Raw genomic sequence first — 115343 nt, 5'->3', positions numbered from 1 at the left:
CTCCGTCATCGTTCCATACTATGCCCTCCCAGGTATGCGGATTTTGGGGATCGTAAGTAGAGGAGATAACTTCTCCGTTTTTCATTCCCTGAACATTGGAGGCTTGCTCCAGAAATGCTTTTAGTTTACTGATTCTGTTATGGTTGCATGGTGTCATGATTCCCTTATTTTCTTCAAAGATAGATGGAGGGTATGCCAAAGTGTGTCAGAGAATTTATTCAATCCATTTATTTTTTTGCTGTTCTTTTTGGCATTGCCCCAAAAAGAACCAAAAAGGTCTAGTCCGTTTAAACCTATCCGCCCGCAAAAGCCAAAAATTCCGGCCATTGCGCAAGGCCTTGAATGTCGCCCATTTTGACTTTTCTCTAACCGCCGGCCCGGAAAACGGACTGGCCCTCGCGCTATTCAAATAGTAAAAGTCGTTCAGCCCAAAAACATGCTTTTGAACAGTTACTTCCCTGAAAAAAAATAAACTGTAAAAAAGAGAGGGTTATTTTGTGATAAACCTGTAACAAAGAGGGGGTAATTTTGAATTATGTAGAGAAAACGATAGGTGATGGCAATTGGAAACCGCAAGAACTAATCCATTACTTTCTGTCTATGTCACAAAATGGCACAGGGTGGTTTTAGCTTTGTAAAAAAATCAGCAATATGAAACTACAAACGAACTATCCGTTACTGGGCTATCTTGAAGAAATAAACGATAAAGTAAGAAAGAGCCGTTTAAAGGATCCCACTTTTTCCGATTATGGTGAAGAGATGGGAGTTTTATGCGATTATTTCAGAGTGAATCGCTTTCAGGCTGCATTTCTGGCAGTATTGTTTGATAAGGGGCACGATGGTGAGAAAGTAGGTTTTGATGATATAGTTAGACATCTGGACTGTAGTGCTTTGCGGTTATTAAAATTTCAGGACGATATAGCTGAACTTGAAGAACGAAATTTTATCGGACAAAATAAAAGCACTGTCGGGTTTCGTCGGGGAAGAAGAGTTCCGATGTTTCGTTTGAACAGTGAATTGTTGGAGGCTGTGCTAAAGAATAAACCCATGCCGGTATTGCTGAAAGAAACGTATGAAGACATTATGGATGTGCTGGGCACCGTTGCTGATCTGGTGTATGAAGATGGTCTGGATGAAATAGATTTATTGTTTGCTGCCCGGGATCTCGTAACAGATAATCTTGAATTTTCATTATTGAGACATGTCCAGGATTTGAGATTGCCTTTGGATGAGCAATTTATCCTTTTAGTTTTATTCTGGAGTGCCATAACCGGTGAAGGATCACGCAACCTCAACAGATTGGTTCGTGATGTGCATGGTAACTCGTCAGAAAACATTAAGTGCAGAAGAGGTTTCATTTCAGGCAAAAACAGGCTTATGAAGTTGGAATTAGTTAAAACCAACGGCGCTGATTTTTTTGATGATATCGAAATTATGTTGTCCTCCAAAGGCAAGAAGCTGCTAAAAGAGCATGGTGTGAACATAATGGGGGCTACCAGGCGAGGAGATGTGATTCGCACAAATGATATAATATGCCGGAAATTGTTTTTCGATGAAGAAACCAACCGGCAACTAAGTCTTTTAGAACAATCATTGCACGAAGAACAGTTGAAAAAAATCAGAACCAGGTTGAAGCAGCAAGGTTTGGGAGAAGGGATCGCTACTCTTTTTTACGGGGTACCCGGAACCGGTAAAACAGAGATGGCCAAACAGTTGGCCCGTTCAACAGGTCGTAACATAATGAAGGTTGAAATCAGTAAAACCAAATCGATGTGGTACGGAGAGAGTGAAAAAATCATTAAGAGGGTGTTTTCTGATTATGCTGATTTTACAGAAGATTGCGAACAATTGCCTATTCTGCTTTTTAATGAGGCCGATGCAGTATTTAGTAAACGTCAGAGCATTAGCCACTCGAATGTGGTAAAAACAGAAAATGCCATTCAGAACATCATTCTTGAGGAGCTGGAAAACTTCAAAGGCATTCTGATTGCTACCACCAATCTTCAGGACAACCTGGATGCTGCATTTGAGCGTCGTTTCCTGTTTAAAGTCCAATTCAGAAAACCGGATGTTACCAATAGAGCCCGAATCTGGCAATCGAAATTGCAGTCTTTAACTAAAGAAAATGCCAGGAAACTTGCTTCTCAATTTGACTTTTCCGGTGGAGAAATCGATAACATTGTTCGGAAGTGGGAAATCCATAGTGTTGTGAATGGGGAAGCTGATGTTTTTAAGACCATCCTTCGTTTTTGTGAGGAAGAAAAATTGGGGGAGAAAAGACGGAGTATTGGCTTTGGGAGATGAGAGAAACAGGCAGCACTGCACTTGAAAAGGTAAATTATCAACAACTTACTGAATATAGGTGTATTTAATGCTTAATCGAGGTTTTCTGGTTGAAAGGCGGGCGGGCCTGTCCGTTTTCCGGGCCGGCGATTGGAGAGAAGGCTTAATGGGCGACTTCAGGGCCTTGCGGGCCAGCCGGAAATTAAGCCTGATGCGGGCTGATAGGTCTAAACGGACTAGTCCCGATATAGGTTTTGTAAAGTTTTTGCAAAAAAAACTCACAAAAACCATAATCGGGATTTGTTTCCTTTTTTGGGCAATGCCAAAAAGAAAATCAAAGAGAAAATTGGTCTGCTGACTTTTTCCAGCAAACCATACATTAGATTATGAATAGCATATTTATCTCCAAAGGAGTGAAAAAAAACAGGTAATGAAACCATCAAAGACTTTCAATAAAACAATGGATATAACAGTAATCGGAGATACGCATGGTTGTCATCGTCAACTTGACTTAAAGCCCGGAGAAATGTTAATACATACCGGTGATGTATCCGCTTATGGCTTAGAGCATGAATTCCTGGATTTTATGGATTGGATGGAGTCTCAGCCTTTCATACACAAAGTATTTGTTGGCGGCAATCATGATCTTTATTTACAGAATAATAAAGAGTTGGCCAGGTCTTTAATACCTGATGGCGTTATTTATCTGGAAAACGAGACCGTGAAAATTAAAGGATTGAAAATCTACGGAACCCCGGCTTCACTTTTTCAGGGAGGGATGGCCTTTAATTATCATGCCGGACAGGAAATTGAAAAAGAATGGGAAAAGATACCCGGGAATACTGATATTTTAATTACCCATATGCCACCTCGTGGGATTTTGGATAATGAGGCAGGTTGTCCCCAGTTATTGGAGAAGGTTGATTCCATTCGTCCAAAATTGCATTTGTTTGGGCATATTCATGAGGGATATGGGAAATATGAGGGAGTGGGAACCATCTTTTGTAATGCGGCGGTGAGTAATTCTCCTGATTTTGTGAGTGAGGTGGGGTATAGGGTTGAGCGGGGAGGGTGGAGAGTTGTTATTTAGTGTTGAACTGAAACTCTCAAGGTTTATAGAGAAAAGTCTAATTAAAGAGAAGTTATATTTTGGATGATTGATAAATTTTTAAACCCGACAGGAGTCAGTTTGTCGTGCTTTGAGATCAAACAGTATTATTTTTCTCGTAAAAAAGCCAGTTCTTAACACCGGTGATTATCTCATCACAAAAAATTTGTTCTTTAACACTAAAGTAAGCAGGATGATAGGCATCGACATATATTCTTTGATAATCAGAATAAAAGGTGGTTACTTCTGCTGTCTTTTTTGTCATTTCATTGAATCCTAGATCTTCATAAAAATAACTAAGCGTATTTCCTCCAATAATGACATCTGGCTTATAAGTGGCCAATTGTTTTAAGAGTATTTCTTTATACTCATCATATGCTATTTGGATTTGATTGGCACTTACTCTATTAATCCCAGGAATTTTTTTGATATTAATATACCCCAATTGTTTATAGGCTTCAAAAACTTCTGAATTGTAAATGCTTGGAATTTCTTGCCAGGGTATGAAGTTATTTAATAGGCCAAAGGTGGTATAAATCATTCTTTGCAATGTCCTATAACTATTGCCTTTTTGTACTTGTTCTTCCCAGTTGTTAATTTTATTGATGGTATCAGTCAGGCTCCATCCACCTCCTTCATTATTTTCCACATCATTAGACTCTTTAAGAATCCATAGGATTTTTAATTTTGAATTGAGATATTTTTCTGGGTTTACAATACCATCAGAAATTGGGGAAATATGGGGGTTGGGACATGGTAGAGAATTTATTTCATTTTCTATGTTTTGACAAGCCGCTCTGAATTTTTTTGTTTCCATTTAGTCGGTTTTAATATTGAAAGTAATACTTTTTGTAAAGTTTTTTGGTTTGGTTGTAAATATAAATGATGAATGTTATGATCGGAAAGTATCCCAAAACTCCCTGCTCACTCGATCAAAAGCGTTGCTAAGTGCAAGGTCGCCATATTTTTGTTTAAGTGAATCAAGTTCAAAATATTTTACCTGTGGAAGGTGCTTAATGGCACTTAAGGCTTTTGTTGCATTTTGACGCCTTTTTGTCCCTTCAAAAGTAAAGGGCAGTGAACAGATGGTTTGGAAATCCTTGTTTTCTGCATGAAGCATAAGCGTTAGCTCTTTGGCAAGATTTGAAGCAGTAAAACCTCCAAGTCCAGCCAGTAAAACGAATTTGTCATTGGCTTTTACCAGTTGAAGAACTTCATTGGTTAGTTGGACTTTTGCACCTGGTTGGGGAGGAAAATGGAATGGATCCCCAAAAGGATAAATTACTTTACCGCTGGGAGGAATCTGAACGAATTGGATTCGCGGATCCAGTTTTTGAGGTTTATAGTATGATATGCACGTATATTTCCCTTTTGGGTTCTGTTTTAAGAAATGCTGAACAATATGGTAACCACCTTTACCCAAACCAATAAAGTGAGTTGGTGAGGTTGATTCTGTTTTACCGAGTAACAACTGAGGTGAGGCAGAAATGGCTCCAATAGCCATGATCGATTTTATTGCTTTTCTTCGGTTCATGTTATAGATTTTTTTAAGGTTTGAGAAAAGAAGGTGCCATGTTTTTGAAGAGAATAGTCTTTCTGAATTTATCTGTGTAGGACGAACCTGATCCGGAGAATCCCATCTGTAAACATTTGATTTGTTGGTATTATGCCCGGTATTCTTGTATTTAAATGTTTTTTGAATTAAGAATTCTTTAAATTTTAAGTTGTTACTCTTAATACAAGTCCATAGCCTCCTGGTGATACCTTTTAACTTCATGAATTAAGCTGTCCGGTTGTAAGACTTTTACGCGAGATCCCTGTGATACAATTTCCTGCACAAAATCTTCAGTGATGAATAGTTTCATGCTGAAAAGAATTTCTTCTTTTGTTTCTTTTACGACGTCCTGTGAATGGTGCAGTTTTAAAGAGCGTATGTACTCCGCCTGAGGTTTCCTGAAAGCAAGAAGCACGTCTTCCGGTTCGAAATTTACCCCGCTGATGATGCCAAAGCTGTATTTGAACATTTCGTTGACATCGAAATCTTCAGGTCGATTAAATTTTTCATTGGTTATCTCCAATTCTGAAAGGCGATCCAGGGCGAAGGTGCGGATTTCCTTTTTTTCGGCATCCATAGTTATCACATACCATCGATTGATAGACTCTTTCAAAGCCAGGGGCTCAACATAACGTGTACGTTTTTCATCTATCCAGTATTTTTGGTAGGTAAAGCTTACCCGCAGGTTGTTTTGAATGGCATGGAGCAAACCGTTCATGTTTTCGGTGCCGCGAGGCCGTCTTTTTTCATAATCTATATACTGGGGCAGGCGATTGGTCATCTTGAGCGCATTGAAGGTATCAAAAGCCTCAAGCAACCGGGCATTGGCTTCGGTGTTATCCACTTCTTCGATGTACCAGGCATTTCGTGAGAAGTTGAATTTTATGGAGATGCCGTACAAGGATTCAATGTTCTCAATGTCACGTTGAAATGTGCGTTTTGAAATGTTGAAGTCATATCCCTGAAGTTCCGATTCCAGCTCCAGTTTGTCTGCAATTTCTTCGAACGATGCATCACTCTTTCTCAGACGATTGATGATGATGGTGTGTCTTTGTAATGTTTCTCGTGTGGACATAAGGTATGTGTTTGAATTTGGTGTAAAGGTAGTGAAAGGGTAGGACAAAATATGGCACACCAAATGGATTGTAATTAAAGATCGGAGAAAAGAGTGATGAAGAATTTTTGGAGGAGAAGAAAGAAGTGGGGCGTAGCGTTTCACTAATCTCTACTTTGCTTGCAAAAAACGCCTATTCTGCCAAGTTGTAAGGTTTTAAAAACAGAATGGGAAAAAAGGCATATTCAGCTTATTTGCAGTTGAGTATGGCATCTACTTTCTTTTTTGAGGATTGGAAGGTGTCGAACAATCGCTCCCCAAATAATGCCATCATCAATTTTAGCATAACCATGAATGACATGATTGCGCATACTAATAATTTTCTTTTTACTTGTAATTTGAATGTCCGAGTTAAGTTTATCAATGCGATTCATTGCTTCGCCAATATTTTCAAATTTTTTTCCACTGGTGAGTCTCAGTTTTATGAATAAAGTATTGAAGATCCTGACGGAGAGATCCTTCAATTCGTTCAGTATGATGAGGTTCTCGAATTTGTACCTTTGGTACAACTTCTTTTAGGCAAATAAGGGGGGATTATTTCCCGGATAACGTGATCCACCAGTTGGAGGTAGGCGTAACACCAGGTATTACTTTCTCCCCGAGGATTGGGGTGACCATTTCAATATCATTTTCGGCCGCCCGGTCAGCTACCATTTGAATCGATTCGTTCCAGGGGTGTAAGGCTAAATCAAAAGTACCCCAATGAGTGGGGAACAGCAGTTTTGTATTCATATCCTTACATAACTGAATTACCTGGTCGGGAAACAGATGCGTTAATGGCCAACCATTGTTCCAGCCATCTATTTCCACAAAAGCCAGATCAAAAGGGCCGTATTTTTCACCAATCCCTTTTAGGTGCTTACCGTACCCGGTATCCCCACTGTTGAAAATGTTTTTTTCCTTACCTTTAATCGCATAAGATGCCCAAAGAGTTTGGTTTCGATCGGAATTACTCCTTCCTGAGTAATGAATGCCTGGAAGCGCAGTTATCGTTATGGAGTCAAAGATCATTTCCTGTTCCCAGCCCAATTCTGTTATATTTTTCTTTGGAACCCCCCAGCCTTCTAATCTGGCTCCTACGCCCAGTGGTACGAGGAATTCTATACCTTTATCTGCCAAATATTTGATGGTTGCAGTTTCCAGGTGATCGTAATGGTCGTGGGTGATGATGACCAAATCGATCTTTGGGAGTTCTTCTCTTTTTAGCGGGGAAATATCATATCTTCTGGTAATAATTGGCAGCGGGCCGGCATTTTTAAATACAGGATCGAATAGGATCCGTTTTCCATCCAGTTCAAGAATTACAGTAGAATGCCCAAACCAGTATGTAGCAAAATCAGCCGGGGTTTTGGAGAATTCATTTTTGGTAAGCATTTTTTTGGGGAAGGGAGTCTCCGGCGCGTAAGGTGAAGTTTTGAAAAATCTAGAAAATCCCGGATCTCCTCCGGTGGTTCTTTCCGGATAATGAGGCAGTTTCTCGGGACTGATGAATTCTCCGGTTTCTGTTGAATAATAGTTTAACCCACCATATTTGACATTTCGTTCTTCAAGGGAATCGATACTTCCAAGTTGATCTTTTACATACAACGCAATGCCTCCTGCAAATATCAGAAGGACAATAAGAACCCATAAGGCCACCTTGAAAATTTTTCTCATAATTGATAAAATATAGTTTGTTTTGGTATTGTTATTTTCAGTTCTGTCAAACATTTTAACCGGACGCTCACAACTAAAAGTGAATGTCAATCAGGTCAAATCAATAACAGTAAAGCTGTTGTTCCTGTTCAAATGTTTTTGAAATGGGCAAAAATTCTGTCAGGGACTATATTGACATTAAAGAAGCTGTCTGTCCCATTTGGATAGAGGTATTGAGGTTCTTCAGCAATTTAATTAAGGAAAAATGGAAGGGGGAGAATTCGGAAGGATGGGCAATAAAGAGTTGCATTAAAAGTGCAAAGGCCCCGTGGGGCGGGACCTTTGCACTTTTCTGAATCTATTTTATCACAATTTCATCGACAAAAAGATAACCTGGCAGACCTGCACCGCCGTGCCATTCCGGCATTGATTTTTCTGATTCTCCGATGATTTTCACATAGCGTGCCTCGACAGGATCAAATCGGAGTACGTGGTTTTTAATTCCATCACTGTCACTTCTTTGTAACGGATCAAAATCACGCGAAGCTACCGTGCGAAAATTTTTGCCGTCATCCGATACCAGCACTTCAAACTGACGCACATCAAATATCCAGTCGCCTTTGACAACATTGGTGGTAAGGGCAGCTTCCCGGATTGTTACCGGCTCACTTCCCAGTTCAATGACAGCTTTCAGGTCGTTGCCACGAAATGCAATCCACCTTCCTGTACGGTAGTTATTGTTTCCTTTGAGACCGTCCACCAGAGTTGAGATGCCATCATATCCATATTGTTTGTCAACCGGCTGGAGTGATTTGATGGGCTTTGTTGTTGCCAGGTTGAAGGAGATCGATTCACTGAAAACTCTACTGGACTCTTCGTTGAAATAGGTTTTGGCCATGACATCAGCATCTTTGTTCACCTTTATCACCCCTTTGTATTTGGGAGAATGTTTTACCGGAGCAGTTCCGTTAAGGGTGTAAAAAATATCTCCATTGGTCAGCGATGAGAGGTAAACATCGATTGTATTGTCTTTGGCATTGGGAACAAATTCAGCATTCAAATCAAAAATGTGTCTGGCATAATTGTAATCATTGATTTTATAGATTTCAATCAGCTTCAGTAATCGCTGCAGAAAATCTTCATAGTTTTTGTTTTCGGGCTCCATCCATTGCACTTCACTAAGAGCCGCCATCCTGGGAAGAACCATGAATTGGGCGTGTTCAAAAACAGGGATGTATTCTGTCCATAAATTGGCCTGTGCCCCCAGAATGTGTTTACGTTGCTTTTTTGAGAGAACCGAAGGTACCGGCTCCAGACTGTAAACCCTTTCCACGGGAGAATAGCCGCCAATGGCCAGTGGATCACGTGATACATCGGTTGACTGGTAATGGTCAAAATAGACATGAGAGTTGGGGGTCATAACAACATCGTGTCCCTGCTTTGCAGCCTCAATACCGCCGGACATTCCCCGCCACGACATGACGGTTGCATTGGGTGCCAGTCCGCCTTCCAGGATTTCATCCCATCCGATTAGTTTGCGTCCGCGATCGTTGATGATCTTTTCCACCTGACTGATGAAATGGCTCTGCAAGCGTTCCTCTGCCGAGTGGTGGTCATCAGCTTCAAGGCCCAACTCTTTTATTTTTGCCTGACAGGAGGGACATTCTTTCCATCGGCTTTTGGGGCACTCATCGCCTCCGATATGGATCATTTCGGATGGAAAGAGATCCATCACCTCATTGAGGACATCTTCCACGAATTTCAGTGTTTGATCTTTTCCCACGCACAATACATCCTCCGATACGCCCCATTGTGTCCATACTTCATAAGGACCTCCCGTACAACCCAATTCAGGATAAGCAGACAATGCGGCCAGCATATGTCCGGGCATATCAATTTCAGGAATGATGGTAATGTGTTGATCTGACGCATATTTTACGATTTCTTTTATCTCTTCCTGAGTGTAATAGCCTCCATAGGTTTCTCCGTCGTAGCGACCGCTGTTGCGACCAATTACTGTTTCTTTTCGCATAGAACCGATTTCGGTCAGTCGCGGATATTTTTTGATTTCTATCCGCCATCCCTGATCTTCAGTCAGGTGCCAGTGAAATTTATTGATGTTATGGAGCGACAGCATATCAATGAAAGTTTTGATTTCTTCTACTGAAAACATATGCCTGGCCACATCCAGCATCATTCCTCTGTAGGAAAAACGGGGGGCATCCTTTATTTTTACCGATGGAAAGGTTATGGTGGCAGTCTTTTTTACAGGAATGGACTTTCTAAGTGTCTGAATTCCGTAGAACACCCCTGCTTCAGAGGCTCCGGTGACGGTAATGACGTCACTGGAGACATTGATTTCATAGGCTTCGGGGCTGTCCGATTTCAGTCCTGTTTGGAGAACAATGCGGCTACCTTCTCCCTTGGTCGCGATAATGGTTTCTATCCCTGTTTGTTGTTTAATGTATTGTTGCAAAAAACCGGCATTGCGACGCATTATCTGAGAATCGTCGCCGGTAACGATTTTTGTTTCCCGGCTTAATTCAAACGGAGATTCTTGATTTTGAGTGATCTCCATTGGTATTGGTACCACTTGGTAATCAGCAGTGTTTTGTGCATTGGATACTCCTGAGAAAATGCTCAGAAAGCCTAATGCCAGTGTCTTTAAAATGCTCTTTTTGATCATGTCTGTTTTTTTTGACTATAGTTTATTGTAACGTTTTTGCCATCTCTAAACATACAAACTTGACTATGAAATTAGGGCTTTTGGATTTTTAAGTGCTTGAAAATTATAGTTTAGCCTGTGATGTTTAAAAAAATAGGATTAGGGTTGTTTCTGTTGAGGATAAAAATAGTAAAAACAAACGAAGTTTTATAAAAAAACAATAAAAGGGGTGATTGTTTTTGATATTTTTTGAATTAATGATTGTCGTATCAATAATGAAGTATTTAATTCATGGAAAAATTGTGGGGCCTAAAAGCTGCTATGGGATTGTATAACCGGGAAATGGAGTTGAACTCAAATTGTTTTTGGTGGTGCAAAACCGTATATTTAATAAATATTCGTGAGGCTTTCTTATGAGTGGATTTTTCTGTAGTCAATGAAATTATATATTAAAAATATGGTATGTATTCGCTGCCAGATGGTGGTTAAGAGTGAACTGGAGAAAATCGGTTTGGATTATTATGATGTAAAGATTGGTGAAGCGGATATAAAAGGAGATGTCTCTGAGAATACATTAAGAAAATTAGACAGCTCTTTAAAAAAATCAGGGCTTGAATTGATGAGCAGCAGGAAGAATATTCTTGTTGAAAAAATTGTGATTGCCATTATGGATTTGGTTCATAATCGAGATGAACAATTAAAAGTAAATCTTTCCGATTATTTACGACATAAAATTAACTACGATTACACTTATCTTGCAAATTTGTTTTCTGAGGTAAAACATACTACCATTGAAAAATTCTATCTGAAACACAGGATTGAAAGAGTAAAGGAATTGATTATTTATGATGAGCTGAATCTCTCGGAAATTTCTTTTAAAATGCACTACAGTAGTGTTGCACACTTATCCAATCAATTTAAAAAAATTACCGGATTATCGCCCTCCGACTATAAAAAGCTCAAAAGCAGAAGTCGGGACACTCTGGAAGATGTGTGAATAATGTAATATTTTACAGTAATAATGTAATAGTAATTTTCCTCTGTTTCCCGTAATTTATAAAGATATTATTGCAGCAATTTTACAGGTTCTTTTTTACAACAGTATGTTAATAAAACCCTGAATGTTAACTCTGGCTAATGTAAGGAGTTTATTGTAACGGGGAGATAGAGAGAGGTTACGTGTTTTATGCAACTGGTTTTTTCCCTTCTTCATGTAGTAGTTTCGCGATGAGGTGTAGGCAAATATTAATTCTAAAATTGTACTCATTGTTCAACTATAGTATTCCTTCTGGTTTTATAATCTTTCAAATTATTGCTGTTGAAAGGGAACATTGAAACCGTGTCGGTTTGTAAAATTGTGGAATTGTTTTGGTATTCCAGCAAAGGATTGAAAAATAGAAGTTGATTCACAGATAAAATTAGGTCATTTATGAAAATACTATTTGTATATCCGTTATATCCTGATTCTTTTTGGAGCTTCAAACATGCCCTTAAGTTTATTTCGAAAAAAGCTGCTGTTCCCCCTCTTGGATTAATTACTGTATCGGCAATGCTCCCGGCAGGGTGGCAAAAGAAACTGGTAGATATGAATGTTTCGGAACTTAAAACTGCTGATATTCAATGGGCAGATTATGTTTTTATCAGTGCAATGTATATTCAGAAGAAATCGGTGGATGACATAATACTGAAATGTCAGAACCAAGGGACTAAAATGGTTGCAGGTGGCCCGCTTTTTACCCAGGAGTACAACAACTATCCTCAAATAGATCATTTTGTATTAAATGAGGCAGAAATTACATTACCACTATTTCTCGATGATTTGTCAAAAGGGAATCCTGCCAGGATCTATAAAACTGATCAATTTGCAGATCTTTCTCTTTCACCCATTCCGGATTTTTCACTTTTACAGATGAAAAAGTATGTTTTTATGAACATTCAGTTTTCACGAGGATGTCCTTTTTCGTGCGATTTTTGTGAAATAACTTCCCTTTTGGGGCATAAAGTAAGAATGAAAGGAGCCGGACAGATTCTTAGAGAACTCGATGAGCTGTACCATCTTAATTGGCGTGGATCGGTTTCTATTGTGGATGATAATTTTATTGGCAACAAAAATGAAGTGAAATTCAATTTACTTCCGTCCATGAAGAATTGGATGCAGGCTCATAAGTATCCTTTTGTATTTAATATTCAGAGTTCTATTGATTTGTCGGATGACAGGGAGTTGATGTCCCTGATGGTTGAAACGGGCTTAACATCTACTTTTATTGGAATAGAGACTCCGGATGAAATATCGCTTCATTCCTGCCATAAAGTTCAGAATAAAAATCGGAATTTGCTTCAAAGCGTAAAAAACATTCAGAATACCGGAATTCAGGTATCCGGAGGCTTTATTGTTGGTTTTGATAGTGATACTCCCGGTGTTTTTCAACGGCAGACCGAGTTTATTCAGAAAAGTGGCATAGTTTCGGCAATGGTTGGACTACTGAATGCACCCAAAAATACAAAGTTATATAAGCGGTTGGAGACCGAAAATAGGTTGACCACCGAAGCTTCGGGCAACAATACGGACTTATCAATGAATTTTATTCCTAAAATGGATTATGGCGAATTGATAAGTGGCTATAGGCAGATAATCAGGAATATATATGCTCCCAAACCATATTACCGGAGAGTGCGTCAACTGTTCGTAAATTATAACCGAAACTTTAAAAAGGCGAAGGGGATAAACTTTTCACTGATTAGTGCTTTCCTGAAGTCAATGTACATTATTGGGGTTTTAAATAAAGGAAGAACAGAGTATTGGAAATTACTGTTCTGGACTTTGTTTAAGAAACCCGGACTGTTTGCTGATGCCATCACTTTTGCAGTTTATGGCTACCATTTCAGGACTGTTTACGGACTTCGGGAGAAACAATGAAATGTGTCCAGAAATTCACTACCTAAATTTATAACAAATGAAGATTGCTTTTATTGGAACATATCCACCACGTGAATGTGGTATCGGAACGTTTACTCATGATCTATTTAATTCGGTGATTTCAGACAATAACCGTCAAGAGAATGTCAACACCGGATTTGTTGTGGCGTTAAATGATTTTTCCAATGTTTATGACTATCCGCAAGAGGTGAAATTGACCATCAGACAGGAGCATCAGGAAGATTATATTCAGGCGGTGAAATTCATCAATCATAGTGGTGCTGAAGTTTGTATTCTTGAACATGAATTTGGCATTTTTGGAGGTCAAAGCGGGGTTTACATTCTTCCTTTACTGCATCGGTTGGAAATACCTCTGATTGTTACGTTGCACACCATACTGAAATCTCCCTCGTACAATGAAAAGGCCGTTTTGCAGGAAATTTGTAAAATGGCCGGTAAAATTGTAGTGATGAGCCATAAGGCCATTGACTTTTTGGTTCATATTTATGATGTGCCAGAAGAGCGAATTGTTCTTATTGACCATGGTGTGCCCGACATTAAGTTCAGTGCTGAAAAATCAAAGCAAGAGTTTAAGCTTGAGCATAAGCATGTGCTTACAACCTTTGGTTTTATTGGCCGCAACAAAGGCATTGAGACTGTAATCAAAGCATTGCCCGGGGTTATTGAAAAATATCCAGAGGTCTTCTATATGATTTTGGGGAAAACGCATCCCAATGTATTGAGGCATTCGGGTGAAGAATATCGCATCTACTTAATGCGCCTGGTTAAAACGCTTGGGCTGGAAAAAAATGTATTTTTTTTAAATGAGTTTTTAGATGTGAATGACTTGTTTAAATATTTGTCGGCTACTGATATATATATTACTCCGTATCTGCATGAGGCTCAAATCACCAGTGGGACACTTGCCTATGCAGTAGGAGTTGGGGCGGCGGTGATATCCACACCTTACTGGCATGCGGCCGAACTGTTGGCCAACGGAAGGGGTAAGCTCTTCAGTTTTGGGAATTCGGAAGAGCTTAGCTCTTTATTGACAGAGCTTCTGGATAATCCTGTGGAATTAAAAAAACTAAAAGAGAAAGCCGGTGAGTATGGCAGAAATATTACATGGCCCAAAACCGGTGAAAAATACATTGCAGTTGCAAAAGAAGCTGTAATGCAAGGAACCCTGGAAATGGAGAAAAAGGATACCATAATGGATTTGCTGATTCTGCCTCCTTTTTCTTTAACACATATAAACAGGCTTACGGATGATACCGGTATTATTCAGCATGCAAAGTTTGGAATTCCCAACCTGAAAGAAGGCTATTGTCTGGATGACAATGCCAGGGCTTTGCTGATGGTTTTGATGGCCTACAGGCAGATTAAGGATTTACGATCCCTTGAATTATCTCCCGTTTATCTGAGTTATATCCATTATATGCAAAATAAGGATGGGACATTCAGGAACTTCTTGAGTTTTAGCAGAAATTATCTTGATGAGATAGGATCAGAAGATTCTTTTGGCCGCACTATCTGGGCTCTTGGTTATTTATTAGGCAATGCTCCCAACGATGCTTATTATCAGACTGGTCGCCTGATGTTTTTTAATGCTGCTCCAAATTTTGAAAAATTAAAATCTATCAGGAGTATTGCCAATACGATGATAGGAATTTGTTATTACCTGAGAACCAGTCCGGGAGATGACTCCATGACAGAACGACTTCGGAACATGGCTCATAAGCTGATTCAACAATTCGATGCTAATCAGTCGCCGGACTGGCAGTGGTTTGAATCACTGCTTGCCTACGACAACGGAATGTTACCTTTGGCTCTGCTGCATTCGGCAGAAATTCTGAATGAAGATAAAGTATTGGAAGTGGCCATGAAATCTATGCAATTTCTAACAGCGCACACACTTAAGGAGAACTACCTTTCTGTTATTGGAAATGAGAAATGGTACAAAAAAGATGGAGAACGCTCTGTGTTTGCACAACAACCGGTAGATGCCATGGCAATGGTCTTAATGTACCATCAGGCTTTTCATGTAACCAAAGATAAAGAGTTTCTGAATAAGCTTTACACATCTTTCTTATGGTTTCTGGGTGAAAATGACTTGCGGCTGAGTTTGTACGATTTTGAGACACAAGGGTGTTGCGACGGTTTTGAAGTTTATGGCGTAAATCGTAACCAGGGAGCTGAAAGTTCTTTGGCGTATTTAATTTCTCATTTGACTGTTTTGCAGGCCTATGAAGAATTTCATAAAGTAGGTTCGTAATGAGCAGTTGGTGCAGGGGATGGCCGTGAAGTATCAGTCTTTTGTAAATTTTGAAATATTCACCACAGATAAAAGACATTTTTGTTCATCCTCTGTAACTACGCCTTCTACATATACCCGGCATAGATTTTTGTCATCATATCCAAGCATGATCTCGCACGACTCTTTGGCATTGCTGGTATATATCTTGCTAAAGAAATCATTAAATGCCGTTTTAGATTCTTCGGCAATAAAGAGTTTAAAGTTGCTGTTGATAAGGCTGAAACGGCGTTCCCGGAGCAGATCGGCTCCGGTGAAATTAACCTCGCAAATGGCTCCGTCAGGGTCAAGGGAAAAGTAGCCCAATGGTGACAAATCATACAACATGGTGTATTTTTTTAAGGCTTTCTCTGCTGTTTCATAAGCCTGATGCAACTCTTCATTTTGCATCTCCAATTCAATTTGATGAACTTGTAGCTCATGTAAAAGTTTGTTTACATCATTTGTCAACGGGGTTCCAGATTCTCTCCCCTGACTTTCTTTGAGTTGCTTTTCTGCCTTCTTACGAAGCATATTTGCATTGGTGAAATCCCCTTTTTCGTTCTTCATTTGTTTATTGTTTTGTGATTGAGATGACTGCAGATAAAAATTCCTGATTGTTGAAAGATGCATACACCGACCACATGGTGTAAACCTCCTTGTTATCGGCTGCTATAACTTTCATTTTAACAGGGGCATTTTCCTGTTTTGACAACAGAGAGGTTATTTTCTTTTGGGCTTTTTGCTGCAAATTTTCAGGAATAAATAATTTTATAAAATCCTGACCTTTTACCTCCTTACTGCTTTTACCGAAAAATGTTTCTGCGGGAGGGTTTATATCAATGATTTTTCGATTACCAGATATCTTTAATATGGGGTTGGAAGAAGATTTAACAAGGTTCATGTTTTCCAGGTTCATTTTAAGTAAATTTTCTTCCACCTGTTTAAGTTCGGAAATATCAATAAATGTAATGACCAGTCCGTCAATGCGATCATCCAGGGTGCGATACGGCATAATGCGAATGGAAAACCATCTTCCGTCTTTGGTTGGAATCTGTTTTTCAATAAAAATAAGGGTTTTTAAAACCTGCAGGGCATCATCAGGCAAATCGGGATAGATAAGTTGTGAAACCTGGTCGGTAAAAGGTCTGCCTATGTCGCTTTTAATCAGTTTAAAAATTTTGGTTGCCTGGTTTGTGTACCGGCGAATGTTCAGTTCTTTGTCAAGAAATAAGGTCGCAATATCTGTACTGTTGAGCAGGTTTTTCATATCGTTGTTGACCCTTGAATAATCATCCACTTTAGCCAGCAATTCGGCATTTACCGTTTGAAGTTCCTCATTCAAACTTTGCATCTCTTCTTTTGAGGTCATGAGTTCCTCGTTGGTTGATTGCAGTTCTTCATTGGTTGATTGCAGCTCTTCGTTGGTTGATTTAAGTTCTTCCTGAGATGTTTGCATCTCTTCCATAATATTTTGCATCTGTTCACGTGAATGTTGCAATTCTTCCTCAAGTTCTGCCTCCCTATTGTTGGTCGGGGAGGTTTTCCCTTTTTTCTTTGGTGAATTTGGTTCAACAGTTTTCGGAATCTCGGAAAAAATAATCATCAGTTTGCCATATAAGGGTTCCGGCTTATGAATCCAGTGAATGGTGACATTTAATGTTAAAGAGTCTTCGTTTGTGCCTGTTTTTACATGATGTAATATCACGGCCTCTTTATTTCTCAATGCTTTGCGAAAGCAAATGACAAAATCATTTTGATAACCCGGTCGCAACATGGCAAAGATGTTGAGGTTTGCTTTACCAACTGCGGGCTCAAGATATTTTCCGGTTCGTCCGCTGATATAAAGGATATCGCCGTTTTCATTAACCAACACTCCGGCAGGTGCAAACTGGTTTAGCAATAACTGGTCGGCATGGTTTTGAATGTTCATTATGGGCTTTTCTTGTTTGGTGTTTTCATTATAATTCTCGGCAGTTTGGGAAAATGAAGATGGAAAATCCATTAACAACGGGTTGAGAAGGGCAGAGGTGCGTTTAAAAATTTTAAGACTGCTATCCAAAGGTGTAAAAAGATGGTTTTGTGTACCCAAAGTTTCAGAAGTGCCAAGCAGTAAAATTCCTTCCTGATTGAGACTGTAATAAAACAGCCCAAGTAGCTTTCTCTGAAGTTCAGAGTCCATGTATATCAATAGGTTGCGACAGGAAATTAAATGAATATTTGTGAATGGGGGGTGCATTATAATGTTGTGTTGGGCAAACACGATCATTTCTCGGATCTCTTCACTGATGCGATAACCATCTTCTGTTTTGATAAAGAACCGATTTAGCCTCTGGGGAGATACATCTGAAATTATATTCCCGGTAAACAATCCTTTCCGGGCAATTTCAATGGAATCGCTATCGATGTCTGTGGCAAAAATTTGTAAGGATATACCGGGGTTTGAATGTGTTTTTTCTAATGCTTCTTTAAAAAGGATGGCAAGAGAATAAGCTTCTTCTCCGGTAGAACAACCAGGGATCCACGCCCTTAACTGTGAATGGGGCTTCACTTGATTTATCAAAACCGGAAGTTCCTTTTCTATTAACCGCTCCCAAACCGGAATGTCCCTAAAAAACTTTGTAACACCAATCATTAACTCTTTAAAAAGTATGTGTATTTCTTTGGGATTCTCCTGCAAAAAATGAACATACGAAACTATTTTATCAATTCTATGAATGCCCATTCTTCTCTCTATGCGCCGGTAGATGGTATTTTTTTTATAGAGCGAAAAATCATTTCCGGTTTGCGTCCTGAGAAGAATGATGATTTTCTCAAAGGCACTATGATCTTTAATTTCAGAACTTCGGTTTGACTTGACAACAGGTATCTGCTTAAGGAAATCAATGAGTTCGCTGGGAAGTGCTTCGGGAGAGGCAACAATATCCACCATGCCAGATTCAATGGCACTGCGCGGCATACTGTCAAAACGGGCCGTTTCCGGTTTTTGTACCAACACAATTCCGTTCTTTTCTTTAATTGTTTTGATCCCGCTGCTTCCGTCTGATCCCATTCCTGAGAGAATAATTCCCACCGAAAACTCTTTCAGATCATCGGCCAGGGAGCGTAGAAAAAAATCGATAGGAAGTCGAAAACCACGAGTCTCAATGGGATCAAACAGATGAAGTATCCCTTTGAAAATAGAGATGTTCTTATTTGGCGGAATGACATAGACACAATCGGGTTTTACTTTCATTAGGTCTTTTACCTGATGAACCGGCATATTGGAAACCCGTTGAAGCAGCTCTGGAAGCATCCCTTTTTGCGTCGGATCCAGATGTTGAATAATTACATAACCTATTCCGCTTTTTTCGGGGACATTTTTCAAAAATTGCTCTAAGGCTTCCAGTCCTCCGGCCGAAGCACCAATCCCAGCGATAGGGAATTTGCCGGATTCAAAGTCAGGTTTTCCTTTTTTTGAGGAATCTGATTGGTTTGTTCTTTTTGCTTTCAACAATTTGGTTTTATCAAAACACCAATATTGGTTTGGTTGGGCTGCGTGTTTAAACTGGTGTTTATCGTGGTTGAGAATCCTCGTTTTTAATTGAACCTTTAATGTCAAAAATATGAAAAATACTGATAAACGATGCTGTTTTGGATCAGGTTCTTTTGGAAATGGAAATATAGAAAAGGCTGGAGTTTTTTGTGTTGCAGGATTTTGAAAAAATTTTACAGGATTCTCACTTTTGAGATACAGGATATTTAGAGTTTAAAGATTTTAGATGAATCTTATTGTGGTCTGATAATGTGTCTCTAAGCGAAGTTGGGCTGATGACTATACAGTGATAAAAAACTAATTTGTTACCATGTCTTTTATGTTGTTGTTTAAGGAAGTCTTCCCAAAAGAAGTGCAAGGTGGGGGGTACCTCTAAACCCAGAACGTTGCCCTGGGTTCTCGGTCTCAGTCTTTCAGACGGTTAACACCTTACCTGCCTGATGTATCAAGTAGTTTTCGAAATAAATGAAACGAGCATGGCAACGATTACCACAAGAGAATATGTATAAGTTCTTACATGCGAGTTCCATCAGACCAATGACTTAGTTTAATTATATACTGATGAAACGAGCATGATATTTTTTAAGCATAAATATCACAAAAGAATATGTTTAAAAAATATTATGCGAGAGCGAAGCGGTTCCATTCGTTCTCAAATTTTTAATTAGTTTTTTATCAGATGATTACAAAATTTTAAACGAATGAATAATGTGTGAATGATGTAATGGATAATGAAAAATGTGTAATGTTTTTTATCGGAATTGATTGATCTTTATAGAAGAATAAAGTAACTAAAACCAGTATATTATGAATAAGTTGAAAATGAGTTTCCTTACAATTCTATGTTCGGCTTTTTTTATTTCAGGTTGTGCTTCATGGAATAAAACTCAAAAAGGAGCAGCTGTCGGAACTGTTGCCGGTGGAGCTGCAGGTGCTGTAATTGGCAGGGCTTCGGACAACACAGCCCTTGGAGCAATTATTGGAGCAGCCGCTGGTGGGGCAGCCGGTGCTGTTATTGGGCGGCAAATGGATAAACAGGCCGAAGAAATTGAAAAATCTGTTCCCGATGCAAAAGTTGAGCGCGTAGGCGAGGGGATTGTTGTGGAATTTAGCAGTAACATTTTGTTTGGATTTGATGAATCGAACCTGTCGCAAGATGCTAAAAAGAATCTTGACAAACTGGTTGTTGTATTGGAAAGTTATGCCGATACCAATATTGAAATTCAGGGACATACTGACAGTAAAGGGAGTGAAGCATATAACCAGAACCTGTCTGAACAACGGGCCCGTATGGTTTCTCGTTATCTGTCGGCTAATGGAGTTGCCTACAGTCGTTTAAATGTAAAAGGTTTTGGCGAAACAGCACCCAGGTATGAAAATGATACAGCAAATGGCCGCGCTCAAAACCGCAGGGTTGAATTTTTGATTACTGCCAATGAGAAGATGAAGGCGGAAGCTGAAAAAGAGGCATCTAATTAGACTCTGTCTATAAATTAAGTAAACCTTCTTCTCCGTTATCGGTAAGTTCATTGCGAGGGCTATGCCCGAAGCAATCTCTAATAAAATAAACGCAACTTTAAACCAGAGCCTTACAAATTTAATTGGTTTTTTATCAGGCAATTACAAAACTTTAAACTATGAAAACAAAACTATTTTCTTTAATTTTAGTTTTTGCACTCACCGGTTCGATGGCATTTGCCCAGGAGTCTGTTGATTCAAAAACCTCCATTGCAATTCTGGGTGGCGTAAATTTACAAAATCTGAATGGTAAAAATATGAACGGCGACAAACTTGAAAATGATCTGCTTACCGGGTTTCATGTCGGTTTGAATGCTCAGATTCCCCTTGCCCCGGAGTTTTTCTTTCAACCGGGGCTGATGTACAGCACCAAAGGAGCAAAAATGACCGAGGGGGATTTCTCAGGCACTTACAAACTTTCATACATCGAATTGCCATTGAATTTTGTGTATAAAGCAGTGCTTGGTAATGGCTATTTTTTACTGGGATTTGGACCATATGTAGCTTATGGTGTTGGTGGAAAGGCCACTTACGAAGGTGGCTCTTTATCGGTTGAGACCGATATTGAGTTTAAAAACGAGGTGGAGTCGGGTGACCCGTTAACCACGGCATACATCAAACCGTTCGATGCGGGAGCCAACCTCTTTTTTGGTTACGAATTACAAACCGGATTGTTTTTGCAATTGAACACCCAACTCGGGTTGCTGGATATCAATCCTGAGGACAAGCGCATTCTCGGTGATGATGAATCAACTCTTAAAAATACAGGTTTCGGGCTTTCGCTTGGATACCGATTTTAAAAAATTTAATCTCAAATGGATACTTAGCCTGATTAAGTCATGAATTATTCAGGTTAGAAGGCTGTCGTTGTTTTCAACGGCGGCCTTTTGAATTTTTAAATGAAGATATCCTGGAAATTTTTTCTAACGGGGATAGAGGCTTTACATTGTTTGCGTAGGCTGTTATAATCAAGTCACTTACCTTTCTAAAGAGAGCAGATTAAGGCCCGCAATAACCACCCGACGCATCGGGGGCGGCCACTTTTGAAAGCCACCCTGTGAATGCTCGCATTATTAATTGTAACCTATTCAAACAGCCCTGAAAGGATCTAAACAACAACTATCGAAATTCAACTGCATCCGGTTTTCCAATTTCAAAATCACGGAAACCGAAATCAGTAGTCTGAAAAGAGTTCGTTTTGAGGATATTTGTTCCTAAACCCGGAATTACCGGATAGAACGAAATGGATAGTTGAAACGCATTCATAACCAGGTTGTCATTTTTAATTAAAATACCCAGTCCTATCTGCGAATACAATTTGCTCTTCCGGAACCCGTTTTCTGCATCGCCAAGCATACCCAGCGAAAAGTTTAAATAGGGCCCAAAATGGAATCCGATGAAATTCCATGGTGCATAAGCTTGTGTTTGCGATGTAAACAGTAACCGACTGGTGCCTGTCAATACAGGGCTGTTGAAACCTCTCAGACCATATTCGTTATTAATAGTTAAACTGTCGTAATCGGTGCGGAGGCTCCCAATAATGACCTGAGGCTTAATAAACTGCCTGAATTTCCATTGTCCGATTTCAATTAACCCTGTAAAATAATTTGCCCCAATCCTAAACACACTTTGCTCGGCTCTTGATGACCGGAAATATGTTCCATATTCGATATTGGAACTCATGTAACCCCACGGATGATAATTACCCCACGAAAAACGTGCGCCAACATAGAAACGCTGAAAACTGTTTTTTTGTTGATAACCGCCTGTCAGACCAACCACTTTTCCAATAGGGACATCTTCAGTTATTCCAAATTTAAAAATATACTTGTCTTTTATATACAGACGTGTTGAAATGCCAATGCCTGCCAGGAAAAAGTTTTCGTTTTTGTAAAATTGCAATGTGTCAATTGTTTCTGGTGGCTGTTCTATAAAACGGACTCGTTTAAAGCGTAGGGCCGAAATGAATCTGGTAGTACGGCTGTATTCTGAATTTCCCCTGAAAACGGGCACCGAATTGCCCAGCCAGTAATCTTGTGCATTGAATTTATATGGCATAAAATTGGCAGTCCAGATGGAATTTTTGTGATGGTGTTGAGCGAAATTTATGCCTCCTGCCCACATTGCCAGGGGGGAGAAAAACGGCCGCTCCACACCCAGGGTTTTAATAAAATCTCCATATTCATCGGTGCCGTATTGAAGGGTGGAATTAATAAAAGTATTGCTGATGTTGGGGATGAAGTATTTCATTCGATGAGCAATATCACGGGATGAACGGTTCACGAACATTGCGTTTTGAAAGCTGTGACCCAGCCCGATGAAATTGTCCTCCCTTAGTTTAATAGTCAGGCGTGAATCAGACCTGGAACCTCCGGGGATTAAGCTCCAGCTATCCAGTTCGCGAATGAAGATATCCACCGAATCAGTGGTTCCGGGCACTTCAATGGTATAAAAAGATACATCGGTAATATAATTCATGCTTCGCACCAACCGTTCCGATTCTTTAACCCGAAGTGAATCGAATGGTTGTTTTTCACGAATAAGCAAAAGATTTCGAATGGTTTTGGAGCGGGTCTTTAGATGAAATTTGTTTCCGGCTTTTGATAAAAAGTTAAGCGACCCCGAAATGGTGTCTCCAATGGAATTCCCAAACGGGTCGAGCGTTACAATATTGATTTGTCTGATGATTTTCCCTTCGAAGAACTTGTAAGGTTTTTGTTTCAGACGCTTGTTGACCATTTTTTGGGCAGGAGCTGACGAAACCGGTTTAAAAAACAGCCGGAACATAAATTTGGTAAATCCTGTTCGTTCGGAATAAGTCTCAATGTTTTCGTAAAGATGGGGTGGCTCCTTTGGGACGATACTGTCTTGTGCAAATGCAAAATCATTTGTTATCAGAAAAACAAAAAGAAATATTACTGCCCTTTTCATCTTTAATCACTCTTCACCGGCATGACTGAATCTGTCTCCATTCTCATTTTCTCCTCTTCTTTGGCTTTTCGTTTGAAGTATCCTCTGAAAAGGAAATTGTGCTTGAGGGCTTCCATATTTTCGTTGAGCCGGATACTGCTTTCTTTTAGATTAATGACCGTTTCATCAATATTTTTCACCAACGAAGTATCCTGAACTAACATTCCGATAGTCCCTTCGCCATTGTTAATTTTCAGCATGATTTCGCCAAGTTGATCCGAGGCAACTTCCGTTTTTGCAGCGGTTTTCTGCAAACTTTCCATAAAAGCGAACACATTCTCTTTGGTCACTTCTATGGTTTGATCCAGCCCCTCAGAACTTTTTCTGAAATTTTCTATGGTCATATTTACATTCTCGGCAATTACTGTGTCCTGTATCAAACGTCCCAGCATTCCTTGTCCGTTATTAATATTTGACATTATTTCAGCAAGTTGAACGGTGATAATCTCGGCACTCTCGGCGCTGGATTTTAAACTTTTCATGATATCATCGGTTTCGATGGGTTCTTTGGATAAGATGTGCTGTCCATCATTGGCCACAGGTGAATTTGGGCTTCCCTGGGTAATAATAATAATGCGATCGCCAATAATTCCTTCGGAACCAATACTTGCGTAGCTGTCAGCCTTTATAAACTGTTGGACATCTTTTCTGACCAGCATGTCAACCTGCACGGTTGAGTCATTAATAATTTTAATGTTATCGACAATACCCACATTGATGCCCGAGAAGCGAATATTATTGCCGACCTGAAGGCCACTTACATTGAAAAAATTGGTTGAAATTTTAAATACAGGATTAAATAAATTCTGTTGTTTGCCAATAATGAAAATGGCAGTTACAAAAATTAAAATCCCAACGGCTATAAAAATGCCTAACCGGACCTTAAAACGTGGTGTATGATTTTCCATTGCTAATTCTTTATTCTTTGAAAAATGACTGGATTAACTCATCGTCCGAATTCTCAAAATCGTTGATGCTTCCCTCCATATAAACTTCGCCATCCTGTAACATAATTATTCTGTCGGCTGTGGCGCGGGCACATTCAATATCATGTGTGATGATGATGGATGATGTTTTGTATTTCTTTTGAACATCATTTATCAGTGCGCTTATCCCGTCAGAAGTTACCGGGTCGAGTCCCGTTGTTGGTTCATCGTACAGCATAATCATCGGATCCACTACAATAGTCCGTGCCAGGCTGGCTCTTTTTTTCATGCCCCCTGAAAGTTCTGAGGGCATTTTATGCAAAGTGTCGCTCAACCCCACATTCTCCAAAACTTCTTCAATTTTTTTTTCCCTCTCCTTTTTAGATAGCTTCTTTTTTATCCTTATTAATGGGAATTCAAGGTTTTCTTTAATGGTCATGGAATCGTAAAGAGCCCCGCTTTGAAAAAGGAACCCAATTTTTTCCCGAAGTACTGCCAATTCCTTGCTTTTCAGGTTGTTTACATTTTTTCCCAATACCGTTATTGTGCCCTGGTCGGCGTTAAGCAATCGGACAATACATTTTATAAGAACCGATTTTCCGGAACCTGATTTGCCCAGTACCACAAGGTTCTCACCATCGAAAAGCTTTAAAGACAAGTTTTTTAATACCTGCAGGTTGTCAAAACCTTTACTGAGGTTATTGATTTCAATAACCAAATTGGAGGTTTGTGTGATGTCTTGTATCAAGCTTTTATTTTCCGGCATTTCTTGTTTTTTTTCTAAGTAAAATTACAGTCGATTGGAAATGTGTTGTTTGTATAATTTTTTAAGTTCTTTGGATTTATCTCAAAATGTGTTTAACTCTGCGTCTCAAAAGTACCGGATTGGCCCTCCACTGCTTTGTTTGCAAAGAACGGTTTTCGTAATAAACCATCAGTGAATTAATTGTTGGCCCCCATTCGGGGACCCGGTTCACTTATTCTGCTACCCCGGGTTGTTACCCGTGGTTATTCAAATTGGCCCCTTTCAGGAACCTGCTTTCTGCCACGGGCGACTGAGGTACTTTCATCTTCAAGCTTTCAGCCATTTTCCTAAGAGCCAGTAGCTGCGAGCTACGAGCTATGGGCTACTTGTTACCAGCTACAAAAGCATATCTGTAATCTGAACAGCAATCAGGTCCACTACCATCACAAGCAGGGAGGCCAGTACAACGGCGGAATTGGCCGCTTTGCCAACACTTTCTGTCCCCCGCCCTGCGGAATAACCTTTGTAACAACCCACGAGCCCTATGGCGGCTCCAAAAAAGAATGTTTTAATTACAGCAGGTAAAAAATCCATAAAATCAACAACCCTGAAGGCCTGGTTGAAAAACAATACAAATGTGACACTTCCTTTGATGTTTGCTGCCGCCCAACTGCCAAGGATTCCAAGGGCGTCGGCATACAAAACTAAAATCGGAATCATCAGCGTGGCAGCTAAAACCCTGGTAACTACCAGGAAACGGATGGGGTGAGTGGAAGAAACTTCCATGGCATCAATCTGTTCCGATACCTTCATTGAACCCAGTTCGGCCCCCATACCCGAGCCGATTTTTCCAGCGCAGATTAATGCGGTAATTACCGGTCCCATTTCCCGGATGATTGAGGAAGCAACCATACCGGGAAGGAGGGATTCGGCTCCAAAATCAGCCAAAACCGGCCGCGATTGTATGGTAAGTACAACCCCCATTATGAGACCTGTTACCGATATAAGCGGAACCGTTTTGTAACCGATTTGGAAACTCTGCCGCAGGAATTCGTTAAATTCAAAATTCGGAGAAAAAGTTTCTTTAACCGTTTGCCAAAGAAACAAAAAGAAATCACCTAACCCTGCGAAGAAAATATTGGCCTCCAGTGTTTTATTATATGTTTTTTCACCAAGCCGGATTGCCTGGTTTTTAATGACAAGGGTGTTTATTGTCACTTTCTTAAATGGTGTATTCTTATCCACAGAGTAAAGGTAGGAGTGTTTATAAATTATTGTTTTACATAATTCCTGATAAGGATTGCATTATTCACACATATTGCGAGGAATGGCAGGGGAGGAGGTCACGGGTTAGATTTTTTTTTGTGAATGAGTGAGCTTATTAATCGGGTAAGTTATCGCCTAATAAAAATCCCCATGATTGTAAAGGCTTGATATGGTCAAAAATTAGTTTTGCAATTGCTGTCAGGGGGATAGCAACCAACATTCCCGGGATGCCCCACAGTGCACCAAAAGTAATAACTGCAATGATGGAAGCCAATGCGTTAAGCTTTACCTTTGAAGCAACTATTTTGGGAACTATATAATTGTTATCAATAAATTGAATGAATATATATAGCGCCAAAACCAGTACTGCAAACCAGGGAGATGGTTTCGTAACAATGGCAATAATCATCGGCATAGAGGCAGCAATGATGGAACCCAGGTACGGGATAAGATTGAGCAGAGCTCCCAATATGCCAAGCACTAATGCATATTCAATCCCCAAAATCAGGAGACCAATCGTATATAAAAAAGAGATGATTACTACCTCAAAAAGCAGTCCGATGAGGTAACGCTGAATAAGTGTTTTTATTTGGTTTATGATTTCGCTCACTTTGCTTCTGTTGTTTTCTCCAAATAACCGATGTAAAAATTCAATCAGGAGTGGCTGATAGAATAAAATCATAAATACGTAAACCGGAATCAAAAACAAAAAGGCCAGAATGCTGCCTACTCCAACGATGGTTTGCCCGATTTCATCACTCCCGATGAGTTCGTTTTTCGTATTTGTAATCCATTGGGTAATTTCATTGGCGCTAATATCAAAATATCCTGATGTCCAAAATATTAACTGATTAATGATTTGGGTGAACTTATCCACCAGTTTGGGAAATGATTCTGTGAACCGGCTGGCCTGTGAATACAAAAGTGTACCAAACAGGGCTATGACTGAAAAAGTAAGAAGCATCACAAGGCCAATGGCTACCACCCTGTGCACTTTTAACCTGATTATCATGCTTACAGCCGGGTGGAGCACAATGGCCAGGATAGTTGCAAATACAAGGGGTATTATTATGCCCTGAGCAATATACAATGTGAATACAAAGGCTACTAAACCGAGAATAACCAGTACTGTTTTTACATACATGGGTATAATGAATTCTTTTTTGGTCACGGTTATAATGGTTTTCTACCCTGAATAAGTCTGATAATTATTGCAATAACGGCAATCACAAGCAAAATGTGGATAAGACCACCCGAACTGTAACCCAGGTATCCGATAGCCCATGCAATAATGAGTATCACTGCAATGATGTAAAGTAGATTTTTCATGGCTTTTGTTTTTATGGTTTATCTTTTTTATGCTTTAGTTAACTTTGGAAAGTACCCACTTATCATGCTTCTTAAGCCGGTTCTGTTAATTGGTTTGGATACATAATTATTACAACCCACGGCAATAGATTTTTCCCTGTCCCCTTCAAGAGCATAAGCTGTTTGTGCAATTATTTTAACCTTTCTGTTAAAACCACGAATCTCCCGGGTGGCTTCATAACCATTCCTCTTCGGAATATTTATATCCATCAGGACTAAATCGATTTCCGGATTGTTTCTGCACACATTGACCGCTTCAATTCCGTTGGTTGCATTAAAAATATTCTTGCTTAAGTCTTTTACCATTGTATTCAGAAGCATCCGTGATATTTTATCATCTTCCACAATTAGAATATTGAGACCCCTGGCTTTGTCATTTATCTTTTTTCCGGGATTTTCATTTCGGTTTATACTTTTTGGGGGGTTAAAAGGTATGGCGGATATGGTAAAGAAGAAGGTACTCCCTGCACCATTTCCATTATGAGATGCATTATTCTCAACCCGTATTTTTCCACCAAGCATTTCAGTGTATGCTTTTGAGATGGACAATCCAAGACCTGATCCCTCATAATTCTGGCTTAGTTTTCTGGTGCCCTGTATAAATCTTCCAAAGATGATTTCCTGTTGGTCTTTCGGAATTCCCGGACCACTGTCTCTGACAAAAAATTCTATAAAATCATCCTTTAGAGAGTACCCCAGTTCAACAGAACCGGTTGGTGTGAATTTTATCGCATTTTTGACCAGGTTGGTAAGGATGGCATAAACTTTCTCTCTGTCGGTCCTGAAAAATGCTTTTTCATCCGGAAGATCATTTTTGAAGGAAAGGTTTAACTTTTTCTGCTCAGCCTCAAGTTTGAAGAAATGATAAATATATTCCACCTGTTCGTTAATATTCGTCTCCGCAATAGAGATTTCAACTTGTTGAGATTCAATTTTAGAAATACTGATGATGTCGTTAATAATGTTTAGCATCCGGATACCGCTTTTTTCAATTATTTCTATATAATTTTGCCGTTCTTCTTCATTCATCTCAAAGGTTTTAAGTATTTGTGTAAACCCGAGAATTCCATTCATTGGGGTTCTTATTTCATGGCTCATATTGGCCAGAAATGATGATTTCAGTCGCTCATTTTCTTCTGCTTTTTCTCTGGCCTTTTTAAGCTCTTCATTTTGCATTTCCAATTCTAACTGATGGATCTCCAATTCGTGAATGATTTTTAAAGTTTCCGATACGGAAAGAGAAGGTTTATGACCTGATTCCTTTTTGTTTACTAACAATTCCGCCGCTTGCCTCAACTTATCGGATTTGGATATTGGTTTAATTTGCTTTTTCATATTGGGGATTGTTTTGGTGGTAGCTGTCTGGTCTTTTAGCATCTATTCTTCCATCTGGCTGGTGTTAAATTCTGATACTCTGCAAAGTGCCAAGAACTCCAATGACATTCAATAGCCATAGTATTAGGATGATAACAACAACAGTGTTTAGAACACCCTTGATTGTGCGTTGCATTGGAATGTATCGGTTGATTAGCCAAAGGAGAATTCCAACACCAATGATGACGCCAATTATAGTTAGTGCAGACATAATAATTTATTTAAGTTTAATTGGTTTCAATCCTGAATGCTTCTGTTAAAAGTTTCAGGATTGGATTTTTCTGATTTATGACATAGCATGAGAACTTTAAAAAGCCATAGGAGCAGGCCTGTTTGTGAGCATTCTACCTATGGCTTTGGTCATCTCTACATTTGGGGTTGAATTTTTACATCAATCCTTCGGTTTTGTTTTCGTCCCTCTGCAGTTTCATTATTGGCCACAGGGTTGATTTCTCCATAACCTACAGAACTGATTCTACTATCTTCTTCGGTATCTGAATTGGCATTCAAATATTGGGTGACCGCATCTGACCGCTTTTGGGAAAGCATTAAATTGGAGGCATCTCCTCCGAATGAATCGGTATATCCTTCCACAATTACGCTACTTTCCGGAAAAATTTTAATTGCGTTTTGCACTTTGGTCAACAGATCAAAATTTGTTGGAGTTATTTCCGACTTACCTGTTGCAAAACCAAAACCATGCAGCCTTATTACGATTTCATCTCCAGAGCGAAATACTGATGCTTCAGATTTGTCAAAAATCAGGTAAACCTCTTCAAACTGTTGATTTAGTTTTGTTTGCTTTTCTATTTTTGCATCCAGCCTCGCCTTTTCGGTTTCAAACTCCAGCATCTTTGACTTCATGCTGTCTGAACGTTCTTTAACTTCATTATCGAACTCCGTGCGGAGCAGTAAGTTTTCATTTTTCAATAAATCAATAGTGGTTTTTAGATCTCTGATTTCATTATCTCTGGCAATATTTTCAGCATTAAGTCTGTTGTTATCTATCTGAAGTTCTGAAATATGTTTAATGATTCCTTGTTCAGGATTTTCAATGCCATTTTGGAACTGGGCTACAAAGCCGGCTTTTTCAGCAATCCTGATCAGGGGGAGCTCATATTGCAGAATAACATCTTCCATTTCCATGTCCCTGTCATCCATTTTAGATATGGTCTTATCAAGTTCAATGGCGTGACTTGCTTCGTATTTTGCTTGCTTGGCCAGTGTACGGGGGTAATCCATATCGTACCTGTTTGTTTCCAGTTCTCTTTCAGTTGCTGCCAACAAAGATTCCGCCTTTTTCAAAGTTTTCGGTGCATTTCGATCAACGTTGGTGTCATCTGCCTTTGTCAGTAATGCGCGGGTTTTGTCAAGCAAATCAGTTTTTATGGAAGTTAATTCTGCTTTCCGGTATAGTTCAATGGCTTCGGTTGCATACTTATAGGAGTCATCCCGATCGCCTTTTTCCAGCTCTCTGGCTGCTTTATTGAACACTTCTTCAGCTTCTTTCCATGTTTCTAAAGCACTTCTGTCAGCTCCTGCCAATAAGGCATCTGACCGGGCGTCAAGTGAACTGGCAAATACCGATTTGGCGGAAACACTGAACGTGACAGCCCGGTTGAAATGGTTTACTGCTTCTACAAGTGATTCTTCAATTTTTTCAACACCTTTTTGGTCGGCAAAATGTTTTTCTGCCTGCCTGTAGTTTTCAATTCCTTTATTGTATTCATCAGGAACCAGCAGGTCCGCCTGTGCAAATTTTGCATCAAGCATCGCCTGGTCGGCTTTCTTAAACAAAGTACTCTTTGTTTGTTGAGCATAACTGAGTGTGCTTATCATCATTAAGGAAAGGCACAAAAGTATAGCGACTTTGGAATTAATTCTTTCAATTGTTTTCATTTTGATGGTTGTTAGTTTAATTACAATAATCTTTGGTCTCAGGATAAGGGGATTTCGGTTGCAGCACTGCAACTGTTCGTTCAAAACTCAAAAACCTTTTTTGCTCCGGAATCAAAGGAAATATTCCTGGGATCCCTATCGATATTTTTTTCCCGGTTCTCTCACTGTTCGATGAGTGTGTTCCTGCTTGTGGGGATGCAAAATGTCTGATAAACAATTGTATAAACTTACAGATAAGGTGACTGGAATTCGTTACATGATTGTTTTTTTATTTTACATGATTCACACAAAAGGAGATGTTTTGATTTTTGGCCGGAATAAATGAGGCTATTTTCGTGGATGATGCTTTTGACCAAAACCATAATAAGCTGGAGATTATTTGAGCTTCATTACTTTAATATAAATAATTGGTATGTTTGGGTAGTGGGTTAAAAACCGAATTAAGTGGTTGCATCATTAAAAAAAGGAGTTCTTTTTGTTTCAACACATTTGGCAGCATATAAAAAAAGGGCAGCACTCCATGTTTGCCAGTCCTGGCCCATGGGCATTCCATCCTGTGCTCTTATCCATTCATTAAATCCGAATTTCAGTGATTTGCTTTTTGAAAGCTTTATTGCTTGGGTAAGAGCAATTAGCTTTTTCTCTGCCAGGCTATATCTTTTAGCTGCAACAAGGGCTGCAATATACAACCCGCAAATAAATGGCCAGATGCCTCCATTATGATACTCACCGGGCTGGTTGTACTGCTCGTATCTTTCATGCCAGTCGGGATCAGAAGGTTTAATGTAAGGGAAAAAATTGGGAGGCAAATCAACTGCAAGTTCACCGTTGTTGCGCATATGGATACACTCTTCTTCTATCCATGATACCATTTCATTTGCCCTGCCCGGAGAAGCCAATCCAGACAAAATAGCCAGGCTGTTTCCCAGAAGGTCGAAACGTTCACTACTAAAAATTTTATATGACCAGAATGCATAGTAGGGCTTGTACTTAACTACAAGGCCTTCATGTACATGCTTGTGCATAATGCCGTTGGTGATGGTGAATCTTCCCATGTCATGCTTCAACTGGTTAGCTCTTTCGTGTAGGTTGAGTAATCTCAGGTAGCTGTATGTCAATGTGTTTACAAAAAGACCATAGCCAGTCACCCATTGTTCATCACGCCAGTCACTGGTAGGTTGTTGCGCAACTAAACAGCGATCCGAGGGACTTTGATATTCCATCCATTGAAGAGCTTTCTCAAGAGCTCCCTGCAGAAAATCTTTTTCGTTTGTTACTTTTCTGAATATTCCTACACCTAATAAAAACAGGGGAGTAGTATCGCTTGCGCCACGATCCTCGGCATCATGCACCAATGAAGGGATATGCCCGTGGCTGGTTTGATTTTTTGCCAGTATCTCCAATACATGGCGCATACTGCTCATGAGCTCCTGGTTTCTGGAGACCGCAATGCCCAACAGCGCAAACATCAAATCCCGGGTATAAGGTTCGGGATAACCCCAACCGGCTGTTCGTGGAAGGCTGTGAAAAGGGCCATGTGCATTGTGTAGCAAAACCTCGATAGCTGCATTGCGGGCTTCATTGATCACTATTTGGTTGGTTTTTAGCATGGTATGTTCTGATTTTCTGTGATTTTTAAATACTGGAAGTATTCAATCAATCTCTAATCTTTCACTTACAATTTGAATGAAACGATTAGCGACAGACCGGTAGTCGAATTTTTCAATCACCCTTTTTCTTCCGGCTTTTCCCATACTCAATCTTAAAGCACCATCATTCATTAACGTCATCAGATGTTTCGCTATATCCTGTACATTGGCCCGATAATCAACAATTCGGGGTGTTTTAAACAACATCGTGTGTTTTTCCTCAAATCCTGATTCCTCACCGATAATAACTTCATTAACCACAATTTTACGGGCAACTCTAGCAAGCAGGGCGGTTTCTTTATGTACAAGCGTATCAAGCATTCCCATGGCTTTTAAGCTAATTACTGGTTTTTCACATGCACCGGCTTCAACCTGAGGCATTCCAAAACCTTCCAATCTTGAGGGGGCTGCATAGATATCGCATGCTCCCATAAGGTAAGGCATAAAAGTTCGGGAGATGGTGTTGGTTGCATAAGTGACATTCTTCTCAATTCCCAGCCGTTGGGCCAATTCCAGATCGGCCAGATTTTGTGCTTTGGTACGTGGCTGAGGCCAAACTTTACAAACATATTTCCAATCGGGTGCTTTAGCATCTATTATGGCAAGTGCCTGCATTACTTCCTGAGCTCCTTTTGAAGCGGCATCACCTCCCACGGTGAGCACCATGAGCTGATCGGAAGATATCCCCAGCGCTTCTCTTACTGCAATAATCTTTGGATCATCTTTGCAGAAGGGTTTAAACGAGTCGGTATCGCAGCCTACCGGCAATACTTCGATGATATCCGGATTGATTCCATCGCGTATGTACATTTCTTTTACCCAGTTCGACGTTACCAGAATAAGCGGCAATGCATTCAAAATTTCCTGATAGTTGGCTATATATCCGTCGGCTACCAGCCATGGAACGGCTTTGATTCCGTAACGCTGAGGGTGAAGAACCAGTTGAGGGGTATGTCCCCAATAACCTATTCCAACTACCACGTCAGGCTCAAACCATCGATAATACCATTCTTTTTCCTGTGCTGATTCAAAATGTGCAGCATGAGCATCCACGCCCATTTCCAACAGTCCTTTGTAGAGCAAGTCGCCTTGTGTGGCCAGGCCTCCGGGCGACGGTGGATAATCGTATAAAACAAGTACTTTCATGGTCTTTAATGTTTAACTAAACCGTAAAATCTGTACTTCATTTGTAATGACTTCCGGATTAAGTTCAAATTATATATCCTGGTGCCAGATTTTGCTACTTTATTTTTTTGAGCCAATTCGTGGCTTCCGATGGATTTCCGAACTGCCAAAACGCCTCAGTTTTTGGAGTGGTTTGTGCTTCCCAGCTATTATTATCAAAACCGTATGTTGCGGTAATTATTTTATGCTTTTTTTTCCATATTTGAGCGGAAAGGTTGGTGATTATCGGTGCTTTTTCAATCGCTCTGGGTAAATATTCTTTATTTCCGTCATCGTAAGCGAATGCCCAAAAGCAGTTGGCAGCAATTTTATTGGTATGCCATAATTTTATTACCGCTCTGCCAATTTCTTCATGACGAAGATGCTTTGTGTATTCACCCACGGGACTGTGGGAAATAATCATATCGAAATGTTTTAAAGGCAACAAATTCAGAATAGCTGTCTCAATCTTTTTGGGCTTTAGTGGTTTCTGTTCGGGCTCATCGTCAAGGTCTCCCATAATGCCTTGGGCATTTAGTGCTTCCAATGCTTTGAAAAATTTCTTGGAACGATCTGAATCTTTGCCCCGGCAGAGGGAAACAATAAACCAATCACATTTAGGGTGACTTAATATTGTTCCTCCGCTCCAAAGAGTTTCATCATCTGGATGAGCTACAATTACGACAATAGTCTTTTTGCATTTTTTTAACATATAACCGGCCATGAATTTATTCTAATCTCTCTTGATATGATTATCTCTTCTATATGAAAGTTTTGTGAATTAATCAGTCCTCTCAAAACCGGAGCTTTTCGCTTTTAGTGAAATACATAATTCCACTTTGATCAGATGAGGCTGTGTCTTTAAAGGTCAAAGGTCTTTAAGCAATAGCCTGGGGCAACCTGACAGGAAAATTGTAATTAATTAATTTTTCCTCTCTTTATTGGTTGCAACGCAACCGATGAAGAGAGGAGGCGGGGAGGATGACTCCAGCCCCAGGGCGTTGCTTGGTTATTGCTCTCAGGCTTTCAACCCGTTTAAACCCTACCTGTTTCATGGATATGGTAGATTAGTTTCATCAATCTTCTAAAAATAGTTCCTTCCGGTGCAAGAACTATTACATTTCCATAGCAATAAATTACATAATTCACACATTGATATTAAAATGCAGGTGCTGACAGGCAGAAGTGTGAAGCAGGAGCGGAGAAGAGGTATGATAAAAGAAACAGAAGTATAGCCGTGATTTTATGGCGCTGGAAAGAGATGGTATTAATAAACTTCAGCAACGGCTAATACGAATTCTTCAGTTCGCTGATTAGGTCTTTTAAATTAACAGATGCATAAGTGGAAGCATAATCGGACATAGCATAGGGAATGATCAATTCATCATTGTGTGTCATTGAGCCACATGAATATACAACATTGGGCACATAACCTTCTCTTTCTTCTGTGTTGGGTATCAGGAGCGGAGTTTTGGATCGTCCTATTTCTTTTTCAGGATTATCAATGTCAAACAAGGCAGCTCCTAAAGCATATTCACGCATAGGACCAACGCCATGGGTGATGACCAGCCACCCTTCTTCCGTTTCAATAGGTGAGCCACAGTTTCCAATCTGAATAAGCTCCCAGGGGTATTGGGGTTGCTGGAGGATATCAGCCTTTCGCCAAAGGGTAATGTTATCTGAATATGCGATATAGTTGTTAAATCCATCCAACCTGCAAAGCATAGCATATTTGCCATTAATTTTTCGGGGAAACAACGCCATTCCTTTGTTTTGTGCAATTTCACCGTGCAAGGGTCTCACCTTGAAGTGGTAGAAGTCCTCTGTTTCAAGAAGCTTTGGGAGGATTGTTGCTCCATCGTATGCGGTATAAGTGGCATAATAGATGGTCTTGTTGTCGTCATCTGTGAATTTCACAAAACGGGCATCTTCAATTCCATTTTTTTCATTGGCCGAAACAGGAAAAATAACTCTTTCTGAAATATTAGTATCCAGTGAGAATTGTAATTCATAATGCGAGGAAGCCAACCAGGTGAGTTGGTTAAAAAGATATTCTTTGTCAGAAGTTAAATGAACTGATTTTCTGGATTCGTCAATGCATTGTCGCAGTTCCCCGTAAGTGAATTTCTCAGGGAGTTTATTCAAAATTAGTGCGGGAGGAATAAGGCTGTGAATTTCCTGCATTTCTTCCAGTTTGTGAGCAAAGGATTCTTTATCATAAACATGCCGTCTTATATGCTCTGCCTCTTCCAGCATATCACCAATAGATTCCACGGTGAGGTTGTTGGATTTATCCAGAATGCCGGTTCTGAATACTATAGATGATATGTGTCCCTCTCCGGTGGCCCGAAAGCTGATTATAACCCTTTTAGATCCTGGTTTTATCTCCGTCTGATCGGGATGTTCTACTATTGATGGATTAAAAAACGCAGCTGATTCGATAGAGTACTCCATGGTAAAATAGGAGCCTATAAGTATTTTTTTTGAGTAATCTATTTCATCCGGATTTTTACCCAGAGATGTAATCAGGTCTGCAATTTTATTAAAGTGTTTTTCAAAAATTCTGGAAATATTTCTGTGACGCATAGAATAATCCCTGAGTGTTTGATTTAGGGTCAATAATGCTTCATTTTCTGACATTTCCAGGATGGAGCGGATGGTACTTAGAGCCCTCTGTTCACCAGTAAACAAAAAGCGGGCTATCACCCTGCTCGGGTCAGGATTGAATACTAAGTTTTTTCTGCTTACCGTTACTTCCATGTGGGATATTTTATGTTTCCATAAAGGTAACGTTTATTTATCTTCTTTGCAGGTTGTGTATTGTTTTATCCTGTTTTCGTGTTTTACTACATTTTTATTTCTTTACTGCTACTGCCTCAATCTCCACCAGTGCCCCCAAAGGAAGATCTTTAACAGCAAACGCAGCCCGGGCAGGAGGGTTTTTAGGGAAGTATTGTCCATAAACTTCGTTCATTGCTTTAAAGTTGGCAATATTGCTTAAGAGGCAAGTTGTTTTCACTACGTTTTTAAAGGTGCATCCGGCTTCTGAAAGGATAGCGTCCAGGTTTTTCATCACCTGTTCTGTCTGACTTTTGATATCTCCTTCTATCAGTTTTCCTGTTTCAGGATTGATGGGTACCTGGCCGGAGATGAAAAGCATATTGCCGGCAATAACGGCCTGACTATAAGGCCCGATGGCTTGTGGTGCATTGGGGGTGGAGATGATTCTTTTCATGGTTGGTGGTTTAAGTTCTGAGTTTTGAGTTCCGGGTTCTGGGTTTTGAGTTCTGGGTTTGGCTTGGTGTTGCTTGTCGGGGTTTCCCTATCAGGGTGGTAAGCGTGGGGCTTTTAAGTTCAGTGTTCCGCGTACCAAAACCATGTCCAAATTAAGTTGACCGTTTTAGAGTTTTCAGGTTAAGAAAACGCTTCTCCTGGTTTTTTGTTTAACTAATCATTGATAATTGCTCATTGGTAATTGTTTATTGATAATTTCCTGATAGTCAGAAGCCAAGAGTCAAGAGCTAAGAGCCAACAGATAACAGTTAACAATCCAACCGTGTTAAAAGCTACCAAAACCCGGATTGTCACGTGGGTGACTGCGTTTCTCGTATTTAAGGTCACGGAGCATGCTGCTGTTTACAGAAATGGTGAAGAAGTAAGATTTGTAAGAACCTACCGGCACCAGGTTGAAACTCATGCTCCAGCAGTGCAGATCGCGGTTGATGCGAACATTGGTGTGTGAGATTTCTTTTCGGTCCAGGTTATATCCGGTACTGAAGTTTACCGACCATTTTGGTGTCAGGGTGACATTTCCGTTCAGACTGATGTCGGCCGTAAATTTCTTGTCGTACGCCATTTTTTCCGTGTTGAACTTATCCTGTACAATCCTCATATTGTAATTCAGTGACAGGTTCCAGGGCATAGAAAAAGGTGCATATTCGGGGGTGGGGGTATTGGCTGCCGTTTGCTGATCCTGTCCTTGTGTGGGCAGGTTTTCAGGAGGCCTCTCCCCGTCAGGGAATTCTGAGTTATCCCCTTGCTGGTCCTGTTGATCGTTCTTTTTTTGAAAGTCTTTTGATCCGAAATTCAATCCGAAACTCAGGCTGGCATTTTCCAGGCGTGCAAGTTTTTTCTTGTCGTTCCAGAGGAGGGTGTTTACCCGTGTGGGATTTCCCCGCTCATCCAGTTTGATGGTATAGGGGTCAAAAAGGGCATTGAAATTAACCGCAGTGCCGAGTACCTTGGTCCGTCCACTCATATTGATTCTTGACCAGTTCATCGAGTCAGCCAGAAAGTTATAGGATGTACTCAGGTTTAAGGACTCCAGAATGGGGATTTTTTTAAACCCGGTACTGTCTTTTCTACTTTTGATTTTCATCTCCAGGTTGTTGTTCAGGCCAAAACTCATGGAGCCTGATTCACCTCGTCCGGGAACGCCGTACATTGATCCTTCATAGATGGAGTAGTCGTGTCTTACAACTTCATCTCTTCTGGCATCATAATATTCAAACCAGTCGTAATATCCGTATTTGGGGTCACCAAAGTCGGGGCTGTAACTAAAACTCACCGAGGGGGTCATCATGTGCCGGATGGCCTGAATGCCATCACCAAAAAGCCAGCGACTGGGTCGGAAAAAGGTATAAAGTTTTGTTTGGGTACCTACACTGAAGTTATAATCGTAAACCCGGTTGAAGCCCTGTGTGGTATCAGAAACCACTACCTGTTGCTGTTCTTCGTCGTATGATTTTTCGATGGATTTAAAATACCATCTTTCTTTATAGTTGAAACTGGGAGAGAAGGTGAAATGCCGTAGAAACTTAAAGTTCATACTTACCGGAATGCTGTGCTGGATGCCGTTTTTCCAGTCCTGAGCCAGACTTGCGTCCATCAGTTCGCTCTCCTTGGTGGAAATCCGGTTACTGGCATTACCTGTATAGCTCAGACTGATTTTTTCATACCAACTCTCTTTAGATCCCACTTTATTTTTGCTTTTGAATGGGTAGATCCGGTTCATGGTCAATGTCAGGTTGGGAATAGTAAGGTCAATGGTGGTATCCCGACTGTTTTGAGAGTGTTGCGCATTGGCCGAGAAATTAAATGGTGTTCCCGGAAATTGTCTGGAATAGGAAATACTGGATCGTTTGGTGTTGGTTGCCAACTGCCGGGGATTGATGATGCTACCCACGTTGTTGCGATCGAAAGAACTGGTAGAGAAATTGACACTGGCCGAAAAACGGCGGTAGGGATTGGCTTTGGAGTCCTGGCTGTGCGACCAGTTGATGGACATATCTGTACTTTTGCTGTAGTCGGGCAACTCTTTTTCGCTGGTGATATTGGTAATGTACTGAAAGTTGAAATTTCCGGAGAACCGGTATCTTAGTTTATATTTGGATGCCATACGCGTGCCCCAGGAGCCGTTGGTATAAATGTCACCGGTCAGGGATAAATCAAAATAATCATTCGCTGCCCAGTAATAACCTCCGTCGCGCAGAAAAAATCCACGGTTGCTTTCTTCACCGTAAGAGGGAAGAATAAAACCGGAACTGTAGGTAGAGGAGCTGGGAACAAATCCAAATGGAACCACGAATGGCATGGTCACATCCTCAATTACCAGATAGGCAGGTCCGGTAATGATTTTTTTCCCGGGAATGACCTTGGCTTTGGTCATATTCAGATAAAAGTGAGGATGATCATGGTTGGTACAGGTGGTGTATTTCCCGTTTCGGAGACAATAAACATTGTCTTCAAGTTTTTTTGCACGGTCACTGACCACATATCCTTCTCCCTGCTCGGTTACCACGTGTTCGATAATGGCTTTTTCGGTTTCAAAATTGTAGCGAATCGACCGCATAGTATATTCTCCACTGGGATCTTTGAATACCGGAAGGCCTGTCTCGGCACCGGTGGAGTCAATTCTGCCGGTGGCATAAGCAAGGCTGCTGTCCAAATCAAGTTCTATCTGATAAGCAGTTAGCAGCACATCCTGATAACTGACACTGGCATCACCATACAAAAATACTTTTCCTCCGGTAAACTTCACGGAATCGGTTGCCGAATAATCTACCTCGGCTTCTATTACAGGAGGGCGGGATTCTTTGGTCTGTGTGGTATCAGCAGGTTGAGATAAAGTGTCGGGAGCAGCTTCCGAAAGCGTGTCCTGCATCAGCGGATTCTGAGCATTGGATGCTGTCGAAATTGCAAATAAAAAGAGCAGGGCCGATAATAATCCGGTCCTGACATTCGAGAGGCTGTATTTGTATTGCTTTGGTATCAAGATAGATATAATTCTAAGCTGTCGAAAAAGGTCTGTTGGCATTTTTTTAATCAGCACAAAAATAAGGTAAAAAACGGTCTTTAAGGTGCTTTTTATAGCAAAATTGAGGCCAAGTCATCGTATGACTCAAAAAACAGTTGATTCGCAGAAGTTTTTTTATTTTTGGGATGGTATTTGCATTTAAAAGCTGCAAATTTGCATCAATATTTATATTTTTCTATTATGGAGTTTTATCAGATACTTTCATATATCCGACACAAATCTTTAAAGTTTCCGGTATCCCTGGTCTTATTTTTTCTGTTTTCTTATTACTCAGCAGCTCAAACACAGGAGCCGGTTCAACTAAAAACGGTAATACTGGATCCCGGTCACGGGGGGAAAGACTCCGGAGCGTTAGGGCGCTCCAGCAAAGAAAAAGATATTGTACTCGACATTGCATTGCAGGTTAAAGAATATCTGAACCAGTATTTGCCTCAGGTAAATGTTGTTATGACCCGTGACAAAGATGTGTTTGTTCCGCTGAATGAGCGCGCCAAAATTGCAAATGAGAGTGATGCCGATTTGTTTGTATCTATTCACGCCAATTCCATTTCCACTTCCCGGATTTATGGTGCCGAAACCTTCGTTTTGGGATTGCACCGATCGGAAGAAAACCTGGAAGTTGCTAAAAAAGAAAACTCTGTAATTGTACTGGAAGAGGACTACAAGGCTAAATATGAAGGATTTGATCCCAATTCCACCGAATCGTATATTATTTTCGAACTGATGCAGAATGTTTACCTTGATCAGAGCATTGGCTTTGCTTCAGCCGTTCAGAAACAGTTTCGGGAGAGGGTTGGACGCCATGATCGTGGTGTAAAACAGGCCGGGTTTCTTGTACTTCGGGAAACTTCCATGCCTGGAGTGCTGGTGGAAGTGGGATTCCTCAGCAACAGGGACGAGGAGCGGTTTATGAATTCCAAAAACGGGAAAGTTTATCTGGCTTCAGCTATATTTAGGGCAATCAGAGACTATAAGGAGCACTTTGATGAAGTGAATGCAAAATTGGTCTCCAATAGTTTTCCGTCCGAAAAAAAGGAGAATGCAACTCCGGCAATTGAAACCGAAGAGGCAAATTCCACGGTGCAGTATCGCATCCAGATTGCAAGCAGCCAAAATCAACTGGAAACCAATGAAGCCTTTTTCAAACAATTTGATTCGGTTTGGGAATATCAGGAGGGAGATTATTATAAATATACCACCGGATTGGCCACAAGTCATGAGGAGATCCTTGAAAAATTGCCCGAAATAAAAAAGGTGGTTCCTGATTGTTTTGTGGTGGGTTTTAAGGATGGTCAACGGATAATACCTTAACCTGCGTTATACATAAGACAGGTACGATGGAAACAGGCTGAAAGCCTGAGAGCAACAGCCCAGGGCAACGCCCTGGGGTTTGAGGTATTCCTCATGCCCCCCTCTCATTATTGGTCGCGTCGCGACCAATAATGAGAGGGGGAAGGGTGTTTCAATTTTCCTGGGGCGTTGTCCCAGGCTATTGCTTAAAGACCTTCGGCCTTAAAAAACGCAACAATATTATGTATTCCTCTAAAAGGAAAAGCCTCGCTTTTGAGAGGACTGCGTTATACACAAATATCATAACTCGCATGCCGCTGAGATTCCATTATTGGAGTTTGAATAAGTAAGGGAAGCGCGGCAGCATGATTAAAAGAGTTGAGAATTTCATCAGACGATAGATTCTAACCTGATTAAAAAAAACGAAGATCGATGATAAAACTTAAAAAAGAGTATAAAATTGCAGTTACCGTTATTGTTGCTCTGGTAATATTAATATGGGGCCTGAGCTTCCTAAAAGGTAAGAATATCTTTAATTCAGGCGATTTATATTACGGCGTTTATTCCAGGATTGACGGACTTACCGAAGCAAGCCCCATTCACTATCACGGGTATAAAGTTGGTTCTGTAATGGAAATACAATTCTATCCTGACCGGGAAGATCGCTTTGTGGTTGTGTTTTCTCTGGAAAAGGAGATGGCACTGAATGAAAATACCCTGGCCCAGATATACAATTTCGATTTGATGGGAGCTAAGGCTGTTCGTTTTGTAGATAAAGGAGCAGGTGCTGTTTTGATGCCCGGAGATACTTTGAAAACAGATATTGAGGGTGGCCTGTCTGCTGAGTTAGCACCCATCAAAAATAAGGTTGAAAACCTCGTGGTTCGCATGGACAGTACCCTGAACAGTCTCTCAGGAGTTTTTTCAAATGACAACAACGAAAGTCTGGAAGAGGGGATGAAAAGCTTTCGGGCTATGATGAAAAATCTGGAGCAGACCACTGCCACAGTCAATGCTTCCCTGGGCAATGGTGGCGCTTTGAACAGTACGCTTGCCAATATTGATTCTGTAACAGGTCAGTTGGCACGACAACAGGATAATATTGCTGCAACCATGGAGAATGTGGCCGGTTTCAGTAATCAGCTGGCACAGGTACACCTCGACAGTCTGGTTGCCGGAGTTGATTCCAGCCTTACTTTGGTAAACACCTTGCTTAAACAAGCGCAGGAGGGAGAAGGAAGTCTGGGCTTATTGCTTTCGGATGAAGGTTTATATTATAACCTGATGGACGCTTCTGCCAACCTTGATCGGTTGCTGGCCGATATCCGGCACAATCCGGGGCGCTACCTGAGTATCTCCGCCGTTGATTTTGGAAAGGATGTTTATCTGAATGTTTCTGACGAACGGGCCGAACAACAGGGAATCGTATATAAGGTAGAGGTTGCCAGTTCCAATGAACCACTTGACATTAAGAATCAAATGGTAAAAGAGAAGCATCGTATTTTTGAGGATACTAATGGGCAAAAATACACTTACACCATTGGCCATTCTTCTTCTTATGCTGAAATTAAAGGCATTCGTGATGAGATTATCCATCAGTTTCCTGATGCCGAAGTAGTCGCTTTTAAGGATGGCAAAGCCATTCGACTAATTAAAGCCCTTCGACAAACCGGAGAATAACAGCTTACTTATTGTTAAATAGAATGAGCAAAAAAAAGATTTTGATGAAAAAGTAATTTTTTTTCAAAATCGGATTCAACCTCCTTTCTTTCAAGTGTTTGTGTATGTTAACTGAAAGTTAAATTTATTTAGTTTGTTGCTGATTATCAAGTTGTTATTCATGGTTAATTTCAATGGTTTGACTATTAACAGGATAAAGTAATTCGTGAAATTTCAACCCATAACCCATTTTTTTTTCCAGTTTTTTTTAGCAAATTTTGTCCTTACCGAAGCACGAATTATTAACATATTGTAAAAATGGAAGGCATAGAAACCAAACTGGATCATAAGCAAATATGGGCTGAGTGTTTAAATTACATTCAGGCGTCAATCCCGGTAAACGATTTTCAAACCTGGTTTGAACCCATTGTTCCACTTAAACTGGAGCAGAGAGTGCTGACGATTCAGGTGCCTACTTATTATTTTTACGAATTCATTGAGGAGCAGTATATTAAGCTGGTCGGAAAGGCGCTTCGGGAAATTATCGGTTCGGGAGCCAAGCTTGAATACAGCGTGGTAATGGCTCGTAAACATACTCCTTCTGCTTCCAACTCTTACACCGTGAATTATCCGGCTGCCGAACGTCATGACTTACGCAATCGTGCTGTGGATAAAAAATACTCCCGTCAGGATCAGCCGCAAATCAGAAATCCTTTTATAATACCGGGAGTAAAAAAACTGGACATTGATCCACAATTAAATCCCGAATATTCCTTTGATAATTTTGTGGAAGGAGATTGCAATCGTCTTGCACGATCGGCAAGTGAAGCGGTAGCCAAAAATCCGGGTAAAACTGCTTTTAATCCTTTGTTTTTGTATGGAAACAGTGGTTTAGGTAAAACGCACCTGGCTCAGGCCATTGGTATTGAGGTAAAGAAGCAATATCCTGAAAAGACCGTTCTTTATGTAAGTGCCAATAAGTTTACCACCCAATATACCGATTCGGTGGCCCGGAATTCTGCCAATGATTTTATGCATTTCTATCAGATGATTGATGTGTTGATCATTGATGATATTCAGGAACTTGCCGGAAAGGAAGGAACTCAGAATACTTTCTTCCACATTTTTAATCACCTGCATCAGTCGGGGAAACAGCTGATTCTGACCTCTGATAAAGCTCCGGTGGCACTCAAGGGGATGAAGGAAAGACTTCTGACCCGTTTTAAATGGGGCTTGCCGGCTGATTTACAATCTCCCGATTTCAATACCCGGGTAGATATTTTAAAAACCAAGATTTATAAGGACGGTATTTCGGTCTCGGATGAAATTGTTCATTACATTGCCTCGCACATTACCGACAATGTACGTGAACTGGAGGGGGCATTGATTTCCCTTTTGGCAATGTCCACACTCAACAGGGCCGAAATTACACTTGATATAGCCAGTACCGTGGTTAACCGGTTGGTAAGTAAGCCACAGCGCGAAATTACCGTGGATCAGATTCAGCGGAAAGTTTGCGATTTTTATGGCATAAATATGGATGCTTTGCAGTCGAAAACCAGAAAACGGGAGATTGTACAGGCCAGACAGGTTGCCATGTTCTTTTCCAAGAATTTAACCAATTCATCGCTCTCGTCCATTGGCTCTCAGATTGGTCAGCGCGATCATGCTACTGTATTGCATGCCTGCAAGGCTGTGAAAAACCTGCAGGAGACCAATACCGAGTTTAAACATCAGTTGAAAGAGATTGAAGGACTCCTGCGTCAGTAAAACTTATTTTTTATTCGGACACAATTCAAATTTTTTTTGTCTTTTTGTTTCCGATAGCACAAGTTTCAGTTTGTAAAAACAGAAAGCCTCATCAGATTTTTCGTCTGAATGGGGCTTTGGTTTTTTGATTGCTCTTCGATTCTTTCTTTTAAAAAGCATATCTTTGGTACTTTCTTTGATGAATTTTTGCGAATTTTGTGTGCCAGAAAAAAACGATTTTGAAAAGTTTGATCATGTTAAATAGTACTTTCCGCCTCAATGGTATTTTTGTTTTAGTCATTTGGTTGTTGACAACTTCTTTGTCAGTTGCTCAGGAACAGCAAACCCGGGGCCCCGGAGAACATCGGATTGTGGTTGACGGTCATGAATATTTCCTACACGTGGTTAAGCAGGGAGAAGGGTTCTTTGCACTTGCCCGCCGTTACAATGTTACCCAACAGGAGATTTTGGAAGCCAATCCGGAACTGGAAGAAGGTCTGAAAAAGGATCAGGTAATTAAAATCCCTGTTATTGAAGGACGCAACGATAACAAAAACAATATGGCCCGGTCGGGGGATTTTATTCTCCATACCGTGGAGAAAGGGCAGACAGCCTGGTTTATTTCCCGGAAATATGGAGTTGATGTACACGATATCTACGAGCACAATGCCGGGTCGGAGAAGCAACTGATTGTGGGAAGTATTATTCGTGTGCCTGTAAAAAAAGAAGAACCCCGTCAGGAGCAGCAAAAAGATGAGGACCAATTTATTTATCATGAGGTTCAGCCGGGAAATACACTTTATTCGCTTGCCAGAAGATACAATGTAACGGTTGAAGGTATTTTGCAAAACAATCCGGGACTGCGCAGCGGCAGTTTGTTGCCCGGTTCTCTCGTGCGAATACCCAGGGTTGCTGAATTCGCTGAAACCGCCGCTTCCTCAACAAAGGAAGATGCAGGTGTGATTCAGGGAGAGGGTTACATCTATCATGAAATCAGGCCAGGACAAACGTTGTATTCCATCAGTAAACGTTATCAGGTTGATCTTAACACTATTCGGGATGCAAATCCTGATGTGGATACCAATGACCTTAAGCCGGGGTACATGTTGCGTATTCCGCGTGACTCGGAGCAACAGGTCGCGACATCTGAAGATCAGCAGAATCTTTTTGAACGGCACAAGGTAAAGCGTAAGGAAACCCTGTTTTCTATTTCCCGCCAGTATAATGTGGATATGGAAACCATCCGCAAGGTCAATCCGGATGTTGATTTCTCAAACCTGAAAAAAGGTACGGAACTCAATATTCCCATGGATCAGTGGTTTGTACAGAATATTCCGGGTGTGGAGGAGCACGATGAAATGGTTGCCGGCGTTCCTGATTCCCTGAAAGTGGAAAGATTTATTCCGGCCAAAAATCTTTGTGACAACAATGAGGGGATTGGTTTTTCCCGGCCGGCAAAAGTAGCGGTTTTATTGCCTTTTGCCCTTGATGCCACCGATGAAGCCAATGTTATTGTCAAAGTTGAAAACGGCGATACCATCCGAACTCCCCGGAAATATCCGGTGATATCGCGACGATCACGAATTTTCGTGGAGTTTTATGAAGGTGTTTTGCTGGCCCTGGATAAATTGAAAGAAGAGAACGTCAATGTGGATCTTTCTGTTTACGATATCACCCAGAATAATGGAAATATTGAACTTTTACTGAATTCCAATCCTGAATTGAAAGAGGTGGATATCATAATTGGTCCTGCACGTTCCGATGATCTGGATGTGGTTTCCGAATTTTCCATAAAGCATCAGATTAAACTGGTTTATCCATTGTCGAATGTCAATCCGGTTCTCGACAGAAATCCTTATGTGTTCCAGGTCAATACCCCCGATACTTTGCTTTTTGATAAGATGGCCAATGAAATAGTTCGTCAGTCAGAGTCTTACAATCTTCTGGCCATTATCCCTGAAGGCGAGGATCCTTATGCATCTGCATTTCTGGATAATTTCCGGCAAACGGTGTTTTTTAATGAGTTTTCTCTGAATAAGGACATGAATTACCGGGAGTACCGGATGATGGGAAAAGAGGATATGACCAACCTGGAGGCTTTACTGGATCCCGTGAAAAAGAATTTTGTGGTGGTGCCCACCAATAGTGAAGCAACCATTTCGAAGATTGTTCCAACTTTGGCCGGTATTGCAGAGAAAGGAAAAATAAACATTTCTCTTTTCGGAATGACTGAATGGCTCAGGGCCCAGTCCATTGAGCCTGAAGATATGTTCACTCTTAATACGCAGCTCTTTACATTTTTTGCTTTCGATTATGAGAGTGATGAAACACAGGATTTTATAGAGAAATACAGAAGTTGGTACCATACAGAACCGCATGCTGTTTCATCCTATTTTCAGAATTCCTCCTCCTCATCAGGTTATTCGCGTTACGGAGCCTGGGGATATGATGTGGCTTACTATTTTATCTCCTCGCTGACCCGGAGGGGAGCGTATTTTGAATTCTGTCCCGAACCACTGCTGGATGTTCAGCCTGTTCAGTTTAATTTTTCCTTTAAACGCATTTCCAACTGGGGAGGCTTTTACAACGACGGAATTTTTATGCTCAGATTCCTGCCCGGTTACAAGGTCGTTCGGACACCTGTAATATCTTTTCAACCCATGCTTCCCATAGGGGATGATGACAACAATACTATTGAATCGTTTTAAGTTTTTATTTATATGGTTTCTGTTAACCAACTGACACTTGATTTTGGTACCTTTTTGCTTTTCGAGGATGTTTCGTTTCTGATCAACCCGCGCGATAGAATAGGCCTGGTAGGGAAGAATGGTGCCGGTAAAACTACCCTGCTGAAGGTGATTACCGGAGCGCAGGAGCCCACATCGGGCGAGGTAACGATGCCTCGTGACTTTTCGGTGGGGTATCTGCCGCAGGTGATGAAGCACGATGACCGGTTCTCTGTTTTTGAGGAGACAGAACAGGCTTTTTCTGAAATCAAGAAACTGGAAAAGCAGATTGAAGAGCTTACCCAGGCCATTCACCATCGGGAAGACTATCACTCGGAGGAATATCTTTCGTTGATAGATAAGCTGACTGAAGCCAACGAACGTTTTAATATGTTTGGGGGGCACGATTACCGGTCACGCATAGAGGTTACACTGAAAGGTCTGGGTTTTAAACCTTCCGACTTTGAGCGACCCACGTCCGAGTTTAGTGGTGGGTGGAGAATGCGTATAGAACTGGCTAAGATATTGCTGCGAAAGCCCGATTTGTTTCTGTTGGATGAGCCAACGAACCATCTGGATATTGAGTCTATTACATGGCTCGAAGATTTTCTCAAGAATTACAGTGGCGCGGTGGTGCTTATTTCGCACGATAAAGCTTTTTTGGATAACGTAACCACCAGAACCATCGAAATTTCGTTGGGCCGGATTTACGATTACAAAGCTTCCTATTCACAGTTTGTGACCCTGAGGCACGAAAGACGGGAGCAACAGCTGGCTGCTTATCGCAATCAGCAAAAAAAGATTGAAGATACCGAGCAGTTTATCGAACGTTTTAGATACAAAGCTACCAAAGCAGTGCAGGTGCAGTCGCGCATTAAGCAGCTTGAGAAAATGGACCGCATTGAGGTGGATGAATTCGATAACAGTAAGTTAAATATTAAGTTTCCGCCCGCTCCGCATTCCGGAAAGCTTACGGTCAGCGGAAAGCATGTTTCCAAATCGTATGGTGACCTGTTGGTGCTCGACGATATAGATTTTGATATTGAACGGGGAGAGAAAGTGGCCTTTGTGGGGAAAAACGGAGAAGGAAAAACCACGCTGGCCCGAATTATCATGCAGGAGCTGCAGCACGAAGGAACCGTGAAGCTGGGGCATCAGGTTAAGATTGGATACTTTGCCCAGAATCAGGCTGAAAGGCTGGATGAAAATCTCACGGTTTTTGAGACCGTTGATAAAGTGGCCACCGGAGATATTCGCACCAAAGTCAGAGATTTGCTGGGCGCTTTTTTGTTTAGCGGTGAGGAGGTGGATAAAAAAGTCTCCGTGTTGTCGGGGGGCGAACGTACCCGGCTGGCCATGGTTATGCTTTTGCTGGAGCCTGTGAACTTCCTGGTGCTTGACGAACCGACCAATCACCTGGATATGCGTTCGAAGGATATTTTGAAACAGGCACTGAATGATTTTGAAGGATCTGTGCTGGTGGTCTCGCACGACAGGGAGTTTCTGGATGGTTTGGTGGACCGGATTTTTGAGTTTACCAATAAAAAGACCAAAGTGCATCTTGGGGGAATATATGAATTTCTTCGAAAGAAAAAGATGGACACCCTTCAGGAGCTGGAGCGGGTGCCTCTCAAAGCCAACAAGACCGATTCGGAGGTGTCAGGAGCCTCGTCGGGCCAGTCAGGCAAGGTTGCCTTCGCCGAACGAAAAGAATTGAATAAGCGTATTAAAAAGGCTGAAAACGAGGTGTCCAAATCCGAAGAAGATATCGCACGTTTGGAAAAGGAGCTGGAAGGCTTGTCTGCCGTTATGGAAAATCCTGAAAAAGCTTCCGATCCCGCTGTCTTCGAGATGTATCAGAAAATTCAAAAAAATCTGGATGCCGCAATGGAGGAATGGGAAGTGGCACATCTTGAGCTGGAAGAGTTGCAACAAAAAAGAAATGTACTGGATGAAAGTGCCTGACTCAACCCTCTAACCTCTAACCTCTAACCTCTAACCTCTACTGACTAAAAACTAATAACATGGCAAAAGAGATAATATACGGAATTCGTGCGGTAATGGAAGCCATTCAGGGCGGTCGCGACATAGAAAGAGTACTCATCAGCGAAAACCTGAAAGGAAACCTTGCAAAGGAACTGCAGGATCTTATTCGCGAAAAGGATATTACATTTAAGAAGGTGAAGCCCGAGCGCATTGACTGGGCTACCAAGAACAATCATCAGGGAGTGGTTGCGTATCTGCCACCTGTGGAATACCACAACATCGAGAAAGTGGTGGAGGATTTGTTGGAACAAGGTAAAGAACCTTTTGTGCTGATTCTGGACGGTATTACAGATGTGCGGAATTTTGGAGCAATTGCCCGCACTGCCGAATGTGCCGGTGTGGATGCCATTGTGCTTCCCGAAAAAGGTAGCGTTTCTGTGACTTCTGATGCCATCAAGACATCTGCAGGAGCTTTGTTTCGGGTGCCTGTATGCCGTGAAAAAAACCTTTACTATGTATTGAGGCATCTGAAAGATCGCAAATTCACGATTGCTGCAGCATCGGAAAAGGGCGATATCGATTATCGCAAGGCCGATTACAAAGGAGCGGTTGCTCTTATAATGGGAGCCGAGGACAAAGGGGTGTCAGGGCAGTTACTCAAACTGGCAGATGCTCACGTTTCTATTCCCATCCGTGGAGAAATTGGTTCTTTGAATGTTTCCGTAGCCGCCGGGGTGTTGATTTATGAAGTTTTGCGTCATCGCGATTGATAAGATTGTTGGTTGAGCCGGTCGTTTTGATTATATTTGTTGCGCTCATAGAAAAAAATTATGGAATACATTGTTTCGGCACGAAAATACCGACCAGATACATTTGACTCGGTTGTAGGTCAGAAAAACATCACTACAACCCTGAAAAATGCCATCAAAAATCAACAACTGGCGCATGCCTACCTGTTTTGTGGTCCGCGTGGTGTCGGGAAAACAACCTGTGCACGTATTTTTGCAAAGACCATTAACTGTAAAAATATTTCGGCCGATTTCGAAGCTTGTAATGAATGTGATTCCTGTCGTTCCTTTAACGAGAGCCGTTCCTACAATATTCATGAGCTGGATGCTGCCAGCAACAATTCGGTGGAGGATATTCGCTCCCTGATTGACAAAGTACGCGTTCCCCCTCAAATGGGGCACTACAGTGTTTATATTATCGACGAGGTTCACATGCTTTCGCAGGCGGCCTTTAATGCTTTTTTGAAAACACTGGAGGAGCCTCCCAAGCATGCCATTTTTATTCTGGCAACCACCGAAAAACATAAAATTTTACCCACCATTCTTTCCCGTTGTCAGGTCTTTGATTTTAACCGGATTACCGTGGAGGATGCTGTGGAGCATCTTAGATATGTTGCCCAAAAAGAGGATGTTACTGCTGAAGAAGAGGGCCTGAATGTGATCGCCCAAAAGGCTGATGGTGCCATGCGCGATGCCCTGTCCATCTTCGACCAGATAGTGGCCTTCTCAGGAAAAAACATCTCGTACCAGCAGGTAATCGATAATCTTAATGTGTTGGATTACGATTACTATTTCAAACTGGTGGATGCCTTTTTGAAAGAGGATACTACTCAGACACTGTTGTTGCTGGACGATATTCTGGATCATGGTTTTGATGCCGGTCACTTTGTGGCAGGCCTTTGCAGTCATTTACGCGATTTAATGATGTGCAAGGATCAGAATACTGTGGCTCTTCTTGAGGTAGGTGCTTCCATCCGGGAGAAATATCTGGAACAGGCCAGGGCATGTCCGGTTGACTTCCTGGTAGCTGCCCTTGACATTGCAACCAATTGTGACATTCAGTTTCGCAATGCCCGCAATAAACGCTTGCATACCGAATTTGCACTCATCAAACTGTCGCGACTGCTTACCGAAAAAAAAAAGTAGAGAAGGAAGCCGCTGAAGCAGCAGAAAGAGAGAAGAGTAAGCCGGCATCCGAGGCTTCGGGGGCAGGAAAAGCGGTTGGTTCAGCAGGCGTTTCAGGACAGTCTGTAAAAACAGAAGGTCCGAAAACAATCAAAAGTGTTTCCATAAAATCTTTTACCAAACCTGGTAATGGTTCTGCTAATCAGAAGAATGCCAGGGAGGAACAGGAGGTTGTTGAAGCAGATAGCGGGATAGATCCAACCTGGGAGGAGACTTTTTCTCCCGAGCAGTTGCAGCGGGTATGGAATGGGTATGCCCGTTCGGTAGAGAAATCCAATCCCCGTCTTTTCAGTATGCTTACCGCTCATTCGCCCCGTCTGAAAGGTGATAAAGTAGTGGTTTTTCCTTTGAAGAACGAAACCCAGGAGGTGGAGTTGCTAAAGGAAAAAAAGGGACTCTTTGATTTTCTCAAAAAAGAACTTCGCAATGCCAAACTAAGTCTGGAGACTGAGTACATCAGGGAGGAGAGTGGTCCTCAAAAGGCTTATACTGCAGCTGATAAGTATAAGGTGCTGGCAGAAAAAAATCCCTCATTGGATAAACTACGCAATATGTTGAACCTCGATATTGAGTAAAATTGCCTGCTGGCATGAACCATGTGCATTTGTAAACTGTTTATTTGACCTAATTGATATACAAACAATTGACCTATGACGAAAATTAAAGTTCAGAATCCGGTGGTTGAACTGGATGGTGATGAGATGACAAGGGTCATCTGGAAAATGATTAAGGAACAACTTATTTTGCCTTATCTTGATCTGGATATTAAATATTACGACCTGGGAATGGAGAGTCGTGATGCTTCGGATGACCAGATCACTGTGGATGCTGCAAAGGCCATTCAGAAATACCATGTGGGTATTAAATGCGCTACCATTACCCCTGATGAAAACAGGGTGGAGGAGTTTGGCCTGAAACAAATGTGGCGATCTCCCAACGGAACCATCCGGAATATCATCGGAGGTACTGTTTTCAGAGAGCCGATTCTTATAAAAAATGTTCCCCGACTTGTTCCCGGATGGGAACATCCTATATGCATTGGTCGTCATGCTTTTGGTGATCAATACCGTGCCACTGATTTCGTGACCAAAGGAAAAGGAAAACTGACCATTACTTTTACTCCTGAAGATGGGTCTGAAGCTCAAGAGTTTAATGTATATGATTTTGAAGGAGACGGTGTGGCCATGGCTATGTATAATACCGATGAGAGTATCCGTGGTTTTGCACACAGCTGTTTTAACCAGGCCATCATGAAGAAGTGGCCGCTCTATCTTTCTACAAAGAATACCATTCTCAAGAAATACGACGGACGCTTCAAGGACATCTTCCAGGAGATTTATGAAAGTGACTATAAAGCGAAGTTTGAAGAGTTGGGAATTACTTATGAACATCGTTTGATTGATGATATGGTTGCCGCAGCATTGAAGTGGAATGGCCGGTTTGTCTGGGCGTGTAAAAACTATGATGGTGATGTGCAGTCGGATACTCTTGCACAGGGATTCGGTTCTCTGGGATTGATGACTTCCACATTGGTTACTCCGGACGGGAAAACCATGGAAGCTGAAGCTGCGCATGGTACCGTGACTCGTCACTTCCGTCAGCATCAGGCAGGAAAGCCGACATCTACCAACCCCATTGCATCTATTTTTGCCTGGACCAGAGGTTTGGCGTTTCGCGGTAAACTGGATGGCAATGAGGAATTGATCAAATTTGCCCTTACTCTGGAGCAGGTTTGTATCGATACCGTTGAAAGTGGTAAAATGACCAAAGACCTGGCATTGACCATTCATGGCAAGGACATGAAAGAGGAGCATTACCTCAATACGGAGGACTTCCTCACTGCTCTGTCTGAAAACCTGAAAACAAAAATGGAGAATTAGAACAGTGTTCTTATAATATTGAAAACCCGTGTATGGTTAAACGTACACGGGTTTTTTCTGTTCGATAATGAACACATTTTTGTTGCAAAAGTAAACACTTCTGCTTTGAAAAATTATCCTGAATAAGCTATAATGTGCTGTATGTTAGTTTTTAATGAATTGTGGTATAGCTATTGATTTACTCCTGTCAGCAAAACAATTACTTAACTAAACAGGAGGATTGAAAATGAAAACTTCAGCAATTTTTTCAGCAATGATTTTGGCAGTAGCAATCAATATTCATGCTGCCGGAAATGAAGAAAAACCTTTAAAAAAGGTGAACGAAGAACATACTGCAGGTCTATTTGCAGTTTTGGAAACCATAGAAGAACCGGCAGACAACCTGGAAGCATGGATGCTGGACCCTGCAGCATTCTCAGAAACCAATGAGTTTATTGAAGTTGAAGAGTGGATGCTGGATGTATCAACTTTCGGAAAACCGGAAACTGCCACCGCCAAGGTAGTTATGGATGAGTATTTTACCGCTGATTATGAAGAAGACCTATTGGCAATTGACCCCTGGATGTTGTCGTTAAATGTTTATGGGCCGGCTTACTTTGAGGCAGATTTTGAAGAAGAATTTTTGCCCATTGAAGATTGGATGTTTAACTTCTGATTTCTTTACTGGCTTTTTCTGAATAAAGTTCTTATCTTAAACCGTACAGGAATAAATGAAGAACTTTATGGAACATAAGCTGAAAGAAAAACGGGCCATCGTAACCGGAGGAGCTAATGGAATAGGCAAAGCTGTTGCCATTGCTCTCGAAGAAGCCGGAGCTAAAGTATGGGTGGTTGACAAAGATAAAGAAGGGCTGGATCATCTCCGAAGTCATTACCCATGGATTCATACAACACATCTCGATCTGGCCGATGCCGATGAGATTCTGAAATTCTTCAGGCAAATCGAAGTCGAATGGCGATTTGCGGATATCCTGGTCAACAATGCCGGCCTTAGCCGGTTTAAACCACTCGATAAACTGACCATTGAAGAGTGGGACTACATCATCAACAGCAATCTGCGCGCAGCTTTCATTTGCGCCCGCGAATTTTCCAGAATGCATGCACATGGACAGTACGGGCGCATTATTCAAATGGCATCTACACGTCACCTCATGTCCGAACCCGGTGGAGAGGCTTATGGGGCTTCCAAAGGCGGAATTGTTTCACTCACGCACGCCCTGGCCAATTCCCTTGCGGGTACAGGTATTACCGTCAATTGCGTCAGTCCCGGATGGATACACACCGGAGACCCCGAAAGACTCAGACCAAAAGATCATGAACAGCATCCCAGTGGCCGTGTCGGCAAACCTTCTGATATCGCTTCTTTGGTGATGTGGCTTTGCAGCCCCGATAATGATTTTGTAAACGGGGAAAACATCTACATCGATGGGGGCATGACCCGTAAAATGATTTATGAGCATTAAATGGGCCCGGGACGGGCGGCTTCCCGGGATGTGCGATTTTCTAATCGCACGTCCAAACCTAAACTCAGCCTATGAAAAAGGAGCACTATCGATTACATTTACCACATTTTCATACCCCCGGGCAACAATTTTTTGTGACATGGTGTCTGAAGAATGCAGTTCCATCTAAAGCTTTTGAAAAGTACTCAATGGAATTGGAGCATTTGAAAGCTGAAATTTATTCACACAAAATCAGGAAAACTTCTGATGAGAGAATTGATAATGTGAAAAATGACTATCAAAGAGTGAAACGGAGGTACTTCAATGCATTTAATGAAATGCTTGATGTTCAAAAAAAACCTGATAATAATCTTTCTGAAATTAGATCTGCAAATATTATTTCCGAATCTGTTAAGTATTGGGAGGGGAAGAAAATAACTAACATTGCTTTTTCCATAATGCCAAATCATGTGCATTGGGTTTTGGAAACTTTTGAAAAGGATTTTGAAGGTAAGCCTGATTTTTGCAGGATATTCTAAAATCTATCAAGCAGTTTTCTGCAAAAGAAATAAATAAAACAAAGAATTTATCAGGTAATTTATGGCACCGGGAAAGTTTTGATGTGACTGTTAGAGGATCTATTCATCTTTCGAAAGTGATTAGTTATACGCTGAATAATCCTGTTAAAGCAGGTTTTGTGAATCATTGGACTCATTGGCCGGGAAATTGGTGCAATGAGGATTATCTTGACTGGTTTTAGCAGGACGGGCGATTTCCGGGACGGGCGATTTCCCTATCGCCCTTTAAGTTTTTAAATGGGGTGTAGGGAGATCATCCCTCCAGGAATGGGGTGATAAGGAGATCATCCCTCCAGGAATGGGGTGATAAGGAGAATATCCCTCCAGGAAATGGGGTGATAAGGAAATCACCCCTCCTGAAAAAATCACTTCTTAAAATTTCTCATCATATTTCGTCCACAGAAAATCTCCAAGCCTCCAGGCTTCACTGACCACCCGGTTACCCCATTTTTCGGTATATCGGGTCAGGTGATCGATGGTGTGTTTGGTGCGCATACTCATAGCCTCTTTTTCTGCCGTTCTCTGACTTTCAAAAATCTCCTGCTGGAGAGGTGTCATTACGCTGTCCACATCATGGTGCATATCGTTCCATCGTTGTGATGCCAGGGTGCTGAGCCGGTTGAAAGCCCACCAGGCTGACTGACGACTGAATCCTTTTCGACCGGGCACTTTATAGCTTGCCGGAAGGTCAGTGACGCTGCAATAAACAGGGATGTAAACCGATGTGGCCACATTGTCCTGCGCGAGCCATACCAGTCCGCCGATTTCATTGGGCAGCCAGTCACGGCTTTGTGTGATGGTAGCATACATCGTGTACCAACGGGCAATGGTACGCTCGCCCAGGTCGCCCCAGCCACCATGAATGTTGTGAAGATCGTAGGCATCGTAAGGCATAAACGGACTGGCCATAGGGTGGGGGATTGTATCCCCATCTTCGGTCACTTTCTTAATGTGGCCAACCATATCGTAGGGAGTTCCTTCGTAGTAATCCTTGAAAATCTCAATCATTTTTTCCAGGGAGACTTTTTGAGCAGGTTTCACCGAAAAAGGATAATCACGTGCTTCCGGATCCAATTCCAATGATGGATTCATCATGCTGAGAACGCGCCATTCGCGTCGGCGGGCTGCCATGGACTCTCTGCTTTCGGGGGCATACGCATCAGCAAAACGGAACGGGCCGGTGGCCTGGTTCCACCACATACTGTCGCGGGCCACATCAAAGATGTTTTCAGAAGCCATGAAAAAGTCGGGGTTTTCCAGGTCTATTTCCTGAATACGTGCTGCATTGGCATTGACGCTCACTTCATCGTCGGGAACTCTCTGTGCCACCCATACAGCTCCTTTTTGCCCTTTTCCCGGTCCCACAATTTCCATGTGCCAAACCTCTTTAGTATCGGCAATGGTCAGACATTCGCCTGCATCGTTCCATCCGTATTTTTTGAGGAGTTCCCCGCCGGTCCTGATGGCATCTCTGGCATTGGTTGTGCGTTGAAGCATGAGCTTAATCAGGCGTTGGCAATCGATGAGCCCTTCGTCTGACTGTAGGGATTCTCTTCCTCCGAAAGTCGATTCCCCAATGGCAAGCTGTTGAGTGTTCATGCAGGGATATGCGGTGTTGATATATCCGTAAGTTTCGCGAACCTGAGGAATCTCTCCAACAGGTGTATGTTTGTAGGCCGGCATGGGACCTGAATCATCAGCTTCCCGCTTATACATGGTTACCTTATCTCTGCGTCCAAATCTTTGTGCCGGAACAATATCCATCCAGGCACGCGTGCGGTGACTGTCATCAGTATGGGAGGTCATTACAGATCCGTCGAAAGTGGCTTGTTTACCCACAGTAATGGAGGTACATGCCTCGGGCACTCCGTTTTGGTAATCGGGTTTGTCCTGGGCATTGCTTATGAAGACAATGACGAAAAGAACAAATAAAATGGAAATAAAACGATTGGTGTATAGCATGATAATAGCGATTTTTAATGTTGAAAAATGATCAGGGTGGCAGACAACAAAAATAATGAATTTTAGGAAAGGAAAAAGACGATTGAATCATGGTAAATGATTTGCTTGAATATTGAACCATTGCATGCTGTTTTCCGTTGGTCTAACAAAAGCATGAGATTATGGAATATCGAACACTATCAGATTCACAATTACGTCTTTCGGCAATCACTTTTGGATCCTGGGCTGCGGGTAGCTGGATGTGGGGAAAAACAGAGCGGACCGATGCCATTGATGCCATCAGGACTGCCTACGAACATGGCGTTACCTCTATTGATACGGCTCCCATTTATGGTCAGGGAACCAGCGAAGAGATTGTTGGAGAGGCCATAAGGGATATTCCCAGAGAGAAGGTTCAGATTCTTACCAAATTTGGGTTGAGATGGGATCTGCCCAAAGGGAAATTTTATATGAAGACCAAAGATAACGATGGTCGGTTTATCGATGTTTATAAATATGCCGGAAAAGAGAGTGTGATTGAGGAGTGTGAGAATAGTCTGAAGCGATTGGGAACCGACTACATCGATTTGTATCAGATTCACTGGCCTGATGTTACTACCCCGGTAGAGGAGACTTTTGAGGCTGTGGAGCGCTTGCTGGAGCAGGGAAAGATCCGTTATGCCGGAGTCTGTAATTATGATGCATCTCTTGCAGAAAAAGCTAACCAGGTGGTTGATATTGTTTCCAATCAGATGCCTTTTAGTATGGTTAACCGAAAAATTGAGGAGGAAACACTGCCCTGGTGTATTGCAAATAACAAATCTGTTTTGGCTTATAGCCCTATGGAACGTGGATTGTTGACCGGAAAAATGAAACCCGGGCAAAAGTTTGGCGAGGGAGATCACCGTAAAATTCATCCATCCTTTAAAGATGATCATATCATAAAAGTAAATGAATTTCTCAAGGCCATTCAGCCCGTTGCTGAAAAACATGAGGTTACACTGGCTCAATTGGTGCTTCGTTGGACCCTGGAGCAAAAAGGTATTACCATTGCATTGGCAGGCGCCAGAAATGCACATCAGGCTTCCCAAAATGCCAAAGCTGCTGATGTAAAATTATCATCAGATGAATTGGATTTTATTAATCAAAAAGTAGATGAATTATGAAGATGAAAATATTAAGTTTCCTGTTTTTCCTGTTTGCTGTTAATTTCACAGATGCAAATGCTGCAATCTGCAAGGATGGAGGTGAGAAAGAAAAAATACTTTTTGTCCTTACAAGTCATGATAAACTTGGAGATACCGGTAGAGAGACAGGGTTCTATCTGTCCGAAGCGGCTCACCCCTGGAAGGTATTGAAAGAAGATTACAGGATTGATTTTGTTAGTCCTGCCGGAGGAGCAGTTCCGGTGGATGGGTTTGATCTGGAAGACCCGGTAAATAAGGAGTTTTGGGAAAATGAGCAGATTCAAAAGCAACTGGCCAACACGATGAAGCCATCAGAGGTGAATCCTGAAGATTATGTGGCCATTCACTATGTGGGAGGCCATGGCACCATGTGGGACTTTCCGGAAAATGAGACGTTGGCTGGCATTGCCGCTCGCATTTATGAAAATCAGGGAGTGGTGAGTGCAGTATGTCACGGTCCTGCAGGATTGGTCAATATTCAACTGACCGATGGGACTTATTTGATTGAAGGAAAGAAAGTGGCCGGCTTTTCCAACGCAGAAGAGAAGGCTGCCGGATTGATGCAGGTGGTCCCTTTCTTGTTGGAAGATAAAATTAAGGAACGTGGAGCCGTCTATTCCGAAGGAGCCAAATTTACAGAACATGCCGTCCGTGACGGACGTCTGGTAACAGGTCAGAATCCCCAATCGGCCACCAAAATGGCAGAAATGGTTTTGGAAGTACTACAAAGGGAAAAATGATAAGTAATTATCATTTTTCCCTTTGTAAAGCCTTCTTCAGTGGGCACTTTTCATCTACAGACAGTCCTGTCCGGTATTTTTCCAATAAAGACACTGATTGTTCTGCCAGCAACCGTCTTACCCGTCGGCGCTCTCCTTTAATACGCTGGATATTCAGATGGTCATAAGCGGTGGTTTGATGACGCATCCAGGCAATTACGGCTCGCGCAGCCCTTTCCTCCAGAGGAATCATGGAGGTGCGTGCCACCGTTCCAGAGCCTACGGGAATGGCATGAGCAGTGATGGCCCGGGCCATTTTGGTTTCCAGTTCTTTATGTTGGGGATGGAAATTTAAAAACTCTTTAACTGCCTGATGGAACTCCTGCTCATAAGCTACCTGCTGTTTTTCCCGCCTTTGGGCTGCATATTCCTGTCTTTTTTTGTAGCTGTCGGTGTTTCGGGTGGCTGCCATTTCTGCTGTGGCCTGTTGGATGGTTTCGGCGGGTGCCCAAATGCCCAGAGAAATGGTTCGGCGTCCTTTTTTTTTCTGAATTCGCCAGCAATTGCCTTTGGAAGTGACTTTACGGGTGACACCTGCATCCCCTGCCGGGAGAAAAGCCCAGTTGTCGGGAGGCGTAATGATTTCTCCTCTCTGGTTTACAATGGTATTGTGGGGGCCTGGTGCGTATATCTTGATTTCTTTATTGGGCATTCTTGTGTTTTTGGGCAAAAATATAGATTTAATCTGTGGAGACATGATGTTTTTTACATTTACTGTCAAAAGTTCTTTTAAAATTCAGCTTGTCAGCATACTAATTCTGTAGGTGTGCGGTTTGGCGATACCGACAGATTCTTTTATTAAAATAAAGGGGCAATATCAAAAGTTACCAACTTGGTTTTGTCTTTGATTTTTCTAATCACTAAAATTGGGATTCTTCACTTTGTTACCAATAATAGCTCAGTTTCAGCGAATTCTTAGACAAGCAAAGTGGCAGGAATTAGCGCCAATCCGCTGTTAGAGCCAAAACGGCGGATCGGAATCCGCCGCACCTGATGTAAATAATCTTCTTATATTGAGTTTTTCATAAATTTATTAATTGTGAAAGTGCTACATTGGGATAATGCATTTGGGATTATTCGCAGATTTACAAAAATGCAAAAACCACCACCAGTGCTATTCCGGCCGCAAACCACCAGACACCTCTGCGCATAAATCCGTTCTTTCCGGGAACCATGAACAGGCCTGAGAGTGCCAGAAATACCAGAACACCGGCATAAATGTCTGCAATAAAGCCCCAACCTTTCACCTGATTTTCGTGCAACTGACTCATAAAAAGTACCAGCGGACGGTCTTTATAGGTCTCATAATTTGTGATGCCGCTCGCCTTCTGATATTCGCCCATACCGCCTGGAAAGTAAAATACAATCTGTTCAGAACGTTCTTCCAGGTAGGTGATGGCTTTTTCAGAGGCTGCGGAAGCCCATGCGCTTTTGAGGGCCTCAGGCGTTAAATCCGGAGATAGCTGAACCGTTTCTTCTGTGGTTTTTACACCCATTTTGTGGTGAAGGAAAATTCCTGAAAGTGCATATACCAAAGTAATTCCCACAACAAAATAGCCTGCATCGCGGTGAATGCGACGCAGCCATAATCTTATTTTATTTTTTGCCAGCATGTTCTTTATATTAGGGCCTGCTGAAAAAGTCAAAAGAGGAGAATTTACAAGCCGCCCCAATCGAAGGAGTATTGAAATACTTCGAGTTTGGGGCGGTGAAGTAAATTTTATTCTTTTGATTAGCAGTTTGTATGAGTAAGCGCAAAGAAATTCGTCTGGGAGATGAAATAATCTTGCACTTAAGAGTTTGTTGTTATAATTTAAAATTTTAGTAGATAATAAAACAGGCGTTTTTCAGCGCGCTCTATTCTACCACTTCATAATCAATGCCATCCACATAAAAAACTGAATAGAAATTTTTGTTGTTGGCAGCCATCCAGTCACGCATCTCTTTGATGTTTGCAAGTTCTGCACTGCATTGGTTTTCATTGATCTCAGCCTGCTCTTTCTGATCAATGGTTTTCTGTTCCCATTGGTTGATGTACTCCTCAGAAAGGCGGTTTTCACGTACAACGCCTTTAATCACAAGTCGTGTTCCGTTGAGTTCCGAATTGAATCCGCCGATTTCTCCTTTGGCTTCTACGCGAATGGAGTTATCGCTGCTTTCATCTTTGAGGAAACAGCGTTTCCCGGAATGTTTGCATACATGTGTCACCACTCCTTTGATGACTACTTCTTTGTCCACATTTTCGGCTGCTATTTCCATCAGGCTGGCTACATTGACGGCTTTGGAGATATCTACTGACGGGGCCTCTGTCGCTGTATTCGTGTTTTCTGTTTCTTTATTGTCTGATTTATTGCCTGATGAGACGCACGATGCCAATAAAAAAAGTGACGCTAAAAAGAAAAATAGTTGTTTCATTTTTTTAATGTTTAGTTGGTGAATTATTTAATTTTCTTCAGTATTTCCAATGATGATGGATGCCAGCAGCCCAAAAGTTCCAGTAAGCAAAATTAAAGCTGCTGTCCAAAAGGGTATGGACTTCTTCTGGTACCGGCGAGTCAGAATGTAACCCAAAAGTAGTAAAACCGCTGAGATCAGATATGCGAAACCTGTAAATTCTATGCGGGGTTTTACATATTCATCGTTTACGGAAGTGAAACGCAGGCTGAAGGGGAACAGAATACTGTACAACTTTTCATTTTCGTCAGGTGCAGAAAAAGTTATGCTTTCTTTCAGCTGGTAATCGGATGCATCCACGGCAAAAAGAGTTTGTCCTGTTTCCGAAGTGACTTCCACATTCCAGTAAAAAAGGTTACCCATAATCAGGAGGTTGTCGCTTTCAGGATTGAACGGAGGAACCGGTATTTCTTTTACTTCATATCCTCCAGTGAAAATAGTAAACAACCGCCCCTCATCTGTAATCAGAAAAGCATAAAACTGTCGGGCCGGATATTCTGTTACTGTAATCCAAACAGGATTTATGTCTTCAGGAAGATCCACAGAGCCGACATAAGGACGTCCGTTGACCATTTTCAGATGAAAGAGTTTGTTTTGGCCGTCCACAATGAAATAGCCCTCGTCATAAGCTTTTCGGGTTGTGGGGTTCCCGGCAACGATCTTGGGAGGCCCCATAAAACCTTTTTCCCGGAGAGCCGCATCAAATTGGTTACTCTTTTCTTTGTCGATGGTGTTGGTTTCCGGTTGCACAAACTCCAATTTTCGGGTAAGCCTGAATCTGTCTCCCGGCATTTCCAGATCCACTCTTTTGGGCATTGATTCGAAAAGAGTGTATAAGGGAATCACCGGTTTGTTTTTATCGGCCGGACGGTAACGTAAGTAGAAATTGTTCATGGCAATGATTTTCTGATTCATCTCCACCCCATGTAATGAATCGGGGAGGTTGCCTTCCCGTGTCAATTGCCGGAAATAGACCATTGGCAAAATGCTGTCGAACTGGGCCTGTGTATAGGTGTTTCCTTTGGCATCTTTGAGTGTGGTTTGTTCGTTGATGGTTTCCCGGATGCCAAAGGTTTCGGCCACACTGCTGTAATAGGTAAATGGATAATGATTGGGTTTGTCGGTGGCGATATCCCATAGCCAGGGCAGCACCCACGCCAGTAGGAAAATGGTGGTGATGGATAATAGTATTTTTATGATTTTCATTCGTTTAAAATTTTGTAATTATGTGATAAAGAACTAATTAAAAATTTGAGAACGAATGGAACCGCTTTGCTCTCGCATAATATTCTTTTAAACATATTCTCTTGTGATATTTATATTTAAAAAATATCATGCTCGTTTCATTCGTTTGCGATTTGCTTGTTAATATTTTTGTTGCTCCGGAGATTATTGTCTTCCGACTTTCAGACGGAAAACAGAGAGCCAGAGAAATAACACGAAAAGTATTGTCCCTGCAAGCATCAGAACCGGCATAGGAGCATAAGCCGCCGGGAAATCCGAGAGAAAAAGGATGCGAATAAGTCCTGTTGATATTAGCAGATTGGGAATGCGCATTCGCCAGGTGGGTTCCACTGCTACAAATACACAGGCCAGATAAGCCCACAAACCTGCTACATACCAGGGAAGAACGGTAAGGGCACCATTGCTCACAATTTCAGGGGCAAACAACAGGTGTATGCCTGTAAACAGGCCTGCAAACTGCACGAGGAAAAGCCCCGTCAATAGTATAAAACCAAATCCGACCATCCAGGTGGTAATGGTTTTCTCACGCAGCGGCAGGTGAAATGTTAGTTTTATTCTGCGATTGGTGATTTCGGGGATAAACTGAGACAATCCCAGTAGTGCTCCGCTAAGCAAGGGGAGGTATTTCAGTTCCGAAAACAAAAACTGGTTGCGCGTAATAATCACATCCCAGATGTGTTCTGCACCCACCAGGCGGATGGAGCGACCCACACGCATAAACATATAGATGTGTAGCAGTAGTCCCGCAATGGCGATAGCCAGCAGAAACCACCGGGTTTTAATCCATTCTTTGTATAAAAGTGCTTTTATCATGGTTTTAGTATTTTCCTGTGAGACCGATGAAGGCTTCTTCCAGTGTTAATGATTCTTCCTGCAGGTCATTTGTTTCAAATCCCTGTTCCTTTAAATTCTGTACAATGGTTTGTTTACCCGCATCGGAATAGAATTCCATTTTGTTGCGTATTTTTTCGGGGTGCACCACCGGCATCTTTTTCCAATTTGGAGCCAGGAGGGAGGTCATCCGGTAGCGTTTAAAGGAATTAAGAAACCTGTCAACGGGTTGTTGGAGCAGTAATTTGCCATAATCCAGAATCATGCAGTCATCGATCAGGCGCTCCATATCCTGAATGATGTGGGACGTGACAAATACTGTTTTGTCTTCAGCATGTGCATATTCACTCAGGTAATCCACGAATAGTCGCCGATATCCCGGATCCAGTCCCATGGAAAAGTCGTCCAGAATCAGCAAATCTGCATTTTGGGCCAGTATAATGCCCAGTGCCACTTGGGATCGCTGACCGCAGGACATTCGGGAAATGCGCTGTTTGGGAGCAATTTTCAGTTTGTTCATCAGCTCCCAGAAAGGCACCTTGTCCCAAAGCGGATAAAAAGAAGCGTAGAATTTTTCAATTTGTGCGATGTTCATGAATGAATACTGAACATGTCCCTCGAGCAGTAATGCCACTTTTTGCTTTACTGAAGGGCTGAGTCGTCCTGCATTTTGTCCAAACATGCGGCACTCACCCGATTTTGGCTGCAAATAACCATTCAAGATATTGATGGTAGTGGTCTTGCCGGTTCCGTTTTTGCCCAACAGCCCTACTATCCGTCCTTTGGGGATGGCAAAGTTCAGGTCTTCATAAATGCATCTGTCGCCATAATAATGGGTGAGATGTCTGCATTCTATTACATTTTCCATTGTTTGTATTTTTCCTTTATTAATTAGTGTTTGTCCATAAAGTATCATTTACTGCGTTACGCTTGTCCGAAAAGTACTCATTTACAAAAAGTAAACTCCGTATTTTCGGACTTCGCAAGCCCCCGAAGAAAAATCGGGGCAGGCTTTGTAACTGGCACTTTCTGAACAGACACAGCTCCAGCCAGAACCTTTCCCGACTTTATAGACGGGCACTAATTACGAATTACTGGCTACTTGCTACTGACTAAAAAAGCACCAGCCCCAGCGACAGCCACACTTTTGTGGCGGTTTCCCCACGGGCCTTGAGTAACTTGCATCCGGCTTTGATTTGCCATGCGTTCTGGTTTTTCATGGTTTGTATATGTTTGGCTTCCAATTGTGTGTAAAACTTATTAGCTGACCGGAATTGAAAATCAGGCAATAAGGTCTTCTGCACGATGAGGTTGTCTTCGGCTACCAGTAATTTATTGCTGGTTGCGGTGATCCATGCAGTGGCGATATCTATGGTGCTTATCGATTGTTGATGATTTTTTCTGATGCCCACTGATGGTTTAATAATTAGTTGATTGATTGCTGTTTTCCAGGGAGTAGTTCTATACTCAGAGGAATGAAACAGAATACCGCTTTTCAGTTCAGGGATGATTGTCCACTGATTATTTGTGATCCATCCTTTACCCTTAAGGGAGAGCGAGGAGTATTGCTTGTGGAACTTTTGATTTTTTGAAAGTAACTGTGTTTCGGTGGTTGCAGTAATCGTATCTACAATAAAGGTTTCGTAATAAAACTCCGTGCCTTGGCCAGTTTCATGAGTTGCATCCAGGCTGATTCGGTATTGATGCGCCGGTGTTTTCCATTGATATCCGCTTGTCAGGATCAGGTCGGTGGACTTGTAGCTTCCACGTGTGCGGTGGCTGTAGGCTGCATCAATGGTTTCCGAGGCGTATCGGGTATTTAGGAACCATCCCTCTTCCTGTATTGGTAGAAACTGAAATTCAAGTGCATGATTATTGCCTTTGTAATCAGTGGAATAGTTGTCTGATGAGCCGGAAAGGTTCTGGTTGTAATACCCAAAGCCATACATAAAATAAATCAGGTCGGTTCTGCCTTCCTCGTAAGATTTGATATTTAGCGCCTGATCGTAACGGCCAAAAGTGACAGATAAGGCCGCCAGATTTGATCTGCCAACGGGCAGGGCCCAACCGGCAGTGAACTTAAAGTCGGAGATGATAGAATAACTGCGCGGATCGCGGGTTCTGTAGCTGCTTTGAGCACGGTAGCTTGCGGAAAGACCGAGCGTACCGGCTGGGGTTTGGTGCGATAGTCCGCCCGACAAAAGGTAGGTCTCATAGTCACGGGTGCCGGTGGTACTGTCTGCTATAATATATGGCCCCAGTCGATGAACATCTTCTACCTGTGACCAACGAATGTATTTTTCTTTTTGACGGTGGTAGGCCGCTTTTCCAAAGAGCGTGTTTCGATCGTTTTTGTGGTATCCCACAACTTCTCCACCCAGGGTATGATGTGTATCTCCCTGATGATGGTAATGAAGAGAATTGTTGTTTTGAATTGTTGTATTTACTGATATTTCCGTGTATCGATCCAGCGGAAGGAATTGTTTGAGGGCCGGCTGGTTTTGCGCCAGCCGGATGATAGCAGGTTTATCGGAATGCCACAGATGGGCACGCCGGGAGACCGATAAAGTATCGGCTCCCTGCATGGCCACGTGACAAACGATAAAAACAAATGTTATGAAAAATCTCTGAATCATTAGCTTTGATAAGTTTCCCTCAGGTATTTTATTCTTCTATGATGCCCGGTTTGGGATCAACAGTGCTGAGAAAGTCCACCGCTGAGTTGTTGGTGTCCATGTAGATGATACGTCCATCCTGAACCGACTGAACCTTGCGTCGCACTACTTTGCCATATCTGGCATCGTTGCCATCTCCACAGTTGATATAGCTGAGGTCTAAAGCAGGTGAGAGTCCTTTGCTGAGAAAATCCGAGGGAGTTCCCATTTCTACCGCATCCAAAATGGAACTGTTGGGTATTCTGTAGCGAACGGAGGTACTTCCGTTGGCATTTTGTTTTTCAATCAGGTTGCTTTCCAGAAAATCATCCATGGAGCCTTCCGGTCTGAAAATGACATACGATTTAAACCCCTTATTGTGCGGTGTCCAGATTGATTTTGAATAACTAAAGTTTTTGACCAGATTGGGTACTTCAGGAACATCAACATCCAGAATATGATCATCGTACCACTCAAAATTGGCACCCGACAAATCAATGGAACTGGCATTGTCAGCCGTATGGTCAATGGCTACATCGGCCATAACAATACTCTCCCCGGGCTGCACCGGATAGGTAGAACCATCTCCCGGAATGGTGTAAATCAATTGTGTTACAAAGTACTCGTCTATCATATCTGCCCAGATATTGAGTTCTGATGAGGAGTTATGATCCGACTCTCCAATAGAGATTCCATCAGCATACAAAACTTCATCACTATTATTGTAGATTTCAAAGTATTTGTCTTTGTAATAACTTCTGCCTTCGGGTGTTTGTGAACCGGTGACATACAACTCTTTGAACACCCAACCCTCACTGGCAGGTGCAATAAAAAGACCGATTTCTGTTTCGAAGGCGGTTCCTGAAACACTGATGTTTTCCGTCAGTCCTGTAAGTTTCACGGTTTGTTCAAACTGGTCATTTCCAATTTCAGAGATATAGTTTTTCTCTCCGCTGACAAGAATGTTGTAAACCCCTTCTTCCACAGTAGCAGTGTAGATTCCTGTGTCATCAACAGCTCCGGTTGTTTCATTTCCGTTGGTCGTATTGGAGAGTGTTACTGCCAGGCCTTCGGGATTGACATCGTCACCCATTTCCTGAGGCAGGGTAACCGTTACCGTTAGTTCCGACATGGGAACTGTTTCATCGTCTTCGCAGGATGCAGCAAGCAGCAGCACAGACATTGCAAATAGTAAATTGATGTACTTCATAGTATGTGTTATATTAGATGTTAAACTTGAGTTCCATTCCAAAATAAGGTTGTTCACTTCTGAGATAGGTGGCACCTGTTCTTAGTTTGTAATCGGGCAGGTAGTTGATCAGCCGGTTCACGAAAAAGGCGAATGTCAGATGATTTCCGATTTCTTTACTGACTTTGATGTTTACCCCCATATCGATGGGTTTTTTCTGTTCATCGAAATGATAAGGGGTGAAAGTGCGTGTCAGCAGTTTCAGTAACGGATCCTCCTGATCAGCTTCCGTGTATGGATAAATGTTGCCTTTGTTGTCCATGTATGCCACCGGAGTCCCATCATAAGGGAGATATTGTTGTTTCTGATACCAGGTAGTTTGCAGCGCCAGCGTCAGCAACAACCGGTGTTGAGGCAGGTGGGTGTCAAATCGTAAATTGGTGTTGAACAATTCCTTTCTTTCGCTTTCAGAATCATCCATTGCAAATATTCCCACATAAGGATATTCTGTTCCCTGGTAAACAATAGAGCGTCTTTCGTATTCGGGCAGGGATATGTGATACCGCGTTTTGAACCAGGCTCCGCTGATGGTAATGCGTGTGTTGAGTGTTCTGATTTTTGGCGATATGATTTGGTATTCCAAACCCTGCTTGTGCAGCTCAGAGCCGTTTGTATGTTGTCTGTATGAGAATAACCGACTTCTTTCTTTTGCCGAAAAGAGATCGATGGCAGGAGGAGTAGTAAGATTTTCGGAAGATACAGATGCCGGATCGTAATAATTGTAAGTATAGGATACAAAGTTTGCAGCTGACAGGATACCATCATTCAAATATTCATCAAAGAGCGAAAGCATCACTTTGGTTTTTCCGATTTTTGCATTCAGCCCGATTTCTTTTTTCAGATTCCTGACCGGTCGGATGCTGTAATTGGTGCGATCCTCAATTTCAGTCATCACATACAGCTGGCGCAGTTCAGGTGTCTGGGAGTAATAATTCAGTTCCACTATGTCGAAATACTCTTGCTGGGGATAGAGCATTGCCAGTGCAGGCATCCGCGTCATTTCTCCCATTGCGGCATGAAGGGTGAGCTTAATCTCCTGCCCGGCCACCTGAAACTTTGGGAGGGTATAACCAATATGTCCACGCAGGTCAGTGTACACTTTCCCCTGCATATCAAAATCCTTGCTGATACCGGGAAGCATCTGTATTCTGATGCCGGGACGTACTTTTAAGTGATGTTTTCCCATGTTGAAATTCAACTCTTCTTCCGCATAAAAGGAGAGGGTATGCATGGCAGGAATGTCACTGAAATCATAGGGCCTTCCTCCATTGGTGGGAAATATCGGACGTGACGCATCAAAGATGTCTCCCTTGCCAAAATTCTTGAGCGTTTGCCAGTCCACACCGCTGTTGAACTGATGGGTTAGGTTATGTACATTTCCGCTCAATGAAAAATCCAGCGAAGCAAAGAGCTGAAAAGGTTGGTCATCCCGTTCAAAAGATGCTTCATATCTTGATGGCAGATATTCGGCGTAATATTTTCCTTCTTCCATAGAAGCCGGAATTGGTTGGGGGCCTGTCAGAGCAACCAGCCTGTCGCGCGTAAGTGTGTTTTGGGTGTGACTTGCTTTTATTCTGAACTCTAAATTTTTGCTGACGTCCCCGGGAATGTGCAGATCGCTCTGTACGCTAAAATCCATTCGGGAACGCTCTGCCCGGTATTCATCTTTCATTCCATAATTTAGTTCCGGATCTTCCTTCTCTTTATCTATCGTCAAAAGATAGTCCAGCCCTGTTTTGACAGATAAGGTGCTTTGGCCAATGGAATAGTGATTGGAGTAACGCAGCGAGGACTGATTCCGGAGGTAAGTTTGCAGAGGACTTCTTGGATCATCTTTGTAATGCAGAAGTTCAGTTCCAATATTAAGAATCCCTTTGTGATTGCCCAGGTTGATGCCTTTGCTGATGGCAAAAACTTTGTTTTTCAGGTCTGTCTTCGCCCTTGCCGACAGAGGTGATTCGCCCCATTTCCGTTTGATGATGACAGCCCCGGTGGAGAGATTGCCTTGTCTGGCAGAGGGAATGCCGCGTACAATCTCGACTTGCTCAATGTCATCCGTAGGAACCTGTCGCATATCAATGCCATTGGCTACGTTGATGCGATTTTTTAGTTTGAGACCGGATTCCGCCAAATTATTGCCCTGCATGGATGCATCACTGCTGAGAGGAATGCCGTCCACATAAAAGGATGTTCCGTAGGCTGTATTGAGATCATCACCGGCCTGTCTCAGTTTTATGGAGTTGATTTCCGACAAATTCTGCTTTCCCCAGCGGTATCCGGGTAGCAATTCCAGCAAATCACCAAATCCGGATGGTTGCAGGTGCTGCATGGCCTGGCGGTTGATGACTGATGTACCCGTCTCGTTGGCTTTTTCGGTAGCTGTAACAATGACTTCCTGAATCCGGAGATCCAACCTCTGAAGCATTATCGTTTGTGTCCAGTTCGTCTGTAGGTCAATGGTTGTTTCAAACGGGGTGTAGCCCAGACAATGTGCCACCAAAGTGTACGTTCCTGCCGGAATATTTTGAAACGTGAATTTTCCGTTGTTATTCGAATATTGCCAGCGGTTTAATTCTTTTAGTCCCACGGCAACATATTGTATAGGGTTGTTGGATGCTTTTTCCAGAATTGTTCCTGAAACGGATTGGGATTGTTGAGCGGATGAATAGGGGGTGAGTAGTGAAAACAGCAAAAAGATCAAAGTGTATTTGACTTTCTGTTCCAGAAGCCAATTGTTCTTACGATTCAAATAATTTTTGTTGTCGAATGCACTGTACTCACAAAGAATAGTTGATCTGCATGAGACTTGTTTTTTGGTGTTTTTCCAAAAAAAATGCCTTTCGGAAATCCCATTCGTTTCATCTGATATTTGTGGAATGCGCAGTTTCAATGCAATGTGGTATTGTTTCGGAAGACAAAAATAGAGGAGAAGGTCAGGAGCATCAATCCCCATTAAATGGGGTTTTGAGAGACATTAACTCATTGACTTTAAGGGTGGCATAATCCTTGTAATAAGTTGTGGGAATGGAGAATGTGAATATTTAATGCAAATATTCCAATGTTTAAATACTCCCAACAAATAGGGGTATTGCAGGGTTTAAAATTAAATCATCGGATAACTGGAGTAAGGGCAATTGACAGGCAGAAGACAGATGAAATAGTTATATTTCTATGATTTATCACAAAGAGAATTCTTCCTCTACGGTTAGATGTTAGATTTTGCCCGGACTCAGATTTTTTGTGTGGTCAGTAAGGGTTTTTATCCCTCTCATTGTCTATAGATTAAAGGTCATTTAATTTGAAGTTTAAACCACTGATGGGATTGCTGATCTAATATATTGAAAATGAATTAACCCTGATATTTAATAAAAGGAGAAAGTTATGAAGAATTATTTTTTTAGTATTATACTCCTTGTTATTCTTGCTGGTTTTTCGACAACAGCCCAGACCAGAATTGTACAAGGACAAGTCACCACGCTGGACAATCTGCCTGTGGCCAACTTTGAAGTTCACGCCAAAAAAAGTGGAGCCGGAATTAATACCGATTCTCTTGGCCGTTTTAGTATAGTCACCAAAGAAAAGGATGTTTTGCTTTTTAAAGGGAAAGTATTTCGCAACGAGCGGGTACGTATCAACGAAAAAGTGAAGGATTCTCTGTTTGTTCATGTTACCTTTATTCCAACTCCTGAAAATAAAAAAAGAGCAGTTGGTTACGGGTATGTAGATGAAGATGAGTTGATTAATTCCGTCTCTCATATGGGGCCTGAAAATGAAGATTTCTGCAATTATTCGGATATTTTTGAGCTTATCCGCGGACGGCTTCCGGGGGTTGAAGTTCGGGGAAGGGGCCATGGTGCAGAGGTTGTTATTCGGGGTACCAATTCATTGAATTTATCCAGTTGTGCGTTGTATGTGGTGGATGGAATAGTCGTAAGTTCCATTTCCCATATTAGTCCTTGTAATGTGACTAGTATCGATGTAATTAAGGATGCAGGATCATCTATTTATGGAAGCCGCGGAGCCAACGGAGTGGTTTTAATTGAAACGAAAAAAGGCGGGGCATAGGATTAAATTCTGCTAACCTGAACTATTTAGTGCCTGCTTTATTTATAAGCTTGCTAAAAACTAAGTGACGGGTCCTCATATTTTTTGAGGGCCTTTTTTTGTGCCAAAAGTTAAGCAAGTCCAAAAGGACAATTCATGAAACCAAGTTTGGGGGAGTGAAGAACGAAGGAATACAATTGATTATCATTGTCGTCCGGTTAAAAAATTGAGATTGCTTCACTACGTTCGCAATGACGCGACTTTACACGATTATGGGGGTTGGTAGGGGTTGATTATCAAAAAAAAGAGAAAAACATCCTCCCGCCGATTAATAAATTATATTTTTGTGGAATAAAAATTAACTATTTGTTATTTTTTGAGCGCAATTTGAATAAAGTTGTCAGAAACAGGTAACCAAAATGACTCAAATATAAATTATGGCTAAACGAAACGACATCCACAAAATATTAATCATCGGGTCGGGACCCATCATTATCGGTCAGGCTTGTGAATTTGATTATTCGGGTACTCAGGCTTGTAAAGCACTGAAAGCACTGGGGTATAAAATTGTATTGGTCAATTCCAATCCGGCAACCATCATGACGGATCCTTCCACTGCCGATGTGACTTATATTGAACCCCTGAATGAGTTTGCACTGACCAAAATTATAGAAAAGGAGCGTCCCGATGCTTTGTTGCCCAATCTGGGTGGACAAACAGCTTTGAACCTCTCTTTGACGCTGGCCAATAAAGGGATTCTGGATAAATACAATGTGGAGGTAATCGGGGTAAACCTGAAAGCCATTGAAAAAGGGGAAGATCGTACCGAGTTTAAGAACTCTATGATTTCTCTTGGTATCGACATGCCCAAAAGTAAAGCGGTGGAGACTGTGGAAGATGCCGAAGTCTTTGCTGCAGAATTGGGATATCCAGTGGTGATTCGTCCTGCCTATACCATGGGGGGAACCGGTGGCGGATTGGTCTATAACCTGGAGGAATTGCGAACCGTTGCCGCGCGTGGAATCGCCGCCAGTATGGTAAATCAAATCCTGGTGGAAGAATCGGTTCTGGGCTGGGAGGAGCTGGAGCTGGAGGTTGTACGTGACTCCAAAAACCAGATGATTACTGTTTGTTTCATCGAAAATGTGGATGCCATCGGGGTTCATACAGGAGACTCGTTTTGTACGGCGCCTATGCTGACCATTTCGGAAGCACTGCAGCAGCGTCTTCAGGAATATGCTTATCGAATTGTGTCGGATATTGGCGTGATTGGCGGAACCAATGTGCAGTTTGCCCATGACCCGGTGACTGACAGGGTAGTGGTCATCGAAATCAATCCGCGTACTTCGCGCTCATCTGCTCTGGCCAGTAAGGCTACCGGATTTCCTATTGCCTATGTTTCTGCGTTGCTGGCAGGTGGATTAACGCTCGATGAGATTCCTTACTGGCGCGATGGCTCTTTGGAAAAATATACCCCCGGTGGCGATTATGTTGTGGTAAAGTTTGCCAAATGGGCATTTGAGAAATTCGACGGACTCACCGATAAACTGGGCACACAGATGCAGGCCGTGGGTGAGGTCATGAGTATTGGTAAAACCTATAAAGAGGCATTTCATAAAGCCATCCGATCGTTGGAAATAGACCGATACGGACTGGGGTTTGCAAAAGATTTTAACGAAAAATCGCTTGATGAGCTGATGGTGATGCTCAATGTGGCCACCAGTGAACGTCAGTTTATCATGTACGAGGCTCTTCGCAAGGGGGCCGGTGTGGATGAACTGTTTGAAAAGACTTACATCAACAGGTGGTTCATTACGCAAATGAAAGAGCTTGTTGAGCTGGAAGAAAAAATATTGTCGTTCAAAGCAAAAGAGTTGCCTGATGAGTTGTTCATCGAGGCCAAAAAAGATGGTTTTGCTGATAAATACCTGGCTCAGTTGCTTGGTATAGGTGAGAAAGAAATACGCGACAGACGTAAAAAGCTCGGATTAAACGAGGCATGGGAACCGGTTCCCGTAAGCGGTGTGGAAGAAGATGCTGCTTATTATTACTCTACCTACAATGCCCCCAATAAAGTAAAGACAAGCGACAAGAAAAAAATTATGGTGCTGGGTGGGGGTCCCAATCGTATTGGTCAGGGTATTGAGTTTGATTATTGTTGCGTGCATGCCGCTTTTGCACTTAAGGATGCCGGTTATGAGTCTATCATGGTAAATTGTAATCCGGAGACCGTTTCCACCGATTACGATACATCGGATAAGCTTTATTTTGAACCGCTGACCGCCGAGGATGTATTGAGCATCTATGAGCAGGAAAAGCCCGAAGGTGTAATTGTGCAGTTTGGCGGTCAGACTCCGCTCAATTTGGCTAAAGAATTGGAAGAAGCCGGGGTGAAAATTCTTGGTACTTCACCGCATACAATCGATTTGGCCGAAGACCGTGACCAGTTCCGCCAGATTATGCAGAAACTTGAAATTCCTCAACCTGAGTCGGGGATGGCCAGTTCGCTGGACGAAGCCCTGAAAATTGCCGGTCGTATCGGATATCCGTTGATGATCCGTCCTTCGTATGTGTTGGGTGGCCGTGCCATGCGTATCATTCTGGATGAGGAGATGCTGGAGCAATATGTTAAAACTGCCACAATCGTATCTCCCGACCGACCGCTGCTGATAGATAAGTTTCTGGAAGACGCCATTGAGGCGGAGGCAGATGCTATTTCTGACGGAACAGAAGCCTTTGTGCCTGCGGTAATGCAACACATCGAATATGCCGGCATTCACTCAGGCGATTCGGCCTGTGTGATTCCACCGGTGGTAATTCCTCAGAAGCACATCGACACCATGAAAGAATATACCCGTCGCATTGCTTTGGACATGAATGTGAAGGGATTGATGAATATTCAGTATGCCATTTATGATGACACGGTTTACATCATTGAAGCAAATCCTCGTGCATCGCGTACCGTGCCTCTGGTATCCAAAGTTTGCGGGGTTTCAATGGTGCCCATCGCCACTGATTTACTGCTGGGTAAAGATCTGAAATCATTTGCACTCAAAGAGAAAGTGTTTAAGCATTACGGTGTAAAAGAGGCTGTATTTCCTTTTAATATGTTTGCAGAGGTGGATCCCCTGCTGGGGCCGGAAATGCGCTCTACCGGAGAGGTACTCGGACTGGCAGAAAATTATGGAATGGCTTTCTTTAAATCTCAGGAGGCTACAAAGTCCGGACTACCCATCGAAGGTAATGTACTGATTACTGTGGGTGACAGAGACAAAGACAAAATTGTTGATGTTGCCGGAAATTTCCGGGACATGAACTTTGGTATCCTCGCCACAAAAGGAACTGCTGCTTTCCTGAAAGAGCATGGAATTGATTCAAAGGAGATCAGGAAAGTTCATGAGGGGCGTCCCAATATTGTGGATGGCATCAAAAACGGGGAAATACAACTGGTTGTGAATACTCCGGAAGGTAAGGAGAGTGAGTACGATGATTCATACATTCGCAAGAATGCCATTAAGTACAACATTCCGTATATTACCACCACTTCTGCCGCATTGGCTGCCACTGAAGGAATCCGTGAGCGGCTCAAAGGGGATTACAAAGTGAAATCTCTGCAAGAGTATCATGCAGAAATAGAATAGCGTTCTTATAAAATGGATTCAGAAGGGAATGCCGTTGACGTGGGTATTCCCTTTTTTACTCTTCATCGTCGAACGGATTGTCAAATGGTATGTCATCATCAGGATCCTTGTCAAAAGGTCCTACGCCGGGAGGATTGAAAAGGCCCCAACGGTCGATGATGTAATTCCATTGATCAAAGGATTGTACCCAGCGAATGAAAATCAGGCGGTACTCCTCAATCAGTTCGCGAACCATATCAAAATAGTCCACATACTTAAATCCATACATCTCCAGCGAATGATTGCTTACCATCAGATCGCGGGCAGCTTTTCTGATAATGGCTGCATTCTCCATACGGATGTCGTAAAGGTCGCCTCCTTCGGCACCACGAACTTTGGCCGTCAGCATCATGGCATCGCCAAGCATTTGACCTTTGAGGTGTTGAAGTTCTTGGGAATCTTCCGGAATAAGTTCTCCGATTTGGTGTACAATGTCAAAAATCTCTTTCCCTTTGGCTGTGAGTTCCTGATGTGGTTTAAGCATGGATTAGTGTTTTATGGGCTAAATATCGAGTTTTATTTGTGTTAATACGATGGTGTATATAAAGGACCAGATTACCTGGATCAAAGCAAGAAAAAGAAAATTTGTTCGCTTCTTTCCGTAGTATTTTGTGGTAAGAAATGTTCCTATGGGTATGGATAACAGAACCGGAGTGAGGATTGCAATTCCCGGCATCCCGTATTTAGTTTTTATCCTTACCAGGCGTCTGTTGGATTTAGTGAATTTTTTCTTCTGTTTCTTTTTACTGCCGGCTTTACCCGGAAATATTTTATTCCATAACAGAAGCAGGCCTTTGGAAAAAAACAGAGAGACAATAATGCCGATAAAACCTCCAATATTGGTGTACAAAATGGTCTCGGTAAAAGTCATTTTGAAAAGGTAGATAGCTATAGGAAAAGTAGCGGCAAATTTCCATGTGGATGAAAGTATGATAAGGATTGCGTCCATTTTGGATTGTTGAGTTTTACCGCGGCAATAATACAAAAAATAACACTATTGTCCGGGAAAAACTATTATTTTGGAAGCAGATTGCTTCCCGCTTCGCTTTTCGCGGTCGCAATAATTCCGGCTTAATATAATCGAACATCAATGTTGATAAAATATTGTTTATATGAGTTTTACGTTGCTTGCTTCCCCTTTACAGGGATTCACAGATTTTACTTTCAGAAATGCCGTTGAGGAATATTTCGGGGGAATAAATGCCTGGTTTGCGCCTTACATCAGGCTGACAAAGCACCTGGAAATAAAGAATTCTTATCAAAGGGACCTTTTGCCGGAGAATAACCGGGTAAGCAACCTGATACCACAGGTGATGACCAACAGCGCTGATGAGTTTCTGTTTGTGGCCGTGTATGTGCAGAATCTTGGCTATAGTGAATTGAACTGGAATCTGGGATGTCCCTACCCGATGGTAACAAAACGCGGACTGGGTTCCGGCATGTTAAAACATAAGGAGCAGATTGATGAGCTGTTGACCAGAGTTGCCAATGAATCCGATATTACCATTTCCCTGAAAATGCGACTGGGTTATGACAATAGCCGGGAGATTCTTGATTTGTTGCCCTTGCTGGAGAAGCATAAAATCAAAAATATTGTGATTCATCCCCGCCTGGGCAGACAATTGTACAAAGGGGAGGCGGATCTTGACTTGTTTCAGCAATGCCTGGAAAATACCGGTCATCAAATCTGTTATAATGGCGACATAACTTCAGTAGCTAAGTTCCGGGAACTGAAGCAACGCTTTCCGTCCATCAACAGCTGGGCTATTGGCCGGGGTGTCATCGCTAATCCCTTTTTGCCGGCCATGATTCAGGCGGATACAGACCAATTGCCGGAGGCGTGGACTGTTCAGTTTAGCCGGTTTCATGATGCGCTTTTTCAATCCTATGATGAGTCTTTGTCAGGGCCCGGCCATCTTTTGATAAAGATGCAGAGCTTTTGGGAGTACTTTGCTCAATTATTTTCCAACCCCCACAAAGCTCACAAAATCATTAAAAAAGCAAGGAGTATTCCTGCATATCATGAAGCAGTCAGTGCCAACCTTTTCGGCCAGAGAATCTGACCATTGGTCATAAAGTTGTATGCATGATTAGGTAGTGACGAATAATTTTAACATTTTCGAATAATCAATAGATCATTAGATTTTTAAAAGTTAGAGGTTAGAAAAATCGTACGACATTGACATTCTGAATTTTATCAAACAAATTGTTTGACTTTCAGAATATTGAAACGGTCTGTTGTGCTATTGATTATGATTCCATTTTACTAAATACGGATGATGCTTAAATAGAGTCCGTCTATAAACTAAGCAAATTCTGCTTTTAGAGCTGTTTCTGGTCAGAAACTAAACAGTAAGAAGTGGATTTTCAGTTCATTAAGAATAACCTCGCAAACCGGGCTTGCCAACAGATGTTCTTGTGGTAAACAACTTTAGACCAATTGATTTTTCCGGGATAATATAGGTCGGTTTACTTAAAAATTTTTGGGGGGGTAGTTAAAAACAATCTAACCGTAGATATTTCATTATATGGGTAGTAAACTGAATTCGGAAAGGCTTCAAGCTCAGTTTGAAAAGTACCTGGGAAAAGTCTTTTTAAAGAATATGACACTCGTTTTAGCGGTGGGAGCGGTTATTCTTGCTTATTATATGTACTCCGACTGGAGCGTAAGAAATAGTTTCATTGGAGTTGCCATTCGTGCAATTCCAATGGTTATCATACTCTCATTACTCCTGATACACCATTGGTACAGGCATCAGTTCTTTCTGTTAAAAAAATACCTGTACATCTCTATTTATATAACTCTTCAGCTGATGATGTATGCCAAATGTCTGCTTCATCTGCACGAAGAAGCTTTGGCGCCAAGTGTAACAGGGGCCATTTTGATAATTTTTCTTATCTCGCTGGACATAAAGGAGAATTGGCGATTAACAGCATTTATTTATGCGTTTCCGCTTATCGTTTTTACTCTGCTTCTCATCTTTATTGGAAAACCTTCAGAAAAGGAACTGTTAATCATTGCAGATATTTATCCCATATCAATTATAGGGTTTATAATTAACAGGGTTCATTATAAACTCCGGTTCAGGCTGTTTAAATCCAATAAATTGTTGCTCAATGAGCAGAAAAAGACAAAGGCGTTGTATGCTGAAAGTCTGAGTAATAACACCAAATTGGAACAACAAGCCATTGAAGCCCGATTGATAAAAGAAGAAATTGAAGAGAAGAATGAAGAACTCAGGAAGCTGAATGCTTCAAAGGATAAATTTCTTGGAATTATTGCCCACGATTTGAAAAATCCCATTGGTAATATCTGTGGTCTTTCTGATTTGTTGCTGATTGATAAAACCCTTAATGGCAAGGATAAACAAAAATGTGTTGAATTGATCAATGAGAATATACTGCATACCCATCGTTTGTTAGAGAATTTGCTGGATTGGGCCAGGGCACAAAGCAATGTTATTCGCTTTTCCCCGGCGTTCCATCATGCGAACGAAATGGTTGAGAAGGAACTGGAGGCCTTACGAAACCTGGCGGGTAAGAAAAGCATTTCTATTGAAAACAATATTCCGGCAGACTTACAAATATTTACCGACCAGAATATGTTTGAAACCATTATCCGAAATCTTGTTTCAAATGCCATTAAGTTTACCTATGTGAATGGTGAAATCAGGGTTGATGCCCGATTGGTTCAGAAGGAGAATAAGGGCTTTACTGAACTTTCTGTGGCTGATAATGGCGTTGGGATGGAACCTTACAAGTTGTCGAAACTCTTTAAAATATCAGAGAACATTTCTACTTCGGGAACTTCAAATGAAGTAGGCACCGGTTTGGGACTGTTGTTGTGCAAAGAGTTTATGGACATACATTATGGCCAGATTCATGTAACCAGTAAGCCGGGCGAAGGCAGCATTTTTACGTGTTTATTCCCACTCAATTAAACATAACCTTTACGTGCTCTTCTTCATTATTGTTAATAGGTCAAAGTGAGTTTTTTCTTCTTAAAACACTCCGGCAACTCTTCCCGGTGATGGGTGACATAAATCATAGCCATTTCACTGTGTCCGGCGATTTCATCAATTAATGCTTTGAAATATTTTTGTTGTGCATCATCGAATCCCTGGCAGGGCTCATCCAAAATGAGAAGATATGGATTTTTTACTAATGCCCGTGCCAACAAAACCAGACGCTGAATCGTGGATGAAACATCAGAGAACAAGGCATCAGTATTTCCCAAATGCCCATGACTTTCAGCCATTTCAAGGCAGTTTGTCTCTGCTCTTCATTGACTCTCTGAAGATTGTTCTGTTTTTGCTTTTAATGCATGGATTGTTTATTGTCAAAATTTCCATTTATCTGATTTATGTCTGTTGATGGGATGTTTGTATTATAGGTTACAGGCGTTGTGGAATTGAGACATGTATTGAAAATGATATCATAATTCTGTGTTGGGTAAATCAGATTTAGGTTAAGCCTTTTTTTATGCTGGATATCTTTGTGATTGGAGACTAAACTATTTAATCATAATCAATAAGAGTATTTATTTTTTTTAAGGTCCTTTGAAATTCTACGGGCGAAATAATTATTAAGTGTATCATAACCTGCATTTATTCCATAAACATTTACTTTACTCAACCATAGATATTCATCTATATTTCTAAGGTCATACAAGTAAGCATAATAAGTTGCATTGGGTTCCAATTCTTCCCGAGTTACGGAGCTTCTCTTATAATAGCTTGTGACATACTCTTTTGATTGCCAGTAGTTTCGCAAATTAACAAACAAAATAGCTTCGGTACCAGTTGCTCCTATCTTTTCCATAAATTCCTCATAAGTGTATTGTTCGTCCACTTGAAATACATCAAGAGATTTTACAATTCTTGGGAAATTTCCGATGGAAAGATTCCGGCTAATTGTTTTTTCAAGTTGACTTCTGACATTTAATCCGTCAATCTTATTAAAATTATTTGCAATAAAATTTTCGTAATTTTCTTTGTTCAGCGCCTTGATCTCATCCGGCGATTCAACACAAAGAATAAAAAATGATGAAAATGGTTTAGTAGTTTTATTCTTGGAAACAGAAGTAATGTTTGATAAAGCACATCCGCTTAATAAAACTAAGAAAATAAGAAGAATGAAATTTGTGTGAGTGGATCTGTTTTTGAAGATTTTCATAGCTAAACCGATTAAGATTAGTATTAGGGTTTAAGGAAAATATAATGGTTACATTAATAAGACAATTTTAAATTATTAAACACGTATATTAAATGTTTAAAATAATATCGTTTTGTTGGATAACTGATAAGTTTTGGAATTTCTTGTTTTTAAAATTCCCTGACAACGTTGTTACAAGTTCGGCAAATTTTATTTGTTCTTTAATACAGTATAATAAGAGGTCTAATAGATTGATATTCTTTTGTCTGTGCAAAAAAAAATACTACGTGGTTCTTAGCAAGCATTGTGCCACTTATCCCTGTCTAATGCTTATTCAAATAGTGCCCCTTGTAAACCCGCTGACAAATGAGCCTTCATCTGAATTGAGGCTCATTATGAGGATGGGGACATCATCTGAAAAGAATACCTGGGTGATTGCGCGTAGGATTGTGGAAAATAATATAGAACCATGGTGAAGAGTTGAAAGGAATGAAGCCACATAATTGGTACCCTTTAAACCATATCCAACATAATTAAATGTATTAATTAGGAAATTTTGTTAAAAAGTTGTTACAAGTAGTTTTTATTTTTTTGTGAAATTTTTTGAAAGATGACTGTAATGGAGGCACTTGAGAATACAAGAAACAAAATATTCTGAAAGGTTAACCAAGATTAATATTCTTTTAAAATATTCAAATATTCGCCTACACTGTTTATTTTCAGATGCTTTTGTGGTAGCTTTAGGTAAAGGTAACAGGATCTTAACATCGGATTAACAACCTGATTGTTGCTCTCTTCTTCTTTTTTTGTCAAACCCTCCTGAAGCTCTTTACCATGCGAATCAAAGATCTTTTATCCAAAGCAACAGTATTATTTATTATTTTGTCTGGTTGCATCATGACTGCTGCCATGGCACAGGACAAAAATGCGTCTCCTTATTTCGTGGTATTATCCGATGAGGATGAGAAAGCCAGCCTGCCACTGAAATCGACTGATGTTGATGTTGAAATTTCCGGGGTTATTGCCGATGTAACGGTTAACCAAACCTATGTCAACACAGGTGAGTCTGTTATTGAAGCCATCTATGTGTTTCCTGCCTCCACCAGAGCTGCTGTTTACAAAATGGTGATGAAGGTGGGTGACAGAGTCATTATGGCTAAAATAGAAGAAAAAGACAAAGCAAGAAAACGATACGAGAAGGCTAAGAAGGAGGGGAAGACAGCGTCATTGCTTGAGGAAAAGCGTCCCAACGTTTTCAAAATGAAGGTGGCTAATATTGTGCCCGGAGCCATAGTGGAGGTTAAAATGTCATACACCGAACTCCTGGTGCCATCCGACAAAATTTACGAATTCGTTTATCCTACCGTGGTTGGTCCCAGATACGTAGGCAAGGGCGAGATGGCCGAAGCCTCAACCGAAACCTGGACCGGAAATCCCTATCTAAAAGAGGGTGAAAAGCCAACTTCTATGCTTGATGTTGATATAGAGTTGAATACCGGTCTGCCCATTCAGGATATTCGTTGCGAAACCCACAGAAATAAAATAGAATACCAGGCAAAATCATCGGCGTTAATAGCGATGGAAGAGCCGGATGGCGGTAATCGCGACTTTGTGATGCAATACCGTCTGGCGGGCAATCAGATTGAAACAGGGGTTTTGTTGTATGATAATCCGGATGGGGAAAAATTCTTTTTGGCCATGATGCAACCTCCGGAAAGGGTGGAGCCTGATGATATTCCTGCCCGCGAGTATGTCTTTATTGTTGACGTTTCCGGTTCCATGTCCGGTTTTCCGCTTGACATTTCTAAAAAATTGATGAAAAGTCTCCTTTCGGGATTGCGCGGGAAAGATCTTTTCAATATTGTCTTCTTTTCCGGCGGTTCCTATATCTACAATGAGGAATCATTGCCTGCAACGGAGCGGAATATTGAAGATGCCATTCAGTTTATGGATAATCGGCGTGGAGGAGGAGGAACCGAATTGCTCAATGCTCTAAAGAGCGCCATGGGCTTGAATGAATGTGACGATTATGCCCGGTCATTCATCATTCTTACCGATGGCTATGTTTCGGTAGAGGATGAGACCTTCGATTATATTAGAAACAACCTGGGAAATGCCAACTTCTTTTCTTTTGGAATTGGACGTGGAGTAAACAGACATCTGATAGAAGGGATGGCTCATGTGGGATATGGGGAAGCCTTTGTGGCAATGAATCAATCGGAAGCTGTATTGCAGGCTGAGAAGTTCGAAAAATACATTTCTCAACCTGTATTAATCGGCATTGATTACAACTTTGAGGGTTTTGATGCTTATGATGTTTTGCCCGAAAACATTCCTGACCTGTTTGCCGAAAGGCCCATTATTATTTCCGGAAAATATCGTGGGGAGCCACATGGCATTTTGAAAGTAACAGGGACATCCGGGAAAAGTGAAATCTCACAAAACCTGACAATACAGGCCAATGATCAGGAGAATAAAGCGTTGAAATATCTCTGGGCCAGAGAAAAGATCCGCTTGCTGGGCGATTATGCTTCTTTAGACAGCTACAGCTATGATAATTCCGACAAAAAGGAAGCCCTCAAAGAGGAAATTACACAACTTGGGTTGAAATACAATCTTTTAACAAAATACACTTCTTTTATTGCTGTGGATTCAGTTGTATCCAATAAAGGAGGGAGACAAAAGACTATTGAACAGCCAAATCCTTTGCCGGAAGGTGTCAGCAATCATGCCATCGGTGAGAATGAAGAGGAGATTATTCCCATTACCAGTCAGGAAAGAGTCCTGCCACCGCCGCCCCCTGCACCTAAGGCAACAGATGTGTTGAATATTGTCGATGCAGATGTTGGCCTCGAAGATGCTTTGATTATTGAAGATAGTGAGGCTGTGATGGAGACCGAGATTTCTTTCTCCGATCTTTCTGCAGAAGAAGAAATGCAAGAAAGGCCTGTGTTTTTTATTGTAGAGGATATGCCGGAATTTCCCGGAGGAGAAGCTGCTATGCATAATTTTCTTGTGCAGAATATCCAGTATCCACCGAAAGCACAGGAAAATGGAATTCAAGGCCGTGTTTACGTGTCCTTTGTTATAGATACCGATGGTCGTATTATAGATGTGAGAATAGCACGGGGCATCTCTCCTTCACTCAATGCGGAAGCAATCAGAATCGTGAAATCTATGCCTCGATGGAAACCCGGTAAGCAAAGAGGGAAAGCAGTGCAGGTTTCGTACACCGTGCCGATTAATTTTGTATTGCAAAGTGGTAAGGAGTAATGAATAATATCGGAAATCTGGTAGCACTTTCCTGTTAGAGATATCAGATTTGAATTTAAGCCCGGTGTGTTTGCATGCCGGGCTTTTTTCAAAACTATTAGGGGGGGCTATCGGATTAATCTGAATAAATTGAATGTTCTGGGTAAATTCAAGATGTAAATCTGAGCAATATTGAATCTTTATGGTTTAGAGTTATTTGTTGCAATGTTAGGAACTCTAATGGGTACTTCCCCTCCCAATGCAGAATGTATTAAGCGCTTAAAAACAGGGTTTTAGAAAACATAGGTACAAATAGGGTACAATAATGGCATATTTTTGACTTTTGGATAAAATTACCGGGGGCGAAATTCGCGGTAATATTTTATTAAAATATTGTCCGGAACTTCATCAGTGTTTTATCTCCCCGAAAATTGCCCCTAGTGGTCATCTTTTAATTGCCTTCTTAATTTTGTGTCGTTATCCGTAGTCATACTACTATTTCATTTTCAAAAATAAGAATCTGAGTGTTGATTTCACTAATACTCGTATTAGAGAGATTTATATTTTGGTAGTTTAGCTACGGATATGAAATTTAAACTATTATTTTATGTCTTTCCTGAGACCACTATCATAGATTAGACTTAGAGCTGCTGAAAAAGTCAGCAGACCAATTTTTTATGTTCTTTTTGGCATTGCCCCAAAAAGGAACCAAAAAGGTCTAGTCCGTTTAAACCTATCAGCCCGCGTCATGCTTAATTTCCGGCCATTGCGCAAGGCCTTGAATGTCGCCCATTAAGCCTTCCCGTCAACCGCCGGCCCGGAAAACGGACAGGCCACCGCGCCTTTCAAATAGTAAAACCCTTTCAGGATAAAAACATTTCTTCGAACAGTGAAATATTAACCATTTACCCGCGCTAGTTCAACCTTGCTTAAATATTTACTTGGAAAATTGCACTGTAAAAGTGCGTTTATTAAGAAAAATTGCACTGTTGTAGTGCGTTTTTTGTAGGTTTGCATAAATAAACATCATCAAAATGGAGCAACTATTTGTAATATTTCGCAAACTCTTAAAAGAAACAGATACCAGTTTCTTTAGATACAAACATGCCGATATCAATTGGAATAATCGCATGATAGGACTTACCGGGCCAAGAGGGGTAGGGAAGACGACTCTTATTTTGCAACATATTAAGAAAAATCTGAATCCAGCCGAGACTTTATATGTAACCGCTGAAGACTTTTATTTTGCTGATAACAGGTTGCTTAATTTGGCTGAGGCTTTTGCCAGAAGAGGGGGGAAGAATCTTTTTATCGATGAAATTCATAAGTATAAGGATTGGGCCAAGGAACTGAAATTGATTTATGACTATCATCCTGATTTAAAAGTGGTTTTTACAGGTTCTTCTGTGTTGGATCTTAAAAAGGGATCTTCGGATTTGAGCCGCAGAGCTGTTATGTATCACATGCAGGGGCTTTCATTCCGGGAGTATCTTCAACTTTTTCATCAGATTTCTTCTCCCGCATATTCACTTGATGAGATCTTGAACCATAAGGTTGAGTTGCCGGAAGTAGAGCATCCTCTGCCTTTGTTTGAGGATTATTTAAAAAAGGGCTATTATCCGTTTGCGCTGGACGACGATTTTGAATTGCGTCTTCAACAGGTAGTCAATCAAACCCTGGAAACAGATATTCCTATGTATGCCGGTATGAATATGGCTACCGGACGGAAACTGAAACAGCTATTGTCAATAATAGCGCATAGCGTGCCTTTTAAACCCAATATGACCAAAATTGCTGCGTCTCTCTCCTCAAGCCGGAACAATATTGCTGATTATTGCCTTTTTATTGAGGAAGCGGGGATGATTGCGCAACTGAGGAATGCAACCGGCGGTATAAAAGGTCTGGGCAAGGTGGATAAAATCTATCTGGACAATACCAATCTGATTTACAACTTGGCCAGTGAAAATGCCAATACCGGCAATGTCAGGGAAACCTTTTTCTTTAATCAGTTGAGGGCCAAACACGACATAATCATGTCTCCTGTTGCCGACTTCTTAGTGGATGAATACACTTTTGGGGTAGGAGGAAAGAACAAAGGAATGCAACAAATTCAGGAGGTTGAAAATGCTTTTGTCGTTAAAGATGATATTGAATATGGCTTTTTGAATACGATTCCGTTGTGGCATTTTGGGTTATTGTATTGATTACTTTCCAATACAGAAAGTGCTTTTTTGTCTTAACCTTTTGAAGAGTAGTGTTTTGTGTTGTGCTTTTGCAGTGTTCGTTGTAAATATGTTGTAAAAAATTTCAATACTGGGAAATCAATAAAGCACATCATATCGCTTATTCAGAAATGTAATATACTTATTTTGCATTTCTTCTGAAAGGAAGGATTGCTCAATCAGCCGGAAAGCTTTAGATCTGTTTTTTAAAAAGCGCTTAAAGGCTCCATCGATTTGTTTGTCGTTTAACCCCAGATCTTTTCCATACGTTTCGAAACTCTTTCTGGTTAGTTTTCGCTTTTTACCTCCCTGGGTGAGGGCCAGCTCTTCGGTGTCTTCAGGCAAAATGATGGATACATTCAGGAGATCATAAGATGGTGCCAGTGTCCATTTTCTTTTATTCTGGATCATGGAGAAGTTTTTCAAATGCATATCATTGTTTCCGGTGAGGTAGCTGAAAAGGGTTATTTCGAACAGAAACAACTTGTCCAGAAGTGGGTTGGCAGAATAGCTTCCCAATGCTTTGCCGACTTTCTCCATTGAGCTGATGTATTTGTCGAATGCTTCGGTAATTTGAAACATGTCCAGCATATGGACTTTTTCGTTGCCGGCTGTCCTGTCAATTCTTTTGGTGATATAAGACAACTCGCCGGACTTAAGGCGGATGAGACTGGATTGAACCACATTGATGCCAAAAGCCTCAGCAATACGCATTGTGACGTGTTCATTAGCCGGCATTTCTTCATAATCGGGGGAGGGTGGTTTAAAGATGTAATTTCCGCCGAGAGCGCCCACTACAGTTAACCTTTTATCAGAGTTTTGTCTGGCTTCTTCAATTAAGCTCATGGAAAGCTTGGGCTGTACACCGGGAACTGATATACTTCTTTGAACAACATTTTTTGCCAACTCCGTCATCTCATCGAGAGAGTAGGGGATAGCAGGTGGTATTTTAGTACCAAAAAATTTCTGACTGCAAGAAGCATGGAATTCACCTTCTTCTGCGACTTCTTTGTAACAATATAAACACTTGTTGCTATTCATCTTTATTTCTCTATTGGTACCACACTAACAGCGCCGATGCAATTTCTGCAACAGGCCAATAATAATCCCATCCGGTCGTTTCGGTTTATTTTCCAGTTTTTAGAAGCTATCTCCAAGAGCCAACCTTCCGGTATCAATCCTTCAAAAAAAGGAAAAAGCCGGTTGGAACGATACGTTTTTTCCAAAACCGGCATGGTAAAAGTCAGAAACCTATCTGGAAAATTCCTCACATACTCTTTATCGTAAGTGAATTCATACTCTCCATCATCCGTTTCGACCAGCGTTCCGGCTAAATCATCCTGATAATAAACTTTTGCCTGTCTCATGAATCACCGCTTTTTAAAGATTCCTGAATACTGACCGGGCCTAACTCATGGCCAAACATCGCCAATACCTGATTGACCTTTTCCAGATTCAGGTTGGTTTTGCCCTGCTCTATTTTGCGAATAACAGTCAGTGCAACCCCGGTTCTTTCGGCAAATTCTTCCTGAGTGAGGTTGACTTCCTTTCTGCGCTGTTTTACAAAATCGGCTAAACGCTCCATTATATGCTTTTAGATATATTTTATGCAAATATAAAGAAATTATATCCATTTAGATATAATTTCTTATTTAATTGCGTTTTTATATGTATTTGAATATAATAGGTGGTGTTTTTAACTGGGGAGGTATGTGTTTTATGGAAAATTGCACTATGCTGGTGCAAATATTTTAAAAACATGCACTATTACAGTGCATGTATAAGTGCCACATAAGGACAGACTTAGGATTTTTGTGTGGTTAACGGTGTATTGAGCAGAGTTTTTTGTATGTATAGTGGTGTGGACGTTAGATAAATGTTAGCCTTATTACCTGAACGATTTTGATTTAAGGGAGCTCATGTGTTTGCCTTAATTCAGATTTTCCGGTTTCTTCTAAGAATTTCCGAGAATACTTTGTATTTTAGTCCTAATCTAAATAATAGAAAAATTTAGCTATATCTAAACATTTTGAAGAATTATTCGTTAATATTGTCCGATCATATACCTGAAGAAACGCAAATAGACGTTTATGAATTGTGTAAGAATAATGAAAGTTTATTTAATTCCTTTTTCGAAGAAATAGAAAAAGAAGGTAATTTATTTGGGAATCTGGCAGGTGCAATCCGCATTATTCAGGATACTGCAAATTTGCAACTAAGGCCAAAAACTAAATTTCGGGAAATTAAAGGGCATAATCTGAAGTGTAAGTTGTATGAAGCTAAATCCGGAGTAATAAGAATTTATCTTTTTCACGAAGAAAATAAAGGCAGAGTTATTGTTGTTGGAGGCCTGAAAGATAATCAGGATAAGGACTTGAAATCAGTAAAAAAGATAATAAAAGACTACCAAAATGAAAAGGAACGATAACATCAAAGAAAAAATACTAAATGAACCTTCCTATTGGATTGAGGGAATTAACGGTTTTCTGTATGATGCCATTGTTTCGTATATGGAAGAAAATGGCCTTAACAGGACGCAATTGGCTGATTATTTGGGGGTAAGCAAAGGGCGTGTCTCACAAATCCTTAATGATGGAGATATTAATTTTAGCATCGCTAAGATTATTGAAATTGCCTTGAAAATTGATAAATACCCTGATTTTAAACTCCAAGACAAGAAAGAGTATTTGGAGCATTCTCATAAATCGGGTGATGTGGTGAATATGATCATGGATTATGATTCATATTTATTTTCAGAAACAATCTTAATTGAAAAGATTTCTCTGAACGAAAACCCTATAGTCTCTTTGAGAAGTTATACTATTGAAAATCAATTGACTTATTGTGAGTAATGGAAAAGAATAGAGACCATACTAAGATTGCATACAGAATAATAAAAATTCATACAACAGAATTCTTTTTTAAAGATGTAACTGAGACGAATATTGATGAGTTACTGAAAGATTCTTCATCATTAGCAATTAATATTAATAATACGGTCAATGTTGATGCAGCGAATTCTGTTATTGCAATTGATGTTTCATCCCGGCTCTTAAAAAAAGAGGATGATACGGTTCTGATTAGCCATACTGGCAGAACTGTATTTGATATAAAAAATCTTAGTGAAGTTTTTGATGAAGAAAAACAATCGTATGAAATTCCAATAGGGTTGTTGACTCAGCTCCACAGCCTTGCTTATTCTCATGCACGAGCGTTAGCTGCAACAGAAGTTAGTCCGACAGCCTATAAGGATAAATTTTTCCTTCCTGTGGTTGACCCTTCTAAGTTTATTCAGAAAAAACAGGAAGGAAAGGGGATTTAAAGTTGATGGAGGTAGATTTCTGTTGATTTTTACATCACCTGATCAATTAATAGCCCGTTGTACATTTTAGGAACAACGGGATTACTTTTTAGGTGGTGTGGCAATTTTCGGAACAATGGATGCATCCATTTGAACGAGGGAATGTTCTTTTTGCTACTTTAACAGCTTCTTCACAAGAACTAAAAATTCCTAAGGAATGTCTGTTTGCGGGAGATGGCAGATAATGGCAGTCTTCCCGATGGACTTCATGATCCCCATTGGCTTGGGCTTGCTTGTTTACATAGTAGTCTTTCATGACAAAAAAAAAATAATGTTATTTCGTTCTAATTTAGGCAATTATCTTAGTTTTTCGTACATTTAACTGAATAAATAAAAAATTCTTGATAGGAGTTTGTTAAGTTTATTTAAAAGCTGGCATTCTGTTGATTAGTGAAATCCGATTTTGAAGAATTTATGCCAGCATTTTCACCAAACGACGATCTTCCTTTTTAACAAGCTGAATTTTTAAAATATGTTGGGGCTTAATTCTCACAAGGTTCTTCGCTTTAAAGCTTCTCATATTATTTATTTTCCTTCCTTTTCTTTCTTTTACTCCCCCTGAATTATTAATTTTAGATAATTTTTGAAGCCTCTAAAGCAATCGTCAAAAGTTTTAGAGGTCTTTTAGTGTTTGATTTTAACTAAGTTGCAACCTATAATAATGGCTAAACAAAACAATAACAAAAAGACCAAATCAATAGAAGAATCACTTTGGGACTCAGCAAACAAACTAAGGGGTTCAGTAGAATCATCGGAATACAAGCATGTGGTACTGGGGTTGATTTTCCTGAAGTTTGCCAGTGATAAATTTGAAGAACGCAGAAAAGAACTTATCAGCGAGGGAAAAGAGAAATACATTGAGATGAAGGAATTCTACAACATGAAGAATGTGTTTTTCCTTCCCGAAGTATCTCGTTGGTCGTTCATCATTAAAAATGCCAAACAGGCCGATATTGCGCTGAAAATTGATACTGCTTTAAAACAATGTTGAAAAAAACAACCCGGCACTGAAAGGCGCTTTGCCCGATAATTATTTCTCGCGCCTGGGGCTTGACTCAAGCAAATTATCTGCCTTGCTTGACACCATCAATCAAATTGATACCATCCGGGACAAACAAACCGATATTGTAGGACGGGTGTATGAGTATTTCCTTTCAAAATTTGCCTTGGCAGAAGGAAAAGGGAAGGGCGAATTTTATACGCCAAAAAGCATTGTGAACCTCATTGCCGAAATGATTGAGCCCTACAAAGGAATCATTTATGACCCTGCTTGTGGTTCGGGCGGTATGTTTGTGCAGTCGGTAAAATTTATCGAGAGCCACCATGGTAGCAAAAAGGAAGTTTCCATTTATGGGCAGGAATATACAGCCACTACTTTCAAACTGGCCAAAATGAACCTGGCAATCAGGGGAATTTCAGCCAATTTTGGAGGTAAACCTGCCGATACATTTCATAACGACCAGCATCCCGACTTGAAAGCCGATTACATCATGGCCAATCCACCTTTTAACCAAAAGGACTGGCGGGCAGCCAATGAACTCATCAATGACCCCCGTTGGCAGGGATATGAAGTACCCCCAAAAAGCAACGCGAACTATGCCTGGATACTCAATATGGTTTCCAAGCTATCGGAACATGGTGTGGCCGGCTTTGTACTGGCCAATGGTGCATTGAGCGGTGGCGGTGATGAATACAAAATAAGGCGAAAGCTTGTTGAAAATAATTTGGTAGAAGCAATTCTGATATTGCCCCAAAATATGTTTTATACCACCAATATTAGTGTTACCGTCTGGATACTCAACAGAAATAAGAAAAAGCAAACCAAAGTTGTGGGCGATGAAACCCGCCATTTGCGCGACCGGGAGCGAGAAGTATTGTTCATGGATTTGCGCCAAATGGGAGAACCGTTTGAAAAGAAATTTACGCAATTCAATACCGACCATATTGCCCAAATCACCGGAACTTATCATGCCTGGCAAGCTTCCGGGAAGAGTGTAACTCCAGCTTCACCCTCTGGGAAGGATGAAGCTCCAGCTTCGTCCTATACTAACATCCCCGAATTTTGCTACTCTGCCACTTTCGACGAAATCGCGAAAAAGGATTTTTCGCTTGTGCCCAGTAAGTATATTGAATTTGTGAATCGTGATGAAAATATTGATTTCGACGATAAGATGAAGGCCTTGCAAACGGACTTTGCTGAATTATTAAAAGCAGAGGAACAATCGAAAAAGGAGTTGTTGAACGTGTTTAAGGAGCTGGGGTATGCAATCGAATTATAGGCCGATAGGGGATTACATACAACTTGTTGATGAGCGAAACAAAGACCTGAAAATTGATTTGCTTTTAGGCCTCACCATCAACAAGCTTTTTATTCCTTCTGTAGCCAATATAGTAGGGGCAAACATGCGGAATTATAAAATCATCCGCAAAAATCAGTTTGCATGCAGCATTATGCAGGTACGTCGGGATGGTAAAATGCCGGTTGCCTTGCTACAAAAATTTGATGAAGCAATTATCTCACAGGCATATCCTGTTTTTGAGGTTAAAGATGAAAACATATTGTTGCCTGAGTTTTTGATGATGTGGTTTTCACGTCCTGAATTTGACCGGGAAGCTTGTTTTTATGCCGTTGGTGGAGTTCGTGGCAGCTTGGAGTGGGACGATTTCTGCAATATGAAACTTCCTATTCCATCCATTGAAACCCAACGAGCTATTGTAGCCGAATACAATTCCGTTAAAAACCGGATTGCTCTGAACAACCAACTCATTCAGAAACTAGAAGAAACCGCCCAGGCTATCTATAAGCAGTGGTTTGTGGATTTTGAGTTTCCGGATAAAAACGGGAAACCGTATAAGAGTTCTGGTGGGAAGATGGTGTTTAATGAGGAGCTGGAAAAGGAGATTCCGGAAGGGTGGGAAGTAAAACCATTTACTGAAATCGTCAAGCTAAGTGGTGGCGGAACACCTGATACAAACAATGGAGAATATTGGAATGGAGATATTCCATTTTTTACACCTGCTGATGTTGTGGATAGTTTTTATTCTATTCAAACCGAAAAGAATGTTACTGAAAAGGGTTTAAAAAACAGCAACACAAAGCTTTATCCAAAAGACACTGTGTTTGTAACTGCACGGGGAACTGTAGGAGCGATTTCGATTTCTGGTTGTGAAATGACAATGAATCAAAGTTGTTATGCAATAACAGGTAAAAATGGGATGAACCAATTTTTTACACATCAAATAAGTCTTTCAGCGATTGAAAAGCTAAAGAAGGAAGCATTGGGTGCTGTATTTGCAGCTTTGGTTACCAAAGATTTTGACAGTCAGATCTTAGTGGAACCAGATGAAGACTCAATAAAATTGTTTGGAGAAAAAATTGAAATAGTTTATGATTACATTTTAACAATAGTAAAAGAAAACCAAAAGCTATCTGAACTGAAAGGATTGCTTCTTTCTAAGCTGGCAAAATTAGAAAATTAAGTTACTATGAATTTAAATTACTTCCCTATAGAGTTTGATTTTTATGATTACCAAGTAATCACCCAACCTTATTCTGATGATCGACTTAACGAATTAAGACGGGCGTATAATGCATCTTATTCGTTTTTTAGGGATGGTAATTTAATTGTTATATCAAACAAGGAAGATGAAGAAAATCAACTCACCGGGAAGGTAGAGATGCGGTCAGTATTCAATGATAGTAAAGTTACATCATCGTTAATAAAGCATATATTTTTCAGAACCTTTAAAGACCGTTTTCGGGGTTATGTTCCTGTAGATTTTTATCCTTTCCGCTTTTATTCTCGTCAGGGAAAGGATGATTTGATATTAGGCTATTTGCCTGAAAAAATTAAACATAAAATTGCCTTCAAAAAGCTTATAGAAGTGCAGCTTCGGGAAACAAACATCAATAATACCAAGGGGTTTGCATTTGTGGTTAATATCCGAAGAAACTGGGTATTCAACTTTTCATGCCTTGAGCTGCATAAAGAAGGATTTGATTTAAAAAATTTTGAGGTGCTACATACGGAAACTCTTCCGGGATTGGACAATGTACTTGCTCCAAATGAAGACTTTGTTGGTACCCTGCAATCAATCAGTGGAGATTCAGCAATTGTTTTAACTAGTGAGGGGGAAAGAAGTTTTCCATTGGAAGAGCTCTTCATTCGCAAAACCAAAAGAAACATTCAGGCTTATTTGAACTTTGCTACCAGTGAGGAAAAGTGCAATCAGATATTGGCTGCCGTTAGTCAGGAACGTATAAAGAAACAAAGTCCGGTCAATCAGTTTAATGAAATAAGCAAAATTGCTAAACATCTATTCTCAGACAAAGGTAAACCGGTGGTGTTTCAAAATAAAGACGGCTTTTGCTTTAAGGTTGATGCTACGCCTCTTCAGGTGCAAAACAGCATGAATTTACAAACACCAACGTTTATTTACGACCATGCTGGTACAAAGAAAAATAATTTGAATGCAGATATGGGCTTGTCCAACTATGGTCCATATGACAGCATAAGTTTCGACATAAAAAGTCCGAGGGTACTTAGTATCTGCCATAGAGCTAAGCGAGGGGATTTTACAAGGTTTCTTTCTCATCTAAAAGAAGGAATCGCCAATTCAAGGTACTTTCAAAAAGGATTATTAAAAAAATACGAGCTCCACGAGGTAAATTATATTATTAAGGAGATCTCAGACTATAAGATAGAAGATTATATAGAAGTAATAAGGAATTACGATAATGAGAATCCGCATTTGGCAATAATTGAAATACCCGATCAGTTTAAGAAATTATCAGACAAAGATAATCCTTACTTCAAGATAAAAGCAAAGTTACTTTCCCTAGAAATACCTGTGCAGTTTGTACGGTCATCAACACTTTCAAATTACACGGAGTATATTTTAAATCCATTAGCTCTCCAAATTTACGCAAAGTTAGGAGGAACCCCATGGGTTCTGCCTGCTCCACAATCTGTAGATAGAGAAATCGTAATAGGTCTCGGGCATAGTTGGTTGAGAAGCAATATTTATAAAGGTGCTGAAAGTAGTCGTGTTGTGGGAATAACAACCTTTATGTCAAGTGATGGTCAGTACTTGTTAGGGGATAAGGTCAAGGATGTGGCATATGAAAGCTATTTTGAAGAATTGCTCAAAAGTTTAAAGAGTTCTATCAACCGGCTATCTGATGAATATGCTTGGCAAGACGGAGATACAGTTCGTTTGATCTTCCATATTTTCAAGCCGATTAAAAATGTTGAGTTTGATGTCATTAGCCAGTTGGTAAAAGATATTAGCAAATTCAATATCAAGTTTGCTTTTGTAACAATTAGCAAAAGTCATCCAAGCATATTATTTGATACTAATCAACAAGGAGAATCAAAGTATGGGTCCAATCAGTTAATTGGAAAATATATTCCTCAACGTGGAAGTAATGTATTTATTGATGATGAAACAAGTTTGATTCAGATGCTTGGTGCAAGAGAGTTGAAAACAGCAAAACATGGGATGAGCAATCCCATTCAAATCAGAATTAGAACCCCACAGGGTAATCATGATAATCCAGAGTTAAAAGACTTAATGTTCTACGATTTAAACTATATCACACAGCAGATCTACTCATTTACTTATTTATCATGGAGAAGCTTTTTACCTAGAGAAGACCCGGCAACCATGTTGTATTCTAATCTAATTTCCAAGCTTCTTGGAAAAATGAGAAATGTACCGGAATGGGATGCGGATAAATTGAACTATAGCCTAAAGAGAAAAAAATGGTTTTTATAGAAGAAAAACACAGGTATTTAAGCAGTTTGGAGGAACAGCCCAAACAAAACGCTCTTTACGCGCTGGTTAATGAGGAACCCTTTCAACCTCCACAAAACAATGTGTCAGAGATCGATGACATCTACTTTTTTTCTGTACAGGCAATTAAAAAGAACTCCAAAGAAGGGTTTTATTCTCAATACGAAAAAATTTCAAGGCGTAAAGTTTCGGAAAACTCAACAGCTCCTTTTATTCATGATGACTTTTTGATATTCACTTTGATCATAGGAGTTATCAGATTTGAGTGTAAAAAAGAGTGGTTAGTGGGAGTCATAAAAAACCGAGCAAAAAATGCCACTACCACGACTTTTGAAAACCTGCTTACTGGAAATTATCAGAGTAAGGCAAACATTCAGTCTTTGGTATTGGTGTTTTTGTTTTTATTGGACAAATCCAAAATAAACAACGATCAACTTATCGAAGCTTATAATGCAATTAGTGATACGCATCAATCATTCAACAGTGATTTTATTCGCATTATTCATTACAAAGCATTCGATATAATTATTCAGTTCAAGTTACCAAAAGATACAGATAAAGTCTCTCGATTATTGGAGTTCGAAATTCGCTTTAAAAAACGAATTAAAGTCTTCAGTTATTTCATCTATAATATTCTTTTGCTGGCACTCTTATTTGTAAGTTATCAAATATTGCATTCACTACCGGAGGAATTAAAATTAAAAATTAACGAGGTAGCTATAATCATTGGGATTGCTGGAGTAGGTTTTTTTGGTAACCTCATTCCAATGTTTAAAGTAAAATTTCAAGAATTGGTATTACGAACCTTTGGTTATCCTAAAGAACTAACAGAATAGAATCTAATTATGTCCGAAACCAACCGCATTGAATACAAAACACAGCTCACCAAAGACCTGGATTTGGAGAAAGAAGTGGTAGCGTTCCTGAACTACCGAGAAGGGGGTGTGATCTATATTGGTATTGACAAAACGGGCAAGGTATCCGAAATAAGCGATGCTGATGGGGATATGCTGAAAATAAAAGACCGCATTAAACACAACATTGCCCCATCGGCCATGGGCTTGTTCGATGTGGTGGTGGAAGAACGTAATGGTAAACACATTATTAAAATCATAGTGGCCAGTGGCAGTGAAAAGCCTTATTTTAAAAAGAAATACGGAATGACCGAAAAGGGTTGTTTCATTCGTATTGGTACAGCAGCCGAACCAATGCCTCAGCAGATGATTGACAAATTGTTTTCCTCACGTACCCGCAACTCCATTGGCAAAATAAAAGCCCATCGGCAGGATTTGACTTTTGAGCAATTAAGCATTTATTACCAGGCAAAGAAGAAGTCACTCAATAAACAGTTCAAAAAGAATCTTGAACTGATGACGGAAGAGGGGAAGCTCAACTATGCGGCATACCTGCTGGCCGACGAAAATAATGTGTCGATAAAAGTGGCCAAATATAAAGGTAAAAGTCGGGTTGACCTTATTGAAAACAACGAGTACGGCTATTGTTCACTCATTAAAGCCACAAAAAGCGTTTTAGACAAGGTTGATTTGGAAAACCGGACTGCTACAAAAATTACTTCAAGGGAACGGGAAGAACAGCGGTTGTGGAGTGCTATTGCTTTGAGAGAAGCCATTATCAATGCTTTTGTCCATAACGATTATACCCGGGAGATACCTCCTAAGTTTGAAATATTCTCTGACCGGATTGAAATTACTTCTGCCGGATCGCTTCCGGAAGGATTGAGCAGGGAAGAATTCTTCGAGGGTTTTTCTATTCCGCGCAACAAAGAGTTGATGCGTATATACAAAGACCTTGAATTGGTTGAGCAGCTGGGTTCCGGGATTCCACGAATTTTGGAGCATTACGAAAAAGAGTGTTTTCATTTTTCAGAAAACTTTTTGCGGATGGTATTCCCGTCTGTTGAGGAAGTTACCCCGCAAGTTACCGAACAAGTTACCGAACAAGTTACCGAACAAGTCACCGAACAAGTCACCGAACAAGTTTGGAAACTGATGACTGTAATAAATGATGAAATATGTTCGGCTAGCCAAATAATGAAAATGCTTTCCATTAAACATAGACCGACCTTTCTTTATAATTATCTACATCCCGCATTGGAGCAGGGGGTCATTGAAATGACCATACCGGACAAGCCCCAAAGCAGCAAGCAACAATACAGGTTAACCCCGTTAGGGAAAAGTCTCCTAAAATAAGAGATATGAAGTTTACCGAAGAAAAATTAGAACAAGCCTTTATAGAACTCATTCAAAAGCAGGGTTTTGAATATGTGCCTGGTGGCGATATTCAACGATCCCTGGATGAAGTAATTATAGAGGCTGATTTGCGAAATTTTCTTCTTTCAAAATACAAGGACGAAAAACTAACAAACCAGGAGGTAACCCGCATCATTCAGCAACTCAAAAGCTATGCTGCTTCCGACCTTTACGAGAGCAACAAGGCCATCATGAAGTTGGTTTCGGAAGGTTTTATCCTCAAACGTGAAGACCGGTCTCAAAAAGATCTGTATGTCCAGCTGATAGATTTTAATGGACTCACAGCTTTACGCGAACCAAAACCTGAAAGTCTTTCCCGGATTTCGGATGCAGCGCCTGATCCTTACAGTGACCAAAATATTTACAAAATTGTCAACCAGTTCGAGATTGTTGGTTTTGAGAAACGCATCCCTGACGGGATAATTTACATTAACGGTTTGCCGCTGGTGGTATTTGAATTTAAAACCGCCATTCGTGAAGAATGCACCATTCATGATGCCTTTGTTCAGCTGACCACCCGTTACAAACGAGACATCCCGGAGCTTTTTAAATACAATGCTTTTTGTGTTATTTCTGATGGTGTAAACAACAAAGCCGGTTCGTTCTTTGCCCCTTATGAGTTTTTCTATGCCTGGCGGTCGGAACCAGACAGGCAAATGATAGAGCAGGATGGAATTAGTTCCCTTTATACCCTCATTGGAGGTATGCTAAACACAACAACTTTACGGGACATTATCCGGAATTTTATTTTTCTGCCAGATTCTTCAAAAAAAGAAGACAAGATACTTTGTCGCTATCCTCAGTATTACGGAGCAAAGAAGCTGTTTCAAAATATTATAAGTCACCAAAAACCCGAAGGAGATGGGAAAGGAGGTACCTATTTTGGTGCTACCGGATGTGGCAAAAGTTACACCATGCTTTTTCTAACCCGTCTATTGATGCGCAGCGAACTGTTGAGTAGTCCCACGATTGTGCTTATTACTGACCGCACCGACCTGGATGATCAGCTTTCGGAACAATTCACCAATGGCAAGGAATACATTGGTGATAATAACGTCATTAGTGTGGAAAGCAGGGCCGAACTAAAAGAGCGGTTGCAAAATATTCAGAGTGGGGGTGTTTTCCTGACAACCATTCATAAATTCACCGAAGACACAGACTTACTTACAAATCGCAGTAATGTTATCTGCATTTCTGACGAAGCACACCGAAGTCAGACCAATCTTGACCAAAAAGTGAGAGTAACGGCAAACGGTGTAACCAAGAGCTATGGTTTTGCAAAATATCTTCATGACTCATTGCCCAATGCTACTTTTGTAGGTTTTACCGGAACCCCGATTGATGCTACTCTGGATGTTTTTGGTGAGGTGGTAGATGCCTATACCATGACCGAATCGGTGAAAGACGAAATAACCGTCCGGATTGTTTATGAGGGACGCGCAGCCAAGGTGCTGCTGAATAATAGTGAACTGCAAAAGATTGAAGATTATTACAATAGATGTGCGGAGGAGGGAACCAATGAGTATCAGATAGAGGAAAGCAAGAAGGCGGTTACCAATATGAATGTGATATTGGGGGATCCCGATCGTCTGAAAGCATTGGCAGAAGACTTTGTAAACCACTATGAGACCAGAGTGGCTGAAGGAGCAACCATTAAAGGAAAAGCAATGTTTGTCTGCAGCAGCCGATCGATTGCTTATGAGTTCTATAAAAATATTATTGCTTACCTGGGGGCACGGAGCTCTCGCTCCGTGAATAACTATGCATCCTCTTTTACCAAACATTACGGAAAACCCGAAGAATGGTATTCTCGTAACCTGCCACACCGCAATAAAGAGGGATTGGTTCAATTTATCACTTTCCGTTTGGCTGATAGTTTACCTCAGGAAAAATTAAAGGAAATTGATCAGCAGATTAGCACTCTTTCTGATGAGAAAAAGAAGAAAGAATTGAGAAAACTGTATGAAGAATTCCTTGATGCAGGTTATGGGTGTTGTGCTTTGGAACATCCCGAAATGGCACAGGTTGTTTTTGAGGCATTAAAGTATCATGATGGCAATAAATATGATTTATTGGCGTGGAGCATAATGCCCAATCATGTGCATGTGTTGATACATACCAAAAACGATTTATTCAGGATAGTTCAATCCTGGAAATCGTTTACCGGTAAATGGGCTTTGGCCAATAATAAGAAATATAATTTGAGAATTGCGGCTGATGCAACTTCTTTTTGGATGTCTGATTATTGGGACAGGTTTATTCGTGACGAAGAGCATTTTAACAATACAATAAAATATATCCTGAATAATCCAGGAAAAGCAAATCTGCCTCAAAGTTCCAATGCTTTTAGGTTTGTTGGGTGCTATGTTACAAAAGAGATGAAGCAGGAGCTTCATCCATCCCAGATAAAAATGGTGATGACCAGGGGTAAAGACGACCCGGAAGAATTATACAATATACTTGGCACTAAAGAATATCGCAAAGAACTGGACAGGCAGTTTAAGAATGAAAAGTCAAATTTTAAAATTGCCATCGTTGTGGATATGTGGCTGACCGGTTTTGATGTGCCATTCCTCGATACCATCTATATTGATAAGCCTATTCAGCGCCATAACCTTATCCAGACCATATCAAGAGTCAACCGCAAGGTTGAGGGCAAGGAAAAAGGACTGGTGGTCGATTACATCGGTATTAAAAAGCAGATGAATCTGGCTCTGGCGCATTACAACAAGGCCGATACCCATAACTTTGAGGATATAGAGCAATCTGTTGTAGTGGTCAAAGACCATCTCGATTTGCTGGGAAGAATTTTCCATAAGTTCGACAGCTCAAAATATTTTACCGGCAGTCCGGTTGAACAGCTCAATACGCTGAATATGGCAGCCGAATTTGTCCAGATGACCAATGAACTGGAAAAACGGTTCATGTTCCTGGTGAAGCGCTTAAAAGCAGCTTATGATATTTGTTCTGCCAGCGAAAAACTATCTCAAAAAGAGAAAGACCACGTTCATTTCTATTTGGCCGTTCGTTCCATAGTTTTCAAACTCACCAAAGGAACAGCTCCTGATACCGCACAGATGAATGCCAAAGTGCGTGAAATGATTAAAGATGCGCTAAACAGTGAAGGGGTAGAGGGGATTTTTAAACTAAATGAAGACAAGAACGGAGAAACAGACATATTTGATGATGATTATCTTGCCAGGATTGAAAAAATAAAATTACCTAACACAAAGATTAAATTATTACAACAATTACTGGCAAAAGCAATTAGTGAATTCAAAAAAACGAATAGAACTAAGGGAATCCAATTCACTAAAAAAATGCAGCAGCTTGTCGAGAAATATAATGAACGAAAAGAAAGCGATGTATTGAGGAGCGAGGTTCTGGAAGATTTTACCGACGAGATAATTGATCTCTACCATGCCCTGAAAAGGGAAAGGGAGTCATTTAATGATCTGGGAATAGACTTCGAAGAAAAAGCTTTCTACGACATCTTAAAAGCCCTGACTGTCAAATACGATTTTGCCTATCCGGAGGAAAAACTCATTCATTTAGCTTCGGAAGTCAAAGAAGTCGTTGACGACAAAGCCAAATACACCGATTGGAGCAAAAGAGACGACATAAAAGCGGAACTAAAAGCCGATTTAATCATCCTCCTGGCCGAAAATGATTACCCCCCGGTTGACCGGGACGAGGTGTATAAAGAGATTTTTGAGCAGGCTGAGAATTTTAAGAAATGGCAAGGGTAAAGAATTCGGAACACTTGTGATATCATCTGCTAAAATATTAATGCTTCCTGTAATTTGACAGAAGATATCGATTCTTGTGAGCAAGTTCTAAGAGAGAATATGAGCAATGCAAAAATCAGTATTGTACAAAAACGCTTCATTTGAAGCGTTTTTGTACAATATATGGGCTATTTTTTGCCGTTTTTCGCGGCTGCGCTAGAGGCTCTGGAAGAGAAACTTCCTTTTGATACTTTGCCCGTTGATTTTGCTGATGCAGACTGAATTCGTGCTGCTGCTTTACTTGTCATTTTCTTACTCATTTTGCTTATTTTTAAAGTTTGATAATTCAAATTTAGTAGGTGCTAAAATTGTCAGGCTAAAAAATCCCCGATAATTTTAAATTTGACGTACGTAATTATACGTATTTCACTAATACATAGAACAAAAAAATAATATGCTGAAGCGAGTCCTTGAGAAAAAAATGGGCAAAAGAAAAAAGGAAACATCCTTAATGGTATTTGAGCGTCTTCTAACTTTAAGGTTTAATGGTGAGAAAGAAGCAAGGGCCGCTTTGCAAAATTATGCCGTTAATGGGGTTTTAGAGGAGAAGGGGTTTGAAAGATTACTCTGTGACTTGAACCTAGATAAGCTTTATTATATTTTTTATCCTTTAGTATATTCAGATAATTATATTCAATTGTTTAATGCTTTAATACATATCAAAAGTAGAGCAAAATCAACAATTTGTTCTATGACACAAACTGAAAAACAAAGCTTGTTTAGCTTCCTTGAAGATTTGCAGCGAGATAAAGTTATAAATGAACTAATATTTCCGGAAAGTAAAACAGGGGGGCCTAAAAAGTCTTTAAACAGGTTGTTAGAAATTAATTTCACATCCAAAGCAAGTATTGCAAAAGAACTAAATATTGATAAGAAAACACTTAACAAATGGCTTGCTGTATTTTATGAAGATAAATATCGTGATTCGCGAAAAATTAAGTTAAAAGACTACCTTGATATTATGATGAATTTTTCGCTTTCTGAAACTGAAAATAAGTTCAGTATAGGTGGTGATCTTGATGAATATGTTGACAGATTAAATAATGACTTGGTTCATAATAGAACTTCATTATTAAACATCGAGAGACTTGAAGATATGAACTTTAAAAGTTTAAAGGAAAATTTGAAACTTCAGAAGATTGATAGCCATGTGAAAAAAATTCCTTACTCTATAAAGGAACAAATTACAGATAGGTTATCTTGAAAATTTTACTCACCTCGAATCTAACTAATTAATATGTCAATCAATGTGTGAGGTTTAGATGTAATAAGGTCAAATAGTTATAAAGTTATCCTTCCGAATTGTTCTTACCCTAAGGCCGTCTTCGTGAAGACAGAATTTGCAATTAGGAATCTTCATCTGATATTTCCTTCTCTTGTTTTTGCATCAATTCTTTGTCATACCCTATTTGCCAAAAATACATATCCAAGATTTTCATTATTGGGTAGAACTTTTTTATTTTTGTAAGTATCAGTTTTTGAGCGTCCTTTATTTCAGTCCTATTTTCCTCAACAAAATCAAATAACTCATTCAATGAAGCGTCATCAAACACTTTGTTTTGTATCTCAACTTCTTTTAGACCATCAATAAAATACCTGTCAAAAGCTGGAACGCACCCCAAAGTTCCTAGTAGTATCTTACTCAACAGTGTATCTGTCGTTGAAATTGGTTTTGGTTTTTCTTCTCCTTTTGTGAAATATATCTTTCTGTAATGGTTAGCCAATTTAATCTTTAAATCCAGTATGTCAGGGATATTACCTCTAACCACATCATTTTTTGAGTTGCATTTTAATTTCTGGTTTTCATTTGAAAACAAAATATCAACCGCACCTCTATGGATTAAGTGATTCTTCTGTAATAAGCCACTCGAGCCTCTATACATTCCCCAACTTGCTAAATAAAAAGCCAATTCTAATGAATGAATCTCGGATTGCTGAGACGCGGAAAACGCTAGATGACAATTATCCCATGATGTAAATCGATGAAACTCGTCAGCCATTATTTCGATTAAGTATTTTTCAATTGTCGGTATTATTCTCATTTTCCAAGGTCTTTGAGGTTTCGCAGAGTTGATCGTCTTAACATAGTATAGAATGTGCAGCAGCTAGAAAATGTGGAATTAATTGCCTTATCTCATTTTCAAACTTTGCTTATACAGTTCGTCTTCAGTTTTCTTCCTGGTCTCCGGGTCAAATCCGGTCAATGTCATTTCAAGGAGGCAATGGGACAGGATCTCTGAAGGGGTAAAATCTTTTAGTGTTTTTTCATTGATGGACATTCCCATCCACTCTTCCCAGGAAGAGAACATCGGACTATATGATTCTGGGGGATTCGAATTGGTCTCAATCGCTGATAGGTGGATATAAGATTCGTATTCTGGCTCCTCTTCCTCAATGAAACTTAATATAATCTCAGAAGTGCTTTTTTGTGGCTCAATTGAGGACAATTGTTCATATACTTTTTGATAGCCGGTTTCTTTTTTCTTTAGATCCGGGTATAATGAAAAGAGTTTTTCCCTTACTGATGGCCAGTTTGTATTGTTATGGAGTTCTTTCAAAGTCATGGTAAATAGTAAAATAAGGGATTTAGCATGAAATTATCAAAAAATTTTCTGAGTGAAAAATGAATTTTGATTATCTGTAGTCCTTGTTTTTGATTCTGCTATAGCCATTGATGAAGGATAACAAAATCTTATTTGCATACCTCAAGTATCTGGTATATTTTAGCACTTGGGTTAGGGTTAAGGTTAGATAGGTCTGTCGGAATGCCGGCAGGCCTTTCTTTTTTGGTGCAAGCGATAGGGGAGAGCATTTTTTAGATAATTGTAAGTATCCTGTAATTGCTTAGCATTCTGCCCATATTCTCATTCCTGGGTTTATTCAATTTCAATTACAGCATTTCTTCTATAAGAATGATGCTCTCCCAGATGCACATATCCCAATTGATTGGTCAGAAGCTTTGTGCCATTGATTTCAGTTTCCGGCATATTCACATGGTGATGCCCGTAAATCCAATAATCAATATGATTTTCAGCGATAAAGTCATAGTGTTCAGATACAAAAGCCGGATTAATCATTGAATTTCTGAACTGTTCCGGATTACACAACTGTGTCGGAATGTGGTGTGTAGCTACAATTTTTTTGTCTGCAGTTGAATTTTGGAGTTCTCGGCTTAAGAAATCCAGGCTTTCTTCATGCAGCCTATTGAAATCATCACTTCTCAATTTCTTTCCCTTATGCCTTATTTTGTAAAAATCATTTATGCGTCGCTCAATAATCAATGATTCACTAACAGGTATGCGTGACCAGAAAGCGGTGAAAAAGAAATCTATGCCCTCTATATTTACAACCTGATTGTTGACCAGAAAAACATTATCCCTCAAAGGTTCAAATACCGGCTTATCTAATATCTGAACTTCCTTACCGGTATAGAACTCATGGTTCCCCGGGATATAATAAACAGATTTGAAGTTATCGGAGACATAATCGAAAAACCAGTGCTTGAAGTACTCTTCTTCCCAGTAAGTAATATCCCCTGCCAAAATCAAAATGTCCCCAATTGGTTCAATTGGATTATCCTGAAGATATTGAGTGTTCTGGGAAAATTCGAGATGTAAGTCTGAGCAGTATTGAATCTTCATGGGTAATGGTTTATTGTTTTAACGGGCCGGTTATGAGGGATTTATTTTCCAATGCAAAAGTTTTTAAAAATATTCCCAAGTACTTCATCAGTAGATATCTGACCCGTAATTTCCCCCAGGTAATGTAATACCTCGCGGATATCCTGTGCTATAAAGTCGCCAGAGAGGCCGGTTTCGAGTCCCTGTCGGGTGCGGATAATGCCTTCGCGTGCATTTTTAAGAGCCTCGTAATGGCGGGCATTGGTGACGACGACTTCATTGTGATTCAGGGCTCCCAGGTTTACTGTTTTCAGGAGTTGGGAAGTTAAAGCTTCCAGATTGATGTGCTTTTTGGCCGATAAGGGGACAATGGCATCGGTACCTGTGAGTTCGCGGAAAGTCTCTTCGGAAAAACGTTTTGCAGTGGTTTCCGGATCTACCAGGTCGGTTTTGTTGATGACCACGATGAGTTGCTGGTCATCCTTTTCCATGTGTTTCTTAACATCCGAGACGGCCTGATGGATTTTTTCGTCTTCATCGCGGGCATCCATCATCAGAATAACGATGGAGGCCTGTTTAATTTTACTATAGGTGAGGGCGATGCCCATGCTTTCCACCTTATCAATGGTGTCGCGTATGCCGGCTGTGTCGATAAACCGGAAAGTGATGCCTTCGATGTTCATCACATCCTCAATCACATCACGTGTGGTGCCGTGAACATCCGAGACGATGGCCCTTTCTTCCTGCAGCATGGCATTGAGAAGGGTCGATTTTCCGGCATTGGTATGCCCCACAATAGCTACGGGAATACCGTTTTTGATGGCATTTCCCAACGAAAAGGAGTTGATCAGGCGACTGAGAACGCTGTCAATTTCATCAACCAGGGCGACGAGTTGCACACGGTCAGCAAACTCCACATCTTCTTCGCTGAAATCCAGTTCCAGTTCAATGAGCGACGTAAATTCCAGGAGTTTACTTCTGAGGTTGATCAGTTCATTGGAAAAACCCCCTTTCATCTGTTTAAGGGCTACCCGGCGGGCTGACTCACTGCGGGCTGCGATGAGGTCGGCCACTGCTTCAGCTTGACTAAGATCCATCTTCCCGTTAAGAAAAGCACGCTGGGTAAATTCTCCGGGGCGGGCCAGACGGGCTCCGTTATCGGTGAGCAGGTGAAGAACCTCCTGCTGAATAATAGGGGCTCCGTGGCAGGAAATTTCGGCGATGTCGTCGCCTGTAAAAGAGCGTGGACCTTTGAAGATGGTGACCACTACTTCATCAATCTCTTTCGTGCCGTTGTGAATGGTTCCAAAATGAGCTGTGTGGGGCGGTTGACTGGACAGTTTTTTGTTTTTTCCAGCCGGATGAAAAATTTTTTCAACCGTTTCAAATGCGTTTGGCCCGGCTATACGGACAACGGCAATGGCACCGCTCCCCGGAGCGGTAGATATAGCGCATATGGTATCTTCCAGAAGCATAGAATTCTTTTTTCTACAAATGTAATATTTATAAACAGGATGGTGGATTCTGAGACCTTCATATCTCAAAATCCACCATCTTTAGTGTCTGTCCATAAAGTACCATTTGCGTCGTTACGCTTGCCGCCAAAATACCCATTTACGATTAGTAAACTCCGTTTTTGGCGGCTTCGCAAGCCTTGCAACTGGCACTTTCTGACCAGACACATGACTTTTTACAAACTTTCCCGACTTTATAGACGGGCACTCTTTAGTCAGCGCCCAGGTGACATAGCCCAGAGCTATGAGCTAAGAGCATTACTCTACCTCATATTCATAAATCTCCTCCTCATTCACAAAACCTTCTGATACCACCGTCATTTTTATGTTCTGGCGGTCAACCACCTGAGCTGAGAGTAAAACAGAAGGAACGAGTTTAAATCCATTGTGAACGGTTACATTGGTATTGAATTTTTCTTCGTCTTCAGCCATTTTAATGGCCATTTCCGCTGCAGTGTGGGCCATGGCATCTATGGGTTTAAAAATGGTAATGGTTTGATAGCCGGCGACGATGTTTCGAATGGCTTCCAAGTCTGCATCCTGTCCGGCAACCAGCACTTCGCGTTGCAGATTGTGCTCCTGAAGTGCCCTGATAGCGCCCCCTGCAAGTTCATCATTCCCTGCTATTATGGCATCCAGATCAGAATCTGAACCATTCAGATAATCGTTAATCAGCACATAGGCTTCATCTGCATTCCAGTTCTCCACGTATTGATCCAGTACTACTTCTATGTCCTTCCGTTGAATTAGAGGTTGCAGAACATTCATCCATCCCAGATGCAGGAGGGCTGCGTTGTTGTCTTTCTGCGGCCCGCCCAGAAGTGCGTATTTGCCAACAGGGATAATCCTGGAAAGGTAATCTGCCTGCAGTTCACCGATGTTGATGTTATCGGTAGATACATAATAATCAACGTCGCAATCCCGGATCATTCGGTCGTAAGAAATAACCGGAATATCCTTTTTATGTGCTTCGCGCACTATATCCCTGGAAGAGTACAGATCAACAGGAATGACTACCAGTACATCTACGTGGTCGTAAATCATCTCCATGGCCTGTTCCAGTTGTTTTGGCGAATTTCCTTCGGCCACACTCACAATCAAAGTTCCTCCCATCTCTTCTATCTTTTTTTCAAACAGTTCTTTGTCTTTTTGCCAGCGTTCAATTTCGAGTGTGTCCATCAAAAACCCGATTTTGGGTTTGTCACTGCAACTTGTAAGCAGAGCCACAAGCAGCAGTGTGCTGAGTAGATACCTGAATGCCTTCATCTGAATAAGATTTAGTATTATCCACAGGCAAAAGCCTTTGTCGTCCAACGGATAATGAAGGTTCCTGAAAATGGATAATAAGGTTAACTATTTTTTGATAATTTACGATAAATATGAAATAACGTAAAGAGTTTTTCTTCAGGGAAATTGATTTTTATCAGTTTTGCCTGATTTACTGTGAATTGTTTGAAGCTTAATGGGTTTCTGTCCATAAAGTACCACTTGCGTCGTTACGTTTGCCGCCAAAATACTCATTTACGATTAGTAAACTCCGTTTTTGGCGGCTTCGCAAGCCTTGCAATTGGGACTTTCTGACCAGAAACAGCTCTAAAAAAAGAATTTGCTTAGTTTATAGACAGGCTCTAATTAGTTTCTATCCATAAAGTACAACTTGCGTCCCCGAAGGATCGGGGCAGGGGGGATACCTCAAACCCCTGGGCTATTGCTATCAGGCTTTCAGCCTGTTTACATCTTACCTGTCTTCTGTATGTTGCAGATGGTTGGCCATTGGGGTAGATTATTTGTAAATGGTGAAGTGTAAATATTGCCGATCTATAAACTAAGCAAAATTTGTTTCTGGTCATTTGTTTGTCAAGAAAGTGCCGGTTACAAAGCCTGCCCCGATTTTTATTCGGGGGCTTGCGAAGCCCGAAAATCCGCAGTCCCGAAGTAGCTTTTGTAAGGTTTTTTGAACAAAAAACCAACAAAAAGCACAACCGGGATGAGGAATTTTCGGGCAAGCGTAACGCTGTAAATGGTACTTTATGGACAAACATTAAACAGTTTCTTATTATATTCACATCAAAAATGAGATTATGCAAGTTGATTTGTCCAAATACGACAATAGTTGGTTTCATCCGGGCAGGGGTATTCTAATCAGGACTATCTGGCATTTTGTTAATTCACTGTTCTTTAACAATGGATTTTTCCCGGTTTCGTCGCTAAAGGTTTTTCTGCTGAGATTGTTTGGGGCAAAAATAGGCAGGGGGGTGGTGGTCAAGCCCCGTGTAAATATCAAATATCCGTGGAATTTGCGCGTGGGAGACCATACCTGGATAGGCGAGGAGGTGTGGATCGATAATCTCACAAAAGTGAAAATCGGATCCAACTGTTGTCTTTCGCAGGGGGCCCTTCTGCTTTGTGGAAATCACGATTATAGAAAAGAGACCTTTGATTTAATGGTAGGAGAGATTGTGCTGGAGGATGGTGTTTGGATTGGAGCCAATGCTATTGTTCCCGGAAATGCAGTTTGTCACACGCATTCTGTACTTGCTGTACATAGTGTAGCTCCTGCTATTATGGAACCTTTTACAATTTACCGGGGTAATCCCGCTACAGCGGTGAAAAAGAGAATTTAGGCTGATTTGTGAACTTCTCAGATTAAAAATAATCGTAGTAAATATTGCGCAACGAGGTGCGGAAAGCCATATAAAAATAGGTGCCATCAGATGTTTCCAACTCATTGGTCATTTTTCGTTTTCTGATGCCCATTTGCAGGTTCATGTTATTCCTGGGATTGATCAAAAACATCACATTGAATTCAGTTTGTGTGAGGTCTGATTTTAATCCCTGACCGATGGTATGCCCGTATTCCGCAGGGCGCGTGACATTAGGCCGGTGAATGTTTCCACCGTAACTTACTTCGTCATCATAATCGAGTCCTTTGGTGGCTATCTGATTCTTAAGTTCAAAATGCCACCTGTTTATCCGGTACCTCAGAAAGGTTATGCTTTCTCTGAAATTGGCCCCCAGCACATGGGCCAGTTCCTGATTGTAATGGCCGTAATTGGTAATGGGTTGATAATGAGAGTAGGTGTAAGGCCTTACCTGACTGTATTCTGTCTGGAAATCCAGGTTTTTAATCCCCAAAAAATCATAGGATTTCAACCCGAGCAGGAAACCCTGCTTATTGGCCCACCATTTATTGCCTGAAAAAACTTCATCGGCTTTGAATTCTCCAAGAACAAACTGACCGTACAATGCGGCATTCTTCCAGGGGATGTATTTCAGGTTGATCCCCATGGTCATATTATCGGGCGATCCCAGATTGTATTCCATTGGTCGGTACACCGCCAAAGGAACCAGGTAGTTGGGATCCAACCCACGATGTCCAACAGTATCTTTGGCAGCCCAGACAACGCTTTCGAAAAGGCCCACACTCCAACGGTTGCCTATGTTCCAGTTCAGGTAGTGAAAAGCGCCATATTTGGAACGGTATCGTGTATCCCCCAGAGTTGCATCCCGGTAAAAGTGCTTGAGCTCACTGACCATAACCATATATTTTGCTTTCAGGAAGGTTGCGGTCATTTTCAGGTATGGATAGCTGTAAGCGGCATCAGAAAGAAAAAGGGAGCGGTGCCCGTCTCCGATGAAGTGCTTCCCAAATCCGGCCTGAAAATTGAAATAGCGTCCTGCATTGTAGCTGATGTATCCTGTAGATTGGGCAAAATCGTGACCGTCATCCCCAAAGTCTTTTCGCTTCCCCTGGCCGGGAACGACCTCCCTATCGTTTGCAAACTGGTCGATGTAAGCGGGAAAAGTGGCCTGGTTTTCATATAAATCCACATAAAAGCCAACATTCTTGCCCAGCTGTCCTTCAATCATTGCCCCGCGGGAATTGACAAACCAGTTTTCACCGGCTGCATTGTCTTTTCCAATTTCAAAATTAAAGAGTGGGTTGATGCGAATCCAGACATCATCTTCATCCCACGATAGAAGATCATCGGAGAGGAAGCGACCAAAAATATTCTGATGATGCGATGGCTTTTTTAATCCCCGCCGGATGAGTGAATCAACATTGTGATATTTGGCCATCTCGTCGAGTCGAACAGGGCCCACCGAGCTGTGCAGGTTTTGTCCGGGCATGTCCAGGACTCTCTCCAACGGATTCAATGCATGATTGTTCCAGCTGTTGTAAACCTGTGCCCGAAGGTTCTGACCGGCAATAAATAGCAGTATTGTAGTGACAAAATAGATTTGCGCTCGTAACTTCATCTTTCTGGTTGATTGTTTTGTGCTATTGCTCCTCATAGTAACCATGTCCATAACCGTAGCCATAACCGTAACCATATCCATATCCATACCCATAACCGTATTTGCCATTTTTCCGGCCTTTTTTAATCTGAATGTCATTAAAAAGAACCCCGGTATTGGAAATTCCTTCGGTCTCCAGGTGTTTTAGTGTTTGGTAAAAGGCTTCACGGATGGTGTAATTCTGGCGTGCCAGGAATAATAAAGTGTCCGATTTGCGGGCCAGCAAAACGGGATCGGCAACTACGCCCATTGGCGGTGTATCCAGGATCATCACATCAAAACGTTTTCTGAGTTCCTCAAACAGTTCATCTGTTTTGGGTGAAGAGATGAGTTCTGACGGATTGGGAGGAATGGCTCCGGATGGGATTACAAATAAATTGTCCTGATCGGTTGTGTGAATAATATCATCCAGGCTTACTTTTCCTATGTAGTATTGCGATAAACCATCATAATCATTGAGATTGAGAACTTTGTTCAGCCCGGGTTTCCGCATGTCAAAGCCAATGATGACGGTTTTCTTATCAGAATAGGCAAAAACCGCAGCCAGATTGAGGGCACAAAAGGTTTTTCCCTCGCCCGGCATGGAACTGGATATGGCAATAACCGGGGTCTTAACATTGTTGGTCAGATATTCCAGTCGGGTTCTTACCCTCCGGAATGTTTCTGTAATAACCGATTTGGGGTGATTGTTCACAACATTGGTAACGCCTTTATGGCTGTGCATGATGTGCCCAATGATCGGAATAGAAGTAAGCTTTTCGATCTCATCGGCTGTGGTGATGCGATTGTTGAGCAGTTGCCGCAATACCAAAAATATCAGGGGGAGCAAAATACCAGCAAAAAGTGCTTTTTGATAATTGGAGTTGGTCTTAGGATAGACCGTTCCTGTAAAACGCGGTTTCTCCAGCAACGAATGGTCTGAGGTGTTGGAGGCTTTTTGTATTTGTGCTTCCGAACGCTTCCTGAGCAGAAATGTGTAAACCTCACTGTTGAGATCAAACTGACGCTCTATACCCAGTAAGCGACGTTCTTTCTCGGGCAACTGATAGAGTTGGCTGGTAATTGTGCGTTTTTCTTCTTCCAACCGGACAATGGATTCATCTATAATCTGTTTCTGATTGTTGATGGCTTCAATAAGCGTGTTGCGTGCTACCATAATCTGTTTGTCCAGCTCATTTTTATAAGGGTTGCTCTGTCCGTTAAGCGTCAGACGTTCATTATTTAATTCCAGAATTTTATTGATCTGGGTGGAGATGATAGGATTGTCGATATTGAAAGAAGCCGGCGCCAGGCCTTTGTTTAGCACATTTTCGGACGAGAAGTAGTTATCCAGATAATCGTAGTAATTGAAGGTTAATCGTTTCTCCGAAATTCTGGTGGTTAATTCCTGAATCTGGGTAAACAGGTGTTCTGCTTCAGAACTGATACTCTGAATCTGGTGCTCGGTACGGTAGGTGCTTAATTCTGTGCCTTTCTGAGATAAAGAGTCTGAGATGATAATGAGTTGCTCCTCAATGAAATTAATGGTGTTGGTAGCAATCTGATTTTTCTTTTCCAGATTGGCATTGATAAAGGTTTCGGATAGTTTGTTCAGAAAGGTCGTGTTCTTCTGATGATTGTGTCCGGTAACTGAAATGTTGACAATGGAGGAGTTTTCACCGGCTTTTTGTGCCGAGAGGACTGATGAATACCGGGATGTGAGACTTTCAGGATGATTGAATTGAAAGTAATATGCATTGTCGGGACTTGCAGAAAGACCGTTATTTTCCACAATAATTCTCAGCCATGGAGTTTCAACCAATTCACCAAAGTTAAATTTTTCTTTGAAATCAATAACACTTTGGCTTCCCTGCGTGGACTCGTTGTTGTAAATTATAGTGCTGTACCCCTCTGCCTTTACGGATAGTTCAAACTGGTTTTCATTTAGAACTGTGAGGTAAATCGGCACATTTAAAATTTGAGCCGACGAAGAATCCGGACGGATACGAAATCCGGGATTGGAATAAATTTCTGTATTTTTTAATCTGCCGGCGGCAAAATAGCTGATATTAAAGTCCAGTTGGTCGATCGTTTGGCGGATGATATCCCTTGAAGTCAATACTGCAATCTGATTGTCGAGGTTTCTTTGTCCGGGAGTAAGCCCGAAACCTTCCATCATGCTTTCTCTGGAGTTTTCGGTTCCCCGTTCTTCCATTAGCAATGACATGGAGGCTCTGTAAATGGGTGAGGAGTAGCGGTGAATGGCAAAAACAATTCCCAGGGCCAGGGGAATGGTAATGGCAAATAACCACCAGAAACGAAGCAAGTCGAATAACAGTTTCTTATAGTCCAGCATGAATTGGGAGGACTGATGCTGGTTTTCCTGATTACGTAACTGATGAAGTTTATTGTTTTGTTGCATTGTCATCGGAGTGCTTTAGCAGTTTTATTAGCGGGAAATCGCTTCAATGGTCAGGTAAAGGGCAAGAACGGAGCTGATGATGCCAAAGGAGAAAGTCTCTCCGATACCGAAACTTTTGGCTCTCATGGGGCGAACGTAAATCAGATCGTTGGGATAAACATAATACTCGTCCGAGCCAACAATATTCTCGTCTGTAATGTCCACAAAAAACGTTTTATACCCATCGCCATCGGGGCGCACAATTTTTATCTCTTTGCGTTTACCGAATGTTCTTACATCTCCTGCCAGGGCTATTGCTTCATAAATGGTGATTTGTTCCTTGCCCATCTGGATACGGCCCGGACTGCCTACTTCGCCTAAAATCACAAATGAATCACTGGCCAGGCGAATTTTTACGTGTGCATCACTGACAAAAGGAATCAAAACATTTTCCATTTTCTCTCTGGCTTGCTGGAGTGTGCAGCCTTCAAAATTGATGGTTCCCACAAAAGGGAAATCAATATTCATGCTGTCGTCCACCAAATACGTATATAATGACTGACTCTGTTGATTGCTGCTGCCACCTGATCTGTTTGGATTAAAAAATTCAGAAAGTTTGGGATTACTTGTATTGACCTGGATGTAGAGCAAATCGTTTGGACGCAATACATATCGTTCGGTAATGGTGGTTAGGTCGGAATATGGGTTTTTATAGTTGCGGTCCTCTGCCTGATTTTGCAGATAAACCGTCTCTCTTTGCGGAATACAGCCGGAAATAACACTCAGGAGGATAAAAAACAAAAGGATGTTTCCAGTCCGGAAATTTAATTTGCTGGGCAGAAAAGTCATATTTTTTTGCATAATGGAATATTGTGTCCGGTTTTAACTGCCAAATTTATGGTTTTCTTTTTTAAAATTAAACATTCATAAATTTAACTTTCTCAAAAGGGTTTTATAAATTTGCACCGAAATACTTATGCTCTTTTATTTTAAGTAAAAAGAGGGCCTTTTTACCCGAAAGTTATATTTTTTCAGTGTTTATTTGCCTGCATTGAAGTTGGTGACGTGATTAAATGGTTTATAAACAGGATACTTATGGAGTTTCTGTGGAAAATTGAGTTAATCGGATATCCAATTTTCACAACCTTACCGGAAAGAAATTCGTATTTTTTGTATTTCCTGTTGATTGATGACGGGGGGTATAATAGAAAAATGCTACCCTTGTATCAGGTATAATGGACATTGATTTGTGGTAATGTTATATTGCCATGACTTACATTGGGTTACTAACCTGGAAAGATTGAACAGATGATTGATTATTCTACTATTCTGATGGTTTTGTTTGCTGCAATGCTCTCTTTTTTGCTGGTTTTTCTTTCGATACCCACCATCTTAAGAGTTTCGCATGCAAAGAATTTGTTTGATGAACCCGGAAAAAGGCGGATTCACAAGCAGGCAGTGCCTAACCTGGGAGGTCTCGGGATATTTATAGGCATTCTATTTACCTATTCTTTATATATTGATTGGTTTGATATCAGAGCCGTTCCTTTTATTATTCCAGCATTATTGGTGATATTTTCCATTGGTATCAAAGATGACATAATGATTACTGCGCCGATGGTGAAATTGTTGGGACAGATTCTGGCTGCTTTTATCATTGTTGGTTTTGGAGACTTGCGACTTACCGATTTTCATGGCTTTTTCGGTCTTCAGCCTGATTATTTTTCCAGCATGGCCATCTCCATTCTTTTTGTGATATTTATTGTAAATGGGTTTAATCTGATTGACGGAGTGGACGGTTTGGCGACCATCAGCGGTATGATCTCGATACTTGCTTTCTCCGGCTGGTTTTTCCTTAACGGTAATTTTCACATCTCCACGTTGGGAGCTATTGTTTTGGGGGCATTACTTGCATTTCTTTATTATAAATGCGAATTAAGGGTTGAAAAAACCCAATTTATTGTTTGTAAATATTTAAAAATCAATGAAATATATGCTTGAAAAATTAGGTTAAATCCCTGAAAATCAGTATCTTAAGAG

General features: G+C 41.0%; 92 protein-coding genes (1 of these 92 running past the window's edge). 41 read left to right on the top strand and 51 right to left on the bottom strand.

The annotated features are described in order from the left end of the window. On the bottom strand, positions 1-157 hold the start of the coding sequence (locus BY457_RS11615) for a hypothetical protein (protein WP_106153497.1). It extends 956 nt beyond the left edge of the window; only the first 157 of its 1113 coding nucleotides appear in the window; the start codon lies at positions 155-157; its stop codon lies off the left edge, out of view. A 494-nt stretch (positions 158-651) separates the two neighbouring features. Between BY457_RS11615 and BY457_RS11605 the strand changes: the two genes are divergently transcribed. Further along, complete coding sequence (locus BY457_RS11605; protein WP_106153495.1) at positions 652-2304, top strand: ATP-binding protein; 1653 nt, start codon at positions 652-654, stop codon at positions 2302-2304. A gap of 409 nt (positions 2305-2713) precedes the next feature. Beyond that, positions 2714-3373 (top strand): metallophosphatase domain-containing protein, encoded by a 660-nt coding sequence (locus tag BY457_RS11595; RefSeq protein ID WP_106153493.1) that lies wholly within the window; start codon positions 2714-2716, stop codon positions 3371-3373. 115 nt (positions 3374-3488) lie between these two features. On the opposite strand, the gene BY457_RS11590 is transcribed toward BY457_RS11595, so the two are convergent. The 6 genes from BY457_RS11590 to BY457_RS11560 all read right to left on the bottom strand — a co-directional run bounded on the left by BY457_RS11590 (position 3489) and on the right by BY457_RS11560 (position 10381). Beyond that, positions 3489-4208 (bottom strand): hypothetical protein, encoded by a 720-nt coding sequence (locus BY457_RS11590; RefSeq protein ID WP_106153492.1) that lies wholly within the window; start codon positions 4206-4208, stop codon positions 3489-3491. A 75-nt stretch (positions 4209-4283) separates the two neighbouring features. Continuing rightward, a complete protein-coding gene (locus BY457_RS11585; protein ID WP_181256464.1) occupies positions 4284-4925 on the bottom strand; it encodes a hypothetical protein in 642 nt (213 codons plus the stop codon). A gap of 199 nt (positions 4926-5124) precedes the next feature. Further along, entirely contained in the window at positions 5125-6021 is an 897-nt protein-coding gene (locus BY457_RS11580; protein WP_106153490.1) for a helix-turn-helix transcriptional regulator, read from the bottom strand. 224 nt (positions 6022-6245) lie between these two features. Beyond that, on the bottom strand, positions 6246-6524 hold the full coding sequence (locus BY457_RS11575) for a HepT-like ribonuclease domain-containing protein (protein ID WP_374956699.1): 279 nt from the start codon (positions 6522-6524) through the stop codon (positions 6246-6248). A 70-nt stretch (positions 6525-6594) separates the two neighbouring features. Continuing rightward, the gene (locus BY457_RS11570) at positions 6595-7716 is read right to left on the bottom strand and encodes an MBL fold metallo-hydrolase (protein ID WP_106153489.1); all 1122 of its coding nucleotides are present in this window, start codon (positions 7714-7716) and stop codon (positions 6595-6597) included. A gap of 337 nt (positions 7717-8053) precedes the next feature. Next, complete coding sequence (locus BY457_RS11560; protein WP_106153487.1) at positions 8054-10381, bottom strand: glycoside hydrolase family 20 protein; 2328 nt, start codon at positions 10379-10381, stop codon at positions 8054-8056. Between the two features lie 436 nt (positions 10382-10817). Here BY457_RS11560 and BY457_RS11555 point away from each other — a divergent pair, with 436 nt between their 5' ends. From BY457_RS11555 to BY457_RS11545, 3 genes are all read left to right on the top strand, one after another. After that, positions 10818-11357 carry a helix-turn-helix domain-containing protein gene (locus tag BY457_RS11555; RefSeq protein WP_258176710.1) on the top strand — a complete coding sequence of 180 codons (540 nt, stop codon included), beginning with the start codon at positions 10818-10820 and terminating at the stop codon, positions 11355-11357. Between the two features lie 432 nt (positions 11358-11789). Further along, positions 11790-13277, top strand: coding sequence for a B12-binding domain-containing radical SAM protein (locus tag BY457_RS11550; protein WP_106153485.1), 1488 nt, complete (start codon positions 11790-11792; stop codon positions 13275-13277). Between the two features lie 37 nt (positions 13278-13314). Further along, positions 13315-15552 (top strand): glycosyltransferase family 4 protein, encoded by a 2238-nt coding sequence (locus tag BY457_RS11545; RefSeq protein WP_106153484.1) that lies wholly within the window; start codon positions 13315-13317, stop codon positions 15550-15552. A gap of 33 nt (positions 15553-15585) precedes the next feature. Here BY457_RS11545 and BY457_RS11540 read toward each other — a convergent pair whose 3' ends face one another. Beyond that, on the bottom strand, positions 15586-16140 hold the full coding sequence (locus tag BY457_RS11540) for a hypothetical protein (protein WP_106153483.1): 555 nt from the start codon (positions 16138-16140) through the stop codon (positions 15586-15588). A gap of 4 nt (positions 16141-16144) precedes the next feature. Then, positions 16145-19063 (bottom strand): chemotaxis protein CheB, encoded by a 2919-nt coding sequence (locus BY457_RS11535; protein WP_106153482.1) that lies wholly within the window; start codon positions 19061-19063, stop codon positions 16145-16147. A gap of 849 nt (positions 19064-19912) precedes the next feature. Between BY457_RS11535 and BY457_RS11530 the strand changes: the two genes are divergently transcribed. Continuing rightward, the gene (locus tag BY457_RS11530) at positions 19913-20584 is read left to right on the top strand and encodes an OmpA family protein (RefSeq protein WP_106153481.1); all 672 of its coding nucleotides are present in this window, start codon (positions 19913-19915) and stop codon (positions 20582-20584) included. Positions 20585-20742: 158 nt separating this feature from the next. Then, positions 20743-21423, top strand: coding sequence for a porin family protein (locus BY457_RS11525; RefSeq protein ID WP_106153480.1), 681 nt, complete (start codon positions 20743-20745; stop codon positions 21421-21423). 319 nt (positions 21424-21742) lie between these two features. On the opposite strand, the gene BY457_RS11520 is transcribed toward BY457_RS11525, so the two are convergent. The 12 genes from BY457_RS11520 to BY457_RS11465 all read right to left on the bottom strand — a co-directional run bounded on the left by BY457_RS11520 (position 21743) and on the right by BY457_RS11465 (position 34708). Then, the gene (locus BY457_RS11520) at positions 21743-23554 is read right to left on the bottom strand and encodes a hypothetical protein (protein WP_106153479.1); all 1812 of its coding nucleotides are present in this window, start codon (positions 23552-23554) and stop codon (positions 21743-21745) included. 2 nt (positions 23555-23556) lie between these two features. Next, positions 23557-24501 (bottom strand): MlaD family protein, encoded by a 945-nt coding sequence (locus BY457_RS11515; RefSeq protein WP_106153478.1) that lies wholly within the window; start codon positions 24499-24501, stop codon positions 23557-23559. A 10-nt stretch (positions 24502-24511) separates the two neighbouring features. Then, positions 24512-25285 carry an ABC transporter ATP-binding protein gene (locus BY457_RS11510; RefSeq protein ID WP_106153477.1) on the bottom strand — a complete coding sequence of 258 codons (774 nt, stop codon included), beginning with the start codon at positions 25283-25285 and terminating at the stop codon, positions 24512-24514. A gap of 375 nt (positions 25286-25660) precedes the next feature. Further along, positions 25661-26509, bottom strand: coding sequence for an MlaE family ABC transporter permease (locus BY457_RS11505; protein WP_258176709.1), 849 nt, complete (start codon positions 26507-26509; stop codon positions 25661-25663). A gap of 136 nt (positions 26510-26645) precedes the next feature. Continuing rightward, entirely contained in the window at positions 26646-27701 is a 1056-nt protein-coding gene (locus BY457_RS11500) for an AI-2E family transporter (RefSeq protein WP_219885164.1), read from the bottom strand. Between the two features lie 2 nt (positions 27702-27703). Continuing rightward, on the bottom strand, positions 27704-27859 hold the full coding sequence (locus tag BY457_RS11495; RefSeq protein WP_106153476.1) for a lmo0937 family membrane protein: 156 nt from the start codon (positions 27857-27859) through the stop codon (positions 27704-27706). Positions 27860-27886: 27 nt separating this feature from the next. Beyond that, positions 27887-29233, bottom strand: a complete 1347-nt coding sequence (locus tag BY457_RS11490) for a hybrid sensor histidine kinase/response regulator (RefSeq protein ID WP_181256463.1) — start codon at positions 29231-29233, stop codon at positions 27887-27889. A 64-nt stretch (positions 29234-29297) separates the two neighbouring features. Then, a complete protein-coding gene (locus BY457_RS11485; protein WP_106153474.1) occupies positions 29298-29483 on the bottom strand; it encodes a Thivi_2564 family membrane protein in 186 nt (61 codons plus the stop codon). A gap of 155 nt (positions 29484-29638) precedes the next feature. Further along, complete coding sequence (locus tag BY457_RS11480) at positions 29639-31171, bottom strand: OmpA family protein (protein WP_146130972.1); 1533 nt, start codon at positions 31169-31171, stop codon at positions 29639-29641. 440 nt (positions 31172-31611) lie between these two features. Further along, positions 31612-32781, bottom strand: coding sequence for a glycoside hydrolase 100 family protein (locus BY457_RS11475; protein WP_106153472.1), 1170 nt, complete (start codon positions 32779-32781; stop codon positions 31612-31614). Between the two features lie 42 nt (positions 32782-32823). After that, positions 32824-33966, bottom strand: coding sequence for a glycosyltransferase family 4 protein (locus BY457_RS11470; protein ID WP_106153471.1), 1143 nt, complete (start codon positions 33964-33966; stop codon positions 32824-32826). Between the two features lie 94 nt (positions 33967-34060). Then, positions 34061-34708, bottom strand: coding sequence for a PIG-L deacetylase family protein (locus tag BY457_RS11465; RefSeq protein WP_219885163.1), 648 nt, complete (start codon positions 34706-34708; stop codon positions 34061-34063). A gap of 379 nt (positions 34709-35087) precedes the next feature. On the opposite strand from BY457_RS11465, the gene BY457_RS19235 reads away from it, so the two are divergent. Continuing rightward, complete coding sequence (locus BY457_RS19235) at positions 35088-35219, top strand: hypothetical protein (protein WP_258176708.1); 132 nt, start codon at positions 35088-35090, stop codon at positions 35217-35219. 52 nt (positions 35220-35271) lie between these two features. On the opposite strand, the gene BY457_RS11460 is transcribed toward BY457_RS19235, so the two are convergent. The 3 genes from BY457_RS11460 to BY457_RS11450 all read right to left on the bottom strand — a co-directional run bounded on the left by BY457_RS11460 (position 35272) and on the right by BY457_RS11450 (position 40300). Then, positions 35272-36744, bottom strand: coding sequence for a glycoside hydrolase family 130 protein (locus BY457_RS11460; RefSeq protein WP_106153470.1), 1473 nt, complete (start codon positions 36742-36744; stop codon positions 35272-35274). 94 nt (positions 36745-36838) lie between these two features. Beyond that, positions 36839-37219 carry a RidA family protein gene (locus tag BY457_RS11455; RefSeq protein WP_106153469.1) on the bottom strand — a complete coding sequence of 127 codons (381 nt, stop codon included), beginning with the start codon at positions 37217-37219 and terminating at the stop codon, positions 36839-36841. A 324-nt stretch (positions 37220-37543) separates the two neighbouring features. Next, positions 37544-40300 carry a putative LPS assembly protein LptD gene (locus BY457_RS11450; protein ID WP_374956698.1) on the bottom strand — a complete coding sequence of 919 codons (2757 nt, stop codon included), beginning with the start codon at positions 40298-40300 and terminating at the stop codon, positions 37544-37546. Positions 40301-40480: 180 nt separating this feature from the next. On the opposite strand from BY457_RS11450, the gene BY457_RS11445 reads away from it, so the two are divergent. The 7 genes from BY457_RS11445 to BY457_RS11415 all read left to right on the top strand — a co-directional run bounded on the left by BY457_RS11445 (position 40481) and on the right by BY457_RS11415 (position 51644). Beyond that, the gene (locus tag BY457_RS11445) at positions 40481-41611 is read left to right on the top strand and encodes an N-acetylmuramoyl-L-alanine amidase family protein (RefSeq protein ID WP_106153554.1); all 1131 of its coding nucleotides are present in this window, start codon (positions 40481-40483) and stop codon (positions 41609-41611) included. 411 nt (positions 41612-42022) lie between these two features. Then, the gene (locus BY457_RS11440) at positions 42023-43270 is read left to right on the top strand and encodes an MlaD family protein (RefSeq protein ID WP_106153467.1); all 1248 of its coding nucleotides are present in this window, start codon (positions 42023-42025) and stop codon (positions 43268-43270) included. Between the two features lie 297 nt (positions 43271-43567). Then, complete coding sequence (dnaA, locus tag BY457_RS11435) at positions 43568-45019, top strand: chromosomal replication initiator protein DnaA (RefSeq protein ID WP_106153466.1); 1452 nt, start codon at positions 43568-43570, stop codon at positions 45017-45019. 233 nt (positions 45020-45252) lie between these two features. Continuing rightward, complete coding sequence (locus tag BY457_RS11430) at positions 45253-47706, top strand: LysM peptidoglycan-binding domain-containing protein (protein WP_106153465.1); 2454 nt, start codon at positions 45253-45255, stop codon at positions 47704-47706. 12 nt (positions 47707-47718) lie between these two features. Continuing rightward, positions 47719-49689 carry an ABC-F family ATP-binding cassette domain-containing protein gene (locus BY457_RS11425; protein WP_106153464.1) on the top strand — a complete coding sequence of 657 codons (1971 nt, stop codon included), beginning with the start codon at positions 47719-47721 and terminating at the stop codon, positions 49687-49689. A 59-nt stretch (positions 49690-49748) separates the two neighbouring features. Then, positions 49749-50480 (top strand): 23S rRNA (guanosine(2251)-2'-O)-methyltransferase RlmB, encoded by a 732-nt coding sequence (gene rlmB, locus BY457_RS11420; RefSeq protein ID WP_106153463.1) that lies wholly within the window; start codon positions 49749-49751, stop codon positions 50478-50480. Positions 50481-50540: 60 nt separating this feature from the next. Beyond that, entirely contained in the window at positions 50541-51644 is a 1104-nt protein-coding gene (locus BY457_RS11415; RefSeq protein ID WP_106153462.1) for a DNA polymerase III subunit gamma/tau, read from the top strand. Here the strand turns inward: BY457_RS11415 and BY457_RS19025 are convergent. Further along, positions 51625-51789, bottom strand: a complete 165-nt coding sequence (locus BY457_RS19025; protein WP_181256462.1) for a hypothetical protein — start codon at positions 51787-51789, stop codon at positions 51625-51627. The genes BY457_RS11415 and BY457_RS19025 overlap by 20 nt on opposite strands. Positions 51790-51913: 124 nt before the next feature. Between BY457_RS19025 and BY457_RS11410 the strand changes: the two genes are divergently transcribed. From BY457_RS11410 to BY457_RS11390, 5 genes are all read left to right on the top strand, one after another. Continuing rightward, the gene (locus BY457_RS11410; RefSeq protein WP_258176705.1) at positions 51914-52258 is read left to right on the top strand and encodes a hypothetical protein; all 345 of its coding nucleotides are present in this window, start codon (positions 51914-51916) and stop codon (positions 52256-52258) included. A gap of 75 nt (positions 52259-52333) precedes the next feature. Continuing rightward, positions 52334-53563, top strand: coding sequence for an isocitrate dehydrogenase (NADP(+)) (locus tag BY457_RS11405; protein WP_106153461.1), 1230 nt, complete (start codon positions 52334-52336; stop codon positions 53561-53563). 226 nt (positions 53564-53789) lie between these two features. Beyond that, positions 53790-54218 (top strand): hypothetical protein, encoded by a 429-nt coding sequence (locus BY457_RS11400; RefSeq protein WP_106153460.1) that lies wholly within the window; start codon positions 53790-53792, stop codon positions 54216-54218. A gap of 55 nt (positions 54219-54273) precedes the next feature. Continuing rightward, the gene (locus tag BY457_RS11395; RefSeq protein WP_258176704.1) at positions 54274-55026 is read left to right on the top strand and encodes an SDR family NAD(P)-dependent oxidoreductase; all 753 of its coding nucleotides are present in this window, start codon (positions 54274-54276) and stop codon (positions 55024-55026) included. 188 nt (positions 55027-55214) lie between these two features. Further along, entirely contained in the window at positions 55215-55544 is a 330-nt protein-coding gene (locus BY457_RS11390) for a hypothetical protein (RefSeq protein ID WP_106153459.1), read from the top strand. A gap of 411 nt (positions 55545-55955) precedes the next feature. On the opposite strand, the gene BY457_RS11380 is transcribed toward BY457_RS11390, so the two are convergent. After that, a complete protein-coding gene (locus tag BY457_RS11380) occupies positions 55956-57545 on the bottom strand; it encodes a dipeptidase (protein WP_106153457.1) in 1590 nt (529 codons plus the stop codon). Between the two features lie 161 nt (positions 57546-57706). Between BY457_RS11380 and BY457_RS11375 the strand changes: the two genes are divergently transcribed. After that, positions 57707-58690 (top strand): aldo/keto reductase, encoded by a 984-nt coding sequence (locus BY457_RS11375; protein ID WP_106153456.1) that lies wholly within the window; start codon positions 57707-57709, stop codon positions 58688-58690. Beyond that, on the top strand, positions 58687-59451 hold the full coding sequence (locus BY457_RS11370) for a type 1 glutamine amidotransferase domain-containing protein (protein ID WP_106153455.1): 765 nt from the start codon (positions 58687-58689) through the stop codon (positions 59449-59451). Before BY457_RS11375 ends, BY457_RS11370 begins: the two co-directional genes overlap by 4 nt. 10 nt (positions 59452-59461) lie before the next feature. Here the strand turns inward: BY457_RS11370 and BY457_RS11365 are convergent, their stop codons facing one another. From BY457_RS11365 to BY457_RS11325, 9 genes are all read right to left on the bottom strand, one after another. Beyond that, positions 59462-60142 carry a DUF2293 domain-containing protein gene (locus BY457_RS11365; protein WP_106153454.1) on the bottom strand — a complete coding sequence of 227 codons (681 nt, stop codon included), beginning with the start codon at positions 60140-60142 and terminating at the stop codon, positions 59462-59464. Positions 60143-60575: 433 nt separating this feature from the next. Then, a complete protein-coding gene (locus BY457_RS11360) occupies positions 60576-61103 on the bottom strand; it encodes a PepSY-associated TM helix domain-containing protein (protein ID WP_106153453.1) in 528 nt (175 codons plus the stop codon). A 244-nt stretch (positions 61104-61347) separates the two neighbouring features. Further along, positions 61348-61905 (bottom strand): hypothetical protein, encoded by a 558-nt coding sequence (locus BY457_RS11355; RefSeq protein WP_106153452.1) that lies wholly within the window; start codon positions 61903-61905, stop codon positions 61348-61350. Between the two features lie 27 nt (positions 61906-61932). Beyond that, entirely contained in the window at positions 61933-63150 is a 1218-nt protein-coding gene (locus tag BY457_RS11350) for a DUF4857 domain-containing protein (protein ID WP_106153451.1), read from the bottom strand. 183 nt (positions 63151-63333) lie between these two features. Further along, positions 63334-64002, bottom strand: a complete 669-nt coding sequence (locus BY457_RS11345) for a hypothetical protein (RefSeq protein WP_106153450.1) — start codon at positions 64000-64002, stop codon at positions 63334-63336. Positions 64003-64006: 4 nt separating this feature from the next. Continuing rightward, positions 64007-64888, bottom strand: a complete 882-nt coding sequence (locus tag BY457_RS11340; RefSeq protein ID WP_106153449.1) for an ABC transporter ATP-binding protein — start codon at positions 64886-64888, stop codon at positions 64007-64009. 244 nt (positions 64889-65132) lie between these two features. After that, positions 65133-66656: a DUF6850 family outer membrane beta-barrel protein gene (locus tag BY457_RS11335; protein WP_106153448.1), complete on the bottom strand. Its 1524-nt coding sequence runs from the start codon at positions 66654-66656 to the stop codon at positions 65133-65135. Positions 66657-66684: 28 nt separating this feature from the next. Then, positions 66685-67884: a DUF4876 domain-containing protein gene (locus tag BY457_RS11330; protein WP_106153447.1), complete on the bottom strand. Its 1200-nt coding sequence runs from the start codon at positions 67882-67884 to the stop codon at positions 66685-66687. Positions 67885-67897: 13 nt separating this feature from the next. Beyond that, the gene (locus BY457_RS11325; protein WP_106153446.1) at positions 67898-70876 is read right to left on the bottom strand and encodes a TonB-dependent receptor; all 2979 of its coding nucleotides are present in this window, start codon (positions 70874-70876) and stop codon (positions 67898-67900) included. 428 nt (positions 70877-71304) lie between these two features. Here BY457_RS11325 and BY457_RS11320 point away from each other — a divergent pair, with 428 nt between their 5' ends. Together BY457_RS11320 and carB are read left to right on the top strand one after the other, a co-directional pair. Continuing rightward, positions 71305-71988, top strand: coding sequence for a TonB-dependent receptor plug domain-containing protein (locus tag BY457_RS11320; RefSeq protein ID WP_106153445.1), 684 nt, complete (start codon positions 71305-71307; stop codon positions 71986-71988). Positions 71989-72404: 416 nt separating this feature from the next. Further along, a complete protein-coding gene (gene carB, locus BY457_RS11315; RefSeq protein ID WP_106153444.1) occupies positions 72405-75608 on the top strand; it encodes a carbamoyl-phosphate synthase large subunit in 3204 nt (1067 codons plus the stop codon). A 55-nt stretch (positions 75609-75663) separates the two neighbouring features. Here the strand turns inward: carB and BY457_RS11310 are convergent, their stop codons facing one another. Together BY457_RS11310 and BY457_RS11305 are read right to left on the bottom strand one after the other, a co-directional pair. Next, on the bottom strand, positions 75664-76131 hold the full coding sequence (locus BY457_RS11310; RefSeq protein ID WP_106153443.1) for a hypothetical protein: 468 nt from the start codon (positions 76129-76131) through the stop codon (positions 75664-75666). Between the two features lie 18 nt (positions 76132-76149). Next, on the bottom strand, positions 76150-76596 hold the full coding sequence (locus BY457_RS11305; RefSeq protein ID WP_106153442.1) for a hypothetical protein: 447 nt from the start codon (positions 76594-76596) through the stop codon (positions 76150-76152). Between the two features lie 163 nt (positions 76597-76759). On the opposite strand from BY457_RS11305, the gene BY457_RS11300 reads away from it, so the two are divergent. Together BY457_RS11300 and BY457_RS11295 are read left to right on the top strand one after the other, a co-directional pair. Continuing rightward, entirely contained in the window at positions 76760-77710 is a 951-nt protein-coding gene (locus tag BY457_RS11300; RefSeq protein WP_106153441.1) for a tRNA dihydrouridine synthase, read from the top strand. A gap of 465 nt (positions 77711-78175) precedes the next feature. Continuing rightward, positions 78176-79588, top strand: a complete 1413-nt coding sequence (locus BY457_RS11295) for a sensor histidine kinase (protein ID WP_106153440.1) — start codon at positions 78176-78178, stop codon at positions 79586-79588. 32 nt (positions 79589-79620) lie between these two features. Here BY457_RS11295 and BY457_RS11290 read toward each other — a convergent pair whose 3' ends face one another. Continuing rightward, a complete protein-coding gene (locus BY457_RS11290; protein WP_106153439.1) occupies positions 79621-79905 on the bottom strand; it encodes an ATP-binding cassette domain-containing protein in 285 nt (94 codons plus the stop codon). Between the two features lie 269 nt (positions 79906-80174). After that, positions 80175-80822 (bottom strand): hypothetical protein, encoded by a 648-nt coding sequence (locus BY457_RS11285; RefSeq protein WP_106153438.1) that lies wholly within the window; start codon positions 80820-80822, stop codon positions 80175-80177. A gap of 813 nt (positions 80823-81635) precedes the next feature. On the opposite strand from BY457_RS11285, the gene BY457_RS11275 reads away from it, so the two are divergent. Beyond that, positions 81636-84074: a TonB family protein gene (locus BY457_RS11275; RefSeq protein WP_106153436.1), complete on the top strand. Its 2439-nt coding sequence runs from the start codon at positions 81636-81638 to the stop codon at positions 84072-84074. A gap of 1013 nt (positions 84075-85087) precedes the next feature. Next, positions 85088-86257, top strand: coding sequence for an ATP-binding protein (locus BY457_RS11265; protein ID WP_106153435.1), 1170 nt, complete (start codon positions 85088-85090; stop codon positions 86255-86257). Positions 86258-86374: 117 nt separating this feature from the next. Here BY457_RS11265 and BY457_RS11260 read toward each other — a convergent pair whose 3' ends face one another. The 3 genes from BY457_RS11260 to BY457_RS11250 are packed head-to-tail and all read right to left on the bottom strand — an operon-like array spanning position 86375 to position 87860. Next, positions 86375-87316 (bottom strand): HipA domain-containing protein, encoded by a 942-nt coding sequence (locus BY457_RS11260; protein WP_106153434.1) that lies wholly within the window; start codon positions 87314-87316, stop codon positions 86375-86377. A gap of 2 nt (positions 87317-87318) precedes the next feature. Continuing rightward, entirely contained in the window at positions 87319-87642 is a 324-nt protein-coding gene (locus BY457_RS11255; RefSeq protein ID WP_106153433.1) for a HipA N-terminal domain-containing protein, read from the bottom strand. Further along, complete coding sequence (locus tag BY457_RS11250) at positions 87639-87860, bottom strand: type II toxin-antitoxin system Y4mF family antitoxin (protein ID WP_106153432.1); 222 nt, start codon at positions 87858-87860, stop codon at positions 87639-87641. Before BY457_RS11250 ends, BY457_RS11255 begins: the two co-directional genes overlap by 4 nt. A gap of 444 nt (positions 87861-88304) precedes the next feature. Between BY457_RS11250 and BY457_RS19230 the strand changes: the two genes are divergently transcribed. The 10 genes from BY457_RS19230 to BY457_RS11200 all read left to right on the top strand — a co-directional run bounded on the left by BY457_RS19230 (position 88305) and on the right by BY457_RS11200 (position 101451). Then, complete coding sequence (locus tag BY457_RS19230; protein WP_258176702.1) at positions 88305-88703, top strand: hypothetical protein; 399 nt, start codon at positions 88305-88307, stop codon at positions 88701-88703. Continuing rightward, positions 88687-89127, top strand: coding sequence for a helix-turn-helix transcriptional regulator (locus BY457_RS11240; protein ID WP_106153431.1), 441 nt, complete (start codon positions 88687-88689; stop codon positions 89125-89127). The genes BY457_RS19230 and BY457_RS11240 overlap by 17 nt, the downstream gene beginning before the upstream one ends. Further along, positions 89127-89597 carry a hypothetical protein gene (locus BY457_RS11235; RefSeq protein ID WP_106153430.1) on the top strand — a complete coding sequence of 157 codons (471 nt, stop codon included), beginning with the start codon at positions 89127-89129 and terminating at the stop codon, positions 89595-89597. Before BY457_RS11240 ends, BY457_RS11235 begins: the two co-directional genes overlap by 1 nt. 700 nt (positions 89598-90297) lie before the next feature. Continuing rightward, complete coding sequence (locus BY457_RS19145; RefSeq protein ID WP_219885162.1) at positions 90298-90627, top strand: type I restriction-modification system subunit M N-terminal domain-containing protein; 330 nt, start codon at positions 90298-90300, stop codon at positions 90625-90627. Between the two features lie 82 nt (positions 90628-90709). Continuing rightward, positions 90710-91915 carry an N-6 DNA methylase gene (locus tag BY457_RS11225; RefSeq protein WP_219885161.1) on the top strand — a complete coding sequence of 402 codons (1206 nt, stop codon included), beginning with the start codon at positions 90710-90712 and terminating at the stop codon, positions 91913-91915. Positions 91916-92123: 208 nt separating this feature from the next. Then, on the top strand, positions 92124-93116 hold the full coding sequence (locus tag BY457_RS11220; RefSeq protein WP_219885160.1) for a restriction endonuclease subunit S: 993 nt from the start codon (positions 92124-92126) through the stop codon (positions 93114-93116). A 6-nt stretch (positions 93117-93122) separates the two neighbouring features. Next, positions 93123-95414 (top strand): Piwi domain-containing protein, encoded by a 2292-nt coding sequence (locus BY457_RS11215; RefSeq protein WP_106153427.1) that lies wholly within the window; start codon positions 93123-93125, stop codon positions 95412-95414. Further along, on the top strand, positions 95402-96268 hold the full coding sequence (locus BY457_RS11210) for a hypothetical protein (protein WP_106153426.1): 867 nt from the start codon (positions 95402-95404) through the stop codon (positions 96266-96268). Before BY457_RS11215 ends, BY457_RS11210 begins: the two co-directional genes overlap by 13 nt. A gap of 9 nt (positions 96269-96277) precedes the next feature. Beyond that, complete coding sequence (locus BY457_RS11205) at positions 96278-97642, top strand: Fic family protein (RefSeq protein WP_106153425.1); 1365 nt, start codon at positions 96278-96280, stop codon at positions 97640-97642. A gap of 5 nt (positions 97643-97647) precedes the next feature. Further along, complete coding sequence (locus BY457_RS11200; RefSeq protein WP_106153424.1) at positions 97648-101451, top strand: type I restriction endonuclease subunit R; 3804 nt, start codon at positions 97648-97650, stop codon at positions 101449-101451. Positions 101452-101618: 167 nt separating this feature from the next. Here BY457_RS11200 and BY457_RS11195 read toward each other — a convergent pair whose 3' ends face one another. After that, a complete protein-coding gene (locus tag BY457_RS11195; protein ID WP_219885159.1) occupies positions 101619-101750 on the bottom strand; it encodes a hypothetical protein in 132 nt (43 codons plus the stop codon). 134 nt (positions 101751-101884) lie between these two features. On the opposite strand from BY457_RS11195, the gene BY457_RS11190 reads away from it, so the two are divergent. Beyond that, positions 101885-102694 carry a hypothetical protein gene (locus BY457_RS11190; protein WP_106153423.1) on the top strand — a complete coding sequence of 270 codons (810 nt, stop codon included), beginning with the start codon at positions 101885-101887 and terminating at the stop codon, positions 102692-102694. Between the two features lie 142 nt (positions 102695-102836). Here the strand turns inward: BY457_RS11190 and BY457_RS11185 are convergent, their stop codons facing one another. From BY457_RS11185 to BY457_RS11165, 5 genes are all read right to left on the bottom strand, one after another. Then, positions 102837-103532: a hypothetical protein gene (locus tag BY457_RS11185; RefSeq protein WP_106153422.1), complete on the bottom strand. Its 696-nt coding sequence runs from the start codon at positions 103530-103532 to the stop codon at positions 102837-102839. Positions 103533-103619: 87 nt separating this feature from the next. After that, complete coding sequence (locus BY457_RS11180; protein ID WP_106153421.1) at positions 103620-104054, bottom strand: DUF6557 family protein; 435 nt, start codon at positions 104052-104054, stop codon at positions 103620-103622. 312 nt (positions 104055-104366) lie between these two features. Continuing rightward, on the bottom strand, positions 104367-105131 hold the full coding sequence (locus BY457_RS11175) for a metallophosphoesterase (protein ID WP_106153420.1): 765 nt from the start codon (positions 105129-105131) through the stop codon (positions 104367-104369). Between the two features lie 41 nt (positions 105132-105172). Then, positions 105173-106585 (bottom strand): tRNA uridine-5-carboxymethylaminomethyl(34) synthesis GTPase MnmE, encoded by a 1413-nt coding sequence (mnmE, locus tag BY457_RS11170; protein WP_106153419.1) that lies wholly within the window; start codon positions 106583-106585, stop codon positions 105173-105175. A 297-nt stretch (positions 106586-106882) separates the two neighbouring features. Next, positions 106883-107890, bottom strand: a complete 1008-nt coding sequence (locus BY457_RS11165; RefSeq protein ID WP_106153418.1) for a D-xylose ABC transporter substrate-binding protein — start codon at positions 107888-107890, stop codon at positions 106883-106885. An 815-nt stretch (positions 107891-108705) separates the two neighbouring features. Between BY457_RS11165 and BY457_RS11155 the strand changes: the two genes are divergently transcribed. Beyond that, positions 108706-109248, top strand: coding sequence for a WcaF family extracellular polysaccharide biosynthesis acetyltransferase (locus tag BY457_RS11155; protein ID WP_106153417.1), 543 nt, complete (start codon positions 108706-108708; stop codon positions 109246-109248). A gap of 22 nt (positions 109249-109270) precedes the next feature. Here the strand turns inward: BY457_RS11155 and BY457_RS11150 are convergent, their stop codons facing one another. The 3 genes from BY457_RS11150 to BY457_RS11140 are packed head-to-tail and all read right to left on the bottom strand — an operon-like array spanning position 109271 to position 114164. Beyond that, a complete protein-coding gene (locus tag BY457_RS11150; RefSeq protein ID WP_258176701.1) occupies positions 109271-110992 on the bottom strand; it encodes a hypothetical protein in 1722 nt (573 codons plus the stop codon). Beyond that, positions 110907-113324, bottom strand: coding sequence for a polysaccharide biosynthesis tyrosine autokinase (locus BY457_RS11145; protein WP_258176700.1), 2418 nt, complete (start codon positions 113322-113324; stop codon positions 110907-110909). Before BY457_RS11145 ends, BY457_RS11150 begins: the two co-directional genes overlap by 86 nt. Before the next feature lie 27 nt (positions 113325-113351). Further along, positions 113352-114164: a polysaccharide biosynthesis/export family protein gene (locus BY457_RS11140; protein ID WP_106153415.1), complete on the bottom strand. Its 813-nt coding sequence runs from the start codon at positions 114162-114164 to the stop codon at positions 113352-113354. 447 nt (positions 114165-114611) lie between these two features. Between BY457_RS11140 and BY457_RS11135 the strand changes: the two genes are divergently transcribed. Then, positions 114612-115304 (top strand): glycosyltransferase family 4 protein, encoded by a 693-nt coding sequence (locus BY457_RS11135; protein ID WP_258176699.1) that lies wholly within the window; start codon positions 114612-114614, stop codon positions 115302-115304. The last annotated feature ends 39 nt before the right edge of the window (positions 115305-115343 follow it).

Origin of the sequence: Marinilabilia salmonicolor (assembly GCF_003003035.1) — a bacterium.
Lineage (GTDB): Bacteria > Bacteroidota > Bacteroidia > Bacteroidales > Marinilabiliaceae > Marinilabilia > Marinilabilia salmonicolor_A.
Note: the sequence above shows the minus strand (reverse complement) of the source record. Positions and strands in the feature narration are given on the sequence as shown.

What these genes read in the sequence shown, in the direction of transcription:
- BY457_RS11335 (WP_106153448.1), bottom strand. Translation starts at nt 66,656, where the DNA reads ATGATTCAGAGATTTTTCATAACATTTGTTTTTATCGTTTGTCACGTG.
- BY457_RS11340 (WP_106153449.1), bottom strand. Translation starts at nt 64,888, where the DNA reads ATGGAAAATGTAATAGAATGCAGACATCTCACCCATTATTATGGCGAC.
- mnmE (WP_106153419.1), bottom strand. Translation starts at nt 106,585, where the DNA reads ATGCTTCTGGAAGATACCATATGCGCTATATCTACCGCTCCGGGGAGC.
- BY457_RS11180 (WP_106153421.1), bottom strand. Translation starts at nt 104,054, where the DNA reads ATGACTTTGAAAGAACTCCATAACAATACAAACTGGCCATCAGTAAGG.
- BY457_RS11195 (WP_219885159.1), bottom strand. Translation starts at nt 101,750, where the DNA reads ATGAGTAAGAAAATGACAAGTAAAGCAGCAGCACGAATTCAGTCTGCA.
- BY457_RS11445 (WP_106153554.1), top strand. Translation starts at nt 40,481, where the DNA reads ATGGAGTTTTATCAGATACTTTCATATATCCGACACAAATCTTTAAAG.
- BY457_RS11590 (WP_106153492.1), bottom strand. Translation starts at nt 4,208, where the DNA reads ATGGAAACAAAAAAATTCAGAGCGGCTTGTCAAAACATAGAAAATGAA.
- BY457_RS11465 (WP_219885163.1), bottom strand. Translation starts at nt 34,708, where the DNA reads ATGGCCGGTTATATGTTAAAAAAATGCAAAAAGACTATTGTCGTAATT.
- dnaA (WP_106153466.1), top strand. Translation starts at nt 43,568, where the DNA reads ATGGAAGGCATAGAAACCAAACTGGATCATAAGCAAATATGGGCTGAG.
- BY457_RS11150 (WP_258176701.1), bottom strand. Translation starts at nt 110,992, where the DNA reads ATGGCAAATACGGTTATGGGTATGGATATGGATATGGTTACGGTTATG.
- BY457_RS11495 (WP_106153476.1), bottom strand. Translation starts at nt 27,859, where the DNA reads ATGAAAAATCTACTTTACATCATTGCAGTGATACTCATTATTGCATGG.
- BY457_RS11550 (WP_106153485.1), top strand. Translation starts at nt 11,790, where the DNA reads ATGAAAATACTATTTGTATATCCGTTATATCCTGATTCTTTTTGGAGC.
- BY457_RS11580 (WP_106153490.1), bottom strand. Translation starts at nt 6,021, where the DNA reads ATGTCCACACGAGAAACATTACAAAGACACACCATCATCATCAATCGT.
- BY457_RS19025 (WP_181256462.1), bottom strand. Translation starts at nt 51,789, where the DNA reads ATGGAAACACTTTTGATTGTTTTCGGACCTTCTGTTTTTACAGACTGT.
- BY457_RS11290 (WP_106153439.1), bottom strand. Translation starts at nt 79,905, where the DNA reads ATGGCTGAAAGTCATGGGCATTTGGGAAATACTGATGCCTTGTTCTCT.
- BY457_RS11375 (WP_106153456.1), top strand. Translation starts at nt 57,707, where the DNA reads ATGGAATATCGAACACTATCAGATTCACAATTACGTCTTTCGGCAATC.
- BY457_RS11425 (WP_106153464.1), top strand. Translation starts at nt 47,719, where the DNA reads ATGGTTTCTGTTAACCAACTGACACTTGATTTTGGTACCTTTTTGCTT.
- BY457_RS11285 (WP_106153438.1), bottom strand. Translation starts at nt 80,822, where the DNA reads ATGAAAATCTTCAAAAACAGATCCACTCACACAAATTTCATTCTTCTT.
- BY457_RS11300 (WP_106153441.1), top strand. Translation starts at nt 76,760, where the DNA reads ATGAGTTTTACGTTGCTTGCTTCCCCTTTACAGGGATTCACAGATTTT.
- BY457_RS11350 (WP_106153451.1), bottom strand. Translation starts at nt 63,150, where the DNA reads ATGAAAATCATAAAAATACTATTATCCATCACCACCATTTTCCTACTG.
- BY457_RS11515 (WP_106153478.1), bottom strand. Translation starts at nt 24,501, where the DNA reads ATGGAAAATCATACACCACGTTTTAAGGTCCGGTTAGGCATTTTTATA.
- BY457_RS11330 (WP_106153447.1), bottom strand. Translation starts at nt 67,884, where the DNA reads ATGAAGTACATCAATTTACTATTTGCAATGTCTGTGCTGCTGCTTGCT.
- BY457_RS11240 (WP_106153431.1), top strand. Translation starts at nt 88,687, where the DNA reads ATGAAAAGGAACGATAACATCAAAGAAAAAATACTAAATGAACCTTCC.
- BY457_RS11235 (WP_106153430.1), top strand. Translation starts at nt 89,127, where the DNA reads ATGGAAAAGAATAGAGACCATACTAAGATTGCATACAGAATAATAAAA.
- BY457_RS11470 (WP_106153471.1), bottom strand. Translation starts at nt 33,966, where the DNA reads ATGAAAGTACTTGTTTTATACGATTATCCACCGTCGCCCGGAGGCCTG.
- BY457_RS11520 (WP_106153479.1), bottom strand. Translation starts at nt 23,554, where the DNA reads ATGAAAAGGGCAGTAATATTTCTTTTTGTTTTTCTGATAACAAATGAT.
- BY457_RS11260 (WP_106153434.1), bottom strand. Translation starts at nt 87,316, where the DNA reads ATGAATAGCAACAAGTGTTTATATTGTTACAAAGAAGTCGCAGAAGAA.
- BY457_RS11475 (WP_106153472.1), bottom strand. Translation starts at nt 32,781, where the DNA reads ATGCTAAAAACCAACCAAATAGTGATCAATGAAGCCCGCAATGCAGCT.
- BY457_RS11145 (WP_258176700.1), bottom strand. Translation starts at nt 113,324, where the DNA reads ATGCAACAAAACAATAAACTTCATCAGTTACGTAATCAGGAAAACCAG.
- BY457_RS11205 (WP_106153425.1), top strand. Translation starts at nt 96,278, where the DNA reads ATGTCCGAAACCAACCGCATTGAATACAAAACACAGCTCACCAAAGAC.
- BY457_RS11320 (WP_106153445.1), top strand. Translation starts at nt 71,305, where the DNA reads ATGAAGAATTATTTTTTTAGTATTATACTCCTTGTTATTCTTGCTGGT.
- BY457_RS11275 (WP_106153436.1), top strand. Translation starts at nt 81,636, where the DNA reads ATGCGAATCAAAGATCTTTTATCCAAAGCAACAGTATTATTTATTATT.
- BY457_RS11305 (WP_106153442.1), bottom strand. Translation starts at nt 76,596, where the DNA reads ATGGACGCAATCCTTATCATACTTTCATCCACATGGAAATTTGCCGCT.
- BY457_RS11325 (WP_106153446.1), bottom strand. Translation starts at nt 70,876, where the DNA reads ATGGGGATTGATGCTCCTGACCTTCTCCTCTATTTTTGTCTTCCGAAA.
- BY457_RS11370 (WP_106153455.1), top strand. Translation starts at nt 58,687, where the DNA reads ATGAAGATGAAAATATTAAGTTTCCTGTTTTTCCTGTTTGCTGTTAAT.
- BY457_RS11560 (WP_106153487.1), bottom strand. Translation starts at nt 10,381, where the DNA reads ATGATCAAAAAGAGCATTTTAAAGACACTGGCATTAGGCTTTCTGAGC.
- BY457_RS11190 (WP_106153423.1), top strand. Translation starts at nt 101,885, where the DNA reads ATGCTGAAGCGAGTCCTTGAGAAAAAAATGGGCAAAAGAAAAAAGGAA.
- BY457_RS11265 (WP_106153435.1), top strand. Translation starts at nt 85,088, where the DNA reads ATGGAGCAACTATTTGTAATATTTCGCAAACTCTTAAAAGAAACAGAT.
- BY457_RS11455 (WP_106153469.1), bottom strand. Translation starts at nt 37,219, where the DNA reads ATGAAAAGAATCATCTCCACCCCCAATGCACCACAAGCCATCGGGCCT.
- BY457_RS11540 (WP_106153483.1), bottom strand. Translation starts at nt 16,140, where the DNA reads ATGAAGAACGAAAAAGGGGATTTCACCAATGCAAATATGCTTCGTAAG.
- BY457_RS11480 (WP_146130972.1), bottom strand. Translation starts at nt 31,171, where the DNA reads ATGAAAACAATTGAAAGAATTAATTCCAAAGTCGCTATACTTTTGTGC.
- BY457_RS11250 (WP_106153432.1), bottom strand. Translation starts at nt 87,860, where the DNA reads ATGGAGCGTTTAGCCGATTTTGTAAAACAGCGCAGAAAGGAAGTCAAC.
- BY457_RS11545 (WP_106153484.1), top strand. Translation starts at nt 13,315, where the DNA reads ATGAAGATTGCTTTTATTGGAACATATCCACCACGTGAATGTGGTATC.
- BY457_RS11215 (WP_106153427.1), top strand. Translation starts at nt 93,123, where the DNA reads ATGAATTTAAATTACTTCCCTATAGAGTTTGATTTTTATGATTACCAA.
- BY457_RS11255 (WP_106153433.1), bottom strand. Translation starts at nt 87,642, where the DNA reads ATGAGACAGGCAAAAGTTTATTATCAGGATGATTTAGCCGGAACGCTG.
- BY457_RS11310 (WP_106153443.1), bottom strand. Translation starts at nt 76,131, where the DNA reads ATGCTTAAACCACATCAGGAACTCACAGCCAAAGGGAAAGAGATTTTT.
- BY457_RS11210 (WP_106153426.1), top strand. Translation starts at nt 95,402, where the DNA reads ATGGTTTTTATAGAAGAAAAACACAGGTATTTAAGCAGTTTGGAGGAA.
- BY457_RS11450 (WP_374956698.1), bottom strand. Translation starts at nt 40,300, where the DNA reads ATGCCAACAGACCTTTTTCGACAGCTTAGAATTATATCTATCTTGATA.
- BY457_RS11140 (WP_106153415.1), bottom strand. Translation starts at nt 114,164, where the DNA reads ATGCAAAAAAATATGACTTTTCTGCCCAGCAAATTAAATTTCCGGACT.
- BY457_RS11155 (WP_106153417.1), top strand. Translation starts at nt 108,706, where the DNA reads ATGCAAGTTGATTTGTCCAAATACGACAATAGTTGGTTTCATCCGGGC.
- BY457_RS11530 (WP_106153481.1), top strand. Translation starts at nt 19,913, where the DNA reads ATGAATAAGTTGAAAATGAGTTTCCTTACAATTCTATGTTCGGCTTTT.
- BY457_RS11200 (WP_106153424.1), top strand. Translation starts at nt 97,648, where the DNA reads ATGAAGTTTACCGAAGAAAAATTAGAACAAGCCTTTATAGAACTCATT.
- BY457_RS11585 (WP_181256464.1), bottom strand. Translation starts at nt 4,925, where the DNA reads ATGAACCGAAGAAAAGCAATAAAATCGATCATGGCTATTGGAGCCATT.
- BY457_RS11395 (WP_258176704.1), top strand. Translation starts at nt 54,274, where the DNA reads ATGAAGAACTTTATGGAACATAAGCTGAAAGAAAAACGGGCCATCGTA.
- BY457_RS11510 (WP_106153477.1), bottom strand. Translation starts at nt 25,285, where the DNA reads ATGCCGGAAAATAAAAGCTTGATACAAGACATCACACAAACCTCCAAT.
- BY457_RS11135 (WP_258176699.1), top strand. Translation starts at nt 114,612, where the DNA reads ATGATTGATTATTCTACTATTCTGATGGTTTTGTTTGCTGCAATGCTC.
- BY457_RS11595 (WP_106153493.1), top strand. Translation starts at nt 2,714, where the DNA reads ATGAAACCATCAAAGACTTTCAATAAAACAATGGATATAACAGTAATC.
- BY457_RS11605 (WP_106153495.1), top strand. Translation starts at nt 652, where the DNA reads ATGAAACTACAAACGAACTATCCGTTACTGGGCTATCTTGAAGAAATA.
- BY457_RS11185 (WP_106153422.1), bottom strand. Translation starts at nt 103,532, where the DNA reads ATGAGAATAATACCGACAATTGAAAAATACTTAATCGAAATAATGGCT.
- BY457_RS11430 (WP_106153465.1), top strand. Translation starts at nt 45,253, where the DNA reads ATGTTAAATAGTACTTTCCGCCTCAATGGTATTTTTGTTTTAGTCATT.
- BY457_RS11570 (WP_106153489.1), bottom strand. Translation starts at nt 7,716, where the DNA reads ATGAGAAAAATTTTCAAGGTGGCCTTATGGGTTCTTATTGTCCTTCTG.
- carB (WP_106153444.1), top strand. Translation starts at nt 72,405, where the DNA reads ATGGCTAAACGAAACGACATCCACAAAATATTAATCATCGGGTCGGGA.
- BY457_RS11525 (WP_106153480.1), top strand. Translation starts at nt 20,743, where the DNA reads ATGAAAACAAAACTATTTTCTTTAATTTTAGTTTTTGCACTCACCGGT.
- BY457_RS11175 (WP_106153420.1), bottom strand. Translation starts at nt 105,131, where the DNA reads ATGAAGATTCAATACTGCTCAGACTTACATCTCGAATTTTCCCAGAAC.
- BY457_RS11365 (WP_106153454.1), bottom strand. Translation starts at nt 60,142, where the DNA reads ATGCCCAATAAAGAAATCAAGATATACGCACCAGGCCCCCACAATACC.
- BY457_RS11405 (WP_106153461.1), top strand. Translation starts at nt 52,334, where the DNA reads ATGACGAAAATTAAAGTTCAGAATCCGGTGGTTGAACTGGATGGTGAT.
- BY457_RS11165 (WP_106153418.1), bottom strand. Translation starts at nt 107,890, where the DNA reads ATGAAGGCATTCAGGTATCTACTCAGCACACTGCTGCTTGTGGCTCTG.
- BY457_RS11460 (WP_106153470.1), bottom strand. Translation starts at nt 36,744, where the DNA reads ATGGAAGTAACGGTAAGCAGAAAAAACTTAGTATTCAATCCTGACCCG.
- BY457_RS11440 (WP_106153467.1), top strand. Translation starts at nt 42,023, where the DNA reads ATGATAAAACTTAAAAAAGAGTATAAAATTGCAGTTACCGTTATTGTT.
- rlmB (WP_106153463.1), top strand. Translation starts at nt 49,749, where the DNA reads ATGGCAAAAGAGATAATATACGGAATTCGTGCGGTAATGGAAGCCATT.
- BY457_RS11485 (WP_106153474.1), bottom strand. Translation starts at nt 29,483, where the DNA reads ATGTCTGCACTAACTATAATTGGCGTCATCATTGGTGTTGGAATTCTC.
- BY457_RS11355 (WP_106153452.1), bottom strand. Translation starts at nt 61,905, where the DNA reads ATGAAACAACTATTTTTCTTTTTAGCGTCACTTTTTTTATTGGCATCG.
- BY457_RS11295 (WP_106153440.1), top strand. Translation starts at nt 78,176, where the DNA reads ATGGGTAGTAAACTGAATTCGGAAAGGCTTCAAGCTCAGTTTGAAAAG.
- BY457_RS11360 (WP_106153453.1), bottom strand. Translation starts at nt 61,103, where the DNA reads ATGCTGGCAAAAAATAAAATAAGATTATGGCTGCGTCGCATTCACCGC.
- BY457_RS11390 (WP_106153459.1), top strand. Translation starts at nt 55,215, where the DNA reads ATGGAATTGGAGCATTTGAAAGCTGAAATTTATTCACACAAAATCAGG.
- BY457_RS11490 (WP_181256463.1), bottom strand. Translation starts at nt 29,233, where the DNA reads ATGAAAAAGCAAATTAAACCAATATCCAAATCCGATAAGTTGAGGCAA.
- BY457_RS19145 (WP_219885162.1), top strand. Translation starts at nt 90,298, where the DNA reads ATGGCTAAACAAAACAATAACAAAAAGACCAAATCAATAGAAGAATCA.
- BY457_RS11555 (WP_258176710.1), top strand. Translation starts at nt 10,818, where the DNA reads ATGGTATGTATTCGCTGCCAGATGGTGGTTAAGAGTGAACTGGAGAAA.
- BY457_RS11380 (WP_106153457.1), bottom strand. Translation starts at nt 57,545, where the DNA reads ATGCTATACACCAATCGTTTTATTTCCATTTTATTTGTTCTTTTCGTC.
- BY457_RS11345 (WP_106153450.1), bottom strand. Translation starts at nt 64,002, where the DNA reads ATGATAAAAGCACTTTTATACAAAGAATGGATTAAAACCCGGTGGTTT.
- BY457_RS11415 (WP_106153462.1), top strand. Translation starts at nt 50,541, where the DNA reads ATGGAATACATTGTTTCGGCACGAAAATACCGACCAGATACATTTGAC.
- BY457_RS11400 (WP_106153460.1), top strand. Translation starts at nt 53,790, where the DNA reads ATGAAAACTTCAGCAATTTTTTCAGCAATGATTTTGGCAGTAGCAATC.